Source organism: Roseateles agri, from assembly GCF_034043675.1.
Lineage (GTDB): Bacteria > Pseudomonadota > Gammaproteobacteria > Burkholderiales > Burkholderiaceae_C > KK5.
In genome coordinates, this window is record NZ_JAXCLA010000001.1 from 225313 (window position 1) to 337770 (window position 112458).

Annotated in this window: 104 protein-coding genes and 1 pseudogene (2 of these 105 cut by a window edge); 55 read left to right on the top strand and 50 right to left on the bottom strand. The window is 68.8% G+C overall.

Translation table 11 applies throughout. The features are described 5' to 3' along the window. Both SNE35_RS01030 and SNE35_RS01035 read right to left on the bottom strand, forming a co-directional pair. A protein-coding gene (locus SNE35_RS01030) for a carboxypeptidase M32 (RefSeq protein WP_320420898.1) crosses the window boundary here: on the bottom strand, nt 1–1234 show its 5' portion. The gene continues 263 nt to the left of window position 1, outside the view; the window shows 1234 of its 1497 coding nt (coding positions 1–1234); its start codon is at nt 1232–1234; its stop codon lies off the left edge, out of view. A 40-nt stretch (nt 1235–1274) separates the two neighbouring features. Then, on the bottom strand, nt 1275–1754 hold the full coding sequence (locus tag SNE35_RS01035; RefSeq protein WP_320420899.1) for a YqaA family protein: 480 nt from the start codon (nt 1752–1754) through the stop codon (nt 1275–1277). A gap of 107 nt (nt 1755–1861) precedes the next feature. Between SNE35_RS01035 and dusB the strand changes: the two genes are divergently transcribed. The 7 genes from dusB to SNE35_RS01070 are packed head-to-tail and all read left to right on the top strand — an operon-like array spanning nt 1862 to nt 7560. Further along, nucleotides 1862–2911 (top strand): tRNA dihydrouridine synthase DusB, encoded by a 1050-nt coding sequence (gene dusB / locus SNE35_RS01040; protein WP_320420901.1) that lies wholly within the window; start codon nt 1862–1864, stop codon nt 2909–2911. Then, a complete protein-coding gene (locus tag SNE35_RS01045) occupies nt 2908–3141 on the top strand; it encodes a Fis family transcriptional regulator (RefSeq protein WP_320420902.1) in 234 nt (77 codons plus the stop codon). The genes dusB and SNE35_RS01045 overlap by 4 nt, the downstream gene beginning before the upstream one ends. 4 nt (nt 3142–3145) lie before the next feature. Next, nucleotides 3146–4726, top strand: a complete 1581-nt coding sequence (gene purH, locus SNE35_RS01050) for a bifunctional phosphoribosylaminoimidazolecarboxamide formyltransferase/IMP cyclohydrolase (RefSeq protein ID WP_320420903.1) — start codon at nt 3146–3148, stop codon at nt 4724–4726. 10 nt (nt 4727–4736) lie between these two features. Then, on the top strand, nt 4737–5369 hold the full coding sequence (locus SNE35_RS01055) for a lysophospholipid acyltransferase family protein (protein ID WP_320420904.1): 633 nt from the start codon (nt 4737–4739) through the stop codon (nt 5367–5369). After that, complete coding sequence (locus tag SNE35_RS01060; protein ID WP_320420905.1) at nt 5366–6373, top strand: phosphatidate cytidylyltransferase; 1008 nt, start codon at nt 5366–5368, stop codon at nt 6371–6373. Before SNE35_RS01055 ends, SNE35_RS01060 begins: the two co-directional genes overlap by 4 nt. Then, nucleotides 6373–6933: a crossover junction endodeoxyribonuclease RuvC gene (gene ruvC, locus SNE35_RS01065; protein ID WP_320420906.1), complete on the top strand. Its 561-nt coding sequence runs from the start codon at nt 6373–6375 to the stop codon at nt 6931–6933. The genes SNE35_RS01060 and ruvC overlap by 1 nt, the downstream gene beginning before the upstream one ends. A gap of 12 nt (nt 6934–6945) precedes the next feature. After that, the gene (locus SNE35_RS01070) at nt 6946–7560 is read left to right on the top strand and encodes a LysE family transporter (RefSeq protein WP_320420907.1); all 615 of its coding nucleotides are present in this window, start codon (nt 6946–6948) and stop codon (nt 7558–7560) included. Here the strand turns inward: SNE35_RS01070 and aqpZ are convergent. After that, nucleotides 7538–8233 (bottom strand): annotated as a pseudogene (aqpZ, locus tag SNE35_RS01075) (aquaporin Z); the annotation flags it as partial. The gene SNE35_RS01070 and the pseudogene aqpZ sit on opposite strands and share 23 nt — an antisense overlap. Before the next feature lie 152 nt (nt 8234–8385). Beyond that, nucleotides 8386–8835 (bottom strand): DUF4148 domain-containing protein, encoded by a 450-nt coding sequence (locus SNE35_RS01080; protein ID WP_320420910.1) that lies wholly within the window; start codon nt 8833–8835, stop codon nt 8386–8388. Between the two features lie 124 nt (nt 8836–8959). Here SNE35_RS01080 and SNE35_RS01085 point away from each other — a divergent pair, with 124 nt between their 5' ends. The 3 genes from SNE35_RS01085 to SNE35_RS01095 all read left to right on the top strand — a co-directional run bounded on the left by SNE35_RS01085 (nt 8960) and on the right by SNE35_RS01095 (nt 15639). Further along, the gene (locus SNE35_RS01085; RefSeq protein ID WP_320420911.1) at nt 8960–10711 is read left to right on the top strand and encodes an ABC transporter ATP-binding protein; all 1752 of its coding nucleotides are present in this window, start codon (nt 8960–8962) and stop codon (nt 10709–10711) included. Nucleotides 10712–10742: 31 nt separating this feature from the next. Continuing rightward, nucleotides 10743–12467: an ABC transporter ATP-binding protein gene (locus SNE35_RS01090; protein ID WP_320421591.1), complete on the top strand. Its 1725-nt coding sequence runs from the start codon at nt 10743–10745 to the stop codon at nt 12465–12467. Between the two features lie 184 nt (nt 12468–12651). Beyond that, the gene (locus SNE35_RS01095; RefSeq protein ID WP_320420912.1) at nt 12652–15639 is read left to right on the top strand and encodes a putative bifunctional diguanylate cyclase/phosphodiesterase; all 2988 of its coding nucleotides are present in this window, start codon (nt 12652–12654) and stop codon (nt 15637–15639) included. 4 nt (nt 15640–15643) lie between these two features. Here SNE35_RS01095 and SNE35_RS01100 read toward each other — a convergent pair whose 3' ends face one another. The 21 genes from SNE35_RS01100 to adh form a co-directional block, all read right to left on the bottom strand. Continuing rightward, nucleotides 15644–16459, bottom strand: coding sequence for an N-acyl amino acid synthase FeeM domain-containing protein (locus SNE35_RS01100; RefSeq protein WP_320420913.1), 816 nt, complete (start codon nt 16457–16459; stop codon nt 15644–15646). Between the two features lie 114 nt (nt 16460–16573). Beyond that, nucleotides 16574–16756, bottom strand: a complete 183-nt coding sequence (locus SNE35_RS01105; protein ID WP_320420914.1) for a hypothetical protein — start codon at nt 16754–16756, stop codon at nt 16574–16576. A 7-nt stretch (nt 16757–16763) separates the two neighbouring features. Continuing rightward, a complete protein-coding gene (gene lpxC, locus SNE35_RS01110; RefSeq protein WP_320420916.1) occupies nt 16764–17699 on the bottom strand; it encodes a UDP-3-O-acyl-N-acetylglucosamine deacetylase in 936 nt (311 codons plus the stop codon). 59 nt (nt 17700–17758) lie between these two features. Further along, entirely contained in the window at nt 17759–19780 is a 2022-nt protein-coding gene (locus SNE35_RS01115) for a sensor histidine kinase (protein ID WP_320420917.1), read from the bottom strand. Between the two features lie 236 nt (nt 19781–20016). Further along, nucleotides 20017–21255: a cell division protein FtsZ gene (gene ftsZ, locus SNE35_RS01120; protein WP_320420919.1), complete on the bottom strand. Its 1239-nt coding sequence runs from the start codon at nt 21253–21255 to the stop codon at nt 20017–20019. A 128-nt stretch (nt 21256–21383) separates the two neighbouring features. Then, nucleotides 21384–22613 carry a cell division protein FtsA gene (gene ftsA, locus SNE35_RS01125; protein WP_320420921.1) on the bottom strand — a complete coding sequence of 410 codons (1230 nt, stop codon included), beginning with the start codon at nt 22611–22613 and terminating at the stop codon, nt 21384–21386. 9 nt (nt 22614–22622) lie between these two features. Beyond that, nucleotides 22623–23456: a cell division protein FtsQ/DivIB gene (locus SNE35_RS01130; RefSeq protein ID WP_320420922.1), complete on the bottom strand. Its 834-nt coding sequence runs from the start codon at nt 23454–23456 to the stop codon at nt 22623–22625. A 10-nt stretch (nt 23457–23466) separates the two neighbouring features. Further along, nucleotides 23467–24441, bottom strand: a complete 975-nt coding sequence (locus tag SNE35_RS01135) for a D-alanine--D-alanine ligase (protein ID WP_320420923.1) — start codon at nt 24439–24441, stop codon at nt 23467–23469. Beyond that, nucleotides 24438–25817 carry a UDP-N-acetylmuramate--L-alanine ligase gene (gene murC, locus SNE35_RS01140; RefSeq protein WP_320420924.1) on the bottom strand — a complete coding sequence of 460 codons (1380 nt, stop codon included), beginning with the start codon at nt 25815–25817 and terminating at the stop codon, nt 24438–24440. The genes SNE35_RS01135 and murC overlap by 4 nt, the downstream gene beginning before the upstream one ends. Continuing rightward, on the bottom strand, nt 25814–26896 hold the full coding sequence (gene murG, locus SNE35_RS01145) for an undecaprenyldiphospho-muramoylpentapeptide beta-N-acetylglucosaminyltransferase (RefSeq protein WP_320420925.1): 1083 nt from the start codon (nt 26894–26896) through the stop codon (nt 25814–25816). Before murG ends, murC begins: the two co-directional genes overlap by 4 nt. Continuing rightward, the gene (gene ftsW / locus SNE35_RS01150; protein WP_320421592.1) at nt 26893–28134 is read right to left on the bottom strand and encodes a putative lipid II flippase FtsW; all 1242 of its coding nucleotides are present in this window, start codon (nt 28132–28134) and stop codon (nt 26893–26895) included. The genes murG and ftsW overlap by 4 nt, the downstream gene beginning before the upstream one ends. 11 nt (nt 28135–28145) lie before the next feature. After that, entirely contained in the window at nt 28146–29840 is a 1695-nt protein-coding gene (murD, locus tag SNE35_RS01155) for a UDP-N-acetylmuramoyl-L-alanine--D-glutamate ligase (protein WP_320420926.1), read from the bottom strand. A gap of 7 nt (nt 29841–29847) precedes the next feature. After that, on the bottom strand, nt 29848–31026 hold the full coding sequence (gene mraY / locus SNE35_RS01160) for a phospho-N-acetylmuramoyl-pentapeptide-transferase (protein WP_320420927.1): 1179 nt from the start codon (nt 31024–31026) through the stop codon (nt 29848–29850). Next, nucleotides 31016–32446: a UDP-N-acetylmuramoyl-tripeptide--D-alanyl-D-alanine ligase gene (locus SNE35_RS01165; RefSeq protein ID WP_320420928.1), complete on the bottom strand. Its 1431-nt coding sequence runs from the start codon at nt 32444–32446 to the stop codon at nt 31016–31018. Before SNE35_RS01165 ends, mraY begins: the two co-directional genes overlap by 11 nt. After that, complete coding sequence (locus tag SNE35_RS01170) at nt 32443–33939, bottom strand: UDP-N-acetylmuramoyl-L-alanyl-D-glutamate--2,6-diaminopimelate ligase (RefSeq protein ID WP_320420929.1); 1497 nt, start codon at nt 33937–33939, stop codon at nt 32443–32445. Before SNE35_RS01170 ends, SNE35_RS01165 begins: the two co-directional genes overlap by 4 nt. After that, nucleotides 33939–35753 carry a peptidoglycan D,D-transpeptidase FtsI family protein gene (locus tag SNE35_RS01175; protein WP_320420930.1) on the bottom strand — a complete coding sequence of 605 codons (1815 nt, stop codon included), beginning with the start codon at nt 35751–35753 and terminating at the stop codon, nt 33939–33941. Before SNE35_RS01175 ends, SNE35_RS01170 begins: the two co-directional genes overlap by 1 nt. After that, nucleotides 35750–36055: a cell division protein FtsL gene (ftsL, locus tag SNE35_RS01180; RefSeq protein ID WP_320420931.1), complete on the bottom strand. Its 306-nt coding sequence runs from the start codon at nt 36053–36055 to the stop codon at nt 35750–35752. The genes SNE35_RS01175 and ftsL overlap by 4 nt, the downstream gene beginning before the upstream one ends. A 10-nt stretch (nt 36056–36065) precedes the next feature. Beyond that, nucleotides 36066–37046: a 16S rRNA (cytosine(1402)-N(4))-methyltransferase RsmH gene (rsmH, locus tag SNE35_RS01185; protein ID WP_320420933.1), complete on the bottom strand. Its 981-nt coding sequence runs from the start codon at nt 37044–37046 to the stop codon at nt 36066–36068. A 5-nt stretch (nt 37047–37051) separates the two neighbouring features. Continuing rightward, on the bottom strand, nt 37052–37486 hold the full coding sequence (gene mraZ, locus SNE35_RS01190; RefSeq protein WP_320421593.1) for a division/cell wall cluster transcriptional repressor MraZ: 435 nt from the start codon (nt 37484–37486) through the stop codon (nt 37052–37054). A gap of 275 nt (nt 37487–37761) precedes the next feature. Continuing rightward, a complete protein-coding gene (locus tag SNE35_RS01195) occupies nt 37762–38157 on the bottom strand; it encodes a DUF779 domain-containing protein (protein WP_320420934.1) in 396 nt (131 codons plus the stop codon). 11 nt (nt 38158–38168) lie between these two features. Then, nucleotides 38169–39689, bottom strand: coding sequence for an aldehyde dehydrogenase (gene adh / locus SNE35_RS01200; RefSeq protein ID WP_320420935.1), 1521 nt, complete (start codon nt 39687–39689; stop codon nt 38169–38171). A gap of 269 nt (nt 39690–39958) precedes the next feature. Between adh and SNE35_RS01205 the strand changes: the two genes are divergently transcribed. The 4 genes from SNE35_RS01205 (at nt 39959) to SNE35_RS01220 (ending at nt 43931) form a co-directional block, all read left to right on the top strand. After that, nucleotides 39959–40720, top strand: coding sequence for a quinoprotein dehydrogenase-associated SoxYZ-like carrier (locus SNE35_RS01205; RefSeq protein WP_320420936.1), 762 nt, complete (start codon nt 39959–39961; stop codon nt 40718–40720). After that, nucleotides 40717–41676 (top strand): quinoprotein relay system zinc metallohydrolase 1, encoded by a 960-nt coding sequence (locus SNE35_RS01210; RefSeq protein ID WP_320420937.1) that lies wholly within the window; start codon nt 40717–40719, stop codon nt 41674–41676. The genes SNE35_RS01205 and SNE35_RS01210 overlap by 4 nt, the downstream gene beginning before the upstream one ends. 201 nt (nt 41677–41877) lie before the next feature. Further along, nucleotides 41878–43644, top strand: a complete 1767-nt coding sequence (locus tag SNE35_RS01215; protein WP_320420938.1) for a PQQ-dependent methanol/ethanol family dehydrogenase — start codon at nt 41878–41880, stop codon at nt 43642–43644. Beyond that, nucleotides 43644–43931, top strand: a complete 288-nt coding sequence (locus tag SNE35_RS01220; protein WP_320420940.1) for a high-potential iron-sulfur protein — start codon at nt 43644–43646, stop codon at nt 43929–43931. Before SNE35_RS01215 ends, SNE35_RS01220 begins: the two co-directional genes overlap by 1 nt. A gap of 6 nt (nt 43932–43937) precedes the next feature. Here the strand turns inward: SNE35_RS01220 and SNE35_RS01225 are convergent, their stop codons facing one another. The 5 genes from SNE35_RS01225 to SNE35_RS01245 form a co-directional block, all read right to left on the bottom strand. After that, nucleotides 43938–44627 (bottom strand): hypothetical protein, encoded by a 690-nt coding sequence (locus SNE35_RS01225; protein ID WP_320420941.1) that lies wholly within the window; start codon nt 44625–44627, stop codon nt 43938–43940. Between the two features lie 3 nt (nt 44628–44630). Further along, a complete protein-coding gene (locus tag SNE35_RS01230; RefSeq protein ID WP_320420942.1) occupies nt 44631–45125 on the bottom strand; it encodes a hypothetical protein in 495 nt (164 codons plus the stop codon). Next, a complete protein-coding gene (locus tag SNE35_RS01235) occupies nt 45122–45739 on the bottom strand; it encodes a DUF2135 domain-containing protein (protein ID WP_320420943.1) in 618 nt (205 codons plus the stop codon). Before SNE35_RS01235 ends, SNE35_RS01230 begins: the two co-directional genes overlap by 4 nt. 10 nt (nt 45740–45749) lie before the next feature. Next, complete coding sequence (locus SNE35_RS01240; protein WP_320420944.1) at nt 45750–46346, bottom strand: hypothetical protein; 597 nt, start codon at nt 46344–46346, stop codon at nt 45750–45752. Nucleotides 46347–46512: 166 nt separating this feature from the next. Further along, nucleotides 46513–48531, bottom strand: a complete 2019-nt coding sequence (locus SNE35_RS01245; protein WP_320420945.1) for a sigma-54-dependent Fis family transcriptional regulator — start codon at nt 48529–48531, stop codon at nt 46513–46515. Nucleotides 48532–48738: 207 nt separating this feature from the next. On the opposite strand from SNE35_RS01245, the gene pedF reads away from it, so the two are divergent. The 4 genes from pedF (at nt 48739) to SNE35_RS01265 (ending at nt 52858) form a co-directional block, all read left to right on the top strand. After that, on the top strand, nt 48739–49224 hold the full coding sequence (pedF, locus tag SNE35_RS01250) for a cytochrome c-550 PedF (protein ID WP_320420946.1): 486 nt from the start codon (nt 48739–48741) through the stop codon (nt 49222–49224). Then, nucleotides 49208–50053, top strand: coding sequence for a transporter substrate-binding domain-containing protein (locus SNE35_RS01255; RefSeq protein WP_320420947.1), 846 nt, complete (start codon nt 49208–49210; stop codon nt 50051–50053). The genes pedF and SNE35_RS01255 overlap by 17 nt, the downstream gene beginning before the upstream one ends. A 69-nt stretch (nt 50054–50122) precedes the next feature. Then, a complete protein-coding gene (gene ilvA / locus SNE35_RS01260) occupies nt 50123–51712 on the top strand; it encodes a threonine ammonia-lyase, biosynthetic (protein WP_320420948.1) in 1590 nt (529 codons plus the stop codon). Nucleotides 51713–51790: 78 nt separating this feature from the next. Beyond that, entirely contained in the window at nt 51791–52858 is a 1068-nt protein-coding gene (locus tag SNE35_RS01265) for a nicotinate-nucleotide--dimethylbenzimidazole phosphoribosyltransferase (RefSeq protein WP_320420949.1), read from the top strand. A gap of 10 nt (nt 52859–52868) precedes the next feature. Here the strand turns inward: SNE35_RS01265 and SNE35_RS01270 are convergent, their stop codons facing one another. Next, the gene (locus SNE35_RS01270; RefSeq protein WP_320420950.1) at nt 52869–53468 is read right to left on the bottom strand and encodes a hypothetical protein; all 600 of its coding nucleotides are present in this window, start codon (nt 53466–53468) and stop codon (nt 52869–52871) included. Between the two features lie 76 nt (nt 53469–53544). Here SNE35_RS01270 and gspG point away from each other — a divergent pair, with 76 nt between their 5' ends. From gspG to gspF, 11 genes are all read left to right on the top strand, one after another. Beyond that, nucleotides 53545–53991, top strand: a complete 447-nt coding sequence (gspG, locus tag SNE35_RS01275) for a type II secretion system major pseudopilin GspG (protein WP_320420951.1) — start codon at nt 53545–53547, stop codon at nt 53989–53991. Nucleotides 53992–53994: 3 nt separating this feature from the next. Beyond that, the gene (locus SNE35_RS01280) at nt 53995–54483 is read left to right on the top strand and encodes a pilus assembly FimT family protein (RefSeq protein WP_320420952.1); all 489 of its coding nucleotides are present in this window, start codon (nt 53995–53997) and stop codon (nt 54481–54483) included. After that, entirely contained in the window at nt 54480–54842 is a 363-nt protein-coding gene (gspI, locus tag SNE35_RS01285; protein ID WP_320420953.1) for a type II secretion system minor pseudopilin GspI, read from the top strand. Before SNE35_RS01280 ends, gspI begins: the two co-directional genes overlap by 4 nt. A gap of 1 nt (nt 54843) precedes the next feature. Then, nucleotides 54844–55515, top strand: a complete 672-nt coding sequence (locus tag SNE35_RS01290) for a PulJ/GspJ family protein (RefSeq protein ID WP_320420954.1) — start codon at nt 54844–54846, stop codon at nt 55513–55515. 5 nt (nt 55516–55520) lie between these two features. Next, the gene (gene gspK / locus SNE35_RS01295) at nt 55521–56483 is read left to right on the top strand and encodes a type II secretion system minor pseudopilin GspK (RefSeq protein ID WP_320420955.1); all 963 of its coding nucleotides are present in this window, start codon (nt 55521–55523) and stop codon (nt 56481–56483) included. Between the two features lie 46 nt (nt 56484–56529). Then, nucleotides 56530–57786, top strand: coding sequence for a type II secretion system protein GspL (gene gspL, locus SNE35_RS01300; RefSeq protein ID WP_320420956.1), 1257 nt, complete (start codon nt 56530–56532; stop codon nt 57784–57786). Then, on the top strand, nt 57783–58295 hold the full coding sequence (locus tag SNE35_RS01305; protein ID WP_320420957.1) for a type II secretion system protein M: 513 nt from the start codon (nt 57783–57785) through the stop codon (nt 58293–58295). Before gspL ends, SNE35_RS01305 begins: the two co-directional genes overlap by 4 nt. Further along, nucleotides 58292–59077 carry a type II secretion system protein N gene (gspN, locus tag SNE35_RS01310; protein WP_320420958.1) on the top strand — a complete coding sequence of 262 codons (786 nt, stop codon included), beginning with the start codon at nt 58292–58294 and terminating at the stop codon, nt 59075–59077. The genes SNE35_RS01305 and gspN overlap by 4 nt, the downstream gene beginning before the upstream one ends. A 2-nt stretch (nt 59078–59079) precedes the next feature. Next, a complete protein-coding gene (gspD, locus tag SNE35_RS01315) occupies nt 59080–61338 on the top strand; it encodes a type II secretion system secretin GspD (RefSeq protein ID WP_320420959.1) in 2259 nt (752 codons plus the stop codon). 5 nt (nt 61339–61343) lie between these two features. Then, a complete protein-coding gene (gene gspE / locus SNE35_RS01320; RefSeq protein ID WP_320420960.1) occupies nt 61344–62765 on the top strand; it encodes a type II secretion system ATPase GspE in 1422 nt (473 codons plus the stop codon). 87 nt (nt 62766–62852) lie between these two features. Further along, entirely contained in the window at nt 62853–64076 is a 1224-nt protein-coding gene (gene gspF, locus SNE35_RS01325) for a type II secretion system inner membrane protein GspF (RefSeq protein WP_320420961.1), read from the top strand. 4 nt (nt 64077–64080) lie between these two features. Here gspF and SNE35_RS01330 read toward each other — a convergent pair whose 3' ends face one another. Further along, nucleotides 64081–64785, bottom strand: a complete 705-nt coding sequence (locus tag SNE35_RS01330; protein WP_320420962.1) for a 2OG-Fe(II) oxygenase — start codon at nt 64783–64785, stop codon at nt 64081–64083. 41 nt (nt 64786–64826) lie between these two features. Between SNE35_RS01330 and SNE35_RS01335 the strand changes: the two genes are divergently transcribed. After that, nucleotides 64827–65723 (top strand): 5'-nucleotidase, encoded by an 897-nt coding sequence (locus tag SNE35_RS01335; RefSeq protein ID WP_320420963.1) that lies wholly within the window; start codon nt 64827–64829, stop codon nt 65721–65723. A gap of 61 nt (nt 65724–65784) precedes the next feature. Beyond that, nucleotides 65785–69117 (top strand): S41 family peptidase, encoded by a 3333-nt coding sequence (locus SNE35_RS01340; RefSeq protein ID WP_320420964.1) that lies wholly within the window; start codon nt 65785–65787, stop codon nt 69115–69117. On the opposite strand, the gene tyrS is transcribed toward SNE35_RS01340, so the two are convergent. Further along, nucleotides 69118–70359, bottom strand: coding sequence for a tyrosine--tRNA ligase (gene tyrS / locus SNE35_RS01345; protein ID WP_320420966.1), 1242 nt, complete (start codon nt 70357–70359; stop codon nt 69118–69120). A 254-nt stretch (nt 70360–70613) separates the two neighbouring features. Between tyrS and SNE35_RS01350 the strand changes: the two genes are divergently transcribed. Next, a complete protein-coding gene (locus tag SNE35_RS01350; RefSeq protein ID WP_320420967.1) occupies nt 70614–71960 on the top strand; it encodes a M23 family metallopeptidase in 1347 nt (448 codons plus the stop codon). Beyond that, complete coding sequence (locus SNE35_RS01355; RefSeq protein WP_320420968.1) at nt 71957–73075, top strand: anhydro-N-acetylmuramic acid kinase; 1119 nt, start codon at nt 71957–71959, stop codon at nt 73073–73075. The genes SNE35_RS01350 and SNE35_RS01355 overlap by 4 nt, the downstream gene beginning before the upstream one ends. Before the next feature lie 53 nt (nt 73076–73128). On the opposite strand, the gene erpA is transcribed toward SNE35_RS01355, so the two are convergent. From erpA to rplM, 3 genes are all read right to left on the bottom strand, one after another. Next, nucleotides 73129–73497 carry an iron-sulfur cluster insertion protein ErpA gene (gene erpA / locus SNE35_RS01360; protein WP_320420969.1) on the bottom strand — a complete coding sequence of 123 codons (369 nt, stop codon included), beginning with the start codon at nt 73495–73497 and terminating at the stop codon, nt 73129–73131. A gap of 108 nt (nt 73498–73605) precedes the next feature. Then, nucleotides 73606–73998 carry a 30S ribosomal protein S9 gene (rpsI, locus tag SNE35_RS01365; protein WP_320420971.1) on the bottom strand — a complete coding sequence of 131 codons (393 nt, stop codon included), beginning with the start codon at nt 73996–73998 and terminating at the stop codon, nt 73606–73608. A 9-nt stretch (nt 73999–74007) separates the two neighbouring features. Next, the gene (rplM, locus tag SNE35_RS01370; protein WP_077033668.1) at nt 74008–74436 is read right to left on the bottom strand and encodes a 50S ribosomal protein L13; all 429 of its coding nucleotides are present in this window, start codon (nt 74434–74436) and stop codon (nt 74008–74010) included. 245 nt (nt 74437–74681) lie between these two features. Here rplM and SNE35_RS01375 point away from each other — a divergent pair, with 245 nt between their 5' ends. The 3 genes from SNE35_RS01375 (at nt 74682) to SNE35_RS01385 (ending at nt 77516) form a co-directional block, all read left to right on the top strand. Beyond that, nucleotides 74682–75419 carry a GNAT family N-acetyltransferase gene (locus tag SNE35_RS01375; protein WP_320420972.1) on the top strand — a complete coding sequence of 246 codons (738 nt, stop codon included), beginning with the start codon at nt 74682–74684 and terminating at the stop codon, nt 75417–75419. 164 nt (nt 75420–75583) lie between these two features. Continuing rightward, nucleotides 75584–76441, top strand: coding sequence for a DUF2726 domain-containing protein (locus SNE35_RS01380; RefSeq protein WP_320420974.1), 858 nt, complete (start codon nt 75584–75586; stop codon nt 76439–76441). Nucleotides 76442–76472: 31 nt separating this feature from the next. Continuing rightward, nucleotides 76473–77516: a serine/threonine protein kinase gene (locus SNE35_RS01385; RefSeq protein WP_320420975.1), complete on the top strand. Its 1044-nt coding sequence runs from the start codon at nt 76473–76475 to the stop codon at nt 77514–77516. Between the two features lie 7 nt (nt 77517–77523). On the opposite strand, the gene htpG is transcribed toward SNE35_RS01385, so the two are convergent. Next, entirely contained in the window at nt 77524–79404 is a 1881-nt protein-coding gene (gene htpG, locus SNE35_RS01390) for a molecular chaperone HtpG (protein WP_320420976.1), read from the bottom strand. A gap of 75 nt (nt 79405–79479) precedes the next feature. Between htpG and SNE35_RS01395 the strand changes: the two genes are divergently transcribed. Then, entirely contained in the window at nt 79480–80085 is a 606-nt protein-coding gene (locus tag SNE35_RS01395) for a trimeric intracellular cation channel family protein (RefSeq protein ID WP_320420977.1), read from the top strand. A gap of 3 nt (nt 80086–80088) precedes the next feature. Here the strand turns inward: SNE35_RS01395 and SNE35_RS01400 are convergent, their stop codons facing one another. Both SNE35_RS01400 and tldD read right to left on the bottom strand, forming a co-directional pair. Continuing rightward, nucleotides 80089–81219, bottom strand: coding sequence for a 3-deoxy-7-phosphoheptulonate synthase (locus SNE35_RS01400; RefSeq protein WP_320420979.1), 1131 nt, complete (start codon nt 81217–81219; stop codon nt 80089–80091). Between the two features lie 232 nt (nt 81220–81451). After that, nucleotides 81452–82915 carry a metalloprotease TldD gene (gene tldD / locus SNE35_RS01405; RefSeq protein WP_320420981.1) on the bottom strand — a complete coding sequence of 488 codons (1464 nt, stop codon included), beginning with the start codon at nt 82913–82915 and terminating at the stop codon, nt 81452–81454. Between the two features lie 123 nt (nt 82916–83038). Between tldD and SNE35_RS01410 the strand changes: the two genes are divergently transcribed. After that, complete coding sequence (locus tag SNE35_RS01410) at nt 83039–83362, top strand: hypothetical protein (RefSeq protein ID WP_320420982.1); 324 nt, start codon at nt 83039–83041, stop codon at nt 83360–83362. A 19-nt stretch (nt 83363–83381) separates the two neighbouring features. On the opposite strand, the gene rsmI is transcribed toward SNE35_RS01410, so the two are convergent. Continuing rightward, nucleotides 83382–84287 carry a 16S rRNA (cytidine(1402)-2'-O)-methyltransferase gene (gene rsmI, locus SNE35_RS01415; RefSeq protein WP_320421594.1) on the bottom strand — a complete coding sequence of 302 codons (906 nt, stop codon included), beginning with the start codon at nt 84285–84287 and terminating at the stop codon, nt 83382–83384. 16 nt (nt 84288–84303) lie between these two features. On the opposite strand from rsmI, the gene SNE35_RS01420 reads away from it, so the two are divergent. The 8 genes from SNE35_RS01420 to SNE35_RS01455 all read left to right on the top strand — a co-directional run bounded on the left by SNE35_RS01420 (nt 84304) and on the right by SNE35_RS01455 (nt 90890). Next, nucleotides 84304–84693 (top strand): YraN family protein, encoded by a 390-nt coding sequence (locus SNE35_RS01420; RefSeq protein ID WP_320420984.1) that lies wholly within the window; start codon nt 84304–84306, stop codon nt 84691–84693. Nucleotides 84694–84709: 16 nt separating this feature from the next. Next, entirely contained in the window at nt 84710–85276 is a 567-nt protein-coding gene (locus SNE35_RS01425; protein ID WP_320420985.1) for an SIS domain-containing protein, read from the top strand. Nucleotides 85277–85304: 28 nt separating this feature from the next. After that, nucleotides 85305–85949, top strand: a complete 645-nt coding sequence (locus tag SNE35_RS01430; protein WP_320420987.1) for a BON domain-containing protein — start codon at nt 85305–85307, stop codon at nt 85947–85949. 125 nt (nt 85950–86074) lie between these two features. Then, nucleotides 86075–87244 (top strand): efflux RND transporter periplasmic adaptor subunit, encoded by a 1170-nt coding sequence (locus SNE35_RS01435; RefSeq protein ID WP_320420989.1) that lies wholly within the window; start codon nt 86075–86077, stop codon nt 87242–87244. A gap of 33 nt (nt 87245–87277) precedes the next feature. Further along, nucleotides 87278–87973, top strand: coding sequence for an ABC transporter ATP-binding protein (locus tag SNE35_RS01440; RefSeq protein ID WP_320420990.1), 696 nt, complete (start codon nt 87278–87280; stop codon nt 87971–87973). Between the two features lie 4 nt (nt 87974–87977). After that, the gene (locus SNE35_RS01445) at nt 87978–89144 is read left to right on the top strand and encodes an ABC transporter permease (protein WP_320420991.1); all 1167 of its coding nucleotides are present in this window, start codon (nt 87978–87980) and stop codon (nt 89142–89144) included. A gap of 6 nt (nt 89145–89150) precedes the next feature. Beyond that, nucleotides 89151–90467, top strand: a complete 1317-nt coding sequence (locus SNE35_RS01450; RefSeq protein WP_320420992.1) for an ABC transporter permease — start codon at nt 89151–89153, stop codon at nt 90465–90467. A gap of 51 nt (nt 90468–90518) precedes the next feature. Continuing rightward, nucleotides 90519–90890 carry a hypothetical protein gene (locus tag SNE35_RS01455; RefSeq protein ID WP_320420993.1) on the top strand — a complete coding sequence of 124 codons (372 nt, stop codon included), beginning with the start codon at nt 90519–90521 and terminating at the stop codon, nt 90888–90890. On the opposite strand, the gene SNE35_RS01460 is transcribed toward SNE35_RS01455, so the two are convergent. The 3 genes from SNE35_RS01460 to SNE35_RS01470 all read right to left on the bottom strand — a co-directional run bounded on the left by SNE35_RS01460 (nt 90874) and on the right by SNE35_RS01470 (nt 94037). After that, nucleotides 90874–91770 carry an NAD(P)-dependent oxidoreductase gene (locus SNE35_RS01460; protein ID WP_431312693.1) on the bottom strand — a complete coding sequence of 299 codons (897 nt, stop codon included), beginning with the start codon at nt 91768–91770 and terminating at the stop codon, nt 90874–90876. The two genes, SNE35_RS01455 and SNE35_RS01460, sit on opposite strands and share 17 nt — an antisense overlap. 10 nt (nt 91771–91780) lie before the next feature. After that, entirely contained in the window at nt 91781–92917 is a 1137-nt protein-coding gene (locus SNE35_RS01465; protein WP_320420994.1) for a PilT/PilU family type 4a pilus ATPase, read from the bottom strand. A gap of 76 nt (nt 92918–92993) precedes the next feature. Then, nucleotides 92994–94037, bottom strand: coding sequence for a type IV pilus twitching motility protein PilT (locus SNE35_RS01470; RefSeq protein WP_320420995.1), 1044 nt, complete (start codon nt 94035–94037; stop codon nt 92994–92996). 26 nt (nt 94038–94063) lie between these two features. On the opposite strand from SNE35_RS01470, the gene SNE35_RS01475 reads away from it, so the two are divergent. From SNE35_RS01475 to SNE35_RS01485, 3 genes are all read left to right on the top strand, one after another. Beyond that, the gene (locus tag SNE35_RS01475) at nt 94064–94762 is read left to right on the top strand and encodes a YggS family pyridoxal phosphate-dependent enzyme (RefSeq protein WP_320420996.1); all 699 of its coding nucleotides are present in this window, start codon (nt 94064–94066) and stop codon (nt 94760–94762) included. A gap of 175 nt (nt 94763–94937) precedes the next feature. Continuing rightward, complete coding sequence (locus SNE35_RS01480) at nt 94938–96491, top strand: methyl-accepting chemotaxis protein (RefSeq protein WP_320420997.1); 1554 nt, start codon at nt 94938–94940, stop codon at nt 96489–96491. A 60-nt stretch (nt 96492–96551) separates the two neighbouring features. Next, nucleotides 96552–96875 carry a TonB family protein gene (locus SNE35_RS01485; RefSeq protein ID WP_320420998.1) on the top strand — a complete coding sequence of 108 codons (324 nt, stop codon included), beginning with the start codon at nt 96552–96554 and terminating at the stop codon, nt 96873–96875. Between the two features lie 80 nt (nt 96876–96955). On the opposite strand, the gene SNE35_RS01490 is transcribed toward SNE35_RS01485, so the two are convergent. Then, entirely contained in the window at nt 96956–97366 is a 411-nt protein-coding gene (locus tag SNE35_RS01490; RefSeq protein ID WP_320420999.1) for a cold shock domain-containing protein, read from the bottom strand. A 124-nt stretch (nt 97367–97490) separates the two neighbouring features. Between SNE35_RS01490 and ylqF the strand changes: the two genes are divergently transcribed. The 4 genes from ylqF to SNE35_RS01510 all read left to right on the top strand — a co-directional run bounded on the left by ylqF (nt 97491) and on the right by SNE35_RS01510 (nt 101930). Then, the gene (ylqF, locus tag SNE35_RS01495; protein ID WP_320421000.1) at nt 97491–98441 is read left to right on the top strand and encodes a ribosome biogenesis GTPase YlqF; all 951 of its coding nucleotides are present in this window, start codon (nt 97491–97493) and stop codon (nt 98439–98441) included. Nucleotides 98442–98526: 85 nt separating this feature from the next. Further along, a complete protein-coding gene (locus SNE35_RS01500) occupies nt 98527–98988 on the top strand; it encodes a hypothetical protein (protein WP_320421001.1) in 462 nt (153 codons plus the stop codon). 169 nt (nt 98989–99157) lie between these two features. Continuing rightward, nucleotides 99158–101311 carry a TonB-dependent receptor gene (locus SNE35_RS01505; protein WP_320421002.1) on the top strand — a complete coding sequence of 718 codons (2154 nt, stop codon included), beginning with the start codon at nt 99158–99160 and terminating at the stop codon, nt 101309–101311. 16 nt (nt 101312–101327) lie between these two features. Beyond that, entirely contained in the window at nt 101328–101930 is a 603-nt protein-coding gene (locus tag SNE35_RS01510) for a hypothetical protein (protein ID WP_320421003.1), read from the top strand. Nucleotides 101931–103000: 1070 nt separating this feature from the next. On the opposite strand, the gene SNE35_RS01515 is transcribed toward SNE35_RS01510, so the two are convergent. The 5 genes from SNE35_RS01515 to SNE35_RS01535 all read right to left on the bottom strand — a co-directional run bounded on the left by SNE35_RS01515 (nt 103001) and on the right by SNE35_RS01535 (nt 109667). Continuing rightward, the gene (locus SNE35_RS01515) at nt 103001–103873 is read right to left on the bottom strand and encodes a beta-keto acid cleavage family enzyme (protein WP_320421004.1); all 873 of its coding nucleotides are present in this window, start codon (nt 103871–103873) and stop codon (nt 103001–103003) included. Nucleotides 103874–104093: 220 nt separating this feature from the next. Further along, a complete protein-coding gene (locus SNE35_RS01520; RefSeq protein ID WP_320421006.1) occupies nt 104094–106022 on the bottom strand; it encodes an ATP-binding protein in 1929 nt (642 codons plus the stop codon). Then, nucleotides 106019–107173, bottom strand: a complete 1155-nt coding sequence (locus tag SNE35_RS01525; protein ID WP_320421008.1) for an acyl-CoA dehydrogenase family protein — start codon at nt 107171–107173, stop codon at nt 106019–106021. The genes SNE35_RS01520 and SNE35_RS01525 overlap by 4 nt, the downstream gene beginning before the upstream one ends. Before the next feature lie 20 nt (nt 107174–107193). Further along, a complete protein-coding gene (locus tag SNE35_RS01530; protein ID WP_320421009.1) occupies nt 107194–108804 on the bottom strand; it encodes an acyl-CoA carboxylase subunit beta in 1611 nt (536 codons plus the stop codon). After that, on the bottom strand, nt 108801–109667 hold the full coding sequence (locus tag SNE35_RS01535; RefSeq protein WP_320421010.1) for an SDR family oxidoreductase: 867 nt from the start codon (nt 109665–109667) through the stop codon (nt 108801–108803). The genes SNE35_RS01530 and SNE35_RS01535 overlap by 4 nt, the downstream gene beginning before the upstream one ends. Nucleotides 109668–109767: 100 nt before the next feature. On the opposite strand from SNE35_RS01535, the gene SNE35_RS01540 reads away from it, so the two are divergent. Next, entirely contained in the window at nt 109768–110070 is a 303-nt protein-coding gene (locus tag SNE35_RS01540; RefSeq protein ID WP_320421011.1) for an SCP2 sterol-binding domain-containing protein, read from the top strand. Nucleotides 110071–110077: 7 nt separating this feature from the next. On the opposite strand, the gene SNE35_RS01545 is transcribed toward SNE35_RS01540, so the two are convergent. Beyond that, nucleotides 110078–111316 (bottom strand): YbiU family protein, encoded by a 1239-nt coding sequence (locus SNE35_RS01545; protein ID WP_431312694.1) that lies wholly within the window; start codon nt 111314–111316, stop codon nt 110078–110080. 91 nt (nt 111317–111407) lie between these two features. On the opposite strand from SNE35_RS01545, the gene pobA reads away from it, so the two are divergent. After that, nucleotides 111408–112458, top strand: partial view of a 4-hydroxybenzoate 3-monooxygenase gene (gene pobA / locus SNE35_RS01550; RefSeq protein WP_320421013.1) — the 5' portion only. The gene runs 119 nt beyond the window's last position; only the first 1051 of its 1170 coding nucleotides appear in the window; its start codon is at nt 111408–111410; the stop codon falls past the right edge of the window.

Here is a 112458-nt window from a genome sequence, read left to right on the forward strand (position 1 = left end):
CGGCGCCCCAGTGGACGTCCTGCATGCAACCGTCCTTGTAGTTGCCGCGCGTGTCCAGGCCCAGCAGGGCCATCATCTTCTCGTCCCACAGCGCGGGGATGTCCTCGCATTCGATCTGGCCCTCGATCAGCGCGCGCTCGATCTCGTAGCGCAGGATCACGTGGGCGGGGTAGGTGACCTCGTCGGCGTCCACGCGGATCAGGCCCGGCTGCACGCGGGTCAGCAGGCGATGGACGTTGGCCGGCTCGAAGGCGGGCTGCATGCCGAAGTGCCGCACCAGCAGCGGCTGCAACAGCGGGGCGAAGGCCGGGTGGCTGCCCAGCTGCATCTCGAAGCTGAGGCTCTGGCTCTCGTGCAGGCCCATCGAGCGGGCGCGCGCCATCGGCTGGCCCAGCCACTCGCGTGGCAGGTTCTGCTCGTAGCGGCCGTGGCCGGTCTCGTGGATCACGCCCATCAGCGCGGGCAAGAAGCTGTCCTCGCGGTAGCGCGTGGTCATGCGCACGTCCTCGGGCACGCCGCCGCAGAAGGGGTGCGCGCTCTCGTCCATGCGGCCAGCCTCGAAGTCGAAGCCCAGCAGGCGCATCGCATCGGTGCCCAGCGCCTGCTGCGCGGACTTCGCGAACGGGCCCTGCGGCTCCAGCACCGTCTCGCCGGCCTGCTTCTGCTGCACGCGGCGGATCAGATCCGGCAGCCACTGGCGCAGGTCGCCGAACACGCGGTCGACCTCGGCGGAGCGCATGCCGGGCTCGTAGCGGTCCATCAGCGCGTCGTAGGGCGACAGGCCCGAGCCCTCGGCCAGGCAGTGCGCCTCCTCGCGCGCCAGGCGCACGACCTCGCGCAGGTTCTCCAGGTAGCCGGCCCAGTCGTTGGCCGGACGCTGGCGGCGCCAGGCCTGCTCGCAGCGCGCGTTGGCCAAGGTACGGGCCTCGACCAGCGCTTGGGGCAGCGCGTTCGACGCATTCCAGGCGCGCTGCATCTCGCGCAGGTTGGCGCGCTCGTCCTCGGCCAGTGATTCGGCCGCGGCGGCAGCGAGCTGCGTCTTCAGCGCCGGGTCGGTGATCAGCTCGTGCAGCAGGCCGTCCATCTCGGCCAGCGCCTGCGAGCGCGCCTCGCCGCCCTTGGGTGGCATCAGCGCGGCTTCGTCCCAGCTGGCGATGTCGCGCAGGTGCGAGAGGCGGTGCAGGCGGTTCCAGGTGCGCGCGAGCGCGGCGTAGGCAGGCGTTGCGTTTGTCATGCGCGGCATTGTGGACCCGGCCCGCGCAGGCTGACGGAAGTCAGAACACCCAGAGCAGGCCCGCGGTCATCGCCACGTAGCGCAGGAACTTGCCGATCGCCATGTAGGCGACGCAGGGCCAGAACGGCAAGCGCAGCCAGCCCGCCACCGCGCACAGCGGATCGCCCACCAGCGGCAGCCAGGAGAGCAGGCAGGCCTTCGCCCCGAAGCGCTGCAGCCAAGCCAGCGCCCGCGCGTTGGGCGGCTTGTGATGCGTAGCGTGCTCGTAGGCGCGCTCCACGCCGTAGCCCATCCACCAGCTGATCGCGCCGCCGATCGTGTTGCCGGCGGTGGCCACGAACACGGCCGGCCAGAACAGCTCGGGGTTGGCCTTCACCAGCAGCAGCACCATCGGCTCCGAGCCCAGCGGCAGCAGCGTGGCCGACACCAGGGCCACCACGAACAGGCTGGAGAGGCCCACCTGCGGCAGCGCCAAGGCCGCCATCAGGCTCTGGATCATCGAGCTCAACCACGCTTCCATCGGAACATCATAGACATCGCTAGCTGACGCGATGCGCAGGTATACTTCTGCCTCTTTTTTGAGCACGCACTTCGCTCTCGCTCTCCTCTGCGCTCCCCCTCGCTTCCATGCCCTCGCCCGTCCGAATCGGCCCCTACCTGCTGCCGAACCCGCTGTTCGTCGCACCGATGGCCGGCGTCACCGATCGCCCGTTCCGGCAGCTGTGCCGGCGCCTGGGCGCGGGCTATGCGGTCAGCGAGATGGTGACCTCGCGCAAGGATCTCTGGCACAGCCTGAAGACCTCGCGCCGAGCCAACCACGAGGGCGAGCCGGGCCCGATCGCCGTGCAGATCGCCGGCACCGATGCGCAGATGATGGCCGAGGCCACGACCTACAACATCGAGCGCGGCGCGCAGATCATCGACATCAACATGGGCTGCCCGGCCAAGAAGGTCTGCAACAAGTGGGCGGGCTCGGCGCTGATGCAGGACGAGCCGCTGGCGATCGAGATCGTCTCCGCCGTCGTCGAGGCGGCCGGCAATGTGCCGGTGACCCTGAAGATGCGCACCGGCTGGTGCGAGACCGAGAAGAACGCCGTGCGCCTGGCACGCGCTGCGCAGGACGCCGGCGTGGCCATGGTCACCGTGCACGGCCGCACGCGCGAGCAGGGCTACAAGGGCAGTGCCGAGTACGACACCATCGCCGCGGTGAAGGCCGCGCTGGCCATTCCCGTGGTGGCCAATGGTGACATCGACTCGCCGCGCAAGGCCCGCGAGGTGCTGGCGCGCACCGGCGCCGATGCCGTGATGATCGGCCGCGCCGCGCAGGGCCGGCCGTGGATCTTCCGCGAGATCGCGCACTACCTCGCCACCGGCGAGGACCTGCCCGCCCCCAGCGTGCGCGAGGCGCGCGACTGGCTGGTCGAGCACCTGCACGACCACTACAGCCTCTACGGCGAGCTGACCGGCATGCGCAGCGCGCGCAAGCACATCGGCTGGGCCGTGCGCGGCCTGCCGGGCGGCGAGGCCTTCCGCCAGCGCATGAACCTGCTGGAGAGCACGCAGGACCAGGTCCGCGCGCTGACCGGCTGGTTCGACGCGCTGGCCGACCAGCATGAGCGGCTGCCGGTGGCGGCCGCCAACGACGACGAACTCATCGAACAAGAAGAACAGGCATGACACCGAAACCGATCGACCAATGCGTTCGCGAGAACCTCGAGGTCTACTTCCGCGACCTCGACGGCGAAGACCCCCATTCGATGCACGAGATGCTGATCAGCACGGTCGAGAAGCCGCTGCTGGAAGTCGTGATGGCCAAGGCCCAGGGCAACCAGAGCAAGGCTGCCGAATGGCTGGGCATCAACCGCAACACGCTGCGCCGCAAGCTGACCGAACACAAACTGCTCTAACGCCATGACTCAACTGACCGCACTCATCTCCGTCTCAGACAAGACCGGCATCGTCGAATTCGCCCAGGCACTGCACGCGCTGAAGGTGCGCCTGCTGTCCACCGGCGGCACGGCCAAGCTGCTGGCCGATGCCGGCCTGCCGGTCACCGAGGTGGCCGAGCACACCGGCTTCCCGGAGATGCTGGACGGCCGCGTCAAGACGCTGCACCCGAAGATCCATGGCGGCCTGCTGGCCCGCCGCGACCTGCCGGAGCACGTCGCCGCGATCGACAAGCACGGCATCGACACGATCGACATCCTGGCCGTCAACCTCTACCCCTTCGAAGCCACCGTCGCCAAGCCCGGCTGCACGCTGGAAGACGCGATCGAGAACATCGACATCGGCGGCCCGGCGATGGTCCGCAGCGCAGCCAAGAACTGGAAGGACGTGACGGTGCTGACCGACGCGTCGCAGTACGCCCAGGTGCTGGAAGAGCTGAAGACCGCCGGCAAGACCAGCGACAAGACACGCTTCGCCTGCTCGGTCGCCGCCTTCAACCGCATCGCCCAGTACGACGCCGCTATCAGCAACTACCTGAGCGCGATCAACGAGGACGGCACGCACAACGCCTTCCCCGCGCAGATGAACAGCAGCTTCGTCAAGGTGCAAGACCTGCGCTACGGCGAGAACTCGCACCAGAGCGCCGCGCTGTACCGCGACCTGTTCCCCGCCCCCGGCTCGCTCGTCACCGGCAAGCAGCTGCAGGGCAAGGAGCTGAGCTACAACAACATCGCCGATGCCGATGCGGCCTGGGAGTGCGTGAAGAGCTTCGACGTGCCGGCCTGCGTGATCGTCAAGCATGCGAACCCCTGCGGCGTGGCCGTCGGCGTCGATGCCGCGGAGAGCTATGCCAAGGCCTTCAAGACCGATCCGACCAGCGCCTTCGGCGGCATCATTGCCTTCAACCGCGTGGTGGACAAGGCAGCGGCCGAGCTGGTCGTCAAGCAGTTCGTCGAGGTGCTGATGGCACCGGGCTTCACGGCCGAGGCGCTGGCGATCTTCGCGCCCAAGGTCAATGTGCGCCTGATGCAGATCGACCTGCCGGCAGGTGGAACGACGCCGTGGCAGCAGGGCCGCAACGCGCAGGACAGCAAGCGCGTCGGCTCCGGCATCCTGATCCAGAGCGCCGACAACCACTTCCTCAAGCGCGAGGACCTGAAGATCGTCACCAAGCTGCAGCCCACCGCCCAGCAGCTCGATGACCTGATGTTCGCCTGGACCGTGGCGCAGTACGTCAAGAGCAATGCCATCGTCTTCTGCGCGAACGGCATGACGATGGGCGTGGGCGCCGGCCAGATGAGCCGCCTCGACTCCGCCCGCATCGCCAGCATCAAGGCCGAGCACGCCAGCCTGTCGCTGAAGGGCACGGCCGTCGCCAGCGACGCCTTCTTCCCGTTCCGCGACGGCCTCGACGTGCTGGCCGATGCCGGCGCCACCAGCGTGATCCAGCCGGGCGGCTCGATGCGCGACGACGAAGTCATCAAGGCCGCCGACGAGCGCGGCATCGCGATGGTCCTCACGGGCGTCCGTCACTTCCGACACTGATAATCGCGGCATGTCCTATGCCGCCGACGCGACGGGTCTCGTCCTCGCCAGCCTTGCGCGCCTGATCACCGGCGCGCAAGGTCACTGGAAGGGTTGCCCGCCCACCGCGCAGCAGCGCATCTACTTCGCCAATCACCAGAGCCATTTCGACTGGGTCCTGATCTGGGCCGCGCTGCCGCGCGAACTGCGCGTCACCACGCGCCCGATCGCGGCGCGCGACTACTGGACCAGCAGCAAGCTCAAGGGCTGGCTCACCGCGGCCGTGTTCAACGCGGTCTACGTCAGCCGCACCCGCACGACGCCCGATGAAGACCCGCTGGAGCCGCTGGTGGACGCGTTGGCGGGCGGCTACTCGCTGGTGATCTTTCCCGAGGGCACGCGCTCCAACAAGGGCGAGCCGCAGGCCTTCAAGGCCGGGCTCTACCACCTGGCGCAGCAGTTTCCCGAGGTCGAGCTGATCCCGACCTGGATCGACAACGTGCAGCGCGTGATGCCCAAGGGCGAGGTCGTGCCGGTGCCCATCCTGTGCACGGTGACCTTCGGCGAGCCGCTGAAGCTCGCGCCCGGCGAGGACAAGCGCGCCTTCCTCGACCGCGCCCGCCAGGCCGTGCTGGCGCAGCGCCCGATGACGGAGCCGGCATGAACACCGCGCCGATCATCAATTTCTTCCGCGGCCTCGCTGCGCTGAGCGCGAACCAGCAGGTGTCACTGTTGTTTGCGATCCTGTTCGGGCTGCTGGCCTTGATCAGCCTCGGCGGGCTGGTGTATTCGCTGAAGGACCGCGAACCCGACAAGCGCCGCGACGATAACTGGCGCCAGTTCAGCCGTGACCTGAGGGCCCTGTGGGTCGGCTCGATCATGTTCTGGGTCGCCTGGGTCTCGGGTCCGATCGGCTCGACCCTGCTGTTCGGCGTGTTCTCCTTCCTGATCCTGCGCGAGTTCATCACGCTGATGCACACGGTGCGTGCCGACCACCGCAGCCTGATCCTGGCCTTCTTCGTCGTGCTGCCGTTGCAGTACCTGCTGGTCGGCACGCGGCGCTTCGACCTGTTCAGCGTGCTGATCCCGGTCTACGGCTTCGTGGCGATCCCGGTGGCCTCGGCGCTGGCCGGCGACCCGAAGCGCTACCTGGAGCGCAACGCCAAGATCCAGTGGGGCATCATGGTCTGCGTCTACGGCCTGTCGCATGCGCCGGCCCTGCTGCTGCTGGACTTCAAGGGCTACGAGGGCCGCGGCGCCTTCCTGCTGTTCTTCCTGGTGATGGTGGTCGGCGTCGGCCAGATCGTGCAGGAGGTGGCGAGCCGCTCGGTGCGCAGCCGGCCGGTGGCGCGGCGGATCAGCCGCAGCTTCTCGCTGCGAGCCTGGTGGCTGGGCCTGCTGGCCGCGGCAATCACGGGCATGCTGCTGTACTGGATCACGCCGTTCAAGGTCGGCCAGGCGCTGGTGATGGCCGTGGTTGCCGCCGGTGCCGGCACCTTGGGCGGGCTGGTGATGAAGGCGCTCAAGCGGGACGCCGGCGTGATCTACTGGGGCAACCGCAGCTCGATCACCGGCGCGATCGGCCTGCTGGATCGCGCGGCCGTCATGTGCTTCGCTGCGCCCGTGTTCTTCCACTCCGTCCGCTGGTATTTCAAGGTGAATCTCTGATGCGCATCCTCGGCATCGATCCCGGTCTGCAGACGACGGGCTTCGGCGTCATCGACGCCGACGGCCCGCGGATGAGCTACGTCGCCAGCGGCACGATCCGCACCTCCGGCGGCGAGGGTCGCGCCGAGATCGGCGACCTGCCCGGCCGGCTGAAGATCCTGTTCGACGGCATCCGCGAGGTGACGGCGCGCTACCAGCCGCAGTGCGCGGCGGTGGAGATCGTGTTCGTCAACGTGAACCCGCAATCGACCTTGCTGCTGGGCCAGGCCCGCGGCGCGGCACTCACCGCGCTGGTCTCCTGCGACCTGGCCGTGTCCGAGTACACCGCCCTGCAGATGAAGAAGGCCATCGTCGGCCACGGCCACGCGAAGAAGGAGCAGGTGCAGGCGATGGTGCAACGCCTGCTCTCGCTGCCCGGCCTGCCGGGCAAGGACGCGGCCGATGCGCTGGGCCTGGCCGTCATGCACGCCCATGCGCGCGTATCCTTCGAAGCGATGAGCCGCTCGACGACGCTGCAGCGCAAGCAGCACGCCCAGTTCCGCGGCGGCCGCACCTACTGAGGAGCACCCACCATGTTCGGCATTTCCGACTACGGCGCCTTCGTGGCCGCCGTCATCGTCTTCCTGCTGATTCCCGGCCCGGGCAACCTGGCGCTGATCTCGTCAACCGGCAAGGGCGGCATCAAGGGCGGCCTCGCTGCCACGCTGGGATTGATCGCCGGTGATCAGGTGCTGATGTGGACCGCCGTCGCCGGCGTGGCGGCGCTGCTGGCGGCCTATCCCACCGCCTTCGCGGCGGTGCAGTGGCTCGGTGCCGGCTATCTCGCCTGGCTGGGCCTGCGGATGCTGTTCGCCAAGCCCGGCGACGCGCCGGTGCTGGTGATCAAGCCGCGCCACTACTTCAAGCAGGCCTTGGTGATCACGCTGCTGAATCCGAAGGCCATCGTGTTCTACATGGCCTTCTTCCCGCTGTTCGTGGACCCGGCCCGGCACCCGGGCCTGTCCACGTTCGCGGCCATGGCGGCGACGATCGCCGCGCTGACCTTCGCCTACGGCCTGATCGTCACCCTGCTGACGCACCGGCTGGCCGAGCGACTCAAGCAGAACCCGCGGATCACGCGGGTGCTGGAGAAGATCGCCGGCACGATGCTGATCGGCTTCGGGCTCAAGCTCGCTCTGTCCCGCTGATCGCGCGGTACGCACCCGCGCCCAGCACCGCGCCGACGATCGGCGCCACCCAGAACAGCCACAGCTGCTCGATCGCCCAGCCGCCAGCGAAGAAGGCCACGCCGGTGCTGCGCGCCGGATTCACCGAGGTGTTGGTGACCGGGATGCTGATCAGGTGGATCAGGGTCAGCGCCAGGCCAATGGCGATCGGCGCGAAGCCGGCCGGCGCGCGCTTGTCGGTGGCGCCCATGATCACGATCAGGAAGAAGGCGGTCATCACGACCTCGCAGACGGCCGCAGCCAGCATCGAGTAGCCGCCCGGCGAGTGTTCGCCGTAGCCGTTCGAGGCGAAGCCTGCCGTCACGTCGAAGCCGGCCTTGCCGCTGGCGATCAGCAGCAGCACGGCACCTGCCGCGAGGCCACCCAGCACCTGCGCGACGATGTAGGGCAGCAACTGGCTGCCGGGGAAGCGGCCGCCGACCCACAGGCCTACCGAGACGGCGGGGTTCAGATGGCAGCCCGAGATGTGGCCGATCGCGAAGGCCATCGTCAGCACCGTCAGGCCGAAGGCCAGCGATACACCCAGCAGGCCGATGCCCACATGGGGAAAGGCCGCCGCCAGCACCGCGCTGCCGCAGCCGCCCAACACGAGCCAAAAAGTGCCCAGAAATTCCGCACCGTACTTCTGCATGAGCTGCTTTCTTCGAGAGAGTGAAAAGGAGAGGCGATGCTAGGGACGGACGAACCCTGATCCGACTTCAAGTTAGGGGCAAGACTTGGCGCCGAACAAAGCAAACGGGGGAGGCTCTTTCGAGCCTCCCCCGTCAGGGGTTTCAGCGGGTGAACTTATTCAGCCAGCGTTTCAGCCTTCTTCGCGGCTTGCTTTTCGGCGAAGCGCTGCATCGCGGTCGGGTCTTCGCTGTTGATCGCAGCGAACTCACCGCTCTTTTGCGCTTCGCGCAACTCGGCCACGACTTGGGCGCGGGTCTTGCCTTGTGCGGCCGGTGCAGCGGCCACGTCACGTGCATTCGCTTGAGCGGCCGGGGCGCGGAGGAAGAAGCTCGGCTGGTCGCTGTTCAGCGCGGCCAGGTCACCGTTGGCGCGGGCGGCGGCCAATTCGGCCACGACTTCGGCGCGGGTCTTGCCGGTATCGGCGGAAGCGGCATCGGCGAACACGACGCCGGCGGACAGCAGGGCAGCAGCAAAAATGGTCAGGGTCTTCATGATGGATTCCTTTGCGTGAGACTTTGGTTGTTTCGTGGTCCCGAGCCTGGCGTTTGTCAGCGCTTCGTCCATGGAATGAACTGTATAGACCGAGGCCTAGGGAAAACACTAGGCGGCGTCGAACTGAGCATTCAGGAATCGTCAACAGTGGACCTTGCCTCCATAGAATCGCCGCTCGCTCAAGGAACCCTCCCCCATGACCCTGACCCGGATGCTGGCCGGCTTCGTGCGCCGCCGCTGGCGCGCCTATGGCTCGGCCGCCGTGATGCTGGCCGCGATCGCGCTGCTGACGGTGTGGATTCCGCGCCAGGTCGGCCAGGTCGTCGATGGCCTGGCCGCCGGCAGGCTGCAAGGCCCGGCACTGCTGCAGCAACTGGCGCTGCTGGCCGGCGCGGGCCTGTCGATCTACCTGCTGCGCGTGGGCTGGCGGATGGCGCTGTTCGCCGCCTCGTACAGCCTGGGCCGCGAGCTGCGCACGCAGCTCTACGCGCGCCTCACGCTGCAAGGCCCCGCCTTCTTCCAGGCCCGCCGCACCGGCGACCTGATGGCCCTGGCCACCAACGACATCGATGCGATCGAGATGGCCGCCGGCGATGCGCTGCTGGCCGCCTTCGATGGCTCGCTGACCCTGCTGCTGGTGCTGGCGATGATGACCTTGGGCGTCGACTGGCGCCTGGGCCTGGCCGCGCTGCTGCCCTTCCCCTTGATGGCCTTCGCGTTCTGGAAGATCTCCGACCATGTGCACCTCGCCTGGCAGAGTTCGCTGGCGCGCTTCTCGGACATGAACCAGCATGTGCAGGAAGGCCTGGCCGGCGTGCGCACGGTCCGCGCGCTAGGGCTGGTGGAGCGCAATGCGCAGCAGTTCAGCGAACGGGCCGCCAGCGCGGCGGAGGCGAGCTTCCGCGCGCAGCGCTGGGAGGCGGCCTACGAGCCCGCCGTCGGCATGACCCTGGGCCTGGGCATGGCGATCGCGCTGGGCTTCGGTGGCTGGCTGGTGGCGCATTCGCAGCTGAGCATCGGCCAGCTGACCTCGTTCACGATGTACCTGGGCCAGCTGATCTGGCCGATGTTCGCAGCCGGCTGGGTACTGTCGCTGCTGGAGCGCGGCAAGGCAGCGTGGGAGCGGCTGTCGCCACTGCTCGACGCGCCGCTGACGCTGGAAGATCACGGCACGGCCACCCTGCCGGCGCGGCCCGCGATCCGCTTCGAAGGACTCGGCTTCGCCTACCCGGAGGCGGCGACGCCGGCCCTCAAGGCGCTGACGCTGGCCCTGCATCCCGGCCAGACCCTGGGCATCGTCGGGCCGACCGGCGCCGGCAAGTCCACCTTGCTGCGCCTGCTGCTGCGCCAGTTCGAGCCCAGCCAGGGTCAGGTCTTGATCGACGGCAGGCCCTTGCCCGAATTCGCGCTCGCCTCGCTGCGCACGGCGATCGCCTGGGTGCCGCAGGAGCCCTTCCTGTTCTCCGCCTCGGTGGCCGAGAACATCGCGCTGGCCCGGCCCGGGGCCAGCCGTGCGGAGATCGAGCAGGCGGCACGGCTGGCCGCCGTCGACGACGACATCCGCCGCCTGCCGCAGGGCTACGAGACCGAGGTCGGCGAGCGGGGCGTGACTTTGTCCGGCGGGCAACGGCAGCGGGTGGCGATCGCCCGCGCGCTGCTGTCCGAAGCGCCCATCCTGCTGCTGGACGACGCGCTGTCGGCCGTGGACACCGGCACCGAGACGCAGATCCTCGACCACCTGCGCGAGCTGCGCGCCGCGCGGACGGAGCGCAGCGTCGTCATCGTCAGCCACCGCCTCAGCGCGGTGATGGAGGCCGATCACATCGTCGTGCTGCGTGGCGGGTGCATCGTCGAGCAGGGCCGCCATGAGGAGCTCGTCGAGCAGGCTGGCTGGTACGCGCAGCAGTGGCGCTATCAACAACTGGAGGCCTCCATTGAAGCCCTCTGAAACGCGCCAGGAGGCCCGCCCCTGGGAGGCGATGGGCCTGCTGATGGAATCGGCCGCGCCCGAGCGGCCACGCCTCGTGCGCGGCTTCTTGTGGCTGTGCGCGGCCGCCGGCATGGAGGCGATGGGGCCCATCATCGGCAAGCACTACATCGACACCTACCTGCTGCCGCAGCACTTCGACGCACAGGCGATGGCGCTGCTGCTCGGCACCCTGCTGCTGTGCGGCTGGTCGGCCAGCTGGATCCGCTATGCGCAGCTGGCGCGCATGGCGGGCATCGCGCGGCGCTCGGTGCTGCGCCTGCGCGAGCGGGTCTATGCCCACGTGATGGGCCTGCCGATGGCCTTCTTCGACAAGACGATCACCGGCCAGTTGGTCAGCCGCGTGACCAACGACACCGAGGCGGTCAACATGCTGTACCGCCAGGTGCTGTACGTGATGCTGGACTCGGGCATCGTCGTGCTGGGCTCGATGACGGCGATGGCCTGGTTGGACTGGCGGCTGATGCTGATCGTCGCGCTGCTGGTGCCGGCGATGCTGGCCATCATCACGCTGTACCAGCGCTGGAGCGCACCGGCGGTGCAGTTGCAGCGCCAGCTGCGCAGCGACATCAATGCGCAGATGGCCGAGAGCATCGCCGGCATGGCTGTGCTGCAGGCGGCCGGCGCGGCACCGCGCTTCGGCGAGCGCTTCGGCCGCACGAACCAGGCGCACTTCCACTCGCGCCTGGCCGAGCTGCGTGCCAATGCCTGGCTGCTGCGGCCGGCGCTGGACCTGCTGAACGTGCTGCTGCTGGTGACGGTGATCTACGGCTTCGGCCGGCGCGACCTGTCGGGCCTGGAGATCGGCCTGCTGTATGCCTTCCTCAGCTACATCGCCCGCGTCGTCGAGCCGCTGATCCAGATCACGCTGCAGTTCGGGCAGCTGCAGCAGTCGATGGTGGCGGCCTCGCGCGTGCGCACGCTGCTTCAGGAGCAGGCGCCGGCGGACACCACGGCGTCGGGTGGCGAGGTCGCCGCGGGCCGCATCGACATCGAGGCGCTGGACTTCGGCTACGACCCGGCGCATCCGGTGCTGCACGGCCTGACCCTGGACATGCCCGCCGGCAGCTTCACCGGCATCGTCGGCCACACGGGCAGCGGCAAGTCCACGCTGATGTCCCTGCTGCTGCGCTTCTACACGGCGCAGCAGGGCCGCATCGCGATCGACGGCCGGCCGCTGGCGACGATCCCCGACGCCGCCTTCCGCGCCGCCGTGGGCCTGGTGCCGCAGGAGCCCTACCTGATGGCGGCCAGCGCGCGAGAGAACATCGCCATGGGCCGGGCGATCCCCGAGGAGCGCATCGTCGCCGCGGCGAAGGCCGCACGCATCGACGAGTTCCTGTCGGCCCTGCCACAGGGCTACGACACGCTGCTGGGCGAAGGCGGCGCACGGGTCTCGACGGGCCAGAAGCAGCTGATCGCGATGGCCCGGGCGCTGGCCGGCGAGCCGCGACTGCTGTTCCTCGACGAGGCCACGTCCAACATCGACAGCGCCACCGAGCGGGTGCTGAGCGAAGCGCTGCAGGCGCTGCGCGGCCGGGTCACGATCGTGGCCATCGCGCACCGCCTCTCGACCATCCGCGACGCGGACCAGATCGTCGTGCTGAACCACGGCCGCCTGGTCGAACGCGGCACGCATGCGGCGCTGATGGCGCACGAAGGCGGGCTCTACCAGCGCCTCGTCCAGCTTCAATCGCTTGAAGCAATAGACGAGTAAGCTCTGTGGCAAGCCCGGTGCCCGCTTTCGGCCGGGCGCAACGGTTGGGCCTGGCAGTCGGTGAAGCATTTCACGCTTGGGCAGTGCGCCAGGCACAAGTTCTTGCCCGGTTCCTGGGCCATCCCCTATAAGGGGGAGATAAGCGAGAAGCGCCTTCACTGGGCTGACTTGCAGGAGCCCCTGAGTGCGTCGAGTCGTCGAGAAATTCATCAATAACGCGGTGGTCCGGATCATGCCGGCCGCCGTGCTGGCCGTGGCCGCAATGGCCGGGATCTGGCATTTGAGCCGGTCCGACAGCCAGCACGGCACGACGCTGCCGCTGGAGGTCTGGGAAGACGCGACCCCCCAGGCCACGACGACGCCCGCCCAGGCCACCGAGAAGCTGGTGGCGATCGAGGAGCGCGCCAGCGTCGAGACGCACCTGTCCACCAACACGTTCTGGTTCGGCGGGCACGCGCTGGCGCCCGTGAAGAGCGCCGGCTGGCGGCTGGAACTGCCCTCCCGCCATGCGGTCAACCTGAGCTGCTGGGACCGCACGAACGGCCAGAGCCTCGGCTCGGTCGACCGGGATCATCCGGCCGACGGCATCATCGACACGGTCCGCGGCGGCTTCGCGCTCGCCTTCGACGGCACGCAGCGCGAGGCCGACTTCATCTGCCGCTCCGACTTCCGCGGCCCGGCCAAGATCTCCGCGCAGGTCTGGACGGCACCGGCTTTGGCGCGGGCGCAGGACGGCTTCCGGCGCACCGCGCTCACCTTGGAGGTGGGCCTGGGCGTGCTGGCCCTGTCGATCGCGCTGACGGCGGCGATCAACGGCAGCGGCATGTACTGGGCCTTCGTCGGCTGGATGTTCATCAGCCTGCGGATGGCGCTGTTGTCAGAGGGCTCGGACGGCCAGCTGTTCGGCCTCGTGCTGCCGGCGGAGGTGCTGACACCGATGCGGCAGTGGACGGTGTTCCTCTACATGATCAGCACCGCCAACGTGTTCAGCATGCTGTTCCGCAAGGAGCTCATCAGCGTGGGCAGCGGCTGGATGCTGAAGATGCACAAGCTGCTGTCGCTGGCGCTGCTGCCGCTGTGCGTGCTGCTGAGCTACGAGCAGATGCTGCCGATCGTCTGGGTCTGCTCGGCCGCGCTGATCGCGCTGTGGGTGCCCTATATGTACGTGTTCTTGAGCCGGTTGCGCTCGCGCCACGGCATCTGGTATGCGCTCTCGCTGATCGTCACGCTGGCCGGCTCCTTGAGCGAGGTGCTGGCTGCCTCGCTGGGCCACCGCGCGCTGCTGGCCGGGCTGAACAGCGTGACCGCGGCGATCGCCTCGGCGCTGCTGGCCACCGCCGCCGTGGCCGAGCACATGCGCGCCGACCGGATGGAGCGAGAGCAGGCCCAGCGCACGCTGAAGGCCGCCTACGACGACTCGCCGATCGGCCTGTTCACCGTGCGCGACGGCGAGCACATCGTCCGCGCCAACCCCGCCTTCAAGGCGATGCTGGAGCTGCCCGAGAACATCGAGGGCCTGCGCTTGGCCGATGCCTTCGGCGACGATGTCGTCGGCGAATTCCTGATGCTGCACGCGTTGGCCGCGCCGGCTTCGCTGGACCTGCAGGCCCGGCCGCTGGCACTGCGCAGCTTGCGACCGCAGGTGGCGGTGGAAGATTCCGACTGCTGGTTCGCCATCAAGGCCTCCACGGCCGATGGCCGCGTGTTCGAAGGTTCGCTGCAGGACATCACCGAGCGCGTGCGCGCGACCTCGCGGCTGGAGTTCCTGGTCAACCACGATCCGCTGACCGACTGCCTGAACTTGCGCGGCCTGTCGCGCAAGTTCGAGCGCTCGCAGCGCCCGCCGAAGACGCTGGCCTATTTCGACCTCGACCGCTTCAAGCTGATCAACGACCTGTACGGCCACGCCGCCGGCGACGCGGTGCTCAAGCAGGCCTGCGAGCGGATCCGCAGCCAGATGGGCCCGCGCGACCTGCTGGCACGCGTGGGTGGCGACGAGTTCGTCGTCGCCTTCCCCTACGCCTCGATCGCCGAGGCTTCGCAGCGCTGCGAGAACATCTGCGCGCTGATTGCCGCCGCGCCGTTCCAGATCGAGCAGCACCGCTTCACGCTGAGCATCTCCGGCGGTCTGGTGGCGGCGGAGAGCCTCGGCGACGCGTCGGCGCTGAAGGAGATCGTGTCGTCGGCGGATACCTTGTGCCGTATGGCCAAGAAGCGGCCGACTCAGCGCCTCGTCGTGATGGAGGGGGGCGACACCTTCTTCAAGCATCACAAGGAAGAGTTGGCGCTGATCGACTGCCTGGAGCGCGGCGAGACGCCGACCGGCCTGTTCCTGATGATGCAGCCGGAGCTGTCGATCAACGCGCCCTACGAGTCGCTGAACTTCGAGGTGCTGCTGCGCATGCGCAAGCCCAACGGCGAGCTGATCCCGGCGCAGGTGATCATCGAGGCGGCCGAGGCGCACGGCAAGACGGCCATCATCGACCGCTGGGTCGTCGCGACGACGATCGCCTGGATCGAGGCCCATGCCCCGCGCCTGACCCGCACGCAGTTCATCGGCGTCAACCTCTCGGGCAGTTCGCTGAACGACGAGTCCTTCGTCGAGGAACTGTTCAAGCTGTTCGAGTACCACAAGGACGCGGTCGCGCGCATCTGCATCGAGATCACCGAGACGGTGGCGCTGACCGACATGCTGCACATGCAGCGCTTCATCGCCCGCGCGCGGGATCTCGGCGTCAAGGTGGCGCTGGACGACTTCGGCGCCGGCTACTCCTCGTTCGGCTACCTGAAGGGCCTCAGCGTCGACGCGCTGAAGCTGGACGGCTCGCTGGTCCGCGACGCGGCCAGCAACCCGGCCGGCATGGCGATCCTGTCGGCACTCGGCGGCCTGGTGCGCAGCCTGGGCATGAAGTCGATCGGCGAGTATGCGGAGAACCTGCCCGCACTCCGCGCGCTGGTGGCTGCCGGCGTGGACTACGCGCAGGGCTACGCGATCAGCCGGCCGGTGATGCCGGAGCGAATCCTGGCCGCCTCATCGGCGGTGGACTTCATCGAGGACGCGGACGTGCTGGCCTTCGTCAAGCAGTTGCAGACCGGCGATCAGGCCAGCCTGCCGCTGCAGAACGAGCAGCGCACAGCGCCGGGCCTCGCACCGGCTTCACTGCTTCATTGAAGACTCAAGCCGCGGCAGCCGTCGGCATGGGTACCGACAGGAACTGGTAGTTCAGGCTGTTGTTCGCAGCCAAGGTCAGGTGCGGATGTGCGGCAGGGGCCATCGGCACGGCGACGCGCTTCGACTGCTCCAGGTCTTCCAGCGATTTGGCGCCGCTCAGGTCGATGTCGGCATGCTCGGTCAGGAAGAAGAAGCCGTACAGCGCATGGCCTGCACGCATCCACGAGGGCTCGACCGAGGCGGTCGCCAGGCTCATCGCCCGGTGCGGCAGGTTGCCGACGTGGGCCATCGGCGTGTAGCGGCCCGCCTCGCCGACGTCGCTGAACAGCAGCGCGTCGTAGAGCCGGTCCACCGGCCGGCGACCGACGGCCAGCATCCAGTCGATCTGCTGCTCGGCGCAGTAGAAGTAGAAGGCCTTGAACAGCGCGCTGCGCACCAGCGAGGACGCCGTGCTGCTCTTGATGCACAGGCGCGTGGCCTCCGCCATCCGGCTGCCCTCGTAGCGCGAGGACAGGTCGACCGAGGCCTCAAGCGGCAACGGCTTCAGCACGTTCGAGTGGATGCGCAGCGTGCCCAGCAGGCTGCCGTCCAGCTTGGAGGTGGCCACCAGCACTTCGCAGCCCGCCTCGAAATCGGCCGGCTCCGCCTGCGCGAGGCGCTCGCCCAGCTCGGGCAGATGACGTCCGTAAGAGGCGGTGCGGAGCCGGGCCACAGAGTCCATGTCGGCCCGCGTTGCGACGCTGATACGGAAGGGCAGGCGATTGTGCAGTTTCGCGGCGGTCTCTTCGTCCAGCTCGCTCTGCGTTCCCAACAGATTCATTGGATTCCTCGTTGTTAGCGGTGGCTATGTAACGAGGTGTGAGTCTATGGATCCAGTCTGTGTACGAATTCCAGAAATAGGCGGGATACAACGAGCAGATCCCCGTTTAGGGGATCACAGAATCATCACGACTCTTTCAAGGATCAGGATCGCGAAGAAGGCCAGGCCGGCCATCACGGTCCAGCGCAGCACCAGGATGCCGCGCTGGCGCCAGACCTGCTGGCGCGTGCCGATGTAGAGCGCAAAGCAGACCAGGGCGGCCGCGACGAGCAGGGCCAATGCCAGGCGGAAGATCATGCGGCGCTCACCAGGCCGGGGCCAGTTCGGCGAAGCCGGCCGGCGCGGCGCGTTCGTCGTCGAAGCTGACGAGCTCATAGGCCTCGGGGTCGGCCAGCAGCGCGCGCAGCAGCTTGTTGTTCAGTGCATGACCGCCCTTGAAGGAGGTGTAGGCGGCCAGCAGCGGGTGGCCGATCACCTGCATGTCGCCGATCGCATCGAGGATCTTGTGCTTGACGAACTCATCGTCGTAGCGAAGCCCTTCGGCATTGAGCACCTTGTAGTCGTCGACGACGATGGCGTTGTCCATCGAGCCGCCGAGGGTCAGGCCGCGCGAGCGCATCAGGTCGATGTCGCTGGCCATGCCGAAGGTGCGGGCGCGGGCGATTTCGCGCTTGTACTGGCCGCTGCCCATGTCGAACACGTACTGCTGGCCGGTGGCCGAGACGGCGGGGTTGTCGAACTCGATCTGGAAGCTCAAGGTATAGCCGTGCAGCGGCTCCAGCTTCGCCCACATCAGCCGCTTGCCCTCGCCCTGGCGCACCTCGACCGGCTTCTTCACGCGCAAAAACTTCTTCGGCGCATCCTGAAGCTCGATGCCGGCGCTCTGCAGCAGGTAGACGAAGCTGGCGGCCGAGCCGTCGAGGATGGGCACTTCGTCGGCGCTGATGTCGACGACCACGTTGTCCAGGCCCAGGCCCGCGCAGGCGGACAGCAGGTGTTCGATGGTCTGCACCTTCGGGCCGTTCGGATCGCCGCCGGGGCTGACGGTGGTCGCCATCCGCGTGTCGCAGACCGTGTCGGCGCGCACGGGGATGTCCACCGGCTGGCTGAGATCCACGCGGCGAAACACGATGCCCGTATCGGGCGGTGCCGGGCGCAGCGTCAACTCGACCTTCTGCCCGCTGTGGATGCCGACCCCGACCGCGCGGGTGATGGACTTGAGAGTGCGCTGCTTGACCATGGCGCAATTGTCCGCGAAGACCTGAGGCCCTTGCTTGTGCCCGCCTTCAGCAAGTCGGATCAAGTAGGCGTTGGTACCTTGCGCTTCACCGGCAGGCGCAGGCTCATCCGCGTGCCATGGCCCAGGCGGCTCTCGATATTGAGGTGCCCACCCAGGCGCTGGGCGCGCTTCTGCTGGCTCTTCAGGCCGCGGCCGCGTTGCGCGGTCTGGAGGTCGAAGCCGTCGCCGTCGTCCTCGACACGGATCTCCACATAGCTGCCGTAGTGCCGCGTGACGATGCGCACGCGGCGGGCGTTCGCATGCTTGAGCACATTGGTCAGCGCCTCCTGCATCAGGCGCAGCGCCTGCAGGGCGTCGGGCGGCTCCAGCCATGACAGCAGCGGCAGGTCCTGCACGTCCCAGACCAGCTCGAGCCCGCCGGCCTGCAGTCGCCGGCCGAGCCGGTAGCGCATCGTCGCCAGCAGCGCGACCAGGTCGTGCCCCACCGGTTCCAGCGAATCGATCACCAGCCGCAGGTCGTCCACGCACTCGCGGAGCACCTCGACGACCTTGTCCTGGTCCAGGCTGCCCTGCTCCACCGCCACCATCGCCGACAGCAGCGCCGAGCCGAGCCCGTCGTGCATGTCCTGCATCAGGCGCTGTCGCTCCGTCACCAGTGCCTGTTGCCGCTCGGTATCGCGCAGCCGGTCGTGCTGGGCCTGCAGCCGCTGGCATTGCTGGTCGAGCCGCTCGGTCAATTCGGCATTCAGGCGCTCGACGTCCGCATGGGCGCCCAGGTAGCGCCGTTGCAGCGCGTACAGGAAGCAGGCCGCGACGATCAGCGCGGCGAAGGGCATCAGGTAGAGGTGTTCGGCGCCGATCCAGCCGGCCAGCATCAGCAGGTCGTGAGCACCCAGCAGCAGCGCGCCGAACAGGCCCAGACCGATCACGCGAAGCTCGCGGCCGCCCTCGCGCAACGCGATCCCGCCGACGTAGACGATGCCGACCAGCGCGACGACCAGGTCCATGCCCTGCTGCAGCAGCACGGTGTCCACCCAGTGCAGCCACAGCGGCATCGTCAGCACGCTGCCGGCGAGCACGAACAGCACCATCGCCCGCTCGAAACGAAGATGCGGCCGTGGCGAAAAGCGCAGCGTGAACATGCAGCACAGCAGCATCAGCCAGCACATCGACGCATGCGCCGCCCACCAGAACCACTCCATGCCCTGCGGCGTCTGCGGCAGGTCGAGATAGCCATGGAGGTCGCGCAGCGCCCAGGCCGCGGCCAGCAGCGAGAAGATCAGGAAGGGCGTGTCGCCGCGCCGGCGCAGCCACAGCCAGAAGGCGAAGAGGCCCAGCACCGCCAGCGCCAGGCTGGTGGCCAGCGGCGCACCTTCCTGCAGCGCCCAGCGCTGCCGGTAGCGCGGCTCGAGATCCTCGCGCGCGCCGATCCAGGCGCTGGACACGGCGTGGAAGCCGTCCGCCAGCACCGGCGCCGCGATCACGATCTCGATCGCCCCGCTCGGCTGGGCCGGCTGCCGCGCGGTCAGCGCCGCGGGCAGCACCACCCACAGCGGACGTGTCCATTGATCGCGGTCCTCGGCCTGGTTGTCGAAGGCGGGGCGCCAGCCCTGCTCCGTGCGGATCAGCACGGCCGCGGCCGTCGTCACCATACGCGGCATATAGAGCGCGACGCTGTCGGGCCACCGGCCTTCGGGCGGTGCGTAGCGCAGCCGGTACCAGCGCATCTGCAGGTGTTCATCGTCCGGCTGACCGCCGGCCGCGGAACGCGGCTGCACGTCCGGCAGGCGGACGGACTGCCAGTCGGCCTCATCGCTTGGCGGCTGCAGCCGCTTCGGCACGCTGTTGGGAAAGGGGACCGGGCCTGCGCCGTCCATCGAGCGCAGCGCGGCCCACCAAGCGTTCAGGTCTGCGCGGGTCCAATCGCTTGTGATCAGTTGCGCAACCCGTTCCTGCTCGACCTCGCCGCTCGGCGGGGCATCGGGCACCAGGAGGTTCTGCGACCAGGCCGGAAGCAGCAGCGCCAGGAGCGCAAAAGCGGCGATGAAGGCAAGGCCCAGCAGGCCACGGCTCTTCGTCAAGCCGGATGGAAACGGGGCGGGCGGCATGCGATGGATCGTCTTTGTTCGTCGTCAGCGCAGCGGCCGCATGACAGGCTTCAGTCAGCATGCCACAGCAATCCGGGACAACAAGCGACAAAGCCCGGCGCTCACGCACCGGGCTTTGATGACGCGACATTTTGCCGGCCAAGTCCCCTGAACGAGGGGCCCCTATTAGCCGATCAACTGGCCGATCAATTAGCCGACCGACCGGTCGATCAGTCCGCCTGCTTGCGCAGGAAAGCCGGGATCTCGATCTCGTCCATGCCGTTCGAGGACAGCGCCTCGACCTTGGCCGCGGCCGTGCGGCCGTGGCGCCAGACGCTGGGCACCGCCATGCCGGCGAACTCGTTGCCGCTGGCGTGACCCATGGCCGGCGCCGCCGGCGCACCGCCACCCACGCTGACCGACTGCGTCAGCACCGGCATGTTGTCGGTGCCGGTGCGCAGATGCTGCTGGGCCGGCTGCTGCACGACCGACAGCGGTGCCTGCTGGCGGGCGCGCTGCGAGGACAGGCCGGTGGCGATCACCGTGACGCGCAGCTGGTCGCCCAGCGATTCGTCGTAGGCGGTGCCGTAGATGATGTGCGCGTCGTCGGCGGCATAGCGCTTGACGGCATTCATCGCGTTGCGGCTCTCGGCCAGCTTGAAGGTGTTGCGGTTCGCCGCGATCAGCACCAGCACGCCGCGCGCGCCGGACAGGTCGATCCCTTCCAGCAGCGGGCAGGCGACGGCCGCCTCGGCAGCCTTGGTCGCGCGGTCCGGGCCGCTGGCGATGGCCGTGCCCATCATGGCCTTGCCGGGTTCGCTCATCACCGTCTTCACGTCTTCGAAGTCGACGTTGACGAGGCCGGGCATGTGGATGATGTCCGAGATGCCGCCGACGGCGTTCTTCAGCACGTCGTTCGCATGACCGAAGGCCTGGTCCTGCGTGACATCGTCGCCCAGCACGTCGAGCAGCTTGTCGTTCAGGATCACGATCAGCGAGTCGACATTGGCTTCCAGCTCGGCCAGGCCGGCGTCGGCCGCCTTCGAGCGACGGTTGCCTTCAAACTCGAAGGGCTTGGTCACGACGCCGACGGTCAGGATGCCCATTTCCTTGGCGACGCGTGCGATCACCGGCGCCGCGCCGGTACCGGTGCCGCCGCCCATGCCGGCGGTGATGAACAGCATGTGCGCGCCCTGGATGGACTCGCGGATGCGGCCTTCCGCTTCCTCGGCCGCCGCCTTGCCCATTTCGGGCTTGGCGCCGGCGCCGAGGCCGGAGGTTCCGAGTTGCAGCAGCTGATCGGCCTTCGAGCGGTTCAACGCCTGCGCGTCGGTATTGGCATTGATGAATTCAACGCCTTGAACGCCCTGCTCGATCATGTGCTCGACCGCGTTGCCGCCGCCGCCGCCGACACCGATCACCTTGATCTGCGTGCCCTGATCAAACTCTTCGATCATCTCGATCGCCATATGAACCTCCAATTCTGCAATTTTGCAGTTGCCATTCGTTAAAAACTACAGGGATCACCCTTTATTTTTGATCTCCACCGCCTTTTACAGACAGTTTCGACCGGTGATTCCCCAACTCAAGAACAAACCTAGAAATTGCCGAGGAACCAGTCTTTCGCCCGCCCGAACATTGTTTTCATCGACCCCGCCTGCTGCGCCGCCTTCAAACCCCGGGTACGGGAAAGCCGCGCCTCCTCCAACAAACCCATGACCGTCGCCGATCGCGGGTTTGAAACCATGTCGAACAGCGCCCCCGAATAGGTCGGAACGCCGCGCCGCACCGGCTTGAGGAAAATGTCCTCCGCCAGTTCGACCATGCCCGGCATCACCGCCGAGCCGCCGGTCAGCACAATCCCCGACGAGAGCAGTTCCTCATACCCGCTCTCCCGGATCACCTGCTGCACCAGAGAAAATATTTCCTCGACCCGCGGCTCGATCACGCCGGCCAGTGCCTGCTTCGAAAGCATCCGCGGCGCGCGGTCGCCCAGGCCCGGCACCTCGACCTGGTCCGCCGGGTCGGCCAGCAGCTGCTTGGCGACGCCGTGCTCGACCTTGATCTCCTCGGCGTCCTTGGTCGGCGTGCGCAGCGCCATCGCGATATCGCTGGTGATCAGGTCGCCAGCGATGGGAATCACGGCCGTGTGCCGGATCGAGCCGCCGGTGAAGATCGCCACGTCGGTGGTGCCGGCGCCCACGTCGACCAGGGCCACGCCCAGGTCGCGCTCGTCCGAAGTGAGTGCCGCCTGACTTGAGGCGCTCGGATTCAGTACCAGCTGATCCACCTCCAGGCCGCAGCGGCGCACGCACTTGACGATGTTTTCCGCGGCACTTTGCGCGCCGGTCACGATATGAACCTTCACCTCCAGCCGGCCGCCGCTCATGCCGATCGGTTCTTTCACCTCGTGGCCGTCGATCACAAACTCCTGCGGCTCCACCAGCAAAAGCCGCTGGTCGTTCGGAATATTGATCGCCTTAGCAGTTTCGACGACCCGCGCCACGTCCACCGGCGTCACTTCCTTGTCACGCACGATGACCATGCCGGTCGAGTTCTGGCCGCGAATATGGCTGCCGGTGATCCCGGTATAGACGCGCGAGATCTTGCAGTCGGCCATCATCTCGGCCTCTTTCAAGGCCTGCTGGATCGACTGGACCGTCGCGTCGATATTGACGACGACCCCGCGCTTGAGTCCGTGCGAGGGGGCGACGCCCAGGCCGGCGATGCGCAATTCGCCATTACCCAGCACCTCGGCCACCACCGCCATGATCTTGGCGGTGCCGATATCCAAACCAACGACCAAATCCTTGTATTCCTTGGCCATGCCCGTTCCTCAGTTTCTTTTCGATCCGGACTTCTTGTCCGGATTCGGTGTCGTCGATACGCCGGCGAGCCGGACCGCATACCCGTCGGTGTGGCGCAGGTCGGCAGACAGCAGCGGCGCCTGATAGCGGCCGGTGACCTGCGTGATCGTGCGGACGAACTGCTCGAAGCGCGCCAGCACCTCCGCCTCGCTGCCCCGACCCAGTTCGATCACGGCGCCCTTCTCCAAAGTCATCCGCCAGGAGCCGCGGCCGGACAGATCGAGCCGGTCGATGCCGTCGTCCAGCGGCTTGACCCGGCTGCCCAGCAGTTGCCACATCCGCAGCATCTGGGCCGAGCTTCCCTCGGGGCCGGCCAAGGTCGGCAGGTCCTCGTCCTCGACATCGCCCAGGTTCGCCTGGAAGACCTCGCCGAAGCTGTTGACCAGTTGCCGGTCCGCGCTCGCCTCGCTGTCCGCGTCGGCGCCGTCGACCTTGGTCTCCCAGTAGGCCGCGGGCTGGTGCTCCTCCAGCTTCACCCGCAACTCGCTGGGCCAGACGCGCTGCACCATCGCATGCCGCACCCAGGGCACGGCCTCGAACACCTGCCGCCCCGCCTGCAGGTTCATGCTCAGGAAGGTGCCGGCCAGGTGCGGCAGCGCATTGGCGCGCAAGGTGGCCACGTTGTTGCGCTGCACGTCGCCCTCGATCTGGATCTGCCGGATCGAGAACACCGGCAGCGCGGCCACCCAGCGCAGGCCGAAGCCCAGCCCGATCAGCACCAGCGCGAGCACGAGCAGCGCCGACACCGCATTCATCAGGCGGATGTCGGGCGGCAGCGATGCTGGCGGGCGGAGGGTGGGCATGGCGAGCAGCTCAGTCCTTGGTGGAATCCAGACGCGCTCGGCTCAGTAGCCAGAGGCACAGCTGTTCGTAGCTGATGCCCGCGGCCTTGGCCGACATCGGCACCAGCGAATGGGAGGTCATGCCCGGCGAGGTATTGATCTCCAGCAGGAAGGGCTTGTTGTCCGACTTGCGCAGCATCACGTCGGCGCGGCCCCAGCCGCGGCAGCCGAGCGCCTTGTACGAAGCCAGCGCCAGCGCGCGCACTTCCTGCTCCTGCTCGGGCGGCAGGGTGCCGATGTGATAGACCGTGCTGTCGGTGAAGTACTTGTTCTGGTAGTCGTACTTGCCGTCCACCGCCTCGATGCGGATCACCGGCAGCGCCTCGGCCGCGTCGCCGTCGCCTAGGATCGGGCAGGTCAGCTCGAAGCCCTCGATGAACTCCTCGCACAGCACCTCGGTGTCGAAGCGCGCGGCCAGCTCGACGGCCTCCTGCATCTGCGAGTAGCCCATCACCTTGCTCGCGCCGTGGCTGGATCCCTCGTGCGGCGGCTTGACGAAGACCGGCAGGCCCAGCTCGTCGGGCACCGTGATGACGCGATGGCGATCCAGCGCGTTCGAGGGCAGCGAGACCCAGCGCGGCGTCGGCAGGCCATGGCTCAGCCAGACCCGCTTGGTCATGATCTTGTCCATCGCGATGCTGGACGCCATCACACCGGAGCCGGTGTAGGGAATGCCCATCATCTCCAGCGCACCCTGCAAGGTGCCGTCCTCGCCGCCGCGGCCATGCATGGCGATGAAGCAGCGCTGGATGCCCAGGGTCTTCAGCTCGTGCAGTTCGCGCTCGGACGGGTCGAACGCGATCGCGTCGACGCCGAAACTCTGCAAGGCCTTCAGCACGCCCGGGCCCGACATCGTCAGCGAGACCTCGCGCTCGGCCGAGTTGCCGCCCATCAGCACGGCCACCTTGCCGAAGGCCTTGGGATCGATATTCAGATCCAGTTTCATTTCAGCAGTTCCACGGTTTGCGAGGGCACCGCGCCGATCGAGCCGGCACCCATCACGATCACCACATCGCCGGCCTTCGCTTCGTGGGCGATGGCCTGCGGCAAATCCTTCACGTCGGCCACGAAGACCGGCGCCCGCACCAGCGCTGCGGCCAATGCACGGCCGTCGGCCTGCGCGATCGGGGCCTCGCCGGCGGCGTAGACCTCGGTCAGCAGCGTGTGGTCCGCACCAGCGATCACCTGGACGAAATCGGCAAAGCAGTCGCGGGTGCGCGTGTAGCGGTGCGGCTGGAAGGCCAGCACCAGGCGCCGGCCCGGGAAGGCGCCGCGCGCGGCCGACAGCACCGCGGCCATCTCGACCGGGTGGTGGCCGTAGTCGTCGATCAAGGTGAAGGTGCCGCCGTCGGCCGTGGGCAGTTCGCCGTAGCGCTGGAAGCGACGGCCCACACCGCCAAACTTCGCCAGCGCGGCGGCGACCGGCGCATCCGGCAATTCCAGCTCGGTCGCCACCGCGATCGCGGCCAGCGCGTTCAGCACGTTGTGCCGGCCGGCCAGGTTCAGGGTGACGGGCAGGTCCGCCATGCCCGGGCGCTGCACGGTGAAGCGCATGCCGCCGCCTTCGACGGCGCTCACGTCCACCGCGCGCACATCGCAGTCCTCGCCCAGGCCATAGCGCACGACCGGCCGCGACACCAGCGGAATGATCGAGCGCACGCCCGGGTCGTCCGCGCACAGCACGGCCGCGCCGTAGAAGGGCATGCGCTGCAGAAAGTCCACGAAGGCCTGCTTCAGGCGACCCAGGTCGTGGCCGTAGGTCTCCATGTGGTCCGCGTCGATGTTCGTGACCACGGCCATCATCGGCAGCAGGTGCAGGAAGGAGGCGTCGCTCTCGTCCGCCTCGACGACGATGTACTCGCCCTGGCCCACGCGCGAGTTCGCGCCGGCCGACAGCAGCTTGCCGCCGATGACGAAGCTCGGGTCGACACCCGCCTCCTCCAACACCGCGGTGACCAGCGAGGTCGTCGTCGTCTTGCCGTGCGTGCCGGCGATCGCGATGCCCTTCTTCAGGCGCATCAGCTCGGCCAGCATCACCGCGCGCGGCACCACCGGGATGCCGGCCGCGCGGGCGGCGATCACCTCGGGGTTGTCGGACTTCACGGCGGTGGAGGTCACGACCGCCTGCGCGCCTTCGATGTTCTGCGCCGCATGACCGATGTGGACGCGCACGCCCAGCGACGCCAGGCGCTGCGTGACGCCGCCATCGCTCTGGTCCGAGCCCGACACCGTGTAGCCGGTGTCGTGCAGCACCTCGGCGATCGCGCTCATGCCGGCGCCACCGATACCGACGAAATGGATGTGCTTGACGGCGTGCTTCATGACGGCTTCACCATCTGTTCGATCTCATCGGCCACCCGCGCCGCGGCACGCGGCCGGGCCAGATGCCGCGCCTTGTCGGCCATCGCCAGCAGCGCTTCACGGTCCAGGCTCTTCAGCAATTGATGCAATCCTTCGGGCGTCAGCTCGGGCTGCGGCAGGTGGATCGCCGCGCCATGCTGGGCCATGAATTTCGCGTTGTCCTGCTGGTGCGAAGTGGTGCTGACGACCAGCGGCACCAGCACCGAGGGCAGGCCCGCCGCGCAGAGTTCGCTGACCGTCACCGCACCGGCGCGGCAGACGATCAGGTCGGCCTCGGCCAGGCGCGCGGCCATGTCCTCGATGAAGGGCAGCAGTTCGCCCTCGACACCGGCGTCCTTGTAGGCCTGCTGCACGGCGGCCAGATTGGCCTGGCCCGTCTGGTGCGTAATGACCGGGCGCGTCTCGGCCTCGGTCCACAGCGCCAGCGCCTTCGGGATGCATTCGTTGATCGCCCGCGCACCCAGCGAGCCGCCCACGACCAGCACGCGCAGCGGCCCGCCGCGGCCGGCATAGCGCTCGGCCGGCAGCGGCAGCGCCTCGATCTCGGCACGCACCGGATTGCCGGTGACGACAGCCTTGTCCGTCGAGGCCGCGGCAGCGCCGTCGAAGCCGAAGCCGATGCGCTTGGCGAAGGGCTTCAGGCTCTGGTTGCTCAGCAGCATCGCCGCGTCCGCATTGACCAGCATCAGCGGCCGGCGCATCAGCCAGGCCATCAGCCCGCCGGGGAAGCACACATAGCCGCCCATGCCCAGCACCGCATCGGCGCTGCGCGTGACGAAGACCTGGCGCGACTGCACGAAGGCCTGGACCAGCTTGAACACGCCCTTGACCGTGTGCATCAGGCCCTTGCCGCGCAGGCCGGCGAAGGCCAGGCGATCGAGCGGCACGCCGGTCGGCGGCACCAGCTTGTTCTCCATGCCCTGCTCGGTGCCCATCCAGCTGACCGACCAGCCGCGGCGGGTCATCTCTTCGGCCACGGCCAGACCCGGGATGATGTGCCCGCCGGTGCCCGCCGCCATGATGACGAGGTGCTTGCTCATGCCCGGCCCCCGCGCATCATCTGGCGGTTCTCGATGTCCACGCGCAGCGCCACTGCCAAGGCCACGCAGTTCATCAGGATTGCCGAGCCGCCAAAGCTCATCAGCGGCAGGGTCAGGCCCTTGGTCGGCAGCGCACCGAGGTTCACGCCCATGTTGATGAAGGCCTGGCCGCCCATCCAGATGCCGATGCCCTGCGCGTAGAGGCCGGCGAACACGCGGTCCAGCGCGATAGCCTGGCGGCCGATGTGGAAGAGCCGGCGCGACAGCCAGAAGAAGGCGACGATCACCAGCGCGACGCCGACGAAGCCCAGCTCCTCGCCGATCACGGCGAGCAGGAAGTCGGTGTGCGCCTCGGGCAGGTAGTGCAGCTTCTCGACGCTGGAGCCCAGGCCCTGGCCGAACCATTCGCCGCGGCCCAGCGCGATCAGCGAGTGCGTCAGCTGGTAGGCCTTGCCGGCGGCGTACTTGTCGTCCCAGGGATTCAGGTAGGCGAAGATCCGCTCGCGGCGGAAATCGCTGAAAGTGATCATCAGCACGAAGGCGCCCACCAGCACCAGCACGATCAGGAAGAACATCCGCCCGTTCACGCCGCCCAGGAACAGGATGCCCATCGCGATCGCCGCGATCACCATGAAGGCGCCCATGTCGGGCTCGGCCAGCAGCAGCACGCCGACGACGGCCAGCGCCACCGCCATCGGCCAGACGGCGCGGAAGAAGTTCTCCTTCACGTCCATCTTGCGCATCATGTAACTGGCCGCATACATCGCGATCGCCACCTTGGCGAGTTCGGAGGGCTGGAAGTTCATCACCCCCAGCGGCAGCCAGCGCCGCGCGCCGTTGACGCCCTTGCCGATGTGCGGGATCAGCACGATCACCAGCAGCAGCAGCGCCGCGACGAAGATCCACGGCGCGGTGCGCTCCCAGAAGCTCACCGGGATCTGCACCGTCACCAGCCCCGCCGTCATCGCGATGGCGATGGAGACGATGTGGCGCGTGAGGAAGTGCGTCGGCTGGTAGTTGGCGAAGCGCGGGTTGTCCGGCATCGCGATCGAGGCCGAATAGACCATCAGCAGGCCCAGCGCCAGCAGCGCGACGGTGACCCAGACCAGGGTCGCATCGAAGCCCTGGATGCGCGTCGGCTGGCCGGCCGAGGTGGAGACCCAGTCGCGCACCGGCAGGTCGCCGCCCTCTTCCTTGCGGAAGATGCGGTCCTTCAATTGCTGCAACCAGTTCGGCATGGCCATCGTGCTCACAGAGTCAACCCCCGCTCGTTGGCCAGCTCGTTCACCGCAGCGACGAAGACCTCCGCGCGGTGGGCATAGTTGCGGAACATGTCCAGGCTCGCGCAGGCCGGGCTCAGCAGCACGCTGTCGCCCGACTGGGCCTGCGCGAAGCACCAGGCGGTGGCGGCCTCCACCGTCGGGTGCGACTGGATAGCCACTTGCACCTCGGCCAGCGCGGCTTCGATCTGCGGACCGTCGTGACCGATCAGCGCAACCGCGCGGGCGTGCTTCACCACGCCATCGCGCAGCGGCGAGAAGTCCTGGCCCTTGCCGTCGCCGCCGAGGATCAGCAGCAGCTTGGCCGGTGCGCGGTCAGCGCCCAGGCCGGTGATCGCAGCCACAGTGGCTCCGACGTTGGTGCCCTTGGAATCGTCGTAGAAGTCGATGCCTTCGATCGCGCCCAGGTACTCGACGCGGTGCGGCTCGCCGCGGTACTCGCGCAGGCCGTGCAGCATCGGCGCCAGCGGGCAGCCGGCACTCGTGGCCAGCGCCAGCGCGGCCAGCGCATTGGCGGCGTTGTGGCGGCCGCGCACGCGCAGCGCGTCGGCGGGCATCAGGCGCTGGATGATGATCTCTTCGTCCTCGTCGTCCTTCTTGCGCTTGACCGTCTCGTCGGCCTCGCGGGCGCGCACCAGCCAGGCCATGCCGGCTTCCTCGATCAGGCCGAAGTCGCCCGGATGGGTCGGCGCGTCGAGCCCGAAGCGCAGGACCTTGCGGCCCACCGACTTCGACGGCCGGCCCCGGCCCTGCTTGACCATCACCGGCGCCGGCACCATGGCCTCGACCAGCGGGTCGTCGCGGTTGATCACCATCACGCCCTGCTCACCGAAGACGCGCGCCTTCGCGCGGCCGTAGGCCGTCATGTCGCCATGCCAGTCGAGGTGGTCCTGCGTCAGGTTCAGCACCGCGCCGGCCGTGGGCTCGAAGCCTTGCACCTCGTCGAGCTGGAAGCTCGACAGCTCCAGCACCCAGACCTCGGGCAGGTGCTCGAACACCGGGCCCTTGGGCGGCGGCGGCTTGATCGGCAGCGGCGCTTCGTCGAGCAGCGCATCGACTTCTTCCAGCGCGGTCAGCTCGACCAGCTCCGCCTCCACGGCCTCGGTCGTTTCCTCTGCGAGTTCCGTGTCCGTGACGGCTTCTTGCGCAGGCTCCAGGTCCAGCGCCTTGGACAAGGTCGTCAGCATGCTCGGGCCGATATTGCCGGCTACCGCGGTGCGCAGGCCGCAGCGCTCGGTCAGCAGGCCGGTCATGCAGGTCGTCGTCGTCTTGCCGTTGGTGCCGGTGATGGCCAGCACGAAGGGCGCGTAGCGGCGTTCGGCCTTCAGATCGGCCAGCGCGCGGGCGAACAGGTCCAGCTCGCCCTGCACCGGCACGCCGGTGGCCTTGGCGAGCTGCAGCAGCGGCGCCAGGCGCGCGTCCAGCGGCGACAGGCCCGGGCTCTTCAGCACCAGTTGCACGCCGCCGAGTTCCGATTCCGGCAGCTCGCCGTGGATGAAGCCGACCTCGGGTAGCTCGACGCGCAGGGTTTCCAGCTGCGGCGGGTTCGGGCGCGAATCCCAGACGCGCACATCGGCCCCATGGCGCCGGCACCAGGCGCACATGGCCAGGCCCGAGTCGCCGAGACCCAGCACGAGAACCTTGATGCCTTGAAGCCTGCTCATCGCCCGGTCACCGCAGCTTCAAGCTGGCCAGGCCGACGAGGCACAGCAGCATGGTGATGATCCAGAAGCGGACGACGACCTGCGTCTCCTTCCAGCCCGACTTCTCGAAGTGATGGTGCAGCGGCGCCATCTTGAAGATGCGCCGACCGGAGCCGAACTTCTTCTTCGTGTACTTGAACCAGCTGACCTGGATCATCACCGACAGCACCTCGGCGACGAACACGCCGCCCATGATGCCCAGCACGATCTCCTGCCGCGTGATCACCGCCAGCGTGCCCAGGCCGCCGCCCAGCGCCAGCGCGCCGACGTCGCCCATGAACACCTGGGCCGGATGGGTGTTGAACCACAGGAAGGCAAGACCTGCCCCCGCCATCGCCGCGCAGAAGATCAGCAGCTCGCCGGCACCGGGGATGTAGGGCAGGATCAGGTAGCGCGAGAACACCGAGGAGCCGGTCACGTAAGCGAACACGCCCAGCGCCGAGCCCACCATCACGACCGGCATGATCGCCAGGCCGTCCAGTCCGTCGGTGAAGTTGACCGCGTTGCTGGTGCCGACGATGACGAAGAACGACAGGCCGATGAAGCCGAACACGCCCAGCGGATAGCTGACCGTCTTGAAGAAGGGCACCAGCAGGTCGGCCTTGGGCGGCAGGCTGGTCGAGAAGCCGCTGGCCACCCAGCGGTAGAACAGCTGCACGACACCCAGGAACGAGGTCTCGGACACGCTGAAGGCCAGGTACAGCGCGGCCACCAGGCCGATCAGGGTCTGCCAGAAGAACTTCTCGCGGCTCCTCATGCCCTCGGGGTTCTTGTCGACGACCTTGCGCCAGTCGTCCGCCCAGCCGATCGCGCCGAAGCCCAGCGTCACCAGCATCACGACCCAGACGAAGCGGTTGCTCCAGTCGAACCACAGGAGCGTGGACACGCCGATGCCGATCAGGATCAGCACACCGCCCATCGTCGGCGTGCCGCTCTTGGCCAGATGCTGCTGCACGCCGTACTCGCGGATCGGCTGGCCGATCTTCATCTCGGTGAGGCGCCGGATCACCCAGGGGCCGAAGGCCAGGCCGATCAGCAGCGCCGTCAGCGCGGCCATCACGGCGCGGAAGGTGATGTAGTTGAAGATGCGCAGGAAGCCCCAGCCGGGCTCCAGCGTCAGCAGCCATTGCGCCAGGCTAAGCAGCATCGGTGGTTCCTCCCTCGATCAGCTTCGCGACCACCTGCTCCATCCTCATGAACCTTGAACCCTTGACCAGAATGTTCTGCATCGCCGGCTCGCTCGGAGCCTCGGCGGGCAAGGCGGCCAGCAACTCGGCCACCGTGTTGAAAGATCGCGCGCCAGCCCCGTAGGCCGCTGCCGCACCGGCAGCCGCCGTGCCTGCCGTCCAGAAATTCGCCAGGCCGCGCTCGGCGGCGTAGCGGCCCACCTCGGCATGGAAGGCGGGGCCCTCGTTGCCGACCTCGCCCATGTCGCCCAGCACCAGCCACGAATCGCCCGGCAGGCCGGCCAGCACATCGATCGCGGCGCGCACGCTGTCGGGGTTGGCGTTGTAGCTGTCGTCGATCAGCGTGACGCGCTGGCCCGAAGCCGCCACGAAGCTCTTCAGCTGCGAGCGGCCCTTGACCGGCTCGAAGCTCTCCAGACCCTTGACGATCGCCGCCAGCGGCGCGCCGGCGGCCAGTGCGCAGGCGGCGGCGGCGAGCGCGTTGCGGACGTTGTGCTCGCCGGCGACCGCGAGCACCACCGGTGCGTCGCCCGCGGGCGTATGCAGTTCCAGCGCCCAATGTCCGGCGTCCATCCAGGTGGCCTTGCCGGTGACGTCGGCCTGGCCCTGCAGCGCGAAGCTCAGCGTCGCTCGATTGCCGGCCATCTGGTGCCAGATCGGCGCGCAGCCGTCCTCGGCCGGGAACACCGCCACCCCGGCCGCGCCCAGGGCCTCGATCACCGCGCCGTTCTCGCGCGCCGCGGCCTCGACCGTCTGCATGAATTCCTGGTGCTCGCGCTGCGCGTTGTTGACCAGCGCGACGCTGGGCTGCGCCATCGCCGCCAGCGGCGCGATCTCGCCGGGGTGGTTCATGCCCAGTTCCACGACCGCGGCGCGGTGGAAGCAGTCGTCGTGCTGGCGCAGGCGCAGCAAGGTCAGCGGCACGCCGATGTCGTTGTTGAAATTGCCCTCGGTCGCCAGCGACTGCGCGCCCAGCCAGGCGCGCAGGATGCTGGAGATCATCTGCGTCACCGTGGTCTTGCCGTTGCTGCCGGCCACTGCTATCAGCGGCAGGTGCAGGTGGCGGCGCCAGGCGGCGGCCAGCAGGCCCAGCGCGGCCTTGGCGTCGGGCACCTCGATGCCAGCCAGGCCCGCTTCGGCGAGGCCGCGCTCGGCCAGCGCTGCGACAGCACCGGAGGCCTTGGCCTGGGCGAGGAAATCGTTCGCGTCGAAGCGCTCGCCGCGCAGCGCGACGAACAGGTCGCCGGCCGCCAGGGTGCGCGTGTCACTGTGGACGCGCAGGAATTCGACGTCCGGGTTGCCAACGAGCTTCGCGCTCGGCAGCGCATCCACCAGCAGGTGGTGCGCCTGGCCCACGGTCATCATCGGGCAGCTGCTCATAACCCCGCCCTCTCGATCAAGGCCAGGCGGCTCTCTTCCACATCGGAGAAGTGATGCCGCTCGCCGGCGATCTCCTGGTAGTCCTCGTGGCCCTTGCCGGCGACGAGGATCACGTCGCGCGGGTCGGCTTCGAGCACCGCCAGGTGCAAGGCCTCGCGACGATCGAGGATGGCGCTACGCGGCACGTCTGCTGCGATGCCGGCCTCGATGTCGGCGAGGATTTGCTCGGGCGCCTCGTGGCGCGGGTTGTCGCTGGTGACGATCACGCGCTGCGCCAGCCGCGCGGCGATGCCGCCCATCAGCGGGCGCTTGGCGCGGTCGCGGTTGCCGCCGCAGCCGAACACGCAGGCCAGCTTGCCGCCGCGCGCCTGGGCCAGCGGGGCCAGCGCCTGCAGCGCCTTCTCCAGCGCGTCGGGCGTGTGGGCGTAGTCCACCACCAGCTGCGGCAGCTCGAGGCCATTGCCCACGCGCTGCATGCGGCCCGGCACCGGCGTGACCTTGCCGATCACCGCGGCGATGTCGGCCAGCGCATGGCCCAGCGCGCGCAGGCCGCCGATCACGGCCAGCAGGTTGGAGACGTTGTACTCGCCGATCAGGCCGGTCTCGACGACGAGGCGGTCGCTGCCCTCATGCAGTTCGAACGCGAGGCCGCCTGCGCGGTAGTGCAGCTCGTGGGCCGACACGCGCGCATCGGCACGGCCGATGGCGTAGCTCCAGACGTCCAGCTTGCCGCCCAGTTCGGCCGCCAGCGCTTCGCCCTTCGGATCATCCAGATTGATCACTGCCGCCTGCAGACCGGCCGCGTCGAACAGCTCGCGCTTGGCCGCCCAGTAGGCATCCATCGAGCCGTGGTAGTCCAGGTGGTCCTGCGTGAAATTGGTGAACAGCGCGACGCGGATCGCGGTGCCCGCAAGGCGGTGCTCCTTCAGCCCGATCGAGGAGGCCTCGATCGCACAGGCACCGTAGCCCTCGTCCAGCATGCGGCGGAACGCAGCCTGCAGCAGCACCGGATCCGGCGTCGTGAGGCCGGTGTATTCGATGGAACCGGGTCGATCCGCCAGCGGCGGCTCGCCCACGCCCAGAGTGCCGACGACACCGCAGCGCTGGCCCAGCAGGCTCAGCGCCTGCGCGGTCCACCAGGCGGTGGAGGTCTTGCCGTTGGTGCCGGTAACGGCGATCACCGGCAAGGTCTGCGTCGGCTCGCCGTAGTAGGCGGCGGCGATCAGGCCGGTCTGCGCCTTCAGGCCCGGCAGCGAGGCGACGCGGGCATCGGTGAAGTGGTGCGCGTCCACGCCCGCGTCCTCGACGAGGCAGGTGGAGGCGCCGGCCGCCAGCGCGGCAGGCACGAACTCGCGGCCGTCGCGCGCATAGCCGGGCCAGGCGATGAAGGCATCGCCCGGCTGCACCGCGCGGCTGTCGGTACGCAGCGCGCCCGTGGTCCATTCCTGGAGCCAGCGGGCGGCGGCGGCGGGGGACTTCAAGTGGGTCAGCATCACGGCACCTGCGGCTTGTTGGTAGGACTGCCGGCGGCCTGGGCCGTGACGATCTGCGACTTCACGTCGACGTCGGGCGGCACGCCCAGGATGCGCAAGGTCTGCGGCGCCAGCTTGGCGAACACCGGCGCCGAGACATAGCCGCCGAAGATGACGCCCGCCGAGGGCTCGTCCACCATCACCGCGACGACGATGCGCGGCTTGTCGATCGGCGCCAGGCCCACGAACCAGGCGCGGTACTTGTTGCCGGCGTAGCCCTTGCCGACCTGCTTGCGCGCGGTGCCGGTCTTGCCGCCCACGCGCCAGCCGTCGACCCGGGCGGCCTTGTTGGCGGCCGTGCCGCCCTCGGACGTCACCATCGACAGCATCTCGCGCACCTCGGCCGCAGTCTTGGCGGAGAACACCTTCACGCCCTGCGCGCGCATGCCCTCGGGCTGCTTGCGGATCGTGATCGGCACCACCTCGCCGTCATGCGCGAAGGCGGTGTAGGCGTGGGCCAGCTGCAGCAGCGAGACCGACAGGCCGTAGCCGTAGGACATCGTCAGCTGCTCGATCGGGCGCCAGCTCTTGTACGGGCGCACGCGGCCGGCGGCCAGGCCCGGAAACTCCACCTGCGGGCGCTGGCCGAAGCCCAGCGCGGTGTACATGTCGTAGAGCTCGCGCGGCTGCATCTGCAGGCCCAGGCGGCCGGCGCCGATATTGCTGGACTTCTGCACGATCTCGGAGACGGTCAGCTGCGCATGCGGCTCGTCGTCGCTGGGCGCGAAGCCGGAGACGACGAGGCTGTGCGGCGCCGTGGTAATGACCGTGTCGGGCCGCACGCGGCCGGTCTCCAGCGCCAGGCCGATGGTGAAGGGCTTCATCGTCGAGCCGGGCTCGGCGGTGTCGGTCAGCGCGCGGTTGCGCAGCTGTTCGCCGCTGAGGTTGACGCGGTTGCCGGGGTCGTAGCTCGGGTAGTTGGCCAGCGCCAGCAGCTCGCCGCTCTGCGCGTCGAGCACCACGACCGAACCGGCCTTGGCCTTGTTGGCGAGCACCGCGTCGCGGATGCGCTGGTAGGCGAAGAACTGGATGGTCGAGTCGATCGACAGGTCGATGTCGCTGCCGTTGACCGCCGGCGTGCTCTCGCCGATGTCGTCGATCACGCGGCCCAGGCGGTCCTTGACGACGGCGCGCGAACCGTCGCGGCCCTGCAGGTCCTTCTGGAAGGCCAGCTCGATGCCTTCCTGGCCCTTGTCGTCGGCATTGGTGAAGCCGACCACGTGGGCCGAGGCCTCGCCTTCCGGATACTTGCGCTTGTACTCGCGGTCCTGAACGATGCCCTTCAGCCCCAGGGCCTTGATCTTGGCGGCGGTGTCGTCGTCGGCCAGGCGGCGCAGCCAGACGAAACGACTGGCCGGGTCGAGCTTCTTCTCCAGCTCGGCATTGCTGATACCGAGGATCTTGGCGAGCTGCGCGCGCTTGGCCGGGTCCTCGTCCACATCCTTCGGGATGGCCCAGAACGAGGGCACGGCGACGCTGGCCGCCAGCACCTTGCCTTCACGGTCGGAGATGCGGCCGCGGCTGGCCGGCAGCTCCAGCGTGTGGGCGTAGCGGGCCTCACCCTGCTTCTGGAAGAACTGGGTGTCGATGACCTGGACGAACAGCGCACGCACCAGCAGGCCGGCGAAGGCCAGGCCCACCAGCGCGACCAGGAAGCGCGAACGCCAGGGCGGCGTCTTCGAGGCCAGCAGCGGGCTGGTCGAATAGTTGACGCCGCGCGTGCTCAGCGCGCGGGCGCCGCGTTGATCGTCGGACTTGGCGCGGCGCAGCTTCATGGTTGCGCTCCCGTGACCGGAGACGCAGCGTTCGCGCGCTTGTCGTCGACATCCTGGCTCACGGCCGGAGTGATCGGCCGCATCTTCAGGCGATCGATGGCCACCTGCTCGACGCGCAGATTGGTCGCCTGCGCATGGCGCTCGGCCTCCAGGCGCTGGCTTTCCAGCTCGAGCCGGTTGGCCTCGTTCCGGGCGCGATCCACGGCGGTGTAGAGGCGGCGCGCGTCGTAGGCGCTGCGCACGAGCACGATGCCGCTGGCGATCGCCGCGATCAGGAGCAGGAGGTTGAGCTTGCCCAGCATGGTCGTCTCGTCACTCGCCGCGGCGGCGCTTGTGATGGACCGGGGGCAGCGGAGCATCGGTGCGCTCGGCCACGCGCAGCACGGCGGAGCGCGCACGCGGGTTGGCGCTGACCTCGGCGTCGCTGGGCTTGATGCGCGCGATGGCCTTCAGCGCCAGCGGCTTCGGCTCGGCGAACATCGCGCGGCGGTCCACCACTTCCTTGGCGTGCTCGGCGATGAAGTTCTTGACGATGCGGTCTTCCAGCGAATGGAAGCTGATCACCGCCAGACGGCCGCCCGGCGCCAGCAGGCTCAGGGCCGCGCTCAGGGCTTGTTCGAGCTCCTCAAGCTCGGCATTGACGTGAATCCGAAGCGCTTGAAACGTGCGCGTTGCAGGATTCTGGCCTGCCTCTCGGGTCTTGACCGCGCGAGCCACGATCTCGGACAGCTCGTCTGTGCTTCGTACGGGCTGACCACTCTCGCGGCGAGCAACAAGCGCCTTTGCAATCTGTGAAGCAAACCGTTCTTCCCCATAGTGGCGTATCACCTCCGTGATCTGGCGCTCGTCCGCACGGGCCAGGAAATCCGCGGCGCTCTCGCCGCGGGTGGTGTCCATGCGCATGTCCAGCGGGCCGCTGAAGCGGAAGCTGAAACCGCGCTCGGGGTTATCGATCTGCGGGCTGCTGACGCCCAGATCCAGCAGGATCCCCTGCACCTGCGCCAGGCCCAGCGCGGCGAGCTGCGCGCGCATGTCGGCGAAGGCGGAATGGACGATGGAAAAACGCGGATCATCGATCCGCGTGGCTCCGGTGGTCGCCGCCGCGACCGCCTCGGGATCGCGGTCGATCGCGATCAAGCGGCCATCGGGCGCCAGCCTGGACAGCAGCAGCCGCGAATGGCCGCCGCGGCCGAAGGTGCCGTCCACGTAGATGCCGGACGGGTCGTTCAGCACGCCGTCCACCGTTTCGTGCAAGAGCACGGTGGTGTGGGAAAACAGAGGGGCGTCGCTCATGGCCGTCAGATGCTCAGGCCCTTGACCGAGTCGGGCATGTCGGATTCCGCCGTGGCGGCCAGCACTTCCTCGTTGGCGACGTGGGTCGGCGTATCCCACAGCTCGAAATGGTTGCCCATGCCCAGCAGCGTGACGGCCTTGTCGAGCTTGGCGGCGGCGCGGAGTTCGGGCGAAACGAGGATGCGGCCGGCGCTGTCGATCTCGACGTCCATCGCATTGCCGAGGTACATGCGCTTCCAGGCCGTCGCTTCCATCGGCAGCGCGGCGACGCGCTCGCGGACGATCTCCCACTCGGGGCGCGGGTAGATGACCAGGCAGCCCTTGTTGCGCGTGATCGTCAGCGCGCCGCCGCACAGGGCCTGCAGGACTTCGCGGTGGCGTGTCGGGACGGCCAGACGCCCTTTGGCATCCATTGCCAAAGCGTTAGCCCCCTGGAACACAAAATTTGCCACTCAGACCCACCGTTCACCACTTTCCGACACTATAAATGCCGAAGGCGGGTCCATCAAGGCAAGTCAGCAGAAAATTTCAATCAAATCAATGACTTACAGCCGGTTTCTAGAATTCAGGAAATTAAAAGTCTTTCCAAAAGAAGGACTTGCGAAGTGGTGTGCAAGTGGTGGATGAAGTTTTCCAAAGAATAACGCCGGACCCCGAAAACATAGGGGGTCCGGCGTTGTCGAAATCGGCTGGCCGATTTCTACTGGATGGAATATCAGGTATTTCGTCGAACCGGTCCAGTCTGGATTTCCAGTAATGCCCATTCTGCGTCCGAGTAGAGCCGTGAGCGCGTCAGAAAGCGCAGGCCTTCAGACCCCTCCAGCGAGAACATGCCACCGCGGCCCGACACCACGTCGATGATCAGGTGCGTGTGCTGCCAGTACTCGAACTGCGGGCCGCTGATGTAGAAGGGCACGCCGCCGATCTCGCCCAGCAGCCGGTCGTAGTCGCCGATGACGAACTCGCGCGCCGGGTAGCACATCGGCGCACTGCCGTCGCAGCAGCCGCCGGACTGGTGGAACATCAGCGGGCCGTACTTGGCGCGCAGGCGTTCGATCAGTGCCAGCGCGGCGGCGGTGACGGACACGCGGCTGACCTCGGTGACCTCCACGTGCGCGCTCCTTAGAAGAAGCCCAGCTTGTTCTCGCTGTACGAGACTAGCAGGTTCTTCGTCTGCTGGTAGTGGTCCAGCATCATCTTGTGGTTCTCGCGGCCGATGCCCGACTGCTTGTAGCCGCCGAAGGCCGCGTGCGCCGGGTACTGGTGGTAGCAATTGGTCCACACGCGACCGGCCTGGATGCCCTTGCCCATGCGGAAAGCGGTGTTCATGTCGCGGCTCCACACGCCGGCACCCAGGCCGTAGAGCGTGTCGTTGGCGATGGACAGCGCCTCGGCCTCGTCTTTGAAGGTGGTCACCGACACGACCGGGCCGAAGATCTCCTCCTGGAAGATGCGCATCTTGTTGTGGCCCTTGAACACCGTGGGCTTCACGTAGTAGCCGCCTTCGAGGTCACCGGCGAGGTGGTTGCGCTCGCCGCCAGCCAGCACCTGGGCACCTTCCTGGCGGCCGATGTCCAGATAGCTGAGGATCTTCTCCAGCTGCTCGCTGGAGGCCTGCGCGCCGATCATCGTGTCCATGTCCAGCGGGTTGCCCTGCTTGATCGCGGCCACGCGCTTGATGGCACGCTCGATGAAGGCGTCGTAGATCGATTCCTGCACCAGCACGCGGCTGGGGCAGGTGCAGACCTCGCCCTGGTTCAGCGCGAACATCGCGAAGCCTTCCAGCGCCTTGTCGAAGAAGGCGTCGTCCTTGCTCATCACATCGGCGAAGAAGATGTTGGGGCTCTTGCCGCCCAGCTCCAGCGTGACCGGGATCAGGTTCTGGCTGGCGTACTGGCTGATCAGGCGGCCCGTGGTCGTTTCGCCGGTGAAGGCGATCTTGCCGATGCGGTTGCTGGAGGCCAGCGGCTTGCCCGCTTCCAGGCCGAAACCGTTGACGATGTTCAGCACGCCCGGGGGCAGCAGGTCGCCCACCAGTTCGGCCAAGACGAGGATCGAGACCGGCGTCTGCTCGGCCGGCTTCAGCACGACGCAGTTGCCGGCGGCCAGCGCCGGGGCGAGCTTCCACACCGCCATCAGCAGCGGGAAGTTCCAGGGAATGATCTGACCCACGACGCCGATCGGCTCATGGAAGTGATAGGCGTAGGTCTGGTCGTCGATCTGGCTGATGCCGCCCTCCTGGCTGCGCACGCAGGCGGCGAAGTAGCGGAAGTGGTCGACGGCCAGCGGCAGGTCGGCGAAGGTCGTTTCGCGAATCGGCTTGCCGTTGTCCCAGGTCTCCGCAGCCGCGAGCATCGGCAGGTTCTGCTCCATCCGGTCGGCGATCTTATTGAGGATATTGGCGCGCTCGGTGGGTGAGGTCTTGCCCCAGGCGGCCTTGGCCTTGTGGGCGGCGTCCAGCGCGCGGTCCACGTCCTCCGCGGTGGAGCGCGGGATCTCGCAGAAGGTCCGGCCCGTCACCGGCGTGATGTTCTCGAAGTACTGGCCGCCCGAGGGCGCCACCCACTCGCCGCCGATGTAGTTGCCGTAGCGCTTCTTGAAAGCCACCGCGGTGCCGAATTTGCCGGGTTCGAGCATGTCCATGTCGTCGTCTCCAAATGCCTGTGTTGAGGAATCGTCATCGGCCGTGCCTTGCGGCGGCCGCAGCGGATACAGCGCACGTCGCGTGCCAGGGCGCCGGCGGCCGCCGATACGCCGGATTCGCCGCTGCATCACGGGGAAATCACCGCTGCGCTGCTCCACGCTGCAACAGCGCGGCGCGCCTTCTGCTTCGCCGTGCAGCGTTGCCGTCGGCCAGCGACGCTGCACGGAAGTTGCTTCGATGCCCGGCACAGGAGACATGAAAGACAGCTATGCATAGACGGCAAGTTCTCGGCGCGCTGGGTCTGCTCGGCGCGGCCCCGTGCCTCGCCCAGGATGCGGACCCGTTCGCCACGCTGGGTTGGCCCGAGCTGCGGCGCGAGTTCCTCGCTGGCGGCACGGCGTGCTTCGACGCACGCGTCACCGTGGAAGGCCCGGCCTTCGCGGAGGACCCGATGAACGTGCCGGTGGGCATCTCGGCCGAGGCGCTGGGCGAGGAGGTGGAGCAGATCCGCGTGATCGTCGACCGCAACCCCATCCGCCGCGTGCTGGACTTCTACCCGGGCGCCGGCGTGCGGCCCAGCCTGGGCCTGCGCTTCAAGCTCGAACAGGCCAGCCCCGTGCGTGCGGCCGTGCGCCTGCGCGATGGCAGCTGGCGCGTCGGTGGCGCACTCGTCGATTCGGCAGGCGGCGGCTGCACGGTGCCGGGCCAGACGCGGCGCGACGGTTCCTGGACGCAGCACCTCGGCGAGATCAGCGCACGCCTGTTCGCACGCGAGGGCGGCGCGCGCCTGCGCCTGCGCGTGATGCATCCGATGGACACGGGCCTCGCCGGCGGCATCCCGGCCTTCCACCTGCAGCATCTGGCCCTGCGGGACGCTACAGGACGGGAGCTGCTGCGCATGGACTGCGCCGAGCCGCTCAGCGAGAACCCGGTCTTCAGCTTCGACCTGATCGGGCCGCCGCCCGGCCCATTGCGCATCGAGGCCGACGACAACAACGGCAACCGCTTCGAGGGAGCGGTCGCATCATGAGCATGACGATCGCCCGCCTGAAGCTGCGGCACCAGTTCATGCTGGCACTGCTGCTGGTCATGCTCTGCGCCGTGCCGGCCCTGCTCTTCGCGGCCGAGCCGCTCGACTACCGCTTGAAGGCGCGCGCGCTGGCGCCGGGCGTCTGGGTCGTCGAGGGCGCCCAGGCGGACTTCGCGCCGGCCAATGGCTGCAACATCATCAACACCGGCTTCGTGGCCACCGGCGCGGGCGTGATCGTCGTCAACACCGGGCCGTCCTACCGCTACGGGCAGCAGTTGCGCGCGCTGATCGAGCAGACGACGACGGAGCCCATCGTCCGCGTCGTCAACCTGAACCAGCACCCGGACTACTTCCTCGGCAACCAGGCTTTCGCCGATGTGCCGCGCGCCGCGACGCCGGCCACCCGTGCCGCCATCGCCCGCGATGGCCCAGCCTTCGAGGACAACCTCTACCGCCTCTGCGGCGACTGGATGGCGGGCACGCACACGCTGCCGCCGGACACCGATGCCGCGGTAGGCAGCGAGACGGTCGGCCAGCGCCGGCTCGAATGGATGGAACTCGCCGGCCATACCGACAGCGACCTCGTGCTGAGCGTGGACGACCAGGTGCTGTTCACCGGCGGTCTGGTCTTCAGCCAGCGGATCCCGACCACGCCGCACGCGCGCCTCGATGCCTGGCGCGCCAGCCTGGACCGGCTCGCCGCACTGCCGCCGATGCAGCTCGTGCCCAGCCACGGCAGCGTCAACAAGCCCGATGCCATCGCACAGACCGCGCGCTATCTCGACTGGCTCGATACCCGCCTGCGGGCCGCCGCCGCACAGGGCCTGGACATCCCCGAGATCCTGCGCCTGCCGGTGCCCGAGGAGTTCAGCCGCCAGGCCGCCTTCGCCACCGAGTACCCGCGCAACATCGTCCATCTGTACCCGCGCTACGAGCAGGCCGCACTGCGCCATTGAGGCAGGCCGTCACAGCCTGGCGCGCAATCCCTGTTCGATGCTGTAGCAGCCGCCCGGAGAAACCCGGGCCGGCCGGGTCGATTTCCCGCCCCCGGCGCACCGCGCAGCCGTGGCATGTTTCTTGACCTCCTGTCCCTCGCAGGCAGCCGCCGAACAGCGCGGCCCTGGCCCCGACGATTCCAACCCTCCGAGGAGACAAAGATGCACACGAAGAAGCTACTGCCCGCCCTGCTTGCGGCGGCGATGAGCGCCCCATCGGCCCAGGCCGCCGTGACCGAGAAGATGATCGAGGACTCGGCCAAGACCGGCACGGAGGTCCTCTCCTGGGGCATCGGCACCAACGGCCAGCGCTACTCGCCGCTGAAGCAGGTCAGCACCGGCAACGCAGCCCGGCTGGTGCCGGCCTGGGCCTTCTCCTTCGGCGGCGAGAAGCAGCGCGGCCAGGAGTCGCAGCCGCTGATCCACGACGGCCGCATGTTCGTCACCGCCTCCTACTCGCGCCTGTACGCGCTGGACGCGGCCACCGGCAAGAAGCTGTGGAAGTACGAGCACCGCCTGCCCGAGGGCATCATGCCCTGCTGCGACGTGGTGAACCGTGGCGCCGCGCTGTTCGACAAGCTGGTCATCTTCGCCACGCTGGATGCGCAGTTGGTGGCGCTGGACCAGGCCACCGGCGACGTGGTGTGGAAGGAGAAGATCGACGACTACGCCGCCGGCTACTCGGCCACGGCCGCGCCCATCATCGCCAACGGCCTGCTGCTGACCGGCGTGTCCGGCGGCGAGTTCGGCGTGGTCGGCCGGGTCGAGGCGCGCGACCCGCGGACCGGCAAACTCGTGTGGACGCGGCCCACCGTCGAGGGCCACATGGGCTACACCTACGACAAGGACGGCAAGAAGCAGGAAGCCGGCATCTCCGGCACGCCGGGCAAGAGCTGGCCCGGCGATCTGTGGAAGACCGGCGGCGCCGCCACCTGGATGGGCGGCAGCTACGACCCGAAGACGGGCCTGGCCTACTTCGGCACCGGCAACCCGGCCCCGTGGAACAGCCACCTGCGCCAGGGCGACAACCTGTTCTCCTGCTCCACCGTGGCCATCGACGTGAAGACCGGCCAGATCAAGTGGCACTACCAGGCCACGCCCAACGACGGCTGGGACTTCGACGGCGTCAACGAGTTCGTCACCTTCGACCTGGACGGCCGGCGCGTCGGCGGCAAGGCCGACCGCAACGGCTTCTTCTACGTGATCGATGCGAACAACGGCAAGCTGCAGAACGCCTTCCCCTTCGTCAAGAAGCTGACCTGGGCCACCGGCGTGGACCTGAAGACCGGCCGGCCCAACTTCGTGCCCGAGAACCGCCCCGGCGACCCGACCGCCGGCGCCGACGGCAAGAAGGGCAGCTCGATCTTCTCGGCGCCCAGCTTCCTGGGCGGCAAGAACCAGATGCCGATGGCCTACTCGCCCGACACCGGGCTGTTCTACGTGCCGGCCAACGAATGGGGCATGGAGATCTGGAACGAGCCGATCACCTACAAGAAGGGCGCCGCCTACCTGGGCGCGGGCTTCACGATCAAGACGATCAACGACGACTACATCGGCGCGCTGCGCGCGATCGACCCGAAGAGCGGCAAGATCGTCTGGGAGGTGAAGAACGGCGCGCCGCTGTGGGGCGGCGTGCTGACCACCGGCGGCAACCTCGTGTTCTGGGGCACGCCCGAGGGCTACCTGAAGGCGGCCGACGCGAAGACGGGCAAGGTCGTCTGGCAGTTCCAGACCGGCTCCGGCGTCGTCGCGCCGCCGGTCACCTGGATGCAGGGCGGCGAGCAGTACGTCAGCGTCGTGTCCGGCTGGGGCGGCGCGGTGCCGCTGTGGGGTGGCGAGGTGGCCAAGAAGGTCAGCCTGCTGGAACAGGGCGGCATGGTGTGGGTGTTCAAGCTCTCGGGCGGCGCGCCGGCCGCGGCGGCCGAGTGATGCGGCGCCGCGGCTTCATCGGCCTGGCGCTCGCCGCCGGGCCCGCGTTCGCGCAGCGCGGCGCTCACGTCGAGGAGAGCGACGAGCAGGCGGTCGCGCTGAACTACCGGCACGAGACCGCCAGCGTCGACAAGGCGAAGTTCCCCCGCCACGACGCGGGGCAGCGCTGCAGCAACTGCAGCTTCTGGCAGGGCAAGCCGGAAGACGCCTGGGCCGGCTGCGCGATGTTCGGCCGCAAGCACATCGCCAACGCCGGCTGGTGCCAGGCCTGGTCGAAGCAGCCCTGAGGTCCTTCACTCCCAGGACGTCAGCTCCAGCGTCCGCGAGCCGCCCACCAGGAAGGGCGAATGGGCCGGCTCGCGGCGCTCCAGCCGCACCAGGCCCACGCCCGGGCAGTACCACTCCAAGGTGGCTAGCGGCAGCTCGCGCCAGCCCGATGCCGGGTCCACGTAGACCCGCACGCTCGCCGCGCCCGCCACCCGCAGGCAGCCGGCGAAGCGGCCCGCCGGCGTCTGCACCTCCAGGCCCGCCGCCTCGACCCGGTAGCTCATGCTCACCTCGCCGCTGCGGTGGCGCAGCTCGGGCGGGAACTCGCTGCGGCGCGTCAGCAGGTAGGGCACGGTGCCCGCCTGCCACTGGGTGCCCGGCGCATACGGGGCCTTCAGCACGTAGCGCCGCGCCGGATCGGGCTGGGGCTCCGCCTCCAGGTCGGTCCGGCTGGCGATGCGGTAGATGCCCGTCTCGTCCGCCCGCAACCAGTAGACGAGGCCGTCGTCGCTGCGCCGGCGCCAGCCCTGCACGTCCGCCCCCAGGGTGCGCAGCGTGAGCGTCTCCACCGTGTCGCCGCCGTCCTCCATCTCGGTGCTGACGCGATAGGTCCAGCGGTGGCCGCCGGCCAGCGGGAACAACTCGTCCGAGGGCGCGCGGCGCCCGCAGGCGGCCAGCGAGGCGACGGCGCCGAGCAGGATGAACAAGCGGCGCATCGTTTACTTCTCCGGCAACTGCGGCCTGGGCAGGTCGCGCAGCTTCAGCACCTGCTCGTTGGCACCGGGCCGCAGCCAGGACAGGCCACCCTGCCCCGGCCGGGGCTCGGCACTGCCGAGCTGGCTGACGCCTTCGCGGACCTTCTTCATGCCCTCGTTCAGCAGCGCATGGAGGTCCTTCGCGTAGGGCAGGCGGAAGGCCCGCGGCTGCTCGGCCGGACGGCCGTCCTCCAGCGCGTTGACCCAGACGTAGATGGCGCCGGGACGCTGCGCCGAAGGCTCGTCGATCACCGCGGCCAGCAGCACGAAGCGCGGCGGCAGCGGCTCGCCGCTGGGCCGGCCCCACACCTCGCGCACCGCGCCGTCGGCAAAGAAGTAGAAGCCGCTCACGCCCAGCACCAGCAGCGCCTTCAGCCACACCGGCCAGCGCGACCACAGCAGCGCCATCAGCGCGACGAACAGGAGGGCGACGAAGCCCAGCAGCACGGCGAGGGTCATGGGGACTGGAACTCCTGGACGAGCTGCCGCGGCAGCGTGTTGACGTCGACGACCGTGCCGTCCGGCCGCAAGGTGAAGCGCGCCGCCGTGGCCTCGTCGCCCTGGCGGGCCAGGGTCAGCCGCCCTTGGAACACCACCTCGGCGCGCGGGTTGACCTTGACGACGGTGGTCGTCACCTCCACCGGCTGGCCGTCGCGCGAGCGGTAGTAGTGGGCATTGACGGTGAACTCGCCCGGCACGATGCCGCGCAGGGTCACCACCTCCTGGCGAAACGGGCTCTCGATGCGACGGCCGTCCACGACGATCGCATCGTTGGCGTCGCCGCGGTCGTCCCGGTCCAGGTACATCAGCCCCGCCTCGCGATTGCGGAACCACACCATCTGGCCGGCCGGGTCCTGCACCCAGGCGTCGATGTCGTTCGGATTGCGGTCGGGCCAGGCCACGGTGATCAGGTACTCGGCCTTGGACGGGATGTCGCCGGCCTTCAGGGCCTTGGGGTTCATCGCCAGCAGCGCCACGATGAAGCAGAAGACGAAGCCGATCAGCAGGTTGAACAGCATGTCGTAGAAGGGATCGACCTCGGCCTCGCGGCCGCCGCGCCGCCGCGCCCTCATGGCAGGGACCTCATGACAGGCCCTGGCGCTGGATGTCCGCCGCCAGCGCATCGGCGTAGCGGTCCAGCCGGGTCAGCTGCAGGCCCAGCAGGATGTTGCCGACCAGGCCCACCATCGTCGTCAGCAGCGCCACGCCGAGGCCGCTGGTGAGGCTGCGCAGCAGCTCCGGCGACTGCGCCGGATCGAAGCTGCGCGCCGAGCCGATCTCCAGCGCCAGCATCGAGAAGCCGATCACCTTGCCCAGCAGCCCCAGCTTCAACTGCAGGCCGTTGACCCACCAGGCCGGACCGTGCGGCCCGTGGGTGGACTCCAGCAGCAGCTCCAGCGCCGCGGCCGGGTCGGCGGCGCGGGCCTTGCGGTAGTCGGCGGCCCAGCCACCAGCGCCCTGCAGCCGGCCGCGCTCACGCTGCAGCAGCCGCGCCCGCGCGCCGCACCACAGCGTGGCCGCGACGAAGAGGATCAGGATGGCGAGCGTGATGCCGGTCGGGTCGGAGCGCAGCAGCAGGCCCAGCACGCCGCGCCCGCCCAGCAGCCAACCGGCGAAGCCGAACAGCCCGGCGAGCGCGAGCCATTCGAGCCACAAGGGCTCCGGCAGCGCGACGGGCACCGCGCCCCTTCTTGTACTTGTCTCCATGGCCCTGCGGGCTGCAAGAGGCATGCCGTGCGTTCAGGGCCGTGGCGGGCCGGTCGCGCGGGCCCGACTGCTCCAGGATGTAGCAACTCCGGCCGGCCGGACCTCGGGAAGTCCTGATGCGCCGGGCGGGCAGTATTTTTCAGCCGCCGTTGCTCCAGCGCAGCTTCCGGTAGATCGTGTTGCGGCTGATGCGCAGCTGCTTGGAGGCCGCCGAGATATTGCCGCCGGCCGCCTCGAGCGCGGCGCGGATCATCTCGATGCTGGCCTGCTCCAGCGAGTGCGGCGTCGCCGGGATCGATGTCGGCGTCGGAGCCGGCGCGAGGCTGCTCTGCACCGCGGCCGGCGGGATCTCCAGCGGCCGGGCCGGTTCGACGAGCGCCGGCGGGCGCGGCCCGGCGCGGCGCGCGTCCTCGATGAAATCGTCGGACAGGTGGGCGACGGTGATCTGGTGCTCGCCGGCCGACATCACCGCCGCCGTGCGCAGCACGTTGGCGAGCTGGCGGATGTTGCCGGGCCAGGGATAGCGGCGGAACAGCTCCGCCACTTGGGCCGACAGCTCGGGCGCGTCCTGCGGCCGCTCGGCCTGCAGGATGCGGCGCGTCATCGCCTCCAGGTCGCTGCGGTCGCGCAGCGAAGGCAGGCGCAGCGCCAGGCCGTTGAGCCGGTAGTAGAGGTCCTCGCGGAACTCGTTGTGCTCGATCATCTCGCGCAGGTTGCGGTGGGTGGCGCTGATCAGCGCGATGTCGATCGGGATGGACTTGTTGCTGCCCAGCGGCGTCACGCTGCGCTCCTGCAGCACGCGCAGCAGGCGCGCCTGCAGCTGCAGCGGCATGTCGCCGATCTCGTCGAGGAACAAGGTGCCGCCGTTGGCCTGCACCAGCCGGCCCGGCGCGCCCTTGCGGCGCGCGCCGGTGAAGGCGCCGTCCTCGTAGCCGAACAGCTCGGCCTCGATCAGCGACTCCGGAATGGAGGCGCAGTTCACCGCTACGAAAGGCTGGCTCGCGCGCTTCGAATCCTGGTGCACGGCGCGCGCTAGCACCTCCTTGCCGGTGCCGGTCTCGCCGAGGATCAGCAGCGGGATGTCGCGGTCCAGGATGCGGCGGATCTTGGCCACGACCTGCTCGATCTGGGCATCGCCGGTGCGCAGGTACTGCAGGCCGTGCGGCGCGGCGGCCGGCACGGGCACGGTGGCCGGCCGCGGACGCGCGGCGGCCGGGGTCGGTTCGTCCAGCCCCAGGCCGGCGATGACGGGCCGCGAGGGCCAGTCGAAGCGTGCGGTGACGAAGAAGGTCTTGCCGCAGACGGTCGTGAGCCGCATCGGCGCGGACATGGGCATGCGGAAATGGTCGTAGACGGCGGCCGTTGTCGTGCCGAACAGGCTGGGCAGGCTCATCGCGCGCAGCGCGGCATCGCTGAGGCCCAGTTGGTCCAGCCCGCCGCGGTTGGCGCCGAGCAGCCGCCCGTCCGCACCGACCACCAGGATGCCTTCCAGCAAGGTGCCGATGAACTCGGCGCGGCTGTGGAAATGCAGGCGCAGCCGGTTGTTGTTGTCGTCCGAGAGCCAGTGGTTCTCGATCATCCGCGCGGACATGCGCACCAGGCCCATCGTGTGCTGGTGGTAGCCGCGGTGGTCGCCGGTGACGTCCAGCACGCCCAGCATCGCGCCGCGCGGATCGAAGATCGGCGCGGCCGAGCAGGTCAGGAAGTCATTGGCCAGCATGAAGTGCTCGCCGGCGTGGACCAGGGTCGGCGCCTCCTCGAAGAGCGCGGTGCCGATCGCGTTGGTGCCCTTGGAGTGCTCGGCCCAGTTCTCGCCGGGCATCAGCGCCACGCGGCCGGCGCGGGCGAGGAAGTGGTCGTCGCCCACGGCGTGCAGGATCGTGCCCTGGGCATCGGTGAGCAGGATCATGCTTTCGGTGTTGACGATCTGCTCGAGCAGCAGGTGCATCACCGGCGCGGCATGCAGGTACAGCCGGTGGTTGCGCTCCCGGGCCAGCGCAAGATCGCTGCGTACCAGGGGATCGAATTCGCATTTCTCGGCCCGCGTCAGGCCCAGGGCCTTGCTGCGCTCGTGGGATCGTTCGATGAAGGCCGTGCGTGGCGAGGCGCCCGGAGCGCATTCGATGCTGCTGGCTTGCGGCTTGGCAACTGGGGTCATGGCACTGCTCGTTCCCTGGCCTCGCGGCCTTGTCTCTGGAGGGTTTGGTCTGTGTTTGCGCCGGATGCTGTGCCAAGACGAACCGCTTGTCCAGCCTGCCCGCCGGCTGCCGCGCCGGCCACTGTGCCAGCCTGGAGCACTCCGGCGTGGCATGGCGCTTGCGAAAAGACGGCGGATCGCCATCACCAACGACACGGAGACAAACCCATGAAGACCCGATCCACCTTGCATCGCCGCACGCACAACCGACTGGTGGCCCTCGCGCTCGCCGGCGCGGCGCTGGGCGCCCTCGCCCACGGCGACGTCACGCCGCAGGCGGTCGACACCACCGCGCTGCCCCGCCTCGGCGAGGGCTGGCGCGACGAGAACCCGTTCCGCCAGAACGAGGCGGCCATCAAGATCGGCACCTCCGCCTACAACCAGAACTGCGCCCGCTGCCACGGGCTGGAGGCGATCTCCGGCGGCATCGCCCCGGACCTGCGCAAGCTCGACAACGACTGCGCCACCACGCAGGACAGCTCCCGCAAGGCCGCCTGCGTCAAGGAGAACGACGAGTACTTCCTCACCACCGTGCGCCACGGCCGCACGCGCAACGGCGCCGTCTACATGCCGCCGTTCGAGGGCACCTTCGACCAGGAGGCCATCTGGGCGATCAAGAGCTACCTGGAGACGCGCCGTGACAAGCCGCTTTGATCCGACACGGCGCCGCTGCCTGGGCGGCATCGCCGCACTGACGCTAGGAGGCGCGCTGCGCCCGGCCGACGCGGTGACGCTGGACAAGGTGCGCGAGCGCGGCAGCCTCGTCGTCGGCATCTACCAGGACATGCCGCCCTTCCACGTGGCGGGCCGCGGCATCGACGTGGACATCGCCGCCGCGCTGGCGCAGGCACTGGGCGTGAAGCTGTCGCTGCTGCCCTTCACCGCCGACGAGAACATGGCCGACGACCTGCGCAACATGGTCTGGAAGGGCCACTACCTCGGCTTCGGGCCGGCCGACGTGCTGATGCACGTGCCGGTGGACAAGCCGCTGATGGACGCCACGCCGCAGGCCACCATCTTCGCGCCCTACTACCGCGAGCGGGTCGCGCTGGCGAGGCGGCTCGACGCGGTGCCGGTGCTGGACACGCTGGCGCCGCTGGCCGGCGAGCGGGTGGCCGTGGCCGGGCAGACGCTGGCCGGCTGGCTGCTGATCGGTGCGGACGGCGGCGCCTACCGCGAACGCCTGCTGACGCAGTGGAAGGACGGCACGGACTGCGCGCGAGCGCTCACACGCGGCGAGGTGACGGTGGCGGCGGGCCTGGAGTCGGAGCTGGAATCGGTGCTGCGGGGCGACCCGCGCTTCGCCATCGAGCCGCTGCCCTCGCCGCGCGCGCCGCGCAACGGCTGGGCCAGCGGCATGGCCGTGCGGCGCGACGGCAGCGATCTCGCGCAGGCGCTGCAGGCGGCGATGAACGATCTGGCCGCCAGCGGCCGGCTGCGCACGATGTTCGCCGGCTTCAACGTGGCCTGGCAGGCGCCCTGAAGCCGGCGCGGGCAGGTGAGGCGGGCGGGCCGCTTATCATCCCCGACCCGCCTTCCCTTGGAGAGTTCGATGTCCGGCCCGGTCCCCGCCCGCAAACGCACGAAGAAGAACGAGGTGTCGTCTTCGCTGCCCGACCTGGTCCCGAGCGACAACAGCTATCTCCAGCGAATTCTGAACGCCAAGGTCTACGACATCGCGCGCGAGTCCTCGCTGACGCCGGCGAAGAACCTGAGCCGGCGCATCGGCAACAAGGTGCTGCTCAAGCGCGAGGACGAGCAGCCGGTGTTCAGCTTCAAGCTGCGCGGCGCCTACAACAAGATGGTCCACCTGAGCGCCGAGCAGCGCGAGCGCGGCGTGATCTGCGCCTCGGCCGGCAACCACGCGCAGGGCGTGGCACTGTCGGCCAAGAAGCTCGGCTGCCGCGCCGTGATCGTGATGCCGGTGACGGCGCCCAAGGTCAAGGTGGACGCGGTGCTCGGCCACGGCGGCGAGGTCGTGCTGCACGGCGACAGCTTCACCGACGCCTACGACCACTCGCTGCTGCTGGCCAAGGAGCAGGGCCTGACCTTCGTGCACCCGTTCGACGATCCGGACGTGATCGCCGGCCAGGGCACGATCGCCGTGGAGATGCTGCGCCAGCACCAGGGGCCGATCGATGCGATCTTCGTCGCCATCGGCGGCGGCGGCCTGATCTCCGGCGTGGCGGCCTACATCAAGGCGGTGCGGCCCGAGATCAAGATCATCGGCGTGCAGACCAAGGACTCCGACGCGATGGCCCGCTCGGTCGCCGCCGGAAAGCGCGTGACCTTGAGCGACGTGGGCCTGTTCGCGGACGGCACGGCCGTCAAGCTGGTCGGCGAGGAGACCTTCCGCATCACGCGCGAGCTGGTGGACGAGTTCGTCGTCGTCGACACCGACGCCGCCTGCGCCGCGATCAAGGACGTGTTCGAGGACACGCGCTCGATCCTCGAGCCCTCCGGCGCGCTGGGCGTGGCGGCGATCAAGAAGTACGTGGCCGAGAAGGGCTGCAAGGGCCAGACCTTCATCGCGATCACCTCGGGCGCGAACATGAACTTCGACCGCCTGCGCTTCGTCGCCGAGCGGGCCGAGGTCGGCGAGCAGCGCGAGGCGCTGTTCGCGGTGACGATCCCCGAGGCGCGCGGCAGCTTCAAGCGCTTCTGCGAGCTGCTGGGCCCGCGCAGCGTGACCGAGTTCAACTACCGCATCGCCGATTCACTGAAGGCGCACATCTTCGTCGGCGTGTCCACCAGCAAGCGCGACGAATCGGCGCGGCTGGCGCGCACCTTCGAGAAGTCCGGCTTCGAGACGCTGGACCTGACCGACGACGAACTGGCCAAGCAGCACGTCCGCCACATGGTGGGCGGCCGCACCGAACTGGCCCGCGAGGAGCGCCTGTTCCGCTTCATCTTCCCGGAGCGGCCCGGCGCGCTGATGCGCTTCCTCTCCAGCATGCATCCGGAGTGGAACATCAGCCTGTTCCACTACCGCAACCAGGGCGCGGACTACGGCCGCATCCTGGTCGGCCTGCAGGTGCCGCCCAAGGACAGCGGCAAGGCGCTGCGCGACTTCCTCGCGTCTCTGGGCTACCCCTACGAGGAAGAAACCGACAACCCGGTCTACAAGCTGTTCCTTCGCTGAGCCTGGATCGTCTGGCAATACTGGGGATGCAGCGGCGCACGCCTTGCTACAGAATCGGCCGGCACTCGCTGTAAACCCATGCATCCGACGCTGATCTCCCCGACTGCCAACCCTGAACTGGAACGCGCGCTGCGCGAGCGCGTCGACCGCCGCTCGGCAATAGCCGGCGGCCTCGGCGAACTTGAACCGCTGGCCGTGCGCCTGGGCCTGGTGCAGAACACGCTGACGCCGCGCTTCCGCGATCCGCTGCTGGCGCTGTTCGCGTCCGACCACGGTCTGGCGGTCGACGGCATTCCGTCGCTGTGGGGCCGCAACACCCGCGAGCAGACCGTGATGGCGCTGCAGAACCGCCTGCCGGTCTCGGTCTTCGCGCGGGTGCAGGGCCTGCAGTTCAGCGTCGTCGACTGCGGCATCGCCGAATCGCTGCCGCCTCACGCCCACCTGATGGCACGCAAGATCGCGCACGGCACGCGCAATGCGCGCGTCGGCCCGGCGATGACGATGGAGCAGGCGCATTCCGGCGTGCGCGTCGGCATGGAGATCGCCGAGCACCTGCCCGGCAATGTGCTGGCCTGCGCCGGCATGGGCCAGGGCTCGGCCGAGAGCGCCGCGCTGGTGCTCGCGCGGCTTGCCGACATGCCGGTGCGCGACTTCGTCGTCTCCGGCCCGGACATGCGCCAGGACGACCTGGCCCATCTGCTGACGGTGCTGCAGGCCGCGCAGAACCGCCACCGCGAAGTCCACGATCCGATGGAGGTGCTGGCAGCCTTCGGCGGCTTCGAGACCGCGGTGATGGTGGGTGCGATGCTGGTGGCCGCATCCAAGCGCAGCCTGATCGTCGTCGACGGCATCACCGCCTGCGCGGCGCTGAAGCTCGCGGCGCAGATCGCCGCGCCGGTCACCGACTATGCGGTGTTCTGCCGCAGCCACGTACATCGCGGCCTGGATGAAGCGCTGGGGCTGTTCCATGCGTCCGCACTGCTGGAACTGGGCATGGACAGCGCTGACGGCACCGGCGCCGCGCTGGCCTGGCCGATGATCCGCAGCGCCGCGGCACTGCTGACCGAGCTGCACGAATCCGCCGAGGCGCGGACCGGCATGAACCGGCCGCCCGAAGAAGACGCCGGCCTGCCGACGCTCAACTGAAGCGTCGCCCTCAGTTGACCGGGTTGCCCTGGTTGTCCACCTGGGGCTGCTGCGGCGGTTGTCGCTGCAGCGGGTTTTCCTGCGGCTGTTCCTGCGGCTGCTGGAATCGCGGCATCGGCACTGGCATCGGTTGCGCCTGCGCCCGGCCGCCCAGGTTCACCGGCGACGGCCCGGCGGCCGGCAGCGCACCGGTGGCCGGTGTGGTCGGTGCCTCCAGCTGGAGCTGGAAGCTCTCCGCGCCGTCCTTGCCGATGCTGGCCGAGCGTGCATTGACGGCCAGCAATTGCAGACCATCTTCCAACGAGGCGCCGACGCGCACCGTGCGCGCCACACCATCAACCGCGATCAGGGCGACACCCTCGCCCGCCTGGGCCGCGCTCGCCGACTTCGGCGCCACGACGCCCAGCAGCTTGTAGCGGCTCTCCTGGGCCGGCACCGCCTGCGGCGCGGCCACGACCGGGGCGCCGAGCAGGCGCGTCAGGTCGACGGCGGGCGCGCTGTTCTCCAGCACCGGCAGCGCCTGCGACGGCGTCGCGAGCGACCGCGAACCCAGCTGCAACGCCCAGTACGCGGCGCTGCAGGCCAGCAAAGCCCAGACAAGAAACGTCATCAATCTCGCATGCATTCGCCGATTATGATTCAAGCTGCTCCCGCCCTTGACTGAGCTCTCCCGAGTTCCCCGCCCCATGCAATCCCCTGCACAGACTTCGCCCCGACGCCGTGCCCTAGCGCGCGGCTTTACCCTGATCGAGCTGCTGGTCGTCCTCGTGATCATCGGCATCCTGGGCGCGCTGATCGTGCCGAACGTGCTGGATCGGCTCGACGAGAGCAAGGTCACCGCCGCGCGCAGCCAGGTGAACAGCCTGATGCAGCAGCTCAAGCTTTACAAACTCGACAACCAGCGCTACCCGAGCGCCGAGCAGGGCTTGGACGCCCTGGTCCACAAGCCCACCGCCGGCCCGATCCCGCCGAACTGGCGCTCGTACATCGACAAGCTGCCGCCCGACCCCTGGGGTAATCCCTATCAGTACGCCAACCCAGGCGTGAACGGCGAGATCGACGTCTACAGTTTTGGCGCCGACGGCAAGGTCGGCGGCGAAGGCAAAGACGCAGACATCGGCTCCTGGCAATAAGCCGTGAGCCCCCGGCCCACGATTTGGGGCGGCCCGGCGAAAGCCCGGGCACGTGCGCGTGGCTTCACGCTGATCGAGCTCCTCGTCGTGATCACCATCGTCGCCATCGCGAGCGCCGCGATCAGCATCTCGCTGCGCGACCCGGCCGCTTCGCAGTTGGAGCGTGAGGCGGAGCGTCTGACCGGACTGCTCGAAACCGCGCGGGCGGAGAGCCGCGCGGCCGGCGTCGAGGTGCAGTGGTTGCCGCTGGTCGGCGACGCCAGTGGCGACCAGTTCCGCTTCGTCGGTCTGCCGGCCTCGGTGCCGATGCCGCGGCGCTGGCTGGGCGAGGCGGTGGCGGTCGAGATCGTCGGCGCGCGTTCGCTGACCCTGGGGCCGGAGCCGATGATCGGGCCCCAGCAGCTCGTGCTGAGCATCGGCCAGCAGCGGGTCGTGCTGAGCACCGACGGGCTCTCGCCGTTCCAGGCCTCGCCGGTCGGCTCTTCTTCATGAACGCCACGGCGCGCGGCTTTACGCTGATCGAGGTGATGGTCGCGCTGGTGATCGTCGCCGTCGCGCTGGCGGCCGGCGTCAAGGCGGCCGGCGCGCTGACCGACAACGCGGTCCGCCTGCGGGCGGTCGGCGCGGCGCAGTGGTGCGCCGAGAACCAGCTGACCGAGCTGCACCTGACGCATCAGTTCCCCGGCGCCGGTGAATCCACCTTCAGCTGCGACCAGCTCGGCGAGACCTACCAGGGCCGGCTGGTCGTGCGCGCGACGCCGAACCCGAACTTCCGCGCGGTGGACGCAGTGATCGCCGATGCCGATGGCCAGCAGCGCCTGACGTTGTCCACCATCATCGGGCGCTACTGAAATGAAGCGGTCGCGCGGCTTTACGCTGGTCGAGGTGATGGTGGCGCTGCTCGTCATGTCGCTGATGGCCGTGCTCGCCTGGCGCGGCCTGGACGCGCTGCTGAGCAGCCGCGACGTGGCCCAGCGGCACCTGGACCAGAGCGCGCGCCTGCAGTCGGTGATGGAGCAGTGGGAGCTGGACCTGAAGTCGCTGCAGGACAGCACCGTCGTGCCGGCCCTGGCCTTCGACGGCGCCACCTTGCGCGTCACCCGCCGCCAGACCGGCGGCATGCAGGTCGTCGCCTGGAGCGTCCACGACGGCGGGCTCTACCGCTGGCAGGGCCCGGTCGTGCGCAGCGTCTCCGCGCTGCAGGACAGCTTCCAGCGCAGCGGGCAATTGCAGACGCAGGACGGCGGCCAGCTCCGCGCGCTGGACGGCGTGTCCGGCTGGCAGATCTATTACTACCGCGGCAACAGCTGGACCAACGGGCAGTCCAGCGGCGACGAGGCTGCCGCAGCAGCTGCCGCTGCGGCCGCGGCTGCTGCAGCCGCCGCAGCGGCTTCGGCAGCTTCGAGCGTGACCGCCACGCCGACCCCCACCGGTCTGCCCACCGGCGTGCGCATGCTGCTGCAGTTCGACCCATCCAGCGGCTTCGCCGGCCCGCTGATGCGCGAGATCGAGCTGGGGACCTGACGACCATGACGCATCGCAGGCAATCCGGCGCGGCCATGCTCACGGCGCTGCTGATCGCAAGTCTCGTCGCCGGGCTGGCCGCGGCCATGGTCTGGCGCCAGTACCGTGCGATCCAGGTCGAGGCCGCCGAGCGCGCACGCGCCCAGGCCAACTGGGTACTGCTGGGCGCGCTGGACTGGGCCCGCCTGATCCTGCGCGAGGACGCGCGTGCGAACCAGACCACGCCGGTGGACCACCTCGGCGAAGTCTGGGCGGTGCCGCTGGCCGAGGCGCGTCTGTCGACCTTCCTGGCCGCCGGCCAGGAGAGCGGCGGCGGGGGCACGGCCGACGTCGACGCCGGCCCGGACGCCTTCCTGTCCGGCGCCATCGACGACGCGCAGGGCCTGTACAACCTGCGCAACCTGCTTGGCGGCACGGCCGTGCCTGCCATCGAACAGGACACGCTGCAGCGGATCTGCCAGAGCGCCGGTGCATCGCCGGACACCGCGGTGCAGATCATCAACGGCATGCGCAACGCCTTCGCCACGCCGCTGGACGAAGCCAGCGCGCCGTTGCAGCCGAACAGCGTCGACGAGCTGGCCTGGTTCGGCCTCAGCCCCGACACGATCGCGCGCCTGCGCCCCTTCCTGGTGATCCTGCCGGTGCCGACGCAGGTGAACCTGAACACCGCCCCGCGCGAGGTGATCGCCGCGCTGCTGGACGTCGACCTCGCCTCGGCCGAACGGCTGGTCCAAGGCCGGCGCTCGGCGCCGCTGCAGACCGTGGAGGCTGCCGGCGCCTACCTGCCGCAGGGCAGCGTGCCGAATCCGGGCCGTGCCGCGGTGGCCTCTTCCTTCTTCTTCGTGACCGGCCGACTGCGGATGGACGGGCGCATCCAGGTGCAGCGCTCGCTGGTCTACCGCAATGGCTTGAGCATGGTGACGCTGCAGCGCCAGCCGATCGCCCCGACGCCCGGTACTCCGGGCTGACCCCCGTCTCGACCGTCACACACCCCTCTTAGAATCGGCGGCCGCCATGATCAGCACCCTGCTCCTCTTCCTTCCGCCGCGCAGCCGACTGCGCGCCCCGGGCCGCCCAGCGGCCGGCGAAGCCCTGGCCGCCGGCGAATACGACTACGTCTTCAGCGCCGACGGCAAGCACATCGGCCAGCAGGGCCGCCTGCCCGCCGCCCAGTTGCCCGATGCCGAACTGGTCGTCGCCTTCCCCGACGAATCCGACCTCTCCTGGCAGCGCGTGACCCTGCCGCGCGCCGGCCGCCAGCTGCGCGCCGCGCTGGCGGGCCTGCTTGAGGAAGCGCTGCTGGACGACCCTGAGAATCTCCATTTCGCCGTCGAGCCCGAGGCCATCGCCGGCAGCGAGGCCTGGGTGGCGGTCGGTTCGCGCGAATGGCTGGCCCAGCAGCTGGCGGCGCTGGAGGCTGCGCAGGTCTTCGTCGACCGCCTGGCGCCGCTGTCCTGGCCCGAGGCCCCGCCGCGCGGTCACTTCTACGAAACCGGCTCGACCGACAGCCCGGCCGCGCTGCGCTGGAGCCATCCCGGCGGCGTCGCCAACCTGGCGCTGGAAGGCGGGCTGACCCGCCAGCTGTTCCCGCCGGCCGTCGTCGAAGGCGCGCAATGGAGCGCCGCGCCCGCCGTCGCCGCCCAGGCCGAGCAATGGCTGGGCAGCGCGGTGACCGTGCTGACGCGCGAGCAGCGCGCGCTAGCCGCCCTCGAAGGCCCATGGAACCTGCGCCAGTTCGAGCTGGCCCAGCGCACGCGTGGCCTGCGCACCGTGCGCAACGTCTGGCGCGCCTTCATGCAGCGCAACTGGCGGCCGGTGCGCTGGGGCCTGATCGGCCTGGTCGCCGTGCAACTGGTCGGCATGAATGCGATGGCCCTGCAGCAGCGGCACCAGTTGCAGCAGCGCAAGGACGCGCTGAACACGACGCTGACCACTACTTACCCGCAGATCCGCGTGCCCCTGAACGCCCCGGTGCAGATGCGCCGCGAGACCGACACGCTGCGCGCGACAGCCGGCCGCGCCGGCCCGCAGGATCTGGAAACCCTGCTGGCCGCGGCTGCCGGCGCCTGGCCGCCGGATCGCGGCCCGGTCGATGCGATGAGCTTCGAGGCCGGCCGCCTGGTGATGCCCGCGGCAGGCTGGAGCGACGAACAGATCCAGCGCCTGCGCAGCCAGCTGCGCAGCGAGGGCTGGCAGCTCGACAGCCGTGACGGCCAGCTGACGCTGCAACGCCCCGCCGAGCAGCGCGGCTCCAAGGAACCGACCCGATGACCTCCCCCACCTCCGACCGCTGGCAGGCCCTGCGCGCCACGGCGCTGCAACGCTGGGCCGCGCTGCAGGAAAACGAGCGCCGCGCGCTGCGCGTGCTGGCCGTGCTGGTGGCGCTGCTGCTCGTCTGGCTGGTGCTGGTGCAGCCGGCCTGGCGCACCCTGCGCGAAACGCCGGCGCAGCTGGACCTCGTCGAAGCCCAGCTGCGCGAGATGCAGGCCCAGGCCACCGAGGCCCGCGAACTGCGCGCCCTGCCGCCGGTGCCCGCGGCCCAGGCCGCGCAGGCGCTGCAGGCTGCCAGCGACCATCTGGGTGCCAATGCCAAGTTGAACCTGAGCGGCGACCGCGCCGTGCTGACGCTCACCGGCATCGGCCCGGATGCGCTGCAGGCCTGGCTCGGCGAGGCGCGCAGCGCCGCCCGCGCCCGCCCGGTCCAGGCACAGCTGCAGCGCGGGCCCCAGGGCTTCACCGGCACGATCGTGCTGGCCTTGAACGGGGCGACCTCGTCATGACGAACCCGCAGCAACGCCTGCGCCTGTGGGGCGCGGCTGGCGCGCTGCTGGGCGTGCTGGTCGCGCTCGTGGTCTTCGCTCCGGCGAGCTGGCTGGCCCAGGGCCTGGCCTCGGTCACCGAAGGGCGGCTGCTGATCACCGACACCCGCGGCAGCATCTGGAACGGCTCCGGTGTGCTGGTGCTGGCCGGCGGTGCCAGCAGTCACGATGCCGCCAGCCTGCCCGGCCGGCTCAACTGGACGATGGGCCCGCGCGGCTTCGGCGGCATGGTGCTGAAGGCCAGCCAGGACTGCTGCATCAACAGCGAGCTGCAGCTGCAGATCAAGCCAGGCCTGATCAGCGTGGACAACCGCGCCGACTGGCTCGCCCGCTGGCCCGCCGCCATGCTGGCGGGCCTGGGCACGCCCTGGAACACGCTGCAGCTGGGCGGCTCGCTGCGCCTGCAGACGCGCGACTTCCGCCTGGAGCGCAAGGGCGGCCGCTGGCTGCCCGCCGGCCAGGTCGACCTGGATCTCGTCAACATGAGCTCGCGCGTCTCGACCGTGGCGCCGCTGGGCAGCTACCGGCTCAGCGTCGTCGCCGAACCGGCGGGCCAGGGCACGCTGCGGCTCAGCACGCTGGACGGCCCGCTGCTGCTGTCCGGCCAGGGCAGCTTCGGCACCGGCCGGCCGCAGTTCCAGGGTGAAGCCTCCAGCGCACCGGGCCGCGAGGCCGCACTCGACAATCTTTTGAACATCATCGGGCGGCGCCAGGGCGCGCGCTCCGTCATTTCGATCGGATGAGCATGACTTCCCCGCAGAAGACCTTCACGCTGGCTCTGGCCATGCTGCTGACCGGCTCCGCCGCCATCGCCCAGGCCCAGGCTCCGGCCCCGACGCGGACCCGCTCGCAAGGCCCCGCCCTGAAGGCCGCCACGCCGGTGACGCTGAACTTCGTCAACGCCGACATCGAGGCGGTGACCCGCGCGATCGGCGTGATGATGAACCGCCAGTTCGTCATCGACCCGCGCGTCAAGGGCCAGATCACGCTGTACAGCGAGCAGCAGGTGAGCGTCCAGGAGGCCTACCTGAACTACCTCGCCGCGCTGCGCACCTTGGGCTTCACCGTCGTCGAGAGCGGCGGCCTCTACAAGGTCGTGCCCGAGGCCGATGCCAAGCTGCAGACCGGCACCGTCACCGTCGACGAAGGCAACCGCGCGCCGCGCGGCGACCAGGTGATCACGCAGATCTTCCGCGTCAACCACGAGAACGCCAACAACCTGGTGGCCGTGCTGCGCCCGCTGATCAGCCCCAACAACACGATCAACGCCAACCCCGGCAACAACTCGCTGGTGATCACCGACTACGCGGAGAACCTGCAGCGCCTGGCCAAGGTGATCGCCGCGCTGGACACGCCCGGCAGCACCGACATCGACATCGTGCCGCTGAAGTACGCAGTGGCCTCCGACCTGGCCGCGCTGGCGCAGAAGCTGGCGGACGGCAGCGGCGGCGCGGCGGTGCCGGGCGTGGCCGTGGTGGCCGGCGGCAGCAGCGCCGTCACGGTGATGGCCGACCCGCGCACCAACTCGCTGATCCTGCGCGCCTCCAACCCGCAGCGCCTGGCCGCGGCACGCGCGATCATCGCCAAGCTCGACCAGCCGACCGCCAACGACACGACCGGCGGCAGCAACATCCACGTCGTCTACCTGAAGAACGCCGATGCGGCCAAGCTCGCGACCGTGCTGCGTGCCGCTTTCAGCGTCAACGGCGCGGCGGGCAGCGGCAGCGGCGGCGGTTCCGGCAGCAGCGGCGGCAGCAGCTCCAGCGGCTCGCTGCTGGGCGGCGCGAACTCGCAGAACAACACGTCCAACAACCTGAACAACAGCAGCACCAGCGGCAGCAGCGGCACGTCGAGCCAGTCCTCGCAGCCGGTCTCCGCCTCACCGGGCCCGTCCACCGGCGGCTTCGTGCAGGCCGATCCGGCGACGAACTCGCTGATCATCACCGCGCCCGAGGTCATGTACCGCCAGATCCGCAACGTGATCGACCAGCTCGACGGGCGGCGCGCGCAGGTCTATGTGGAATCGATGATCGTCAAGGTCGACGTGACCAAGAGCGGCCAGTTCGGCTTCCAGTGGCAGAACCTGTTCGGCAAGAGCGTGGGCCTGGGCACGAACTTCGGCACGGGCTCGGCCAACATCATTTCCGACTCGGTCGCCACCGCCGGCGGCACGACGACGGCCGGCACCGCGCTGCAGGCCGCGCAGACCGGCCTCAACTTCGCCGTGTTCAAGAAGGTCGCCGGCGTCGTCACGCTCGGCGCGCTGGCGAACTTCCTGGAAAGCCAGACCGGCGCCAACGTGCTGTCCACGCCAAACCTGGTGGCGTTGGACAACGAAGAGGCGAAGATCGTCATCGGCCAGAACGTGCCCTTCGTCACCGGCTCGTACACGACCTCGACCACCGGCACCACGTCGCCGTTCCAGACGGTCGACCGCAAGGACGTCGGCTTGACCCTGCGCATCCGCAGCCAGATCGGCGAGAACGGCACGATCCGCATGACGGTCTACCAGGAGAACTCCTCCGTCGTCGCCACCACGGCCTCGTCGACGAACGGCCCGACGACCGACAAGAGCTCGATCGAGACGACGGTGACCGTCGACGACGGCTCGATCCTCGTGCTGGGCGGCCTGCTGAAGGACGAGTACAGCGACGGCGAGGACGGCGTGCCGGGCCTGGCCAGCCTGCCGGTCGTCGGCAACCTGTTCAAGAGCAACAGCCGCAAGCGGGTCAAGACCAACCTGATGGTGTTCCTGCGCCCCGTCGTGCTGCACGACCAGGCCAGCGCCGACCAGCTGACCCTGGACCGCTACGACTCGATCCGCGCCGTCCAGCAGGCGACGCTGCCCACGAAGACCGCCGTGCTGCCCGACACCGGCGGCTCGGTGATCCCGGCGGACCCGACCAGCAGCTCGCTGAGCATCAAGGAACAGCGCCTGACCGACCCGAACCTCGTCGTCGATCCGGCCAAGCAGGCAGACCAGCAGCCGGCCAAGCAGCCCTGAGCGCCATGGCCATCAAGCATCCCCTGCCCTACGCCTTCGCCAAGGCGAACACCGTGCTGCTGGAGGACGACGGCAGCACGCTGGTGCTGTGGGCGCCGCTGGACGTCGGCCTGACGACGCTGTCCGAGGTGCAGCGCCTCTACAGCGTCGACCGCTTCGAACAGGAGCCGCGCAGCACGCTGGCCGAGCGCATCAACGCCGCCTACGCGGGCAGCGAATCGAGCGCCGCCACCGTGGTCGGCGAGGTCGAGAGCGCGATCGATCTGTCGCGCATGATGCAGGACCTGCCGGCGGTGGAAGACCTGCTGGAAGCGGCCAACGACGCGCCGATCATCCGCATGCTCAACGCGCTGCTGACGCAGGCGGCCAAGGACGGCGCCAGCGACATCCACATCGAGCCCTACGAGCGCGCCAGCTCGGTGCGCTTCCGCGTCGACGGCACCTTGCGCGAGGTGGTGCAGCCCAACCGCGGCCTGCATGCGGCGCTGATCTCGCGCCTGAAGATCATGGCCGAGCTCGACATCGCCGAGAAGCGCCTGCCGCAGGACGGCCGCATCTCGCTGCGCATCGGCGGCCGCGCGATCGACGTGCGCGTCTCCACGCTGCCTTCGGCCCACGGCGAACGCGCGGTGCTGCGTTTGCTGGACAAGACCGAATCGAAGTTCACGCTGGAAGCGCTGGGCATGAGCGGCGACGTGCTCTCGTCGTTCAAGCGCCTGGTGCAGCAGCCGCACGGCATCGTGCTGGTCACCGGCCCGACCGGCTCCGGCAAGACGACCACGCTGTACGCCTCGCTGCAGACGGTGGACACCGCGACGACCAATGTGCTGACCGTCGAAGACCCGGTGGAATACGAGCTGCCCGGCATCGGCCAGACGCAGGTCAACAGCAAGATCGACCTCACGTTCGCCAAGGCGCTGCGCGCGATCCTGCGCCAGGACCCGGACGTCATCATGATCGGCGAAATCCGCGACTACGAGACCGCGCAGATCGCGATCCAGGCCTCGCTGACCGGCCACTTGGTGCTGGCCACCTTGCACACCAACGACGCCCCGAGCGCCGTGACGCGGCTGACCGACATGGGCGTCGAGCCCTTCCTGCTCAGCTCCAGCCTGCTGGGCGTGCTGGCGCAGCGCCTGGTGCGCTGCCTGTGCCCGGTGTGCAAGCGCGCGGACGCCGAGGGTCGCTACCACCCGGTGGGCTGCGATGCGTGCGCAATGACCGGCTACAAAGGCCGCACGGGCGTCCACGAACTGATGGTGGCCGACGACAAGGTGCGCGGCCTGATCCACCAGCAGGCGCCCGAGAGCGAGCTGCTGGCCGCCGCGCAGAACGCCGGCCTGCGCTCGATGCGCGAGGACGGGGCGCGGCTCGTGGCCCAGGGCATAACCTCCGCCGAGGAAGTGCTCCGCGTGACGCGGGACTAACCATGATGGCCCCCACGCTCACTTCGTTCACTGCCCCCCGAGGGGGCGCTCAGCGCCTTCCGGGGCGGCCGAGCAGGCGCTGACTCAATGCCAGCCTACAAATACGAGGCGCTCGACGCCGCCGGCCGCACTGCCAAGGGCCTGATCGAGGCGGACAACCCGCGCCAGGCCCGCACGCAACTGCGTGCGCAGGCGCTGGTGCCGCTGTCGGTCGAAACGGTCTCGCAGCAGAACCAGGGCACCGGCGCCAACCGCGTGCTGTTCGCCCGCCGTGTGTTCGGCCCGGTGGCGCTGGCCGTGTGGACGCGCCAGCTGGCCGGCCTGGTCGGTGCCGGCCTGCCGATCGAGCGTGCGCTGACGGCGCTGGCCGACGAGAGCGAAGACGCACGCCAGCGCGAGCTGCTCGCCCAACTGAAGGCCGAGGTCAATGCCGGTTCGCCGTTCGCGCGCGCGCTGTCCACGGCGCCACGCGAGTTTGACGAGGTCTACCGCGGTGTGGTCGCCGCTGGCGAGCAGAGCGGCGCGCTGGGCCAGGTGCTGGAGAAGTTGGCCGACGACCTGGAAGAGCGCCAGGACCTGCGCAGCAAGCTGATCGGCGCGATCGCCTACCCGGCCATCGTCTCGGTGATTGCCGTGATGATCGTGATCTTCCTGCTGACCTACGTGGTGCCGCAGATCGCGACCGTCTTCACCAGCTCCAAGCGCGCCCTGCCCTTCCTGACGGTGGCGATGCTGGCGATCAGCGACTTCGTGCGCCAGTGGGGCTGGCTGATGCTGCTGGTGCTGGTGGCCGGCGGCGCGACGCTGTCCTTCGCGCTGAAGCGCAACCGCGCCTTCCGCGAGCGCTTCGATGCCGGACTGCTGAACCTGCCGCTGGTCGGTCGCCTGGCCCGCGGCTACAACGCCGCCCGCTTCGCCGGTACCTTGGCGATGCTCGCCGGCTCCGGCGTGCCGATCCTGAAGGCCCTGCAGGCGGCCGCCGAAACCCTGTCCAACTCTGCCATGCAGGCCGATGCGCTGGACGCGCTGGTGCAGGTGCGCGAAGGCGCGCCGCTGGGCCTGGCGCTGGCCGGCAAGAAGCGCTTCCCCGGCATCCTCGCGATGTTCGCGCGCCTGGGCGAGCAGACCGGCGCGCTGCCCGAGATGCTCGGCCGCGCCGCCCGTCAGCTGGGCACCGAAGTGCAGCGCCGCGCGATGACCGCCGCCTCGCTGCTGGAGCCGATCCTGATTGTCGGCATGGGTGCCGTCGTGCTGATGATCGTGCTCGCGGTCCTGATGCCGATCATCCAGCTGAACACCTGGGTGAAGTAACCGACTACCTCGGCGGAGCCGGCCCGAACAGCCGCTCCGCCCGCTGGTACAGCACCCAGCTCGTTGCGATGTACTTGTCGCCACCCTTGGGCCGGTTGCCGCGGTGCGTGTGGGTGAAGCCGCCGGGGGCGATCAGCAGGCTGCCCATGCGCGGCACGATCTTGCGCTGTTGGTAGAGGAACTCGGTCTCGCCTTCGTCGAAGCCCTCGTTCAGGTAGATCGTCCACAGCAGTGCGCGGTGCAGGGCCTCGGCCTGATCGTGGCGCGGGTACTGCTCGCTGTGCCAGTAGGGGTAGCCGCCCTGGTCGGCGATGTACTTCTGGATGTTGATGCCTCCGGGGCGGAAGACGGTGCCGATCAGGCCGGTGAGTGCCTCGTCGTTCATCGCGGCGAGGGCCTCGGCATCGATGACCTGCATCTCGCCCGAAGGCAGCTTCATCTTCAAATGCAGCGGCGCCAGCGCCACGTGGGCGTAGCGGCGCAGGTACTGCCTGAAGCCCTTCAGCATCGCGTCGTTCAGCTGCTGGCGCACGTCGGCCCAGCCGGGCGCGGTGTCGAGCTGGACGTCCCAGCTGTCCTTCAGCGTCAGGTCCACGCCGCTGCCGGTGCTGCCGCGCTGCGCCTGGCCGCCAGCCTCGAAGCGCTCGATCATCAGGCGGCAGGCTTCGGGTGCGAGCACGCCCTTGTACACCTCGATGAAGTCGGTCATCACGCTCCTCGCGACGAAAGCGTGCAGTCTATGATGACCCGATGCCCGTCACCCTCGATGCCCACCAGCTCGTCGTCGCGATCTCGTCGCGCGCCCTGTTCGATTTCGAGGAGGAGAACGAGCTGTTCGAGGCTCGCGACGACCATGCCTACATGGACCTGCAGCGCCAGCGCCTGGATGTGCCGGCCAAGCCCGGCGCGGCCTTCTCGCTGGTGAAGAAGCTGCTGGCCTTCAATGCCGAGGAGCCGCGCGTCGAGGTCGTCGTGCTGTCGCGCAATGACCCGATCTCGGGCCTGCGCGTGTTCAAGTCGGCGGCGCACTACGGCCTGGACATCCAGCGCGGCGCCTTCACCCGCGGTGCCTCGCCGTGGCGCTACCTGCGCTCGCTGAAGGCCCAGCTCTTCCTGTCCACCAACGAGGCGGATGTGCGCACAGCGCTGGCCGCTGGCGTGGCCGCGGCACGGGTGATGCCGCAGTCCGCTCGCGCGTCAGAGGCCCATCCGGATGAGCTGCGCATCGCCTTCGACGGCGACGCGGTGCTGTTCTCGGACGAGGCCGAGCAGGTCTACCAGCGCGACGGCCTGAGCGCGTTCCAGGACCACGAACGCGCGCATGCGCTGCACCCGATGGCCGCGGGCCCGTTCAAGCCGGTGCTGCAGGCGCTGCACCGGCTGCAGCAGGCGCAGATCGGCTCGATGCGGGTGCGCACGGCGCTCGTCACCGCGCGCAGCGCGCCGGCGGCCGAGCGCGCGGTCCGCACGCTGATGGACTGGCAGGTGGAGGTGGACGAGGCACTGTTCCTCGGCGGCCTGGCCAAGGGCGAATTCCTGCGCGAGTTCGAGCCCGACTTCTTCTTCGACGACCAGGCCGGCCACATCGCCAGCGCCAGCGCGCACGTGCCCTCCGGCCACGTGGCGGCGGGCATCGCCAACCCGTGACGTCCGGCCGGGTCGCCGGCTTCGCTGAGAATCGGCGGCTTCGTCTTCCCGAAGCCGCGTCATGCTCCAACGCCTCTCCCGTCTCGCCCTCGCCGCATCGCTCGCCGTCTCCGGCCTCCACGCCCAGGCCCAGCAGAACGGCTTCTACCGCCAGCCCTCGCTGCAAGGCCAGCAGATCGTCTTCGTCGCCGAGGGTGATCTCTGGCGCGTCGCCGACAAGGGCGGCACGGCCCAGCGCCTGACCACGCACCCCGGCTACGAGACGCAGCCCGCCGTGTCGCCGGACGGCCAGTGGATCGCCTTCGTCGCGCAGTACGACGGCACGACGGCGCGCGATGGCGGCGACGTCTACCTGATGCCCGCCGCCGGCGGCCTGCCCAAGCGCCTGACCTGGGACGGCGCCGGCGTGCGCGTCTGGGGCTTCAGCGCGCAAGGCGAACTGATCATCACCGCGCCGACGACCAGCGGCCAGCCGGGCGGCACGCTCTACGCGATCGACCCGAAGACCGCGCGGCGCCGCCCGCTGCCCGTGGCCCAGGCCACCGACGGCGCGCTGAGCCCCGACGGCAAGCGTCTCTACTTCGTCCGCGGTGGTCTGGCGGCGCATAGCGACAACGCCAAGCAGTACCGCGGCGGCGGCATCGCCAAGCTGTGGGTGCTGGACCTGGACAGCCAGGACGAGGCCAAGCCGCTGCTGCCCGAGGGCAACAACGACCGCCGGCCCATGCCCTACAGGAGCGTGTACGGCGAGCAGCGCGTGGCCTTCCTGTCGGACCGCGACGGCACGGTCAACGTCTGGTCCGTCAACGCCTGGGGCCAGGACTTGCGCGAGCACACGCGCCTGAAGGGCTGGGACATCCGCAGCGCCTCGATCGACGGCACGCGTATCGCCTACGCCGTCGGCGCGGACCTGCACCTCCTGGACATCGGCGCGGCGACCGACACCGCGCTGAACATCCAGCTCGGCGGCGATTTCGACCAGCAGCGCGAGCGCTTCATCGCCAAGCCGCAGGACTACCTGAAGCAGGTCACCATGGCGCCGGACGGCGAGCGCGTGCTGCTGGCCAGCCGCGGCCACCTGGCCACGCAGGGCGTGGCGACCTTGCGCCGTGCCGAGCTGCCGCAAACGGCGGACGGCCGCTGCCGCACCGGCGAGTTCAGCGCGGACAGCAAGTCGGTCTTTGCGCTGTGCGACTTCAGCGGCGAGGTCGAGGTCTGGCGCTTCGCCGCCAACGGCCTGGACGCCAAGCCGCAGCAGATCACCAAGGGCGCCACGACCTTGCGTCTGGCCGTGTTCCCCTCGCCCGACGGCAAGCAGCTGGCCCACACCGACAAGGAAGGCCGGCTCTACTTGACCGACCTGCAGACCTTGGCCACGCGCGAGATCGTGCGGGACAAGATCGGCGAGGGCCCGGACAACATCAGCTGGTCGCCGGACGGCAAGGCGCTCGCCTTCGTGATGGCGATGCGCGACGGCAATCGCCAGCAGCTGCAGCTCTACACGCTGGCCGACGGAAAACTGCAGCAGCTCAGCAGCGACCGCTACGACAACGGCGCGCCGGCCTTCTCGCCGGACGGCAAGTGGCTGTACTTCCTGTCGCGCCGCGACTTCACGATCACCGGCAACGCCTCGCCCTGGGGTGACCGCAATATGGGGCCGTACTTCGACCGCGGCACCAAGATCTACGCGCTGGCGCTGCAGCCGGGCCTGCGCTTCCCGTTCGCACCGCCGGACGAGCTGGCAGCGGCGCCGGACAAGAAAGACGACGACAAGAAGAGCGGCGACAAGAAGGACGAAGCCAAGGATGGCAAGGACAGCAAAGACAAAAAGCCCGCGCTGCCCGCCATCGTCACCGCCGGCCTCGCGCAGCGCCTGTACGAAGTGCCGGTGCCGCCCGGCAACTACACGCAGCTGCGCGCCACGGCGAAGGCGCTCTGGTACGTGGACACCGCCGTGACGACCGAGCGCAAGCAGAGCCTCGTCACCGTCGCCATCGGCAACAAGGGTGACAAGCCGGACACCGTCACCGGCGACCTGCGCCGCTTCGCGCTCAGCGCGGATGGCTCGAAGCTGATGATCGAGCGCGGCACCGGCGCCTCGGAGATCCTGCTGGTGGATGCCGCGCCCAAGCTGCCCGGCGAGCTCGACAAGGTGCGCGTGCGCTGGACCGACTGGCAGATCGCCACCGACCCGAAGTCCGAATGGCGCGAGATGTTCGTCGACGCCTGGCGCATGCACCGCGACTACTTCTTCGACAAGGCGATGCAGGGCGTGGACTGGAATGCCGTGCGCGCCAAGTACGAGCCGCTGGTCGCCCGCGTGACCGACCGCGCCGAGCTGAGCGAGATCCTGTCGATGATGAGTTCGGAGGTCGGCGCGCTGCACAGCCAGATCGCCACGCCGGACCTGCGCAACGGCGCTGCCGACCCGGCCTGGGCGGGCCTCGGCGCCCAGCTGAGCCGGCAGCCGGAGGGCTTCCGCATCGAACGCATCTACCGCAGCGACCCGGAACTGCTGGACGGCCTCTCGCCGCTGGCAGCACCGGGACTGGACCTGAAGACCGGCGACGTGATCACCGCCGTCAACGGCCGCAGCGCGGCCGGGGTCGCGGACATCGCCCTGCTGCTGCGCGGCGAGGCCGGACACCAGGTGCTGCTGGAGCTGAAGGGTGGGGCCAAGAAGATCGTGCTGCCGGTGCCATTGCCCAAGGAGCAGCAGCTGCGCTACGGCGACTGGCGCTACAGCCGCGGCCTGGCCGTCGAGCAGGCCTCGGGCGGCCGCATCGGCTACCTGCACCTGCGCGCGATGACCCAGCCCGACATGGAGGACTTCGCCCGCGAGTTCTACGCGCAGGTGGACCGTGAAGGGCTGATCATCGACGTCCGCTACAACAACGGCGGCAGCATCGAGAGCCGCATCCTGGAGAAGCTGATGCGCCGTGCCTGGGCGTTCTGGCAGTCACGCTCGCCGGACGGCGGCACGCCGACCTCGAACATGCAGCAGGTCTTCCGCGGCCATGTGGTCGTGATCGCCAACGAGGACACCTACTCGGACGGCGAGACCTTCGCCGAGGGCTTCAAGCGCCTGGGCCTGGGCACCTTGATCGGCAAGAAGACGGCGGGCGCCGGCGTGTGGCTCAGCGACCAGAACCGCCTGCTGGACAACGGCATGGCCCGCGCCGCCGAGAGCGCGCAAATCCTGCCGGATGGCACCATGATCATCGAGGCCAAGGGCGTGACGCCCGACGTCGAGGTGGACAACCCGCCGCGCGCCACCTTCGAGGGCCATGACGCGCAACTGGAAGCGGCCATCGCCCTGCTGAAGAAGCAGATGGCCGAGCAGCCGATGCTGACGCCGAAGCCGAACGCCTACCCGAAGATCCCGCAGTACTGATCAGCCGAGCGTGACCCGGGCGAACTTGCGTTTGCCCACTTGAGCGACAAAGGTGCCGGCTTCGAGCTTCAGGCCCTTGTCGCTGATCGTCGCACCGTCGATCTTGACGCCGCCCTGCTCGATCATCCGCGTCGCCTCGCCGCCGGAGGCGACCAGGTTGGCGCCCAGCAGGACCTTGCCGATCATCATCGGCGCGCCGCTGAGGCTCACTTCCGGAATATCGTCCGGGATGCCGCCGCGGGCGCGGTTGTTGAAATCGGCCTCGGCCGCGTCGGCCGACGCGGCATCGTGGAAGCGCGTGGTGATCTCCTTGGCGAGCATCACCTTGGCGTCCTTCGGGTTGCGGCCGCCTTCGACCTCGGCACGCAGGGAGGCGATCTCGGCCAGCGACTTGAACGAGAGCAGCTTGAACCACTTCCACATCTGCTCGTCGCTGATCGACAGGATCTTGGCGAACATCGAGTTCGCCGGCTCGCTGATGCCCACGTAGTTGTTCTTGGACTTGGACATCTTCTCGACGCCGTCCAGCCCTTCCAGCAGCGGCATCGTCAAGATGCACTGCGGCTCCTGGCCGTACTCCTGCTGCAGGTGGCGGCCCATCAGCAGATTGAATTTCTGGTCGGTGCCGCCGAGCTCGATGTCGCTCTTCAGCGCCACCGAGTCATAGCCCTGCATCAGCGGGTAGAGGAACTCGTGGACGGAGATCGGCGTCTGGGCGGCGAAGCGCTTGGTGAAGTCGTCGCGCTCCATCATGCGGGCCACCGTGTACTTGGCGGCCAGCTGGATCATGCCGCGGGCGCCCAGCGGGTCGCTCCATTCGGAGTTGTAGCGGATCTCGGTGCGGGCCGGATCCAGCACCAGCTTGGCCTGGGCGTAGTAGGTCTCGGCGTTGGCCTTGATCTGCTCGGCGGTAAGCGGCGGGCGGGTGCTGTTGCGGCCGGAGGGGTCGCCGATCATCGAGGTGAAATCGCCGATCAGGAAGATCACCTGGTGGCCCAGGTCCTGCAGCTGGCGCATCTTGTTGAGCACCACCGTGTGGCCGATGTGGATGTCCGGCGCGGTCGGGTCCAGGCCCAGCTTGATGCGCAGTGGCACGCCGGTGGCTTCGGACTTCGCCAGCTTCTGCAGCCAGTCGGCTTCGGGCAGCAATTCCTCGACGCCGCGCAGCGAAATTTCCATCGCTTCGCGGACCTTGTCGGTGATCGGGTAACTGGTTTTTACGGGCGTGCGGGATTCGGACATGACGGCGCTCGGGGCTGTGTAAAGCCTTGATTCATCGGGTTTTCTTGGCCTTGGCGCAGCGGTCGGGCCGGTATACTCGCGCCTTGTTTGCTGCTATGCACCATGAACGGTGCAGGTAGGCGATTCTAGTGGACGGGTTTGCGTCCACCTTCCGTTCGACCAGCCGCCCGGCTCGAGGCGCGCACCAGTCAGAACTACAAGACTTGGCGGGATTCCTGAGCGTGACTGACCGTATTGATAGCGTCAAAGCTACCTTGACGCATGTAGAAGCTTTTGCCGCTCGGCACCCGCGCGCGCTGACCGGCGCCGTCGTCGGCCTGCTGAGCTGCTTCGCCGTGACCGCCTTCGGTATCGCCCCGCTGGCACCGGATGCCAGCGATCTGCCCCAACGCACCGTGACCGAGATGGTCCAGCCTGAGGGCAATCTGGATGCCCAGCTGGCCGAACTGGCCGCACACGAGCTGGTTCTGCGCCGCAGCGATGCAACGCGCAGCAGCGATACCGCCGATTCGCTGCTCAAGCGTATGGGCGCGCTGGACAGCGCCGCCTCGCAATTCCTGCGCAGCGACGCCACCGCGCGCCGGCTGTTGCAGGGCCGCGCCGGCAAGATGGTCGAGCTGGCGGCCGACGCCTCCGGCACCGTGCAGAGCATCGTCGCCCGCTACCCGGCCGAGAACGCCGAGCAGCAGTCCACCCACTTCACCCGGCTCTCGATTGAGCGCGGCGCCGGCGGTTTCACCGCCAAGGTCGAGACGTTGCCGCTGCAGGCGATGGTGCGGCTGGGCAGCGGCACGATCCGCAGTTCGCTGTTCGCCGCCACCGACGAATCGAACATCCCCGACGCCATCGCCTCGCAGATGGCCGACATGTTCTCGGGCGACATCGATTTCCACAAGGAACTGCGCAAGGGCGACCGCTTCTCGGTCGTCTACGAGACCATGACCGCCGACGGCGAGCCGATCAGTTGGGACGCCTCGGCCGGCCACCTGATCGCCGGCGAGTTCGTCAACGACGGCAAGAGCTACCAGTCGATCTGGTTCAGGGACGGCGTCAGCGGCAAGGGCAACTTCTACGGCTTCGACGGCCAGAGCAAGCGCCACGCCTTCCTGGCGAACCCGGTCGAGTTTTCGCGCATCACCTCGGGCTTCGCGATGCGCTTCCACCCGATCCTGCAGAGCTGGCGCCAGCACCAGGGCGTCGACTTCGGCGCGCCGACGGGCACGGCCGTGCGCTCGGTCGGCGACGGCTCGGTCGACTTCGCCGGCTGGCAGAACGGCTACGGTAACGTCATCAAGATCAAGCACAGCGGCGACCGCGAAACGGTCTACGCCCACCTGAGCCGCATCGAGGTCAAGAAGGGCCAAAAGATCGATCAGGGTCAGAAGATCGGCGCCGTCGGCATGACCGGCTGGGCCACCGGCCCGCACCTGCACTTCGAATTCCATGTGCGCGGCGTGCAGCAGGATCCGCGCACGATCGCCAAGGCCTCCGAGGCCCTGGCCCTGCCGACCTACGCCCGCGCCAAGTTCCAGCAGACCGTCGCCAGCGTCAAGACGCAACTCTCGCTCGCCGAGTCGATGGCTGGCAGCGGCGCCGAATGAGCAGGAACGCTCAGGCCGATCTGTTCATCGGCCTGATGTCCGGCACCTCGCTGGACGGCGTCGACGCAGTCCTCGCCCGCTTTCCCGCCGATGGCGAGCCGATGGAAGTGTTGACACACCGCCATGCACCGTTCGCCCCGGCCCTGCGGGATGAACTGCTGGCGCTGACCGCGCCGAACGGCAACGACGAACTGCACCGCGCAGCGCTGGCCGCCAACGCCGTCTCGCGCAGCTATGCCGACCTGGTCGCGCAGGTGCTCGAAACCGCCGCCCGCTCGCCGAAGGAAGTCGCCGCGCTGGGCGCCCACGGCCAGACCGTGCGCCACCGGCCCGGCGAGTTCGACGGCACCGGCTACACGACGCAACTGCTGAACGGCGCGCTGCTCGCCGAGCAGACCGGCATTGCCACCGTCTGCGACCTGCGCAGCCGCGACATCGCGGCCGGCGGCCAGGGCGCACCGCTGGTGCCAGCCTTCCATCGCGCGCAGTTCGGCCAGGCCGGGCGCGACATCGCCGTGCTGAACATCGGCGGCATCAGCAACGTCAGCCTGCTGGCAGCCGACGGCTCGACCCTCGGCTTCGATTGCGGCCCCGGCAACTGTCTGATGGATCTGTGGGTGCACGAGCACCAGGGCGCCCGCTACGACGCCGACGGCGCCTGGGCCGCCACCGGCACCGTGCTGCCAGCTCTGTTGGCCGACATGCTGGCCGAGCCGTATTTCGCGATGCCGCCGCCGCGCAGCACCGGCCGCGACCTGTTCAACAAGCCCTGGCTGTCGCGCTACCTGCCGGCCGGTGCGCAGCCGCAGGACGTGCAGGCGACGCTGCTGGAACTGACGGCGCGCAGCATCTTCGACAGCCTGCCCACAGGCACGATAGAACTGCTGGTCTGCGGCGGAGGCGCGCTGAACGGGGCATTGATGCGGCGCCTGCAGGCGCTGCTGCCCGGTGCCGCCGTGACGTCGACGACGCAGCGCGGCCTGCCGGTCGATCAGGTCGAGGCCGCCGCCTTCGCCTGGCTGGCGATGCGCTTCATGCGCGGGCTGGCGGGCAATCTGGCCGCCGTCACTGGCGCGGCCGGCCCGAGGATGCTCGGGGCGCTCTACCCGGTCTGAGCCAATAAAAAAGCCGCCAGGACCTGGCGGCTTTTTTCTTCGGGAGTCGCGGATCAGACCGAGAAGCTCGAACCGCAACCGCAGGTCGTCGTCGCGTTCGGGTTCTTGATCACGAACTGCGCACCCTGCAGGTCTTCCTTGTAGTCGATCTCAGCGCCCATCAGGTACTGCAGGCTCATCGCGTCGATCAGCAAGGTCACGCCGTTCTTGTTCATCTGCGTGTCGTCTTCGTTGACAGCCTCGTCGAAGGTGAAGCCGTACTGGAAGCCGGAGCAGCCGCCGCCCTGGACGAAGACGCGCAGCTTCAGTTCCGGATTGCCTTCCTCGGCCACCAGATCGGCCACCTTGGACGCGGCGCTGTCGGTGAAGATCAGCGGGCCGGGCATTTCACCGGTGATGGGAGTCTCGAGAACTGCGCTCATGGGAATTCCTTTTTCTTTCGTCGAAAGCAGGCTGTATTGTCCAACAAATAAAAAGGCCGCATCGAGTGCGGCCTTTGTGGATGCTGCATGAAGCAGCAGCCCGATCGATCAGCGCTTGCTGAACTGCTTCCGGCGACGAGCACCGTGCAGACCGACCTTCTTACGTTCGACTTCACGTGCATCGCGCGTGACGAAGCCGGCGCGGCTCAGGTCAGGCTTCAGCGCTGCGTCGTAGTCGATCAGCGCGCGGGTGATGCCGTGACGGCAGGCACCGGCTTGACCGGACTCGCCACCACCGTGGACGTTGATCTTGACGTCGAAGGCCTCGCCATTGTTCGTCAGCAGCAGCGGCTGCTTCGTGATCATGATCGAGGTCTGACGGCCGAAGTATTCGGCGATCGTCTTGCCATTGATGATGATTTGGCCCGTGCCCTTCTTGATGAAGACACGTGCGACCGACGACTTGCGGCGGCCGGTTCCGTAGTTCCAGTTTCCGATCATCGTCGTTCCTTAGATTTCCAGAGCCTTGGGCTGCTGAGCGGCGTGCGGGTGGGTGTCACCGGCGTAGACCTTCAGCTTCTTCACCATGGCGTAACCGAGCGGGCCCTTGGGCAGCATGCCCTTGACGGCCTTCTCCAGCGCGCGGCCGGGGTGCTTGGCTTGCATGTCCTTGAACTTCGTGGCGTAGATGCCGCCAGGGAAGCCCGAGTGACGGTAGTACACCTTGTCAGTGGCCTTGTTGCCCGTGACACGCAGCTTGTCTGCGTTGATGATGACGATGAAGTCACCGGTATCGACGTGAGGCGTGTAGATGGCCTTGTGCTTGCCGCGCAAACGGAGTGCCACTTCGCTGGCAACACGTCCGAGCACCTTGTCGGTGGCGTCAATCACAAACCACTCGTGCGTCACTTCGGCCGGCTTGGCGCTGAAGGTCTTCATGAGATTCTTTCAAAATCGGCTTTTACAAAATGGTCGCGTTCGGTGTTGTTTATGGTCCCGCCAAGCCTTGGCTTTGACGAGTCGACAACCTCTCACGCACACCCCTTCCCCGAAAGCCGTATCGGGGAAAGCCCGCGAGTGTATCAGCAATGCCGTCGCTACCGCTAGTCTCCTGCTTTGAAACTCCTCCCGGACTTCTGGGACACTCCTGGATAATCTAGGGTTTACACCAATCAACCAGCGCCATGACGACGCACCCCACGGACTCCGACAGCCCCGCAGCCGCGCCGAAGCAATCCGCGTGGGGGCGGTACATCGCCTCGTGGGTGCCGATCCGCTCGCTGGCCAGCCGCCACCGCAAACGAATCCTGCAGCACCTGGTCTCGCTCGGCGAGCGCGACCGCTACCTGCGTTTCGGCTACCCGGCCACCGACGAGCAAATCGGCCGCTATGTCGCCGGGCTGGACTTCCAGCACGACGAGGTGCTGGGCATCTTCAACCGGCGCCTGCAGCTGGTGGCGATGGCCCATCTGGCCTACGCGCCGGCGCCGCAGCGCTCGGGCAAGGCGGCGATGGCGGAATTTGGCGTGTCGGTGTCCCGACAGGTGCGCGGCCGTGGCTTCGGCGCAAGACTGTTCGAGCGCGCGGCGCTGCATGCGCGCAACCGCGGGGTCGAAACCCTGTTTATCCACGCGCTCAGCGAGAACGTGCCGATGCTGAAGATCGCCCGCAAGGCCGGCGCCCGGGTCGAGCGCGACGGCTCCGAGTCCGAGGCCTGGCTGCGCTTGCCGCAGGACACGGTCTCGTCGCATGTCGACGAGGCGATCGAGCGCCACATGGCGGAGCTGGACTTCCAGTTCAAGCGCCACGCCCACACGATCGGCAGCATCATCGACGGGGTGGCCAGCATGGCCGGTGCAAGCCGCAGCGAGCCGAAGCCCACGCCGCCCGCCGCCGAGTCCGACCCCAAGCCGCGGGCATAGCTTGCAGGCTGATATCGAGAACTAATGCCCACATAACGGACAAAATCGACGGACTCCGTCCAAACGAGGGGTGATACGCGGGCAGACACGGAGCGTTGCGTATTTTCCTTGGGCTACAGTCCCGCGGATTGCACCTCATTCCCATTGCCGCCCAGCATTTGCACATGCCTGACAGCGCCCTTCCATGGATCATCGCCAGCCTCTGCGGACTCGCCGCGGTGCTGGTGGCGGCCTGGGCGTTTTTGCGCAAACCGGCGGCGGCCGCCAAGCCCTTGCCGATCGAATGGTCGCTGACCGCACGCCCGGTTTTCAGCAGCGATGAGCGACGCGTCTACCGGCAGCTGCGGGAAGCGCTGCCACACCATGTGATCCTCGCCAAGCTGCCGCTGGTGCGCTTCTGCCAGCCGGTGGAAGCCAAGGAAGTGCGCTACTGGTTCGAGCTGCTCGGCGCGATCCACGTGAGCTTCGCGATCTGCAGCCCCAACGGCCGGGTACTGGCCGCCGTGGATCTCGAAAGCGAGCGCAGCAGCGCGAGCCGCAGCCTGATGATCAAGCAGTCGGTGCTCGGCGCCTGCCGGGTCCGCTACCTGCGTTGCCGGCCCGATCAGTTGCCGAGCGCTGCCGAACTGCAGCTGCTGGTGCCCTACAGCAATACCCGCGGCCCGCAAGCCGCGCCCACGCCCGGCGCGGACCGCAGCGGCCCGAACAGCCGCCCCGGCGCGCTGCACGGCCAGCCGTTGCGCCGCTCGGCGCAGGACTCGGTGCGCGGCAGCCTGTGGCAGGACTCTGCCTTCTTCAACGACTCCTTCTTCGCGCCGGACAGCCGCTTCGACAACACGGCGATGGACTCGTCCCGCACCGGCCGCCATAACTACCCCTCGAGCCGCTTCGCCGACTCCTCGTTCGCCGGCGAGCCGCTGAACCCGCAGCAGTCGCCCCACTATCCGGACGAAGCGCCGAACGACATCGTCGGCGTCGTCGTCGACTCGCCGCGCTACGGCGGCGGCCACACGCCCCGCTGAGTTTTGCTTCAGGCCGCATACTGCGGTCGGAATGAAAGAACAAGACATCAACGCGGCCTTCGGCACGCTGACACCCGAGTTCATGCTCGATGCCCTCGACGCCGCCGGCCTGCACGGCGACGGGCGCATGCTGCAGCTGAACTCCTACGAGAACCGCGTGCTCCAGGTGCATCTGGAGGACGGCCCTAAATTTGGCGGTGTGGCGGTGGCCAAGTTCTACCGCCCCGGCCGCTGGAGCGACGCGCAGATCCTCGAAGAGCACGCCTTCGCCGCCGACCTGGCCGAGGCTGAGGTACCGGTCGCCGCACCCTGGATGCTCGGCGACTCCACGCTGCGCCACGACGGCGGCCAGCGCTTCGCCGTCACCGGGCGTCAAGGCGGCCGAGGCCCCGAGCTGGAAGACCCCAAGGTGCTGACCTGGATCGGCCGCCTGCTCGGCCGCCTGCACAACGTCGGCGCGCAGAAACCCTTCGAGCACCGCATGCGCTGGGCCAGCGCCGAGCCCGGCATCGTCGCGCGCGACTGGCTGCTCGCCAACGAGAGCATCCCCCTCGAAATTCAGGCTGCCTGGACCAGCACGGTCGACCAATGCCTGGCCACCATCCAGCAGGCCTTCGATGCCATCCCGGACCTGCAGACACTGCGGCTCCACGGCGATTGCCATCCCGGAAACATCCTGTGGACACCGGACAAGGGCCCGCACTTCGTCGACCTCGACGACGCCGTCACCGGCCCGGCCATCCAGGACCTCTGGATGCTGCTGTCCGGCGACGCCCTGAGCATCCGCCAGCAGCTCGCCTGCGTGCTGGAGGGCTATGAGACGGTGCGCGAGTTCGACCGCCGCGAGCTCGCGCTGATCGAGCCGCTGCGCACGCTGCGGATGATCCACCACAGCGCCTGGCTGGCCAGGCGCTGGAGCGATCCCGCCTTCCCGCTCGCCTTCCCGTGGTTCGGCACGCCGAACTACTGGAACGACGAGGTCGTCAAGCTGAAGGAACAGCTCGACGCGATGGGCACCTCGCCGCCGGCGCCCCAGGCGCCGGTCGACGACGACTACGTCTTCTGGGACGCTTAAGCCGGACTCAGGCCAGCAGCATCGCGTTGACGCGCTTCACATAGGCCGCCGGATCTTCCAGCGTGCCGCCCTCGGCCAGCACGGCCTGGTCGAACAGGACGTTCGCCAGGTCGTCGAAGTGAGCCGAAGAATCCAGCTTCTTCACCAGCGCGTGGTCGGCGTTGATCTCCAGCGTCGGCAGCGAGGCCGGCGCGGACTGGCCGGCCTGCTTCAGCAGCCGCGCCAGGTGACCGCTCATGTCGCCCTCTTCCACGACGATGCAGGCCGGCGAATCGACCAGGCGGGTCGACACACGCACGTCCTTCGCGCGCTCCTTCAGCGAGGCCTTCAGTCGGTCGAGCAGCGGCTTGTTCGCCTCGGCGGCTTCCTCGGCCTTCTTCTTCTCTTCCTCGTCCTGCATCTTGTCGAGGTCCAGCGCGCCCTTGGCTACCGACTGCAGCGGCTTGCCTTCGAACTCGTACAGGTGCGAGAGCATCCACTCGTCCACCCGGTCGGTCAGCAGCAGCACCTCGATGCCCTTCTTGCGGAAGATCTCGAGCTGCGGGCTGTTCTTGGCGGCGGCCAGCGAATCGGCGGTGATGTAGTAGATCGTCTCCTGGCCTTCCTTGGCCCGGCTCACGTAGTCCGCCAGCGAGACACCTTCGTCGGCATGCGTTGAGGCAAAGCGGAACAGCTTGGCCAGGCGCTCCTGGTTCGCATGGTCCTCGCCGATGCCTTCCTTCAGCACCGAGCCGAAGTCCTTCCAGAAATCAGCGTACTTCTGCTTCTCGGCCGCGTTCTCGTTGTCGGCCAGGGCCTCCAGCATCGAGAGCACGCGCTTGGTCGAGCCTTCGCGGATCGCCTTCACGTCGCGGCTCTCCTGCAGCAGCTCGCGGCTGACGTTCAGCGGCAGGTCGGCCGAGTCGATCACGCCCTTGACGAAGCGCAGGTACACCGGCATCAGCGCCTCGGCGTCGTCCATGATGAAGACGCGCTTGACGTACAGCTTCACGCCGCCGCGCTTGTCGCGGTTCCACAGGTCGAACGGCGCCTTCTTCGGGATGTAGAGCAGCTGCGTGTACTCGCTGCGGCCTTCGACGCGGTTATGCGTGTAGGCCAGCGGCGCCTCGGTGTCGTAGCTGATCTGCTTGTAGAACTCGTTGTACTGCTCCTCGGTGACCTCGCTCTTGGCGCGGGCCCACAGCGCGGAAGCCTTGTTGACGGCCTCCCATTCGTCCGTCAGTTCGGACTTCGCCTCCTCGGGCTTCCACTCCTCCTTGCGCATCAGGATCGGCAGCGAGATGTGGTCCGAGTACTTGCTGATGATGGATTTCAGGCGCCAGGTCTTGAGGAACTCTTCCTCGCCCTCGCGCAGGTGCAGGATGACGTCGGTGCCGCGGCCGGCCTTCGTGATCGTCTCGACCTCGTAGTCGCCCGTGCCTTCGCTGGTCCAGCGCACGGCCTGGTCGGCCGGCAGGCCGGCGCGGCGCGACTCGACGGTGATGCGGTCGGCCACGATGAAGCCCGAGTAGAAGCCCACGCCGAACTGGCCGATCAGGTTGGCATCCTTCTTCTGGTCGCCTTCCAGATTGGCCATGAATTCGCGCGTACCGCTCTTGGCAATGGTGCCCAGGTGGGCGATCGCTTCCTCGGCGCTCATGCCGATGCCGTTGTCGCTGATCGTCACCGTGCGGGCGGCTTCGTCGAAGGACACGCGGACTTCCAAGGTCGGCGCATCCTCGAACAGCTGCGGATGATCCAACGCCTCGAAGCGCAGCTTGTCGCAGGCGTCCGACGCGTTGGAGACCAGCTCACGCAGGAAGATTTCCTTGTTGGAGTACAGCGAGTGGGTGACGAGGTGCAGGATCTGCTTGACCTCGGCCTGGAAGGAATGGGTTTGCTTGGTCATCGTTGTTGTCCGGAAAAACGGTAGCGGCCGGTATTTTGGGGCCAACTCCAATACCTTCAAGGCACACTGCCGCCCATGCTCTATTGGTTCGATCTCCTCGGCGTCGCTGTCTTCGCCGTCTCCGGCGCGCTGGCCGCGATGCAAGCCGGCCTCGACCTGTTCGGCCTGCTGGTGCTGGCCGCGGTGACGGCCATCGGCGGCGGCACGCTGCGCGACCTGCTGCTGAACCGTCATCCGATCGCCTGGATGCGCGACGGCCGCTACCTCTTAGTGATCGCAGTGGCGGCACTGGCCACCGCGACCTACGGCCAGCTCTCGCCCGGCGCGATGAAGGGCCTGCGCGTGGCCGACGCGCTGGGCCTCGCGCTGTTCGCGCTGACCGGCACCGAACTGGCCGAGGACTGCGGCATCCGCCGCATCCAGGCCCTGCTGATGGGCACGCTGACGGCGGTCGGCGGCGGCGTCATCCGCGACGTGCTCAGCGGCCAGGTGCCGCTGCTGCTGCGCCGGGACATCTACGCCACCGCCGCGATCGCCGGCATCGCGCTCTACCAGTTGCTGCGCGCCGCCGGCCTCAAGCGCGACATCGCCTTCGTCATCGGCATCGTCTGCGTCGCGGGCATCCGGCTCGCTGCCATCCGCTACGACTGGCAACTGCCGAGTCCCGAGCTGTACCGCTGAGTTCTATCGCGCGGCGCGGCTCGCCTTCACCGCCTCGCTCAGCACATCCAGCGCCTTCAGCGAATCGTCCCAGCCCAGGCAGGCATCGGTGATGCTCTTGCCGTACTCCAGCTTTGCCGGATCGTCCTTGCCGGGGCTGAACTTCTGCGCGCCGTCGTTCAGGTGGCTCTCGATCATCAGACCGAAGATGCTCGTGCTGCCGCTCTTGATCTGCTCGCCGACGTCGCGCGCCACATCGATCTGCCGCAGGTGCTGCTTGCTGCTGTTGGCATGCGAGCAGTCGACCATCAGCCGCGCGTCCAGCTTGGCAGCGGCGAGATCCGAGCAGGCCGTGGCCACGCTCGCGGCGTCGTAGTTCGGCGCCTTGCCGCCGCGCAGGATCACATGGCAGTCCTTGTTGCCCTTGGTCTCGACGATCGCCACCTGCCCGTTCTTGTGCACCGACAGGAAGTGGTGCGGCCGGGCCGCGGCCTGGATCGCATCGGTGGCGATCTTGATGTTGCCGTCCGTGCCGTTCTTGAAGCCGATCGGTGCCGACAGGCCCGAGGCCAGTTCGCGGTGCACCTGGCTCTCGGTCGTGCGCGCGCCGATCGCGCCCCAGGAGATCAGGTCGCCGATGTACTGCGGCGAGATCACGTCGAGGAATTCGCTGCCCGCCGGCATGCCCATCCGGTTGATCTCCAGCAGCAGCTGGCGCGCGATGCGCAGGCCCTCGTCGATGCGGTAGCTCTCGTCCAGGTAGGGGTCGTTGATCAGGCCCTTCCAGCCGACCGTCGTGCGCGGCTTCTCGAAGTAGACACGCATGACGATCTCCAGCGTGTCCGCGTACTTCTCGCGCTCGGCCACCAGGCGGCGCGCATAGTCCAGCGCGGCGGCCGGGTCGTGGATCGAGCAAGGGCCGATGATCACCAGCAGCCGGTCGTCCTTCTTCTGCATGATGTCGCGGATGCGGGAGCGCGTGCGGCTGATCAGTTGCTCCATCGGCGTGCCGCGGATCGGGAAGAAGCGGATCAGATGCTCCGGCGGCGGCAGCGGCGTGATGTCGAGGATGCGCTCGTCATCGGTGGCGCTGGTCTTGTCCTGCGGGGAGTACCAGCGTTCGGCCGGGACTTCTGCTGCGATCTTTGCGTTCATCGGATCAACCTCTGCTTTCGAACAGGCATAAAAAAACCGCCGGGGGGACCCGGCGGTTTCTGAGATTCGTTTGCGTGTCTTTGTTCTTCTTTGTCTACGCATTCGCCTCTCGGCCGCCGGTGCGGTCAGAGAACCAAAAGTAGCCAAAGAAAAAGGACTTCAGGACTTGCATGGGCGTCGAATGTAGCACGCTGAATCCCGGCGTCACGCTTCGCGGCTGGGCAAGCCAGCCTTAAGCGGTGCCGCCGACGGTCAGGCCGTCGATGCGCAGCGTCGGCTGGCCAACACCCACCGGAACGCTCTGGCCTTCCTTGCCGCAGACGCCGACACCGGTGTCCAGCGCCATGTCGTTGCCGATCATGCCGATGCGGGTCAGCGCGTCCGGGCCGTTGCCGATGATGGTCGCGCCCTTGACCGGGTACTGGATCTTGCCGTCCTCGACCCAGTAGGCCTCGCTGGCAGAGAACACGAACTTGCCGCTGGTGATGTCGACCTGGCCGCCGCCGAAATTCGTCGCGTACAGGCCCTTCTTGATGCTGGCGACGATCTCCTGCGGGTCCTTGTCGCCGCCGAGCATGTAGGTGTTGGTCATGCGCGGCATCGGCACATGGGCGTAGCTCTCGCGGCGGCCGTTGCCGGTGGGCGCGACCCGCATCAGGCGGGCGTTCATCGCGTCCTGGATGTAGCCGGTCAGGATGCCGTCCTCGATCAGCACGTTGCGCTGCGAGGCGCAGCCCTCGTCGTCGACGTTCAGCGAGCCGCGGCGATCGGGGATCGTGCCGTCGTCCAGCACCGTCACGCCCTTGGCTGCCACGCGCTGGCCCATGCGGCCGGCGAAGGTGGACGAGCCCTTGCGGTTGAAGTCGCCTTCCAGGCCATGGCCCACCGCCTCGTGCAGCAGCACGCCAGGCCAGCCGGGGCCGAGCACCACGGTCATCTCGCCGGCCGGGGCCGGGCGCGACTCGAGGTTGGTCAGCGCGGCCGAAGTCGCCTGCTCGACGTAGCTGGCGATCATCTCGTCGGTGAAGTAGGCCAGGCCGAAACGCCCGCCGCCGCCGCCGCTGCCGACCTCGCGCCGGCCGTTGCTTTCGGCGATCACGGTGATCGACAGGCGCACCAGCGGCCGCACGTCGGCCGCCAGCGTGCCGTCGGCGCGCGCGATCAGCACCACCTCATGCTCCGCCGCCAGGCCCGCCATCACCTGCACGATGCGCGGGTCCTTGGCGCGGGCCATCTTCTCGGCGCGCTCCAGCAGCGCGACCTTCGATGCGCTGTCCAGGCTGGCGATCGGATCGGCGCCGCCGTAGAGCGCACGGCTGCCGGGGATCGTCGGCTCCGACGGCACCTTGACGCGCCGGCTCTGACCCGCCGCGGCAATGGTGCGCACCGTGCGCGCGGCATCGAGCAGCGCGGCCTCGGTGATGTCATCCGAATACGCGAAAGCCGTCTTCTCGCCGGCCACCGCGCGCACGCCGACACCCTGGTCGATCGAGAAGCTGCCGCTCTTGACGATGCCCTCCTCCAGGCTCCAGCCCTCGGCGCGCGTGGTCTGGAAGTAGAGATCGGCGTCGTCGACGCGATGCTCGGTGATCAGGCGCAGGGCACGTGCCAGCGTCGCCTCGCTGAGGCCGTAGGGCTCCAGCAGTTGGCTGCGGGCCGCTGCCAGGCGGGCGATGGTGGGTTCGACGGAGATCATCGGCCGATTCTAGGACCGCAGGGCTCACAGTTCATTACACATCGGCGGTCCACCACTCGCCGTGGAGGGGCGTTCGAAACTCAAGCTCGATCGTCCGAGCGACAACCGCAAAGGAACCCTGACATGCGCAACACGACCCGACTGATCGCCCTGCTGTCCCTCGCCGGCTTTGCCGCCCTGAGCCAGGCCCAGACCGCCACGCCGCGCATCGACCAGCGCGAAGCCAACCAGCAGGCCCGCATCAACGAAGGCGTCGCCACCGGCGAGCTGACCCACAAGGAAACGCGCCACCTCGAGAAGCAGCAGGCCAAGATCCATCGTGCCGAGCACCAGGCCAAGGCCGATGGCGTTGTCACCCCTGCCGAACGCGCCCGCCTGACCCGCATGCAGAACAAGGCCAGCCAGAGCATCGAGAAGGACAAGACCAACGGCCGTGTCGCCGGCTGAGCGGCAAGGCTCGGTCGCTTCAGCCTTCTTCGTCGCGCGCCTTGCGGATCGCCAAGGCCGCGTCGTAGAGGCGGTTGCGCGAGCTGCCGCTGAGCTCGGCCGTCAGCGCCACCGCCTGCTTCAGCGGTAGTTCGGCCAGCAGCAGGTTCAGCGCACGCAGCGCCTCGGCAGGCAGTTCGTCCGCCTCGTCCGAGGCTCGCGCACTCAAGGCATGCAGCACCAATACGAACTCACCACGCTGGCGCTGCGCATCGGCCGCCAGCCATGCCGGCAGCGAAGCAGCGGCGGCCGTGTGCACCGTCTCGAACTGCTTGGTCAGCTCGCGGCAGACGGTCACCTGCTGATCGGGGCACAACTCGGCCAGCAGGCCGATCAAGGCCTCGATCCGGTGTGGTGCCTCGAACAGCACCTGGCTGCGCGAGCTGCCGCACAGGCGCTGCAGAGCCGTGCGGCGCTCGGCCGCCTTGGTCGGCAGGAAGCCGGCGAATTCGAAGCCTTCGGCGGCGGTGTCGCCGGCCACGCTCAGCGCTGTCACGGCGCTGCTGGCGCCTGGGATCGGCAGCACGCGCAGACCAGCCGCTGCGACAGCAGCGACCAGGGCCGCGCCGGGGTCGGAGATCGCCGGCGTGCCGGCGTCCGTCACGTAAGCGATGCGCTGGCCTTGCTGCAGCCGCGCCAGCAGCGCCGCGCCGCCTTCGCGCTCGTTGTGCTGATGCAAGGCAACGAGTGGCTTGTGCAGGCCCAGGTGGCGCAGCAGGCCTGCGGTGACTCTCGTGTCCTCGCAGGCCACCGCGTCGACGAGGCTCAGCACGTGGACCGCGCGGAACGTCATGTCCCCCATATTGCCGATCGGCGTCGCGACGACGTACAAGGTGCCGGCGGGATACTGCTGGCCACCGGCGGCAGCGGCAGCCGCCTGTTGCATCAGCAGCGAGGCGTCGATGTTCAACAAAAGGGAGTCTCCGAAATCACTGGCGGGCCGAGCCGGCGAGGACCGCGCGCTGCAGCATCTGCTGCGCCAGGGCCTGCGGCTGGTGGAGCGCAATTATCGGGTCGCCGCCGGACCCGGCGCCCGCGCCGGCGAGGTGGACCTGATCATGCGCGATGAACGCGACGGCACCTTGGTCTTCGTCGAGGTGCGCGCACGCGCCGATGCATCGCACGGCGGCGCGGCTGCCAGCGTCACGCGCGTCAAGCAACAGCGCCTGATCTACGCCGCGCAGCACTACCTGTTGCGGCATGCCACGCCACCGCCCTGCCGCTTCGACGTGGTCGCGCTGGAAGGCGCAGGTATCGAGTGGCTGCAGGCGGCCTTCGGCACCGATCGGTGACTTATGATCCCGCGACATGCTGGAACAACGGATTCAACAACAATTCTTCGAGAGCGCCGACCTGTTCTACCAGGTCGCCGAAGGCCTGTCCCGGCCGGTGGCGACGGCGGCGCAGATGCTGGTCGACGGCATCACCGGCGGGGGGCGTGTGCTCTGCTGCGGCCAGGGGCTCTCCGCCCTGGATGCCAGCTATATGGCCGCACTGCTGATCGGACGTTTCGAGCAGGACCGGCCGGGCCTCGCCGCCTGGTCGCTCGATGCGCTGGTCCACGGCAGCCTGCCGCAGGACGCGGCGCTGGCCCGCCAGGTGCAGACGCACGGCCATCCGGGCGACCTGCTGCTGGTCTTCGATTCGCAGCGCGCGGCCTGGGCCGCCGTGCTGGAAGCAGCGCAGGCCCAGGACATGAGCGTGATCGCGCTGACCGGCAGCCAGGACGACGAACTGCGCGGCCTGCTGCGCGATACCGACGTACAGATCCGCGTCCCTCACAGCCGCCAGCCGCGCGTGGCCGAAGCGCACCGGCTGCTGGCCCACTGCCTGTGCGACGCGGTCGACATGCAGCTGCTCGGCACCGGCGAGTAAGCCATCTACCCACACTCCAGAGCAAGACATGACCCCATCCATCTGCATCCTCCCCCGCCGCGCCCTGCTGCTCGCCACGCTGGCCGCCGCCGCGCTCGCCAACACGGCCTGCGCGCCGATCCTGCTGGGCGGCGCCATGGTCGGCGGCACGATGGTCGCAACCGACCGCCGCACCTCCGGCACCCAGGTCGAGGACGAAGGCATCGAGCTGAAGGCCGGCCAGCGCATCAAGGAACAGCTCGGCGACCGGGTCCACATCAACGTCAATAGCTACAACCGCGTCGTGCTGCTGACCGGCGAGGTTCGCGCCGAGGAAGACAAGGCGGCGATCGTGCGCATTGCCAGCGGTGTGGAGAACGTCTCGAAAGTGCTGGATGAGACGGCCGTCACCTTCCAGAGCTCGCTGTCCAGCCGCTCGAACGACGTGCTGATCCAGACCAAGATCAAGGCCACGCTGGTCGACGCCAAGGACCTGATCAGCAACGCCTTCTACGTCGTCGTCGAGCGCGGCGACGTGTTCCTGATGGGCCGCGTGACCGAGCGCGAGGCCAAGCGTGCCAGCGACCTGATCGCCGGCATCCAGGGCGTCAAGCGCGTCGTGCGCTGCTTCGAGATGATCAGCGAGGACGAGCTGGCGAACCAGCTGCCCCGCCCCGCCGCGAAGCAGCCCTGATCTGATCGATTCCACTAACGGCGTCAGCCAGGGAGGCTGTCATCGATCCGAACCTGCTGAAGGAACTGCGCATCGGGCATGACGAGCGCGACAGCGCCGGCCCGCCGGGCTGGGTCTGGCCGACGGTGGCAGGCGTCGTGATCGTCGGCGCGCTCGCCGCGGGCGGTGCCTGGTGGTTGATGGCCAACCGCGCGGTGCCGGTCACCGTCGCCGCCGCGCAGGCGGTCGGCGGCAGTGGCGCCGCGGCGGGCGCCGTGCTGCAAGCCACCGGCTACATCGTCGCGCGCCGCCAGGCCACGGTGTCTACGCAGATCACCGGCACCCTGACCGCCGTCTACATCGACGCCGGCGACAAGGTCACCAAGGGCCAGGTCCTCGCCCGGCTGGAAGACGCCTCGCAGCGCGCAGCGCTCGATGCGGCGCGCGCCAATGCACGCTCGGCCGAGGCGCAGATCGAGCAGGCGCGTGCCCAGCTCACCCAGGCCCAGGCCGATGCGCGCCGCCAGCGCGACCTGCTCGCCCAGGGCATGGTCTCGCCCCAGGCGGCCGAGCAGGCCGACACGGCCGTGGTCGTCAACCAGACCACCGTGCTGGCCCGCCAGCGCGCCGCCGACGCGAGCCGCGCCCAGCTGGCCGAGGCGCAGGTGCAGTTCGACTACACCACCGTGCGCGCCCCCTTTGCCGGCGTCGTCACCGCCAAGGCGGCGCAGGTCGGCGAGATCGTCTCGCCGCTGTCGGCCGGCGGCGGCTTCACCCGCACGGGCGTCGGCACGATCGTCGACATGGATTCGCTGGAGATCGAAGTCGACGTGAACGAGGCCTCGATCGGCCAGGTGAAGCCCGACATGCCCTGCGAGGCCGTGCTCGACGCCTACCCTGACTGGAAGATCCCCGCCCACGTGATCGCGATCATCCCGACCGCGGACCGTGGCAAGGCCACCGTCAAGGTACGTGTGGGCCTCGATCAGAAAGACCAGCGGATGGTGCCCGACATGGGCGCGCGCGTTTCCTTCCTCCGTGAAGCGGAGAAGAAGGCGACAGCGGGCGCACCGCCGGCGCGCGGCGTCTTGATTCCGGCGCAGGCGGTGGTACAACGCGACGGCGACAGCGTCGTCTTCACGCTCGGCAGCGACGGCCATGTGCACCAGCGCAAGGTCAAGGCCGCCGGCAACGTCGGCGAGCTGACACGGATACCGGACGGCATCGAAGCCGGCGAGCAGGTCGTGCTGTCGCCGCCGGCAACCCTGAAGGACGGCGCCGCCGCCACGACGGCAACAGCAGCGACCAGCAACTGACGACGGCCAGCGGGGCCGCAGCGAGGAGATCGAATGGCCCATCTGATCGAGATCCGCGACCTCTCCAAGGTCTACACGCGTGGCAAGCAGAAGGTCGAGGTGCTGCACCACATCGACCTCGACGTCGAACAGGGCGACTTCCTCGCGCTGATGGGCCCGTCCGGCTCCGGCAAGACCACGCTGCTGAACCTGATCGGCGGCCTGGATGCGCCGACCGGCGGCACGCTCAGCGTCGCCGGCCAGCGGATCGACCAGCTGAAGCCGACGGCGCTGGCGCGCTGGCGCTCGTCGCAGGTCGGCTTCGTGTTCCAGTTCTACAACCTGATGCCGATGCTGTCGGCGCAGCGGAACGTCGAGCTGCCCTTGCTGCTGACGAAGTTGTCGGCCAGTGAGCGCAAGAAGCGCGCGGCCATCGCGCTGCAGCTCGTCGGCCTGGCCGACCGCGCCAGCCACAAACCCACCGAACTCTCGGGCGGCCAGCAGCAGCGCGTGTCGATCGCCCGGGCGATCGTCTCCGACCCGACCTTGCTCGTCTGCGACGAACCCACCGGCGACCTGGACCGCGAATCGGCCGAGGGCGTGCTGGCCCTGCTGGGCACGCTGAACCGCGAACACGGCAAGACCATCGTGATGGTCACGCACGATCCGAAGGCCGCCAGCCGCGCGCGCCACACGCTGCATCTGGACAAGGGCACGCTGGTCACGTCCGACGCGGCAGCGGCCGCCTGACGCGATGAAGTACCTCCACCTGATCTGGGCGGCGCTGTTCCGGCGCAAGACCCGCACGGTGCTGACGCTGGTGTCGATCATCACGGCCTTCCTGCTGTTCGGCCTGCTCGACGCGGTGCGCATCTCCTTCCAGCAGGCCGGCCAGAGCGCCAACGGCGCCTCGCGGCTGCAGACCGGCTCGCGGCTGTCGTTCATCCAGACCTTGCCGATCTCGCTGCTGCAGCAGATCGAGAAGGTGCCCGGTGCCAAGCTCGTGACCTACGCCAACTGGTTCGGCGGCGCCTACAAGGACCCGCACAACCAGGTGTTCAGCTTCGCCGTCGCGGATAACTACCTGGACCTGTTCCCCGAGATCGACGTCAGCGCCGACGAGCGCAAGACCTGGCTCGCGACGAAGAACGGCGTGCTGGTCGGCGAGACGCTGGCCAAGCGCTTCGGCTGGAAGGTAGGCGACCGGTTGCCGCTGCAGTCGCAGATCTTCCCCGACCGCGACGGCAGCAAGAACTGGCAGTTCCAGGTCAGCGGCATCCTGCGCGCCAAGGACAAGAAGTCCGGCGGCTTCTTCGACGGCATGGTGCTGCTGCACTGGAAATTCTTCGACGACACGACGCCCTACAACCAGGGCGCGGCCGGCTGGTACGTGACCAAGGTCGACGACGTCAACAATGCCGACCGCGTCGCCCGCGCGATCGACGCGCTCTCGTCCAACTCCGACCATGAGACTCGCACGCAATCCGAGCAGGCCGCCACCGCTGCGTGGATCAAGCAACTGGCCGACATCGGCCTGATCGTCGGCTCGATCATGGGCGCCGTGTTCTTCACCCTGGTGCTGCTGGCCGGCAACACGATGATGCAGGCGGTGCGCGAGCGCACCAGCGAGCTGGCCGTGCTGAAGACGCTGGGCTTCAGTGACCGCTCGGTGCTGGCGATGGTGCTGGCCGAATCGGGCCTGCTGCTGCTGATCGGCGGCTGCATCGGCCTGGGCCTCGCCAGCGTGCTGGGCCCGGCGATCTCGGCCGGCAGCGGCGGCACGCTGAACCTGCCCGCCGCCGGCGCCGGCAGTTGGGCCGAGGGCATCGTGCTGATGCTGGTGATCGGCGCCATCGTCGGCGCGCTGCCGGCCTGGTGCGCGATGCGCCTGAACATCGTCGACGCCCTGGCGGGGAGGTAAGACGCAATGCGAGTGATCGTCAATATCTTCACCTTCCTGCTGCTCATCGCCACGCTGGTGGTCTGGGTCTTCCTGCCCTGGTTCGTCGCGCTGGCGCTGCTGGTCCTGCTGTTGATCTGGCTCTGGACACCGCGCCTGGGCGAGCGAACACGCTCCGTGACGGCCGTGGGCCTGTCCACTTTGCCGCAGCGCCTGGGCAGCGCGGCGGTGATCGTCGTCGGCATCGCCGGCGTCGTCGGCGTGCTGGTCGCGCTGCTGGCGATGGGCGAAGGCTACCGCCAGGCGCTGACCGGCAGCGGCAGCGAGGACGTGGCCATCATCCTGCGCGGCGGCTCGTCGAACGAGGTCTCGTCGGTGCTCTCGCGCGACAACATCGTGCAGATCGAGCAGGCGCCCGGCATTGCACGCAACGACAAGGGCGAGCCGCTGAGTTCGGCTGAGTTGGTCGTCGCGGCCAACCTGCCGGTGCGCGGCGGCGGCCCGGACGATGTCGGCAGCGTGCAGCTGCGCGGCGCCGGTGAGCAGGCGTTTGCCGTGCGGCCCAAGCTGAAGCTGACGGCCGGCCGGCGCTTCCAGCCGGGCCTGCGCGAGCTGATCGTCGGCGCCGGCGCGCTGCGCCAGTTCTCCGGCATCGAGCTGGGCAAGGAAGTGCGGCTGGGCAGCCAGTTGTGGACGGTGGTCGGCGTGTTCAGCACGGGCGATGCCTTCGATTCCGAGATCTGGGCCAGCGCCGAATCGGTGGCCGACGCCTACCGGCGCGGCAGCAGCCGCACGACGGTGATCGCCAAGCTGACGAGCCCCGACGCGCTGGTCGGCCTGAAGAAGGCGCTGGGCGACAACCCGCAACTCGCCGTGGACGTCAGCACGACGCTGGAGTTCTACGCCAAGCAGAGCGAGGGCATCGTCAAGGTGCTGCGCATCATCGGCATGACAGTGGGCGCGATCATGGGCATCGGCGCGCTGTTCGGCGCGCTGAACACGATGTTCGCCGCCGTCGCGGCGCGAGCCCGAGAGATCGCCACCCTGCGCGCGATCGGCTTCGCCGGCCCGCCGGTCGTCATGGCCGTGATGATCGAGACGCTGCTGCTGGCCCTGCTCGGCGGCCTGCTCGGCGGCGCGATCGCCTGGGCGCTGTTCGACGGCTTCTCCGCCTCGACGATGGCCGCCGGCTCCGTCGGCAAGCTCAGCTTCTCGCTGCGCGTGACGCCGCCGCTGCTGTGGGAAGGCCTCAAGTGGGCGCTGGCCATCGGCCTGATCGGCGGGCTCTACCCGGCGCTGCGCGCGGCGCGGCTGCCGGTGACGACGGCGCTGCGGGAGTTGTAAAGATCTTTCGCCACGGCTGACATCCGACGCCAGCGGGTCTATGGTGTCGAAATGGTGGATTCGATCAGCCTAAGCAGTCTGGTCGGCGGCACGACAGCCGCCGCCCCTGCCAGCGCGTCGACCAGCGCCAGCAGCAGCACCGACCTGTCACCGACCGAGCAGGCGGCGCTGCAAACGGATGAGAGCGTGATCCTCAGCCTGGACGGCACGAACGTCAGCAGCGGTCCGTCATCGCCGCTGGACCTCTACCGGCAGCTATCCCAGCTGGGCTCGCAGCTCGATGGCAGCAATGACTCCAGCGCAATCGACCAGAACAGCAACTGGGCCACACTGCTGAAGAGCCAGCCGGGGCTGGCCTCGGTGGCGGTGCAGGACACCGCGGACCAGGCGCTGCTGACTCAATCGCTCAACGCAGTCGCTTGATCAGGCTGGACGTGTCCCAGCGGTTGCCGCCGAGCTTCTGCACGTCGGCGTAGAACTGGTCGACCAGGGCCGTCACCGGCACGCGGGCACCGTTGCGCCGGGCCTCGTCCAGCACCAGGCCCAGGTCCTTGCGCATCCAGTCGACGGCGAAGCCGAAGTCGAACTGGTCGTCGACCATGGTCTTGCCGCGGTTGTCCAGTTGCCAACTCTGCGCGGCGCCCTTGCCGATCACCTCCAGCACCAGCTTCATGTCCAGACCGGCGGTCTGGCCGAAGGCGATGGCCTCGCTCAGGCCTTGCACGAGGCCGGCGATGCAGACCTGGTTGACCATCTTGGCGAGTTGGCCGGAGCCCGCGCTGCCGACGTGGGTCACGGCCTTGGCCATCGCCAGCGCCACCGGCTTGATCGTCTCGAAGGGCTCGGCATCGCCGCCGCACATCACGGTCAGCGCGCCATTGACCGCACCGGCTTGGCCGCCGGACACCGGTGCATCGACGAAGTGCAGGCCGCGGCCGATCGCGGCGCGGTGCAGTTCGCGGGCGATGTCGGCCGAGGCGGTCGTGTGGTCGACGAAGACCGCGCCGGGCTTCATGCCGTGGAAGGCACCGCCTTCGCCCAGGGTCACCGAGCGCAGGTCGTCGTCATTGCCGACGCAGGCGAAGACGATGTCGGCATCCTTCGCCGCCAGCTCGGGCGTCGGCGCGGCGGCGTGGCCGTATTCCTTGACCCAGGCTTCAGCCTTGGCGGCGCTGCGGTTGTAGACGGTGACCTGGTGGCCGGCGCGGGCCAGGTGGCCGGCCATCGGATGGCCCATCACGCCCAGGCCCAGGAAGGCGACTTTGCGTGGGGTAACGGTGTTGTCGTAGCTGCGGGTACTCATGCCCGGCAGGTTACACGATGCTCAAATGTTCCGTGCCGGTGGAGAGGTCGCCAGAGCGCGCGCGTTCGCTGTTCAGCTTGATCTGCAGGCGCAGGTCGTTGACCGAGTCGGCATTGCGCAGCGCGTCCTCGTAGGTCACCTTGCCCAGCTCGTACAGGTCGAACAGCGCCTGGTCGAAGGTCTGCATGCCCAGCTCGCGCGAACGCTTCATCAGCTCCTTGATCTCGCTGATCTCGCCCTTGAAGATCAGGTCCGACACCAGCGGCGTGTTGAGCATGATCTCCACCGCCGCGATACGGCCCTTGCCCTCGCGCCGCGGCAGCAGGCGCTGCGAAACCAGCGCACGCAGGTTCAACGACAGGTCCATCAGCAGCTGGCTGCGCCGCTCTTCAGGGAAGAAGTTGATGATGCGGTCCAGCGCCTGGTTGGCGCTGTTGGCGTGCAAGGTGGCCATGCAGAGGTGGCCCGTCTCGGCGAAGGCCACCGCGTGTTCCATGGTCTCGCGGTCGCGCAGCTCGCCCATCAGGATCACGTCGGGTGCCTGACGCAGCGAGTTCTTCAGCGCGGATTCCCAGGTGTCGGTGTCGATGCCGACCTCGCGCTGCGTGACGATGCAGTTCTTGTGCGGGTGGACGAACTCGATCGGGTCCTCGATCGTGATGATGTGGCCGTGCGTCGTCTCGTTGCGCTCGTCGATCATCGCCGCCAGTGAGGTGCTCTTGCCGGAGCCGGTGGCGCCGACGACGATTACCAGCCCGCGCTTGTTCTGCACCACTTCGCGCAGCACCGGCGGCAGGTCCAGCGAGGAAATCGTCGGCAGCGTGGCCGGAATCGTCCGCAGCACCAGGCCCACCGAACCCTGCTGCAGGAAAGCATTGGCGCGGAAGCGGCCGATGCCCTGCGGCGAGATCGCGAAGTTGCACTCCTTCGTGCGCTCGAACTCGGCCGCCTGCTTGTCGTTCATGATCGAGCGGGCGAGCTGCAAGGTGTGCTGCCCGGTCAGCGGCTGCGGCGAGACCTTGGTGACCTTGCCGTCGACCTTGACGGCGGGCGGGAAGTCGGCCGTCAGGAACAGGTCCGAGCCCTTGCGCGAGACCATCAGGCGCAGCAGGTCGTTGATGAATTTGGAGGCCTGGTCGCGTTCCATGGAGGGGTCCTAACTCACAGATTGAGCGGGACCGGAAAGTTTTGTCGCGACTGCGTCACGACAAATTTCCCTGGCTTTAGCCAGGGAAATTTTCCGGCATCTTTGCCTTCGAACGAGCTTCAGCAGGCGAGATCACATTGCGCCGCACCAGGTCCGTGAGGTTCTGGTCCAGCGTCTGCATGCCGAGCTGGTTGCCGGTCTGGATCGACGAATACATCTGCGCCACCTTGTTCTCGCGGATCAGGTTGCGGATGGCCGAGGTGCCCAGCATGATCTCGTGCGCGGCGACGCGGCCGCTGCCATCCTTCAGCTTGCACAGGCTCTGCGAGATCACCGCCTGCAGCGACTCCGACAGCATCGCGCGGACCATTTCCTTCTCAGCCGCGGGGAACACGTCGACGATACGGTCCACCGTCTTCGCGGCGGACGAGGTGTGCAGCGTGCCGAATACCAGGTGGCCCGTCTCGGCCGCGGTCAGCGCCAGGCGGATCGTCTCCAGGTCGCGCATTTCGCCGACCAGCACGCAGTCCGGGTCCTCGCGCAGCGCGGAGCGCAACGCGTTGGCGAAGCTCATCGTGTGCGGCCCGACCTCGCGCTGGTTGATCAGGCTCTTCTTGGACTCGTGCACGAACTCGATCGGGTCCTCGATCGTGAGGATGTGGCCGTACTCGTTTTCGTTCAGGTGGTTGACCATGCCGGCCAAGGTCGTCGATTTGCCCGAGCCGGTCGGCCCGGTCACCAGCACGAGGCCGCGCGGCCGCAGCGCCAGTTCGGCGAACACCTTGGGCGCGTTCAACTGCTCGAGCGACAGGATCTTCGACGGAATCGTCCGGAACACGGCACCGGCGCCGCGGTTCTGGTTGAACGCGTTGACGCGGAAGCGCGCCAGGCCCTGGATCTCGAACGAGAAGTCGACTTCCAGCGTCTCCTCGTAGATCTTGCGCTGGGCGTCGTTCATGATGTCGTACACCATGTCGTGGACGGCGCGGTGATCCAGCGCCTCCACATTGATGCGCCGCACGTCGCCGTGGACCCGGATCATCGGTGGCAGGCCGGCCGACAGGTGAAGGTCGGATGCCTTGTTCTTGACTGAGAATGCCAGCAGTTGAGTGATGTCCATGATCAAGAAGAGTTAGCCGGGCCATTATGGCGACGATCCCCGAAAACTTGTACCGCACGCAGGAGCGCATCGCCGCCGCCTGCGCCAAGGCCGGACGCAGTGCGCAAAGCGTCACGCTGCTCGTGGTTTCGAAGACATTTCCGCCGGCCGACGTCCGCGCGGCGCACGCCGCCGGTGCACGCCGTTTCGGCGAGAACTACGTCCAGGAAGCGCTGGACAAGATCGCCGCCCTGGCGGACCTGCGAGACGGCGTCGAATGGCACCTGATCGGCCCGCTGCAGAGCAACAAGACCAAGCCGGTGGCCGAGCAGTTCGACTGGGTCCATAGCGTGGACCGCCTGAAGATCGCGCAGCGCCTGTCGGAACAGCGGCCGCCGGAGCTGCCGCCGCTGAACGTCTGCCTGCAGGTCAACATCAGCGGCGAGGCCAGCAAGAGCGGACTCGCCCCCGGCGAGGTCGCGGCGCTGGCGCAGCAGGTCGCTGCGCTGCCACGGCTGAAGCTGCGCGGCCTGATGGCCGTACCGGAGCCGGCTGCTAACGACGAAGATCAGCGCATCCCGCACCGCGCGCTGGCCGCGCTGCAGGCACAGATCAATGCCGAGCAAGGCCTGACCCTGGACACACTCTCCATCGGCATGAGCGCGGATCTGGAAGCGGCGATCGCGGAGGGTTCGACGATGGTCCGCGTCGGATCGGCGATCTTCGGTTCGCGCAGCAAGACCTGACACCTCGTCCGATCGCCGAGCACTCCCCTCTAGGGAAAACCCAAGGAGCTGGTGCGTACTTGTTCACGCCCCCTAACGTTCAAAACAAGCGGTAACAACTGAAGCCCCGCGACACTGATGCCAAGCCAGTCCCATGAGGCTGCGCAGCCAATATCAAGTCGCGAGGGAATACCGCATGAACCTGCTCACACAGTTGCGCATCAACCACCGCCTGGCGGTGAGTTATGGCCTGCTGATCCTGCTGCTGATCGTGATCGGCAGCTACGGCGCCTCCAACGCCAGCCGCCTGGCCCACGATCTGGACACCACGGCCAATTCCAGCCTGGTGAAGATCGCCTCGGCCAATGCGCTGGACAGCAGCGTCGCCATCGTCGCGCGAGCCTCGCGCGACCTGCTGCTGCTGGACACCGCCGGCGGCATCAAGAAGCAGAAGGCCGCCATCGCCGGCGCGCTGGAAGAAAGCAAGAAGCAGCTCACCAGTCTCGAAGCGACGGTGGACGGCGACAAGGAAAAGGCGCTGATGCGCGATGTGCGCGAACGCCAGGGCAAGTTCTTCGACTCGGTCGCCCAGTTCCTGAAGATCCAGGCCGACGGCAGCCCCGACGAGGCCCGCGAGAGCCTGATCACCGTCGTGCGCCCCGCGCAGCAGGCCTACCAGGACGGCCTGAAGGGCCTCGTCGACCTGCAGTTCAACAATGCACATGACCTCGCCGTCAGCGGCGGCGAGATCGCCCGCAACTCGGTGCTGGTCACCTTCGTGCTGGTGAGCGTCGCTGCCGTCATCGGCATCGGCGGCGGCTTCGTGATCGCCCGCTCGATCGTCGTGCCCGCTCGTCGTGCTCAAGAGGCCGCCGAGGCCATCAGCGCCGGCGACCTGACCCGCACGATCGCCATCGAGGGCAAGGACGAACTGAGTCAAATGCTGCGTGCGATGCAGGACATGCAGAGCGCGCTGTCCGGCGTCGTCAACAGCGTCAGCACCGCCGCCAGCGAAGTGGCGCACAGCTCCAGCGCCATCGACGGCAGCAAGGTCAACCTGAGCGACCGCACGGCCCGCTCGGCCGCCAGCCTGCAGAACACGGCCGCCTCGGTCGAGCAGATCGCCTCGAACCTGAACGAGGCCAGCGACCTGGCCCGCCGCGCGGCCGACATCGCCACGAAGGCGCGCCAATCGGCCTCGGCCGGCGGCGCCGTGGTCTCGCGCGTCGTCTCCACGATGGAGGAGATCAGCGCCAGCTCGAAGAAGATCGGCGACATCATCGGCGTGATCGACGGCATCGCCTTCCAGACCAACATCCTCGCTCTGAATGCCGCGGTGGAAGCCGCCCGTGCCGGCGAGCATGGCCGCGGCTTCGCGGTCGTCGCCGCCGAGGTCCGTTCGCTGGCCCAGCGCAGCGCCACCGCCGCCAAGGAGATCAAGGCGCTGATCGAGGAGTCGTCGAACAAGGTGCAGAACGGCACCAAGCTCGTCGACAACGCCGGCGTCACGATCCGCTCGGTCGTCGACGAGGTGAACAACATGGGCCAGCTGATCGAGGAGATCTCGAGCAGCGCCCAGGAACAGGCCAGCGGCGTCGGCGTCGTCAACAACGCGATGAGCGAACTGGACCGCGCCACACAGCAGAACACCACGCTGGTGGACGACCTCAGCGTCGCCACCGATGCGCTGAAGAACAGCTCCTCGCGGCTGCTCGACGCGGTCGGCTTCTTCCGCGCCGTCCCTGCCTGAACCCAGTCAATCCGCCTAAATAACCCGTTACCTCAACAGCATCAACGAGGCCACTACATCATGAAGAACGTCGTTTTCTCCACCCTCGCCGCCGCAGCCCTCGCCCTCGCCATGGGCAGCGCCCACGCCGACCCGAAGGTCATCAAGAAGGTGCCGCCGGAGTTCCCGCGCGAAGCCGTGCAAGCCTCCGTCAACAGCGGCACCGTCAGGGCCAAGCTGTCGATCGAAGCCGACGGCAAGGTCAGCGCCGTTGACATCATCGAAGCCCAGCCCCGCAAGGTCTTCGACCGCGCCGTCAAGGCCGCGCTGATGGATTGGCGCTTCGAAGCCAGCGGCGAAAAGCAGACGCACGAGGTCAAGCTGGTGTTCAGCAACGAAGACTGATCGAGCCGCTCAGGGAAAGAACGAGCGCATAAGAGAAAGCCCGCCATCCGGCGGGCTTTCTTCATTGGGGCTTGGCCTGCTCAGCGCACCCGCTGCATCTCCGCCGCATCCGGCCGCTCCGCGCTCGAATGCGCCACGTGCACCCAACCGAGCACGCTGACGAACACCGCCAGCGCCAGCCCGCCGAGGGCCAGCCGACGCTTGCGCTCCTGCTGCGCGAGGAGGCGGCTGCGCCGCGGGGGTGCCGGGGCCATGAAGCTGGCGGGAGTCGCGGCGACGGCTCGTTCGATGCGTAGCACCCTGCCCGCCTGCTTACGTCCGTCACCACTGGTCACAATTTCGAAACTCAGGGCCTCGCCGGGTTGCGGCGGCGCGCCATCGCGCGGGAAGGCCGACACGTGGACGAACAACTCCTGCCCGCCTTGCTCGGGAGCGATGGCGCCATAGCCACGCTCAGGGTTCCACAGGGACAAGGTACCTTCGAATCTCATCGCCAACGACTCCAACATCTCTTTTGGCAATGATGCGGCCCGCCCCGGCGGAGCTCGCTACAGGCTGTAAGCGCGGTAAACGACAATGCGCGCCTCCCCATTCCCTCTTCTGCCCCGCGCGCGCATGGCCATCCACTGGTTCCCCGGACACATGAACTCCACCCGCAATGCGATCAACGATCGCATGAAGGCGGGGCTGGACGTCGTCATCGAACTGCTGGACGCGCGCCTGCCGGGTTCCAGCGCGAACCCGCTGCTGGCGCAGCTGACCGCGGGCAAGCCGAACCTGAAGCTGCTGAACAAGCAGGACCTGGCCGACCCGGCGCGCACCGCCGACTGGCTGGCCCACTACAACGCCCTGCCCGACACCCGCGCGATCGGCCTGGACGCCAGCGTCGCCGCACCGGCACGCGCGCTGATCAAGGCCTGCCGTGACCTGGCGCCGCTGCGCGGCGGCATGGCCAAGCCGCTGCGGGTGTTGATCTGCGGCATTCCGAACGTCGGCAAGTCCACGCTGATCAACACCTTGACCGGCCGCCGCGCCACCAAGACCGGCGACGAGGCCGGCATCACGAAGATCGAGCAGAAGATCGTGCTGGAGAGCGACTTCTACCTGTTCGACACGCCCGGCATGCTGTGGCCGCGGATCAGCATCGAGCCCAGCGGCTACAACCTCGCCGCCAGTGGCGCGATCGGCCGCAATGCCTTCGACGAGGAAGAGGTCGCCATCGAGTTGCTGCACTACCTGCGCGGCCCCTACGCGGCGCAGGTGGAGGCCCGCTACAAGCTGGGCGACGTCTCCGTGCTGAGCGACATGGAGATGCTGGCCGCCATCGGCCGCAAGCGCGCCGCAATGATGAGCGGCGGCAGGGTCAATATGCAGAAGGCCGCCGAGGTGCTGGTCTACGAATTCCGCCAGGGCGTGCTGGGCCGCATCACGCTGGAAACGCCGGCCGAGTTCGCCGGCTGGGCCGCCACGGCCGAACTGGCCGAGGCCGCGCGCAAGGATCGCAAGACGCGACGCAAGGTCAGCAACCGCGCAGAAGAATTGCACGGCGACGAGCCGAACGACTGAGGCCGCGCGCACTCGTGCGCAGGACGCACAGACGTCGACAAACGATTTAAGTGCCACGCACCCGCGGTCGCCTTGATCTCGGGACATGGCAACCCATCCTTCGCCCTCCACCTCGACCGGCGGCATCAACCGCTCGGCCCTGCGCAACGCCAGCGCCACCGCCGCGCGTCCGCCCGAGGCCGCGCCGCGCCCGCCCGCGGCTCCGGCGGCCGCCCAGCGCGAGAGCCCGCCCGAGTCCGATTTCATCTATTTCCTGAAGGCGGTCGGCTGGATGTCGGGCGGCCTGGTCGGCGCCATCGTGCTCTATGCGCTGGTCTGGCTGATGCACGACAGCATGGCCACCGGCGCCGCGCTGGCCGAAGCCAAGCAGCAGCGCGGCACGCTCGTCTGCCAGTCGGGCCACATGAGTCATGGCGACGGCTCGCTGCACGATCTGGTGTTCGCCGAATCCTTTTTCGTCTGCGACGACTGGAAGACCTTGCAGACGATCCAGGAAGAAGAGCAGAAGGCCGGCTCGCCGCAGATGAAGGCAACGCAGGCGCCCTGATCGCCCAGCGCTGACCCGGCCGTTCCGTTCGGCAGCGTGAACATTGCTGGATTGTTAATAAAACGGTCGCACGCCCTGCCTAAGCTCTGCGTCGCCAACATGCATCCGCTGGCTTCGGTCTTGCGTATGAAGGATCGGCAAATCCTCATCAACCCAAGAAAAGCCGGTCGTGAGCCGTTCAGTCCCTTCAGCCCCGTCACCCCGCATCGCTTTACACATCGCCTGCCTGTCGCTGAGCTCGGCGGCCGCGCTGGCGCAGGCCAATGAGCAGGGCGCTGCCGACCCGGCGGACAGCCCGTCGTTCGTCGCTGCCGTTTCGCAGCTCGACACGGTGGAGATCGAAGGCCGCCACTACGACAACTCGATCGGCAGCTCCGACGCCGCCTCGCAGGGCGTGATCCGCGCCGAGCTGCTGAAGAGCCGGCCCGCGCTGCGGCCCGGCGAGGTGCTGGAATTCGTGCCCGGCCTCATCGTCACCCAGCACTCCGGTGACGGCAAGGCGAACCAGTATTTCCTGCGCGGCTTCAACCTCGACCACGGCACCGACTTCGCCACCACTGTGGGCGGCCTGCCGGTCAACATGCCCACGCACGGCCATGGCCAGGGCTACTCGGACCTGAACTTCCTGATGCCCGAGCTGGTCGACAAGATCGAATACCGCAAGGGCCCGTACTTCGCCAAGAATGGCGACTTCGCCTCCGCGGGCTCGGCCGACATCACTTATCGGACACGACTTGATGCGCCCTTCGCCGCGCTCACCTTGGGGGAGAACGGCTACCGACGCGGCATCGCGGCCGGCTCGACGGAACTGGGCGGCGGCCTCACCCTGCTCGGCGCCATCGAGCTGATGCGCAACGACGGCCCCTGGACCGTGCCCGAAGGCCTGCACAAGAGCAACGGCGTGCTGACGCTCAGCGGCGGCACGGCCGCCAGCGGCTGGAGCGCCAGCCTGATGGGCTACAGCGCCCACTGGACCTCCACCGACCAGATCCCCGAACGCCTCGCCGACGCCGGCACCTACCAGGGCAAGCCCTTCGGCCGCTTCGACTCGGCGGACCCGAGCGACGGCGGCGAGACCCATCGCACGAGCCTGTCCGGCGAGTGGCACGACAGCTCCGACAGCGGCAGCACGCGCTTTGCCGCCTACGTGATCGACTACCAGCTCAAGCTCTTCTCCAACTTCACCTACGCGCTGGAACGCCCCGACACCGGCGACCAGTTCTCGCAGCAGGACAAGCGTCAGGTCTACGGCTTCAGCGCCAGCCGTACGGTGGACCACAGCATCGGCTCGCTGCCGGCCCGCTCGGAGGTCGGCATCCAGCTCCGCCAGGACCACATCCGCGTGGGCCTGTTCGACACCGAGCAGCGCCAGATCATCGGCACGACGCGCAACGACAAGGTCAACGAAGGCCTGTACGGCCTCTACGCGCAGACGGCCGTCGAGCTGACGCCCTGGCTGCGGTCCGTCGTCGGCCTGCGCGCCGATGCCGCGAACTTCTCGGTCGACAGCCTCAGCAACGCAGCGAACTCCGGCCACAGCCGCGACCACAGGGTGTCGCCCAAGTTCAGCCTGATCGCCGGCCCTTGGGCCAAGACGGAGTTCTTCTTCAACGCCGGCCGCGGCTTCCACAGCAACGACGCCCGCGGCACCACGGCCACCGTCGATCCGAAGACCGGCGACGCGGTCGACAAGGTGCCGGGCCTCGTCGCCTCGCGTGGCATGGAACTGGGCGCGCGCACCGAGTGGATTCCGGGCCTGCAAAGCTCGCTGGCGCTGTGGAAGCTGGACTTCGATTCGGAGCTGGTCTACGTCGGCGACGCCGGCGCCACCGAACCGAACCGGCCCAGCACGCGCCGCGGCATCGAGTGGAACAACCGCTGGATCCCGATACCCTGGCTTCTGGTCGACGCCGACCTGGCCTGGACCCACGCCCGCTTCTCCGACGACGACCCCGCCGGCAACCGCATCCCCAACGCCGTCGACAAGGTCGGCTCCGTGGCCGTGACCGTGCGCGACCTGGGCCCCTGGTCGGCCAGCATCCAATGGCGCTACCTGGGCTCCGGCGCGCTGATCGAAGACAACAGCGTGCGCTCGCATTCGTCGCTGACGACCAACCTTCGCATCAGCCGCAAGCTCGGCCGCTGGTTCGGCAGGGATGCGGAGCTGACGATGGACGTGTTCAACCTGCTGGACCGCAAGCTCAACGACATCGAGTACTACTACGAGTCGCAGCTGCCCGGCGAGAGCGCGCCCGTTGCAGATCGGCACATCCACCCCGCCGAGCCTCGCGCCGTGCGCGTCACGCTGAAGACCTCGTTCTGAGGCAGGCCCGAAGACGATGCGCCATGTCGCCTGTGCCCTCGCCGCACGCCGCAGCGTGGGGCGCAGCGCGCTCATCGGGCTGCTGGTCTTCGCGCTGCTGGTCTATGGCGGGTCCAGCACCCTGCTGAGCATGCTGGGGCCGATGCACCGGCACGCCCCGGCAGCCACCAGTGTCCTGACACAGAGCCTCACAGCGCTGGCCGGCAGCATTCAACAATGGCATCGACAGGCACTGCCGCAGAGCCGCAACGACCAGGCCCGGCAACGCGAGCGCGCCGCCGCATGGGCCGTGGCGCTGGAGCAGTTTGACGATCCCGGCCATGCGCGCCAGCACGCATCGGGGCAGGTGCATGAACACGTCCACGAGCACGGCCTCTTCGAACGTCATCTCCACGATCCCGCCGACGCGAGCGTCATCGCCCTGGACGAACACGGCTCCTCGCACACCGACGCGCTGAGCGCCGCCGCGTCGCTGGGCAGCGCCACGCTGCCCCTGGCCCTCGCCACACTCCTGACCCTGCCCGCACCCGCGGGCCGCCGTGCGCGCTGGCCTCGGCCCGCCGCGACTGCCTGGCACAGCCTCGTGCCCACGCCCGCGGAACGTCCTCCGCGCGGCTGACGCCTTCCTGGGGCTTCGCGCCCCACTGCAAACCCGCAGCCTCGCCGGCCCGGCTTCCCTTCGCGGACGCCGCCTGCGGGCGCGCGGGACTTTCGCATTCGGGGGCCGGAGGCCTCCGGCCAGGAAGGATGCCTCGCCATGGACATCACCGATGAATTCCTGTTGGCCGAGCTGGGGCGCCAGCTCGGCCACGACCTCTATTGCCGCAGCCGCCTCCCCTTGCAGCCTGAGTGGCAGGCCAGCATCGCAGAAGGCTTCCGCGCCGCCGCAGCCGCCGGCCACAGCCGCCACGCGCCCGACCGCTTCGAGCGCAAGTGGCTGCAGCTGCGCCTGGGCGCCTGGCGGCGCCGTCGCGCGGTGGCGGACGACATCACGCCCGAACTGCTCCGCGAGCTGGACGTCGAGCACTGCCCCGTCACCCGCGAGCGCCTGACTCACGGGACCGGCAGCCCCAGCGACTGGTCCGTCGACCGGCTCAACAACGAGGGCGCCTACGCCGCGGCCAACCTCGCCGTGATGAGCGTCCGGGCCAACCGCGCCAAGGCCGCGCTGTCCTTCGACGAGGTGCTGCTGCGCGCGCAGCAAGCCGAGGGCGCCGGCGAGGCGCTGACGCCCGCGCAGTGGCTGCGCCTGGCCGCGCTGATGCTGGGCCCCTGCTTCGCCACCCGCCACCAGCTCGCGCCGCTGCTGCCGCTGTGCGCCCCGCTGCCGCTGCATTCCGTGCGGCTGGCCCTGCAGCAGATCCAGCGCCTGCTGACCCTGCACGCCGCCCGCCCCGCCGGCAAGAACGCGCTGGTGCGCGACCTCCGCCCGGCCTGCCACGGCGAGGCCTCGCAGCAGCGCCTGCGCCGGCTGGCCGATGCCGTGCACGAAGGCCTCAAACGCCTGGGGCCCGATGAAGCCTGCTGGGACGTCTGGCTGCAGGCCGCGCCGATGGAGGCCCTGAAAACCTGGCACGGCGGGCTCACGCTGCAGGAGCAGGCGCAGGCCGCCTTGATCGCGGGCCGGTTGGCCGGCGCCGCCAAGGTCACGCCACGTTCGCTAGCGCCCTGGCGGCTGGACAGCCAGGGCTATCTGGCCGCCGGCAGCCCCAGCATCGCCCGCGCCTCCGCCGGGCTCGCCACCGCCCGCCCGGCGCTCGCCGCGCAGCGGGTCAGCGCCTCCACCAGCGCGCCATTGCCCGCGGCGCGGGTGCCGTCGGGCAGGTAGAACGTGTCCTCCAATCCGGTGCGCAGCATGCCGCCGAGTTCGGCCGTCAGCTGGTGCACGGGCCAGATCTCGGCGCGGCCGATCAGCGTGGTCTGCCAGACGGCGCCCGGCGCCAGCCAGCGCGGCAGCAGGCGCAGCAGCTCGCCGTCGCAGGGCATGCCGGAGGCCACGCCCATCACGAAGTTATATTCGGGCACGCCGTCGAAGAGGCCGGCCTTCAGGTACATGCCAACCGAGCGCACGATGCCGATGTCGAAGCATTCGAACTCCGGATGCACGCCGCATTCGCGCATCACGTCCAGGAAGCCCTGCACCTTGGCCACCGGGTTGTCGAACACCATCGGCGGCCAGGCCCAGGTGCCGTCGTCCTTGATCTTCAGGTAGTTGAGGCTGCCGGCATTGCAGGCGGCGATCTCGGGGCGGACGCGGCGGATGCAAGCGAGCGGCCCCTCGATGTCGGGGCCGATGACGCCCGTCGTCAGGTTGATGACGACACCCGGGCAGGCGGCGCGGATCGCATCGATGACGGTCGCGGCCACCTCGGGATCCCAGCTCGGCAGATGGCCGCGGCCGGCCTCCTGGCGACGCAGGTGCACGTGCATCACCGAGGCGCCGGCATTGAAGGCATCGCGCGCCTCGGCCGCCATCTGCGCGGGGGTGACCGGCACCGGGTGCTGCTGCGGGTCGGTCAGCACGCCGGTCAGCGCGCAGGTCAGGATGGCTTTGTTCGTCATTGAACCTAGATCCGGTAGTTGAACGCAGCCGAGGGGCTGGCGAGGCGGGCCGCAGGCAAGGCGCGCCGACGAAGTGGGCTCCTGCCCACGAGGAGAAGCAACGCAGTATGCGGTCCGTAGCGCCGGACCAGCGGGTGCGTAGCGCTCTCACCCGAAAGGTGAGAGGCGCAGATCGGAGGGATGTCCGTACTCATCGGATGTCGTAGAGCATGTCAAGCGGTCAACTGCCGGATCTAGGTTGAACTTCCTCCAGCTCTACCAGCAGCGCGCCGGCCGCCACGGCCTCGCGCGGCGCGGCATGCACGGCCTTGACCTTGCCCGCGGCGCCAGCCGTCAACCACATCTCCATCTTCATCGCCTCGACGCTCAGCAGGGCCTGGCCCTCGGCGACCAGGTCGCCTGCCTTCACCAGCACTTGCGCAACCAGGCCCGCCACCGGCGCACGGCCCTGCAGCGGGTCGGCCGCGGGCGCTGCGGCCGACGCGGCGAGCGGCTCCTCGAACTCGAACACGGCGGCGGCGCTGGCGATCTGCACGCGGTTCGGCGCGATGCGCGCGGCGATCAGCCGGCGCTCCAGGCCGTCGAGCCGGATGCGCCCTCCGTCGAGGAACTCGACCACGTGCTCGTCGATCTCGACGCGGCGGCCCAGAGCACCGACACGCCAGGATCTCACTTGGTCATGACGCCTCAGCGTCAATCCATAGCGCGCCAGGCCCGCGGGCCGCGGCCCGGCCGACTCCCCCTCGCCCAGCACCCGCAGCGCGGCGGCGATCAGCCAGTCGCCCTCGTCCGGTTCGGGCAGTGGCGGCGTCCACTCGTCCAGCCGCGCCGTGTGCAGCCGGCTCTCGCGGAATTCCTCGTGCAGCAGCAGCGCGCGCAGGAAGCCGCCGTTGTTGACGACGCCCAGCAGAGGCGCGTCGGCCAGCGCGGCGGCCAGGCGGCGGATCGCGTCCTCGCGATCGCGGCCGTGCGCGATCAGCTTGGCGAGCATAGGGTCGTAGTGCGGGCCGATCTCGCCGCCCTCGGCGATGCCGTGGTCGATGCGCACGCCCGTCGCCGCCTCGGGCCGCCACCAGGCGATGCGGCCGGTCTGCGGACGGAAATCCTCGCCCGCGTCCTCGGCATAGAGCCGCACTTCGATCGCGTGGCCGTCGAAGCGGACCTGCTCCTGGCTCAGAGGCAGCGGCTCGCCCGCGGCGACGCGCAGCTGCCACTCGACCAGATCCAGCCCGGTGATCATCTCGGTCACCGGATGCTCGACCTGCAACCGCGTGTTCATCTCCAGGAAGTGATGCTGCCCGCTCGCCTCGTCGACGATGAACTCCACCGTGCCCGCGCCGCGATAGTCGACCGCGCGGGCGGCTGCGACAGCATCGCGGCCCATCGCCTCGCGCCGCGCCGCATCGACGATGGGCGACGGCGCCTCCTCGATCACCTTCTGGCGCCGCCGCTGCGCGCTGCAGTCGCGCTCGCCGAGGTGGATCACGTTGCCGTGGGCATCGGCGAAGACCTGGATCTCGATGTGGCGGCCACGCTCGATCAGCCGCTCCAGCATCAAGGTGCCGTCGCCGAAGGCGCTCTGCGCCTCGCGGCGGGCTGATGCGAGCGCGGCCGGCACCTCCTCGATCGTGCGTGCCAGGCGCATGCCGCGCCCGCCGCCGCCGGCCACCGCCTTCACCAGCAGCGGCAGGCCCAGCTTGGCGGCCTCGCCGATCAGGCTCGCGTCGTCCTGCTGCTCGCCGAGATAGCCGGGCACGCAGGGCACGCCCGCGTCGAGCATGCGGCGCTTGGCCTGCGCCTTGTCGCCCATCGCGGCGATGCTATCCGCGCTGGGGCCGATGAAGACGAGACCGGCCTCGGCGCAGGCCTGCGCGAAGTCGGCGCGCTCGGACAGGAAGCCGTAGCCGGGATGGACCGCGTCGGCGCCGGCTGTCTTCGCGGCCGCGAGAATCGCCGCGATGTTCAGGTAGGACTCGGCCGCGGGTGCAGTGCCGATGCGCAGCGCCTCGTCGGCCTGGCGCACGTGCGGCGCGTCCGCATCGGCATCGCTGTAGACGGCCACCGTGCGGTAGCCCAGCCTCCGGGCCGTGCGGATGACGCGGCAGGCAATCTCGCCGCGGTTGGCGATCAGGACCTTGCCGAAGCTCAACGGGGGCCCTTCGGAAGCGTGCCCTCCAGCTTGCAGATGATGCCCAGCATCACCTCGTCGGCGCCGCCGCCGATGGACACGAGCCGGCCGTCGCGGAAGGACTGGCTGATCGGGTTGTCGCGTGTGAAGCCCATGCCGCCCCAGTACTGCAGGCAGGCGTCGGACACCTCGCGGCTCAGGCGCCCGGCCTTCAGCTTGGCCATCGAGGCGAGCTTCAGCACATCACCGCCGGCCACGTACTGCTCCACCGCGCGGTAGGTCAGCGCGCGCAGCGCCTCGACCTCGCAGCGCAGCTCGGCCAGGCGGAAGTGCACCACCTGGTTGTCCAGCAGCGGCTTGCCGAAGGCGTGGCGCTCGCGGGTGTAGGCGATAGTCAGGTCGATCAGCCGGTCCATGTTCTTCAAGGTGGACGCCGCACCCCACAGCCGCTCCTCCTGGAACTGCATCATCTGGTAGACGAAGCCCATGCCCTCCTGGCCGATCAGGTGGCGCTGCGGCACGCGCACGTTGTCGAAGAAGAGCTGCGCGGTGTCGGACGAGTCCATGCCGATCTTGTGGATCTTCTGCCGCGTGATGCCCGGCGCGTCCATGGGCACCATGATCAGGCTCTTGTTGCGATGCACCGGGCCCTCGCCGGTGTTGGCGAGCAGGCAGCACCAGTCGGCCTGCATGCCGTTGGTGATCCACATCTTGCTGCCGTTGATCAGGTAGTCGCCGCCGTCCTTGCGCGCCGAGGTCTTCAGGGCGGCCACGTCCGAACCGCCGCCCGGCTCGGAGACGCCGACGCAGCCGACGTAGTCGCCGGCGATGCTCGGCGCCAGGAACTCGCGCCGCAACTCGTCGGAGCCGAAGCGTGCCAGCGCGGGCGTGCACATGTCCGTCTGAACGCCGATGGCCATCGGCACGCCGGCGCAGTAGCAGCCGCCCAGCGCCTCGGCCATCACCAGCGAGTAGCTGAAGTCCAGGCCCGAGCCGCCGTACTCCTCCGGGTACTTCAGGCCCAGCAGGCCGAGGTCGCCGAGCTTCTTGAAGACCTCGTGCGCGGGGAACTGCTCGGCCTTCTCCCAGGCGGGCACGTGCGGATCGATCTCTTTTGCAACGAAGCGGGCGACCGTGTCGGACAGCGCCTGATGTTCGGGAGTGAAGTTCATCGCGTACCTCCTGTTGTCGTTCAAAGCCGCGCCACGCCGAAGCTGTTGGGCCGCAGCGCGCGCGCCTCGGCTTCGCCGGCCATTGCCAGGCACTGGCCGAGGATGCGGCGCGTGTCGCGCGGGTCGATCACGCCGTCGTCCCACAGCCGGGCCGTGCCGTAGAGCACATGCGATTCGCGCTCGATGCGCTGGCGCAGTTGATCGCTCATCGCGGCCAGCGCCTCCTCGTTGACCGGCGCGCCGGCGCGCTCCAGCTTCGTGCGATTGACGATGTCCATCACCTTCGCGGCCTGCGCGCCGCCCATCACCGCGGTGCGCGCGCTGGGCCAGCTGAAGATGAAGCGCGGGTCGAAGCCGCGGCCGCACATGCCGTAGTTGCCGGCGCCGAAGGAGCCGCCCAGCACGATGGTGAACTTGGGCACCCGCGCATTGGCCACCGCCTGGATCATCTTCGCGCCGTGCTTGATCGCGCCGGTCGCCTCCGCCTCGCGGCCCACCATGTAGCCGCTGGTGTTCTGCAGGAAGACCAGCGGCATGCCGGCCTGGTCGCACAGCTGGATGAACTGCGCGGCCTTGGTCGAGCCCTTGGGCTGGATCGGGCCGTTGTTGCCGACGATGCCGACGGCATGGCCCTCGATCCGCGCATGGCCGCAGACGGTGTCGGGCGCGTAGGCGGCCTTGAACTCGAGGAAGTCGGAGCCGTCGATGAGGCGGGCCAGCAGCTCGCGCACGTCGTAGGGCTCGCGCTCGTCCTGCGGCACGATGCCCATCAGCTCCTCGGCGTCGAACAGCGGTGCGTCGAAATGACGCGTTACGTTGACGGCATCCCAGGGCAGTTTGTCCAGCAGCTCGCAGGCCAGCGCGATCGCATGGGCATCGTCTTCGGCCAGGTACTCGCCCAGGCCCGTCACGCCCGCGTGCAGCGCGGCGCCGCCCAGCTCCTCGTCTGTAGCGTCCTCGCCGATCGCCGCCTTCACCAGCGGCGGCCCTGCCAGGTAGATGCTGGAGCGCTCGCGCACCAGCACCACGTAGTCCGACAAGCCCGGCAGGTAGGCGCCACCCGCGGTGGACGAACCGTGCACGACGGCGATCTGCGGAATGCCCGCGGCCGACAGCCGCGCCTGGTTCGCGAAGCTGCGCCCACCCTCGACGAACATCTCCGCCTGGTACAGCAGGTTGGCGCCGCCGCTCTCGACGAGGTAGACGATAGGCAGCCGGTTCTCGCGCGCGATCTCCTGCATGCGCAGCGCTTTCTTCAAGCCCATCGGCGGCACGGTGCCGCCCTTGATCGCGCTGTCGCTGGCCGAGACCATCACCCGCTTGCCCGCCACCGTTCCGATGCCGACGATGGCGCCGCCGCCCATCACCGATTTGCGGCCATCGTCGTCATGCATGCCCAGGCCCGCCAGCGACGACAACTCGATGAAGCCGCTCGTGCGGTCCAGCAAGCGCGCCACCCGCTCGCGCGGCAGCAACTGGCCGCGCGCCTCGAACTTGTCGCGCTTGGCCTCCGATTCGGCCACCACCTGCGCCTCCAGCGCGCGGACCTCGGCGAGCCGCTCGGCCATGCGCTGCGCGTTCGCCTGGAAGGTGGCGGACTTGGGGTTCAGCAACGAGCCCAGTACGCTCACCTCAGTACCTCCGGCGCCTGCGCGCGATGGAAGCCGTCGAAGGGTGGTGTGCCGGCATGATCCAGCGAGGGGAACATCGGATTGCCCAGCGAAGCGCCGCCGTCGATCTGCAAGGTGGTGCCGGTGATGAAGGCCGCAGCCGGCGACAGCAGGAAGACGATGGCCGCGCTGACCTCGCTCTCAGCGGCCAGGCGGCGCAGCGGCACGTGCTGCTTCAGCCCGCGGATCACTTCCTTCACCGGCTCGGCGTAGGTGTCCATGCCGCTGGACGCGACCCAGCCCGGCGCCACGGCATTGACCCGCACGCCGGCGTGGGCCCATTCGTAGGCCGCGCTCATCGTCAGGTTGCTCATGCCGGCGCGAGCGGCGCCGCTGTGGGCCATGCCGGGCATGCCGTTGCGGAAGTCGGCCGTCATGTTGACGATGGCGCCGCCGTGCGCCTGCATCGACTGCGTGAACAGCTCGCGCATCATCAGGAAGCCGCCGGTGAGGTTGTTCGCGACGACCGCCTCGAAGCCCTTCTTGCCGATCATCAGCAGCGGCGCGGGGTACTGGCCGCCGGCGTTGTTGACGAGGCCGCTGATCGCGCCGTGCTCGGCAAGTGCTGCGGCAACGTTGGCCTTGACCGCCTCCTCGTCGCGGATGTCGAAGGCGCGCCAGTGGCAGGTGCCGCCGTCCTCGGCGATCTCGGCGGCGACTCTCTCGAGCTTGTCGGCCTTGCGGCCGGAGATCAGCACCTGTGCGCCCAGTGCGGCCAATTCGTGCGCGACGCAACGGCCGATGCCCGAACCGCCGCCGGTGACCCAGATCGTTTGCCCGGCGAAGAGCCCCGGACGAAAGACCGAACGGTAGTGCCCACCCATGCCTGCTCCGCCTCCCGAGTCCTTGCGCAAGAACTTGCTAGCTTCCGCTAAGGTCGGGCCGCTTTCATATCGGTAAATACGCTCGCGCTAAGCTCCCGCCATGGACATCCAACAGATCACCGAATCGCTCGCCGCGAAGGCCGGCGCCAGCACCAGCAGCCTCGGCGCCACGCTGAAGTTCGACTGCGGCGCCGATGGCATCGTCTACATCGATGGCAATGCCGAGCCGAACACGGTCGACAACACCGACCGCGACGCCGACTGCACGGTCAAGATCAGCCGCGAGAACCTCGCCGCGCTGCTGACCGGCGCGCTGAACCCGATGAACGGGTTCATGACCGGCAAGATCAAGATCGACGGCGATATGGCGGTGGCGATGAAGCTGTCCCGCTTCACCGGCTGAGCCACGCTCAACCCCAGGGCCGCAGGCCCATCTGCTGCTGGCCCAGCGGGCTCAGTTCGTCGACCGTGGTGCGGCCGCCGAAGCCCAGCTCGTAGTCCTCGGGCGCGAAGTCGGGGCTGCTGCGGCCTTCGAGGAAGGCGGCCGCCTGGCGGTGCGCGAAGGCCTCGTTCTTGTCGCACCAGGGCGCGGCGCCGATGTAGATGACGTTGCTGGGGCCGGTGCCCGCGTGCCGGTCTTCCACCGCATGGATCACGTCGCTGTGCCAGAAGATGGCATCGCCCGGCTCCATCACCGGAATGGACACCAGGCCCTCCAGCAGCGGCGCGTGCCATTGCGGCGAGGCGCCCAGCGCGCGGCCCGCTTGCGCGCCGCAGAGGTCGCCCTCGGGCACGTCGGGCTGCAGCGCGCGCAGCAGCATCCAGGGCGTGCTCGCCGCCACCGGCACCAGGCGCAGCGTGCCGTCACCGGGGCCCTGGCGGCTCAGCGCGGTCCAGCCCTGGAAGGTGCGGAATGCCGAGCAGACGGCCGGCGACGGGATCTCGCGCGTGGCGATCCGGTACTCGGCATCGAAGGGATCGAACTTCAGCGGATCGCCCTCGAACACCTCGCGGTAGAGCGGGCGGAAGCTCGGCTCGCACCAGCGCTCGACCGAGCCGCCGTCCGAATGCGGCGAAAGGCCCAGGCTCGCATCGCCCGGCTCGCGGCGGCGGATGCGGTCCGCGTAGTTGAACTGGCGGTCCGGATCGAAGAAACGCCGGCCGTTCTTCTCGAAGGTCCACAGCCTGTTCAGCCAGGCGCGCGTCGTGGCCTGGCGCTCATGCTGGCGTGCCTCCATCTGCGGCTTGGACCAGTAGAGGCTGTAGATCTGCGGCCGGCTGGAGGCGAGCGCGCTGAAGTATTTGTCCAGGCCGGCCTTGTCCTTCATCCGGTCGAGATAGCCCACCGCGTCGATGTAGCGGCCCACCTCGGCGTTCCAGGCCTCGGCCTGCGCGCGGTCGAACACGCCCCGCACGACGACGCAGCCCCGGCGTTTGATGCGCGCGGCCTGGGCCGGCGTCACCCGCCCGGCGGCGACGTCGGCGAACGCCACCTCGGGCACCGCGCCACCATTCGCCTGCTCCGCCCGGATCGCGCTGACTTCGTCGTTCAGCGCCTCGGTCAGGCGGCGGTAGCGGCCTTGCAGATCGGGCACCTCGGCGCGCAGCTCACGCTGCGCCTCGGCGACCGCACGGGGAACATCAGTCATCCAGCTTTCCATGGCTTTGTCTCCTGCTGCTTCTTGTGTCGGGCATTGTGGCGCCGCTGACGTACGCTAGCGGAAAACGGAGGAGACGACAGTGAGAACCCAGGTCGCGATCATCGGCGCCGGCCCGGCCGGGCTGCTGCTGGGCCAGTTGCTCAGCGCCAGCGGCATCGACAACGTCATCGTCGAGCAGCGCAGCGGAGACTACGTGCTGGGCCGCATCCGCGCCGGCGTGCTGGAGCCGGTCACCGTAAGCCTGCTGGAAGCCTGCGGCGCCGCCGCGCGCATGCACCGCGACGGCCTGCCGCACGAGGGCTTCGAACTCTGCACCGGCGGCCAGCGCCATCGCATCGACCTGCAGGCGCTGACCGGCCGGCACGTCACCGTCTACGGCCAGACCGAGGTGACACGCGACCTGATGCAGGCCCGCGCCGACTCAGGCCGCAGCACCGTCTACGAGGCCGAGGACGTGCGCGTGCTGGACTTCGACGACGGCAGCTCGCCGCGCGTGCAGTACAGACTGGGCGGCGAACTGCACGAGATCGCCTGCGACTTCATCGCCGGCTGCGACGGCTTCCACGGCGTCTGCCGCGCCAGCATCCCGGCGGACCGGCTGCAGACCTTCGAGCGCGTCTACCCCTTCGGCTGGCTGGGCGTGCTGGCCGACGTGCCGCCGCTGTCGCACGAGCTGATGTACGTGCGCCACGAGCGCGGCTTCGCGCTGTGCAGCCAGCGCAGCCACACGCGCAGCCGCTACTACGTGCAGGTGCCCAGCAGCGATCGGGTCGAGCAATGGAGCGATGCCGCCTTCTGGGAAGAGCTGAAACGGCGCCTGCCGGACGATGCGGCCGAGCGCCTCGTCACCGGCGACCCGATCGAGAAGAGCATCGCGCCGCTGCGCAGCTTCGTGGCCGAGCCGATGCGGTGTGGCCGCCTCTTCCTCGCCGGCGACGCCGCCCACATCGTGCCGCCCACCGGCGCCAAGGGCCTCAACCTGGCGGCGTCTGACGTCGGCTACCTCTGGCAGGCGCTGGTCGACTTCTACAAGGGCGATGTGAGCGGTGTGGACGGCTATTCGGCGCGCTGCTTGCAACGGGTGTGGAAAGCCGAGCGCTTCTCCTGGTGGATGACCGGCCTGCTGCACC

Coding starts and splice junctions, on each gene's coding strand:
- SNE35_RS01035 (WP_320420899.1), bottom strand. CDS start 1,754: ATGGAAGCGTGGTTGAGCTCGATGATCCAGAGCCTGATGGCGGCCTTG.
- dusB (WP_320420901.1), top strand. CDS start 1,862: ATGCCCTCGCCCGTCCGAATCGGCCCCTACCTGCTGCCGAACCCGCTG.
- SNE35_RS01045 (WP_320420902.1), top strand. CDS start 2,908: ATGACACCGAAACCGATCGACCAATGCGTTCGCGAGAACCTCGAGGTC.
- purH (WP_320420903.1), top strand. CDS start 3,146: ATGACTCAACTGACCGCACTCATCTCCGTCTCAGACAAGACCGGCATC.
- SNE35_RS01055 (WP_320420904.1), top strand. CDS start 4,737: ATGTCCTATGCCGCCGACGCGACGGGTCTCGTCCTCGCCAGCCTTGCG.
- SNE35_RS01060 (WP_320420905.1), top strand. CDS start 5,366: ATGAACACCGCGCCGATCATCAATTTCTTCCGCGGCCTCGCTGCGCTG.
- ruvC (WP_320420906.1), top strand. CDS start 6,373: ATGCGCATCCTCGGCATCGATCCCGGTCTGCAGACGACGGGCTTCGGC.
- SNE35_RS01070 (WP_320420907.1), top strand. CDS start 6,946: ATGTTCGGCATTTCCGACTACGGCGCCTTCGTGGCCGCCGTCATCGTC.
- SNE35_RS01080 (WP_320420910.1), bottom strand. CDS start 8,835: ATGGACGAAGCGCTGACAAACGCCAGGCTCGGGACCACGAAACAACCA.
- SNE35_RS01085 (WP_320420911.1), top strand. CDS start 8,960: ATGACCCTGACCCGGATGCTGGCCGGCTTCGTGCGCCGCCGCTGGCGC.
- SNE35_RS01090 (WP_320421591.1), top strand. CDS start 10,743: ATGGGCCTGCTGATGGAATCGGCCGCGCCCGAGCGGCCACGCCTCGTG.
- SNE35_RS01100 (WP_320420913.1), bottom strand. CDS start 16,459: ATGAATCTGTTGGGAACGCAGAGCGAGCTGGACGAAGAGACCGCCGCG.
- SNE35_RS01105 (WP_320420914.1), bottom strand. CDS start 16,756: ATGATCTTCCGCCTGGCATTGGCCCTGCTCGTCGCGGCCGCCCTGGTC.
- lpxC (WP_320420916.1), bottom strand. CDS start 17,699: ATGGTCAAGCAGCGCACTCTCAAGTCCATCACCCGCGCGGTCGGGGTC.
- ftsZ (WP_320420919.1), bottom strand. CDS start 21,255: ATGGCGATCGAGATGATCGAAGAGTTTGATCAGGGCACGCAGATCAAG.
- ftsA (WP_320420921.1), bottom strand. CDS start 22,613: ATGGCCAAGGAATACAAGGATTTGGTCGTTGGTTTGGATATCGGCACC.
- SNE35_RS01130 (WP_320420922.1), bottom strand. CDS start 23,456: ATGCCCACCCTCCGCCCGCCAGCATCGCTGCCGCCCGACATCCGCCTG.
- SNE35_RS01135 (WP_320420923.1), bottom strand. CDS start 24,441: ATGAAACTGGATCTGAATATCGATCCCAAGGCCTTCGGCAAGGTGGCC.
- murC (WP_320420924.1), bottom strand. CDS start 25,817: ATGAAGCACGCCGTCAAGCACATCCATTTCGTCGGTATCGGTGGCGCC.
- murG (WP_320420925.1), bottom strand. CDS start 26,896: ATGAGCAAGCACCTCGTCATCATGGCGGCGGGCACCGGCGGGCACATC.
- ftsW (WP_320421592.1), bottom strand. CDS start 28,134: ATGCCGAACTGGTTGCAGCAATTGAAGGACCGCATCTTCCGCAAGGAA.
- murD (WP_320420926.1), bottom strand. CDS start 29,840: ATGAGCAGGCTTCAAGGCATCAAGGTTCTCGTGCTGGGTCTCGGCGAC.
- mraY (WP_320420927.1), bottom strand. CDS start 31,026: ATGCTGCTTAGCCTGGCGCAATGGCTGCTGACGCTGGAGCCCGGCTGG.
- SNE35_RS01165 (WP_320420928.1), bottom strand. CDS start 32,446: ATGAGCAGCTGCCCGATGATGACCGTGGGCCAGGCGCACCACCTGCTG.
- SNE35_RS01170 (WP_320420929.1), bottom strand. CDS start 33,939: ATGCTGACCCACTTGAAGTCCCCCGCCGCCGCCGCCCGCTGGCTCCAG.
- SNE35_RS01175 (WP_320420930.1), bottom strand. CDS start 35,753: ATGAAGCTGCGCCGCGCCAAGTCCGACGATCAACGCGGCGCCCGCGCG.
- ftsL (WP_320420931.1), bottom strand. CDS start 36,055: ATGCTGGGCAAGCTCAACCTCCTGCTCCTGATCGCGGCGATCGCCAGC.
- rsmH (WP_320420933.1), bottom strand. CDS start 37,046: ATGAGCGACGCCCCTCTGTTTTCCCACACCACCGTGCTCTTGCACGAA.
- adh (WP_320420935.1), bottom strand. CDS start 39,689: ATGGACATGCTCGAACCCGGCAAATTCGGCACCGCGGTGGCTTTCAAG.
- SNE35_RS01205 (WP_320420936.1), top strand. CDS start 39,959: ATGCATAGACGGCAAGTTCTCGGCGCGCTGGGTCTGCTCGGCGCGGCC.
- SNE35_RS01210 (WP_320420937.1), top strand. CDS start 40,717: ATGAGCATGACGATCGCCCGCCTGAAGCTGCGGCACCAGTTCATGCTG.
- SNE35_RS01215 (WP_320420938.1), top strand. CDS start 41,878: ATGCACACGAAGAAGCTACTGCCCGCCCTGCTTGCGGCGGCGATGAGC.
- SNE35_RS01220 (WP_320420940.1), top strand. CDS start 43,644: ATGCGGCGCCGCGGCTTCATCGGCCTGGCGCTCGCCGCCGGGCCCGCG.
- SNE35_RS01225 (WP_320420941.1), bottom strand. CDS start 44,627: ATGCGCCGCTTGTTCATCCTGCTCGGCGCCGTCGCCTCGCTGGCCGCC.
- SNE35_RS01230 (WP_320420942.1), bottom strand. CDS start 45,125: ATGACCCTCGCCGTGCTGCTGGGCTTCGTCGCCCTCCTGTTCGTCGCG.
- SNE35_RS01235 (WP_320420943.1), bottom strand. CDS start 45,739: ATGAGGGCGCGGCGGCGCGGCGGCCGCGAGGCCGAGGTCGATCCCTTC.
- SNE35_RS01245 (WP_320420945.1), bottom strand. CDS start 48,531: ATGACCCCAGTTGCCAAGCCGCAAGCCAGCAGCATCGAATGCGCTCCG.
- pedF (WP_320420946.1), top strand. CDS start 48,739: ATGAAGACCCGATCCACCTTGCATCGCCGCACGCACAACCGACTGGTG.
- ilvA (WP_320420948.1), top strand. CDS start 50,123: ATGTCCGGCCCGGTCCCCGCCCGCAAACGCACGAAGAAGAACGAGGTG.
- SNE35_RS01265 (WP_320420949.1), top strand. CDS start 51,791: ATGCATCCGACGCTGATCTCCCCGACTGCCAACCCTGAACTGGAACGC.
- SNE35_RS01270 (WP_320420950.1), bottom strand. CDS start 53,468: ATGACGTTTCTTGTCTGGGCTTTGCTGGCCTGCAGCGCCGCGTACTGG.
- gspG (WP_320420951.1), top strand. CDS start 53,545: ATGCAATCCCCTGCACAGACTTCGCCCCGACGCCGTGCCCTAGCGCGC.
- gspI (WP_320420953.1), top strand. CDS start 54,480: ATGAACGCCACGGCGCGCGGCTTTACGCTGATCGAGGTGATGGTCGCG.
- SNE35_RS01290 (WP_320420954.1), top strand. CDS start 54,844: ATGAAGCGGTCGCGCGGCTTTACGCTGGTCGAGGTGATGGTGGCGCTG.
- gspK (WP_320420955.1), top strand. CDS start 55,521: ATGACGCATCGCAGGCAATCCGGCGCGGCCATGCTCACGGCGCTGCTG.
- gspL (WP_320420956.1), top strand. CDS start 56,530: ATGATCAGCACCCTGCTCCTCTTCCTTCCGCCGCGCAGCCGACTGCGC.
- SNE35_RS01305 (WP_320420957.1), top strand. CDS start 57,783: ATGACCTCCCCCACCTCCGACCGCTGGCAGGCCCTGCGCGCCACGGCG.
- gspN (WP_320420958.1), top strand. CDS start 58,292: ATGACGAACCCGCAGCAACGCCTGCGCCTGTGGGGCGCGGCTGGCGCG.
- gspD (WP_320420959.1), top strand. CDS start 59,080: ATGACTTCCCCGCAGAAGACCTTCACGCTGGCTCTGGCCATGCTGCTG.
- gspE (WP_320420960.1), top strand. CDS start 61,344: ATGGCCATCAAGCATCCCCTGCCCTACGCCTTCGCCAAGGCGAACACC.
- gspF (WP_320420961.1), top strand. CDS start 62,853: ATGCCAGCCTACAAATACGAGGCGCTCGACGCCGCCGGCCGCACTGCC.
- SNE35_RS01330 (WP_320420962.1), bottom strand. CDS start 64,785: ATGACCGACTTCATCGAGGTGTACAAGGGCGTGCTCGCACCCGAAGCC.
- SNE35_RS01335 (WP_320420963.1), top strand. CDS start 64,827: ATGCCCGTCACCCTCGATGCCCACCAGCTCGTCGTCGCGATCTCGTCG.
- SNE35_RS01340 (WP_320420964.1), top strand. CDS start 65,785: ATGCTCCAACGCCTCTCCCGTCTCGCCCTCGCCGCATCGCTCGCCGTC.
- tyrS (WP_320420966.1), bottom strand. CDS start 70,359: ATGTCCGAATCCCGCACGCCCGTAAAAACCAGTTACCCGATCACCGAC.
- SNE35_RS01355 (WP_320420968.1), top strand. CDS start 71,957: ATGAGCAGGAACGCTCAGGCCGATCTGTTCATCGGCCTGATGTCCGGC.
- erpA (WP_320420969.1), bottom strand. CDS start 73,497: ATGAGCGCAGTTCTCGAGACTCCCATCACCGGTGAAATGCCCGGCCCG.
- rpsI (WP_320420971.1), bottom strand. CDS start 73,998: ATGATCGGAAACTGGAACTACGGAACCGGCCGCCGCAAGTCGTCGGTC.
- rplM (WP_077033668.1), bottom strand. CDS start 74,436: ATGAAGACCTTCAGCGCCAAGCCGGCCGAAGTGACGCACGAGTGGTTT.
- SNE35_RS01375 (WP_320420972.1), top strand. CDS start 74,682: ATGACGACGCACCCCACGGACTCCGACAGCCCCGCAGCCGCGCCGAAG.
- SNE35_RS01380 (WP_320420974.1), top strand. CDS start 75,584: ATGCCTGACAGCGCCCTTCCATGGATCATCGCCAGCCTCTGCGGACTC.
- SNE35_RS01385 (WP_320420975.1), top strand. CDS start 76,473: ATGAAAGAACAAGACATCAACGCGGCCTTCGGCACGCTGACACCCGAG.
- htpG (WP_320420976.1), bottom strand. CDS start 79,404: ATGACCAAGCAAACCCATTCCTTCCAGGCCGAGGTCAAGCAGATCCTG.
- SNE35_RS01395 (WP_320420977.1), top strand. CDS start 79,480: ATGCTCTATTGGTTCGATCTCCTCGGCGTCGCTGTCTTCGCCGTCTCC.
- SNE35_RS01400 (WP_320420979.1), bottom strand. CDS start 81,219: ATGAACGCAAAGATCGCAGCAGAAGTCCCGGCCGAACGCTGGTACTCC.
- tldD (WP_320420981.1), bottom strand. CDS start 82,915: ATGATCTCCGTCGAACCCACCATCGCCCGCCTGGCAGCGGCCCGCAGC.
- SNE35_RS01410 (WP_320420982.1), top strand. CDS start 83,039: ATGCGCAACACGACCCGACTGATCGCCCTGCTGTCCCTCGCCGGCTTT.
- rsmI (WP_320421594.1), bottom strand. CDS start 84,287: ATGCAACAGGCGGCTGCCGCTGCCGCCGGTGGCCAGCAGTATCCCGCC.
- SNE35_RS01420 (WP_320420984.1), top strand. CDS start 84,304: ATGTTCAACAAAAGGGAGTCTCCGAAATCACTGGCGGGCCGAGCCGGC.
- SNE35_RS01425 (WP_320420985.1), top strand. CDS start 84,710: ATGCTGGAACAACGGATTCAACAACAATTCTTCGAGAGCGCCGACCTG.
- SNE35_RS01430 (WP_320420987.1), top strand. CDS start 85,305: ATGACCCCATCCATCTGCATCCTCCCCCGCCGCGCCCTGCTGCTCGCC.
- SNE35_RS01440 (WP_320420990.1), top strand. CDS start 87,278: ATGGCCCATCTGATCGAGATCCGCGACCTCTCCAAGGTCTACACGCGT.
- SNE35_RS01445 (WP_320420991.1), top strand. CDS start 87,978: ATGAAGTACCTCCACCTGATCTGGGCGGCGCTGTTCCGGCGCAAGACC.
- SNE35_RS01450 (WP_320420992.1), top strand. CDS start 89,151: ATGCGAGTGATCGTCAATATCTTCACCTTCCTGCTGCTCATCGCCACG.
- SNE35_RS01455 (WP_320420993.1), top strand. CDS start 90,519: ATGGTGGATTCGATCAGCCTAAGCAGTCTGGTCGGCGGCACGACAGCC.
- SNE35_RS01460 (WP_431312693.1), bottom strand. CDS start 91,770: ATGAGTACCCGCAGCTACGACAACACCGTTACCCCACGCAAAGTCGCC.
- SNE35_RS01465 (WP_320420994.1), bottom strand. CDS start 92,917: ATGGAACGCGACCAGGCCTCCAAATTCATCAACGACCTGCTGCGCCTG.
- SNE35_RS01470 (WP_320420995.1), bottom strand. CDS start 94,037: ATGGACATCACTCAACTGCTGGCATTCTCAGTCAAGAACAAGGCATCC.
- SNE35_RS01475 (WP_320420996.1), top strand. CDS start 94,064: ATGGCGACGATCCCCGAAAACTTGTACCGCACGCAGGAGCGCATCGCC.
- SNE35_RS01480 (WP_320420997.1), top strand. CDS start 94,938: ATGAACCTGCTCACACAGTTGCGCATCAACCACCGCCTGGCGGTGAGT.
- SNE35_RS01485 (WP_320420998.1), top strand. CDS start 96,552: ATGAAGAACGTCGTTTTCTCCACCCTCGCCGCCGCAGCCCTCGCCCTC.
- SNE35_RS01490 (WP_320420999.1), bottom strand. CDS start 97,366: ATGAGATTCGAAGGTACCTTGTCCCTGTGGAACCCTGAGCGTGGCTAT.
- ylqF (WP_320421000.1), top strand. CDS start 97,491: ATGGCCATCCACTGGTTCCCCGGACACATGAACTCCACCCGCAATGCG.
- SNE35_RS01500 (WP_320421001.1), top strand. CDS start 98,527: ATGGCAACCCATCCTTCGCCCTCCACCTCGACCGGCGGCATCAACCGC.
- SNE35_RS01510 (WP_320421003.1), top strand. CDS start 101,328: ATGCGCCATGTCGCCTGTGCCCTCGCCGCACGCCGCAGCGTGGGGCGC.
- SNE35_RS01515 (WP_320421004.1), bottom strand. CDS start 103,873: ATGACGAACAAAGCCATCCTGACCTGCGCGCTGACCGGCGTGCTGACC.
- SNE35_RS01525 (WP_320421008.1), bottom strand. CDS start 107,173: ATGAACTTCACTCCCGAACATCAGGCGCTGTCCGACACGGTCGCCCGC.
- SNE35_RS01535 (WP_320421010.1), bottom strand. CDS start 109,667: ATGGGTGGGCACTACCGTTCGGTCTTTCGTCCGGGGCTCTTCGCCGGG.
- SNE35_RS01540 (WP_320421011.1), top strand. CDS start 109,768: ATGGACATCCAACAGATCACCGAATCGCTCGCCGCGAAGGCCGGCGCC.
- SNE35_RS01545 (WP_431312694.1), bottom strand. CDS start 111,316: ATGACTGATGTTCCCCGTGCGGTCGCCGAGGCGCAGCGTGAGCTGCGC.